Below are 111,439 nucleotides of genomic sequence, written 5' to 3'. Positions count from 1 at the left end.
GGCGGGGCCTGGCCGGGGTGCTCCTGGACGCGCTGACCGTGCGGACGACCCCCGACGCCGTCGAGACGACCGTCACGCCGGACAACACCGCATCGGACCGGCTGTTCACCTCCTACGCCCGGCGCCACGGGCTCCACCTGGAGCGCGAGGTCCTCTTCGACGGGAACCTCTTCCCCGACGGCACCGGCCACCAGCCCGAAGTCCTGTACCGCATCGGACCCTTCCAGCCCACAGGAGAATCGCTGTGACCATCGCCCCGCCCGCCCTGAGCGTCTTCGAGACCCTGGAGTCGGAGGTGCGCAGCTACTGCCGCGGCTGGCCCACCGTTTTCGACCGCGCCCAGGGCGCCCGCCTCGTCGACGAGAACGGCCGCGACTACCTCGACTTCTTCGCCGGCGCCGGTTCCCTCAACTACGGCCACAACAATCCCGTACTGAAACGCGCCCTGATCGACTATCTGGAGCGCGACGGCATCACCCACGGCCTCGACATGGCGACCACCGCCAAGCGCGCCTTCCTGGAGACCTTCCAGGAGGTCGTCCTGGAGCCGCGCTCGCTGCCGTACAAGGTGATGTTCCCGGGGCCGACCGGCACCAACGCGGTGGAGGCCGCGCTGAAACTGGCCCGGAAGGTGAAGGGCCGTGAATCCGTGGTCTCCTTCACCAACGCCTTCCACGGGATGTCGCTCGGTTCGCTCGCCGTCACCGGCAACGCCTTCAAGCGGGCCGGCGCCGGTATCCCGCTGGTGCACGGCACCCCGATGCCGTTCGACCACTACCTCGACGGGCGGGTCCCGGACTTCCTCTGGTTCGAGCGGCTCCTGGAGGACCAGGGCTCCGGGCTCAACAAGCCCGCCGCCGTGATCGTGGAGACGGTCCAGGGCGAGGGCGGCATCAACGTCGCCAGGAGCGAGTGGCTGCGCGCCCTCGCCGACCTGTGCAAGCGCCAGGACATGCTGCTGATCGTCGACGACATCCAGATGGGCTGCGGGCGCACCGGCGCGTTCTTCTCCTTCGAGGAGGCCGGCATCACCCCCGACATCGTCACGCTGTCGAAGTCGATCAGCGGGTACGGCCTGCCCATGTCGCTCTGCCTGTTCCGGCCGGAGCTGGACCTGTGGGAGCCCGGCGAGCACAACGGCACGTTCCGCGGCAACAACCCGGCCTTCGTCACCGCCACCGCCGCGCTCGACGCCTACTGGGCCGACGGCCAGATGGAGAAGCAGACGCTGGCGCGCGGCGAGCAGGTCGAGCAGGCGCTTCTCGCGATCTGCGAGGAGAACTCCGCCGACGGCGCCCACTACCGGGGCCGCGGCCTGGTGTGGGGCCTGGAGTTCGCGGACCGGACGAGGGCGGCGAAGGTCTGCGCCCGCGCCTTCGAGCTGGGCCTCCTCCTGGAGACCTCGGGCCCCGAGAGCCAGGTCGTGAAGATGCTGCCGTCGCTCACCATCACGCCCGAGGAGCTGGACGAGGGGCTGCGCACGCTGTCCCGCGCGGTCCACGAGACCGTCTGAACCACCCGTACACCCAAGGGAGTCGCATCACCGTGATCGTCCGATCGTTCAAGGACATCGAGAACACCGACCGCCACGTCAGGGCCAAGTCCGGCACCTGGGAGAGCAAGCGGATCCTCCTCGCCAAGGAGAAGGCCGGCTTCTCCCTCCACGAGACCGTGCTGTACGCGGGCACGGAGACGTCCATGTGGTACGCCAACCACATCGAGGCCGTCCTCTGTGTCGAGGGCGAGGCCGAGCTGACGAACGACGAGACCGGCGAGACGCACTGGATCGAGCCCGGCACGATGTACCTGCTCGACGGCCATGAGCGGCACACCATGCGCCCGAAGACCGACTTCCGGTGCGTCTGCGTCTTCAACCCGCCCGTCACCGGACGGGAGGACCACGACGAGAACGGGGTGTACCCCCTGCTCACGGAGGAGGCCTGATCATGACCGACGTACTCACCAACAGCACGCACCTGACCGACCTCTACCCGACGCGCGGCACCTCCGAGGTGCTCACGCCCCGCCGGGACCCTGTGGTCTGGGGGCCCGCCGACCCGCACCTGGAGTCGTACGAACGGGACGGCTTCCTCGCCGAGCCGGACCTGCTGACCGACGCCGAAGTGGCCGTCTACAAGCAGGAGCTCGACCGGCTGATCGCCGATCCCGCCGTACGGGCCGACGAGCGCGCGATCATCGAGCCGAAGTCCGGCTCCGTGCGCTCGGTCTTCGAGGTGCACCGGATCAGCGAGGCCTTCGCCCGGCTCGTACGCGACGAGCGGGTGGTGGGCCGGGCCCGCGAGATCCTCGGCTCGGACGTGTACGTCCACCAGTCGCGGATCAACGTGAAGCCGGGCTTCGGCGCCTCCGGGTTCTACTGGCACTCGGACTTCGAGACCTGGCACGCGGAGGACGGGCTGCCGAGGATGCGGACGGTGTCCGTGTCGATCGCGCTGACCGAGAACCACGACACCAACGGCGGTCTGATGATCATGCCGGGGTCGCACCGGACGTTCCTCGGCTGCGCGGGCGCCACCCCGAAGGACAACTACAAGCGCTCGCTCCAGATGCAGGACGCGGGCACCCCGTCGGACGAGGCGCTGACCAGCCTCGCGGACGCGCACGGCATCCGGCTGTTCACCGGCCGGGCGGGGTCGGCGACCTGGTTCGACTGCAACGCCATGCACGGCTCGGGCGACAACATCACGCCGTATCCGCGCAGCAACGTCTTCATCGTCTTCAACAGCGTGGAGAACGCGGCGGTGGAGCCGTTCGCGGCGCCCGTGCGGCGGCCGGAGTTCATCGGGGCGAGGGACTTCACCCCGGTACGGTGACGAGCACGGGCCCCTGGCCCGCCCGTCGCCGGACCCCCGGACACGCCCCCGAACATCAGGCCGCGGCCTGGCGTCCGGGGGCGTCCGCGCGCCACGCCCTGCCGGTGTCAGCCGCCCAGGACCTCCAGGGCGCGGTCCACGTCCGCCGTGCCGTTGTACAGGTGGAAGGAGGCGCGCAGGTTGCCCGCGCGGGCGGACATCAGGACGCCGGCCTCCCGCAGCGCGTCCTGGCGGTCCCCGAGGCCGGGGACCGCGACGACCGCGGAGACGTCCGCGACGGGCGTGTGCCCCAGGGCGGTGAGCCCGTCCCGGAAGCGGGCCGCGAGCGCCTTGACGTGGACCTCGATCCGCTCGATGCCGATCTCTTCGAGCAGCGCCAGCGAACGCGCGGCGCCGTGGTACGAGAGGAAGGCCGCGGGCTCGTCGAACCGCCGTGCGGAGCGGGCCAGTTCACGGACCGGGCCGTAGCTGTTGACCCACATCTCCTCGCCCGTGACCCAGCCCGCGTGGATCGGCAGCAGGGAGTCCTGCGCCTCCTCCGTGACCGTGAGGAACGACGCCCCGCGCGGGCAGAGCAGGAACTTGTAGCCGCCGGACACGGTGTAGTCCCACTCCCCCGCCCGCAGCGGCAGCCACCCCGCCGACTGGGTGGCGTCGAGCAGCGTCCGGGCCCCGTGCGCGGCCGCCGCAGCCCGTATCGCCGCCAGATCGGCCGTCCGGCCGTCCGCCGACTGCACGCAGGAGAAGGCGACGAGCGCGGTCTCCGGCCGGACGGACTCCGCGAGCCGCTCCAGCGGCACGAAACGCGTCTTGAGGTCGCCGCGCACGGTGAACGGGGTGATGACGGAGCTGAAGTCGCCCTCGGGGAAGAGGATCTCGGCCCCGGTCGGCATCGACTGGGCGATCATCCCGACATGGACCGAGACGGAGCTGCCGACGGCGACCCGGTCCGGGCGGACACCGGCGATCCGGGCGAAGCGGGCGCGGGCCTCGTCGACGATGTCGAAGCTGCCCGCGCCGTCGGGGCGGCCGGCCGCGGTCTCCTCGGCGAGGAGCGTGATCGCCTCGATGGTTCTGCGCGGCAGCAACCCGCAGGCGGAGGTGTTCAGATAGGTCTGCTTCGGCGCGAACTCGGCGGTGCCGAGGGGGTGCGAGAGTTCCATGGGCCCCAGCCTGGGTTCCCCTCGACCTCACGTCAACGACGCGTGATCAAGGGGAGTGCCCCGGCGGCGCTCAGCGGCGCGGGACGCCCAGCGGGTTGTCGTCGCGCAGTTCCGGCGGGAGCAGGTGCTGCGGGGTCGACTGGTACGTGACCGGGCGCAGCCAGCGCTCGATCGCGGTCGCGCCGACCGAGGTGGAGGTGGAGGTGGTGGCGGGGTACGGCCCGCCGTGGTGCTGGGCGCCCGCGACCGCCACGCCGGTCGGCCAGCCGTTGACCAGGACGCGTCCGGCCAGCGGGGTGAGTTCGGCGAGGAGGCCGGGGGCGTCCGGGTCGTCGCCGTCCGCGATCTGCAGGGTGGCCGTGAGGTTGCCGGGCAGCAGGGAGAGGACCTCGCTGATCTCCTCCCGGGAGGCGTACCGGGCGATCACGGTGACGGGGCCGAAGCACTCCTCCAGGAGCAGTTCGTGACCGCCCTTGAGCAGGGCCTCCGCGTCGACGGTCAGGACGCCCGCGCTGACCGTGTGCTCGCCGCCCGCGCCCGGGGTGACCGGTGCGGCCACGCCGGGCAGTCCGGCCCGCTCCCGGACGCCGGTGACGAAGGCGTCGCGCATCCGGTGGTCGAGCATGACGCCCGGCTCCGTCTCGCTGACGGCCGCCGTCAGCGACCCGACGACGCCGTCGCCCGCTTCGCCCCGCGGCGCGAGGACGAAGCCGGGCTTGGTGCAGAACTGGCCCTTGCCGAGGGTCATGGAGCCCGCGAGTCCGGCCCCGATCTCCTCGGCCCGCTCGCGCGCCGCCGCCTCCGTGATCACGACGGGGTTGAGCGAGCCGAGCTCGCCGTGGAAGGGGATGGGGGCGGGCCGGGCGGCCGCCGCGTCGAAGAGCGCGCGTCCGCCGCGTACCGAACCGGTGAAGCCGGCCGCCGCGACGAGCGGGTGGCGGACGAGCTCCACGCCCGCGTCGAAGCCGTGGACGAGGACGACGACGTCCTCGGGAAGTCCGGTCCTGGCGGCGGCCCTGCGCAGCAGGGAGGCGCAGAGCTCGGAGGTGGCCGGGTGATCGGGGTGGGCCTTGATCACGACGGGGCAGCCGGCCGCCAGGGCGCTCGCCGTGTCACCGCCCGGGACGGAGAAGGCGAGCGGGAAGTTGCTGGCCGCGTAGACGGCGACGACGCCGAGCGGGATCTTCCAGCGGCGCAGGTCCGGGGTGGGCGGCGTCGTGGTCGGGTCGGGCAGGTCGATGCGTACGTCGAGGAAGGAGCCCTCGTCGACGACGTCCGCGAAGGAGCGCAACTGCGCGGTCGTGCGGGCGAGTTCGCCCGTGAGCCGGACCGGGCCGAGGGCCGTCTCGGCGTCGGCCGCCTCGATGACGTGCGCGGCGGCCTCGTCGAGGAGGTCGGCGGCGGTACGGAGCAGGGCGGCCCGCGCCGTACGGTCGGCGAGCGCGTCCCGGGCGGCGTACGCGGCACGTACGGCCTGGTCGACCTCGTTCGCTGTGGCTTCCACCGCAACCTGCTCGCGCGGCTTCCCCGTCCGGGGGTCCACACTCCACACTGATTCAGCCGCCACCGACACGCCCCTCTTCACGAGCTGTTCGCTATTCTGAACACAGTTCCTGTAGCTGAATGGGACTCTATTGACGGGCGGGCTGTCTCCACAAGGGGCGGCGACGAGAGGGGCGACGTGATGTCGACGGCCGACACGGGTGGGTCACAGGTCAAGTCCGCTGTACGGACGGTGGAACTGCTCGAGTACTTCGCCGGGCGGCCCGGAATGCACTCGCTCGCCGCCGTCCAGGAGGCGGTCGGCTACCCCAAGTCCAGTCTCTACATGCTGCTGCGCACCCTGGTCGAGCTGGGCTGGGTGGAGACCGACGCGACCGGCACGCGGTACGGGATCGGCGTCCGGGCCCTGCTGGTCGGCACCTCGTACATCGACGGCGACGAGGTGGTGGCCGCCGCCCGTCCCACCCTGGACCGGCTCTCCGACGACACCACGGAGACGATCCACCTGGCGCGGCTCGACGGCACCAACGTGGTCTATCTGGCGACCCGTCAGTCCCAGCACTATCTGCGGCCCTTCACCCGGGTCGGCCGCCGGCTGCCCGCCCACTCGACCTCGCTGGGCAAGGCGCTGCTCGCCACGTACAGCGACGAGCAGGTGCGGAAGATGCTCCCGGAGACGCTGCCGGCGCTGACCGAGCACACTCTCACCGACCGCGAGAAGCTCATCGAGGAGCTGCACCTCATCCGCGAGCAGGGGTACGCGGTGGACCGCGAGGAGAACACCCTCGGGCTGCGCTGCTTCGGCATCGCGATCCCGTACCGGACCCCGGCGCGGGACGCGATCAGCTGCTCGGTGCCGGTGGCCCGGCTCACCCCTGGACACGAGCAGATGATCAAAGACGCGCTGTTCGACGCGCGCGACCGGCTGACGCTGGCGACCAGGCGGCTCTGAAGGGGCCGGCCCGTCGGGCGCGTCGCCGTGGGTCACCGCTCGGCCAGGGCCGCCTGCCACACCGGGCTGTCGACATAGTGGTTGTCGAAGCGCTCCGAGGACTCCTTGATCTCCTCGAAGCTCGCCTCGCCGCGCATCACCCGGCCGAGCAGCCGCAGATAGTCGAACCGGGCCATGCCCGGCGTGAAGACGAACAGCACGTCCGCCTCGGCCCCCGGCGCGGCCGCGAAGGCGTGCGGGGTGTGCGGCGGCACCAGCAGGAAGTCGCCGCTCTCCAGGACGGTCAGCTCCTCGCCGACCAGGACCTGGAGCGAGCCGCCGAGCACGAAGAACATCTCCGACGCCTTGGTGTGGAAGTGCGCCGGGGCGCCGACCGCGCCCTTCGCGAAGGACGAGCGGTAGCTGGTGAGCAGACCGCCGGTGGTGTCGGAGTCGGCGAGGAGGGTCATCACGCTGCTGGGATCGGCGGTGGTCTCGGCGTCGGCGGCACGGGTGAGGAGCGGGGCGAAGGTCTGCGTCGTGTTCATGAAGATCACCCTATGGGCCCTGGTGACCTGAGGCAGGGTGCATTCCCCAGCTGAAAACATGGGTCAATTCAGCTGGGTGGAGGCGCTTCTCCGCCGTGCGGCGGAGGCGGTTCACCGCCCGGCAGGAGGTGGGAGGGGTGGGTCGCGCGACAGCGTGGAGCCATGACACAGACCGCTCACCTCCCCGCCCCGGCGCCCGCCGCCACCCGGCCGAGCACCGCCCGCCGGATCCTGCGCACCCTCGCCCAGGTGGCCTGCCTGCCCTACATCACCCTCAAGATCGCCTGGGTGGCGGGCGGCGAGATCGGCATCCCGGCCGGCAGTGTCCTCCTCGACCACCGGGCGCTGATGATCGTCGCCAACTCCGTCTCCGTCGTGGCGGACGCCCTGGTCGTGGTCCTCGCCCTGCTGCTCACCCAGCCCTGGGGCCTGCGCGTCAGGGCGTGGCTGCTCGCGGTCCCGATGTGGGCCGCGACCGGACTGCTGGCCCCGATCGTGATCGGCTTCCCGGCGCAGTTGGCCACCTCCGTGTTCACCGGCCCGCAGCGGCACGCCGCCGGTGGCAGGCCGTTCCTCGACGAGTGGGTCTTCGGCGTCGTCTACGGCGGCTTCATCGTCCAGGGAATCGCTCTCGGCGCGCTGTTCTTCCTCTACACCCGGGACCGCTGGGGCCATCTGTGGCGCGGCGCCCTCGGCGATCTGCCCGCCCGCTGCTCCGGCACCGGAGCGCGGATCACGGCCGCGGTCGCCGCCCTGCTCGCCGTCGTGGCCGCAGTGCCGCACGTGATGTGGGCCCTCGGTTCGACGACCGGCCTCGCGGCGGCCCGCGTCGCCGAGCGCACCTCCGACTTCTTCGTCCTGGAGTGGACGCGCCTCTTCTTCGCCGCCGTCGCCGTCGTCCCCGTCCTGCTGCTGGTGTTCCAGCGGGCGCGCGCCCTCCCGGTCCGTACGGTGCTGGCGGCCGGCTGGGTCGGTTCGGGGGCTCTGGGCTGCTGGGGCGCGTACATGACCCTGGTGTCGCTCCTGCCGGGAACCGATCCGGTCGAGGCGCACACAGGGCTGATGCGGCTGGCCTACGCTGGGGAAATGATCACCGGATTCCTGCTGGCGGGCTGTCTGGCCGTCTTCCTGCGCCGCCGGAGCGCGAGCGCGTGAGGCGGCCGCTCGCGCTGCCGACGGGGCAGCGGGTCAGGCTCCGGTGGGTCCATCTGATCCTGGGCGGCGCGCTGTTCATGCCGTACTGGCTGGTCGGCACCGTGATCATGGGGCCGCTCACCGGCACGTCGATGTTCTCCGCCGCCGTGACCCCGCACTTCGGCGCGTACGCGATCGGTCTGCCGCTGGCGGCGCTCACCTCGCTCTTCCCGCTGACCCGGCCGATGTCCGTGGCGGCGGCGCGGGCGCTGTGCGGCGTCGCGCCGGACGCGCTCGCGGACGGCCCCGCGAGGGGCCGGGACGCCAAGGCGCGGACGGCGGGCTGGTTCACGCTCCATCTGGGCATCGGCGCCCTGGTCAGCGGCGCGACCCTGGCGCTGCCGCCGTTCGCGGTGACGCTGATGGTCCTGCCGTTCTCGGCCGGGCTGCGACGGTCCGAACTGGCCTCGTTCTGGGGGCTCGACCGGACGTGGGCGCTGTGGCTGTACGTTCCGGCGGGCCTGCTGATGCTGGTCGTCCTGGCCGCCGTCGCGGCGGGCGCGGGGGCGTTCCTCGCCCGGCAGGCACCGCGGCTGCTCGGCCCGAGCCGGACGGACCGGCTGGCGGCGGCCGAACGGCGCGCCGCCGAGCTGGCCGTCCGCAACCGGCTCGCCCGCGAACTGCACGACTCCGTCGGCCACGCGCTGAGCGCGGTCACCCTCCAGGCGGGCGCCGCCCGCAGGGTCCTGGACTCCGACCCGGAGTTCGTACGGGAGGCACTGGCCGCGATCGAGGAGACCACCCGGCGCACGGTCGGTGAACTGGACGCGGTGCTCGGCCTGTTGCGCCAGGGCGACGACGGGGCCGACGGCGGGCTGCCGGGCCCGGACCTGGCCTCGCTGGACGCGCTGGTCAAGGCGGTGGGGGGTCGGGCGCAGCTGACGGTGACCGGGGAGCTGGAGCGCGTACCGGACGCGGTGTCGCGGGAGGCGTACCGCATCGTCCAGGAGGGTCTGACGAACGCGGCCCGGTACGCGGGCGGCGAGCGCGTGACCGCGCGCGTCCGACTGCACGACGAGGAGCTGGAGATCACGATGGAGAATCCGCTGCCCGGCCGCGCGCCGGTGGTCCGGCCCGACGGGGGACGCGGCCTGCGCGGCATCGCCGAACGGGCCCGCCTGCTCGGCGGCACGGCCGAGGCGGGCCCGGCGGACGGCGTCTGGCGGCTCGCGGTCCGGCTGCCCCTGGGAGGCCGACGGTGATCAGGATCGTGCTCGCCGACGACGAGCGGATGGTGCGCACCGCCCTGCGGGTCATCCTGGACGCGGAGCCGGACCTGACGGTCGTCGGCGAGGCGTCCACCGGCGCCGAGGCGGTGTCGGTGGTGCGCGGGCTGCGGCCGGACGTGGTGCTGATGGACGTACGGATGCCGGAGATCGACGGGATCCGGGCGACCGAGCAGATCCTCGCGGGCATGCCGGAACCGCCGCGGATCGTGGTGGTGACGACCTTCGAGAACGACGCGTACGTGTACGACGCGCTGCGGGCGGGAGCGGCCGGGTTCCTGCTGAAGCGGGCGGCGGCGGAGGAGCTGGTGGGCGCGGTGCGGCTGGTGGCGCGCAGCGAGTCCCTGCTCTATCCGGCGGCGGTACGCGGCCTGGCGGCCGAGCACGCCCGCCGCCGCCCGCCGGCGGCGCCCTGGGTGGCCCGGCTCACCGAGCGCGAGGCGGAGGCGCTGCGCCTGGTGGCGGCGGGCCTGACGAACGCGGAGATCGCCGCCCGCATGGGCGTCGGTCCGGCCACGGTCAAGACCCATGTGGCGGCGGTCCTGGCGAAGACCGGCGCCCGCGACCGCACGCAGGCGGTGATCACGGCGTACGAATCGGGGTTCATCACCCCGCGCTGACCCGGCCGCGCCGGCGCATGAACGTTTCCTGAGAAACGGGACACATCCGGAACGGTCGCCGCCCCTTCGTTCGTCCCGCTAGGGGATGAACAAGACGATCAGGCGCGCCTCGGTCTTCGCGCTGCTCCTGGTGCTCGCCCTGCTGGGCCGGGCGACCTGGGTGCAGGCGTACGAAGGCAAGGCCCTCGCGGACGACAAGAACAACCGGCGGAAGGTCATGGCGCGGTACGCGCAGCCGCTCGGGGACATCATCGTGGCCGGTTCGCCGGTCACCGGTTCGAAGAAGACGGAGGGGACCGACCTCGCGTACAAGCGCGACTACACGGACGGCGAGCTCTACGCGGCCGTCACCGGCTACAGCTCGCAAGCGTACGGCGCCACCCAGCTGGAGGGCATCTACGCCGATGTCCTGGACGGCACCGACACCCGGCTGAAGAATCCGCTGGACGCCCTCACCGGCAGGCAGCAGGAGCCGGGCGACGTCCTGACCACGATCGACCCGGACGTCCAGAGGGCCGCCTACGAGGCGCTCGGCGAGAAGAAGGGCGCCGCCGTCGCCCTCGACCCGAAGACCGGACGGATCCTCGGTCTGGTCTCCACCCCGTCGTACGACCCGTCGAAGATCGCCGGTCTCACGGACGGCTCCGCGTGGCGGGAGCTGACCGGTGACGAGGACAAGCCGCTGGTCAACCGGGCGCTGCGGCAGCCGCTCCCGCCCGGCTCGACGTTCAAGCTGGTCGTCGCGGCGGCGGCCCTGGAGGACGGGCTGTACGGCTCGGTGGACACGGCGACCGCCAGCCCCGATCCGTACACGCTGCCGGACACGCGGACCGTGCTGAAGAACGAGAACGCGTCCGCGCCCTGCGAGAACGCCACCATCCGCACGGCGCTGCGGTACTCCTGCAACAACGTCTTCGCCAAGATGGCCGTCGACCTCGGCCAGGACAAGGTGAAGGCGATGGCGGAAAAGTTCGGCTTCAACGACGCCGAGCAGGACGTGCCCGTACGCGCCTACGCGAGCGTGTACCCGTCCGGCATGGACAAGGCGCAGACGGCGCTGACCGGTATCGGCCAGTTCGATGTGACCGCCACTCCGCTCCAGATGGCCATGGTGTCCGCGGCGATCGCGAATGACGGGCTCATGGCGTCCCCGCACATGGTCTCCCAGGTCGTCGACTCCGACGGCGACACCCTGGAGTCCGCGAAGGACGGGGACACCCGGCGCGTGGTCTCCTCCTCGACGGCGGAGCAGCTGCGCAGCGCCATGGTGACCGTGGTGGAGGAGGGCACCGGCACGAACGCGGCCCTCGACGGCGCGGAGGTGGGCGGCAAGACGGGCACCGCGCAGCACGGCGAGAACAACAGCAAGACGCCGTACGCCTGGTTCACGTCCTACGCCAAGGACCCGGACACCGGGAAGGAGGTCGCGGTCGCCGTCATGATCGAGGACTCGGGCGCGGCCCGCTCGGAGGTCAGCGGCAACGGGCTGGCGGCCCCGGTGGCGCGGAAGATGATGAAGGCGGCGCTGCAGTGACGGCGGGGCCCGTGGCACGGTATGCAGGGTCACTCAAGATCCGAGCATAGTTTCGATCCCGCGGAGGACCGCCGTGCGACTGCCCCGTTCCCTCTCCGGCTGGACCATGGCCGTCTTCGGGCTGCTCGCGGCGGCCATGGGGGTGGTGGGGCTCCTCGCCCCGGACGTCATGCTCACGGCCATGGGCTTCGCACCGCTCCCCGACGCGAGCCGCGCGGAGGGGGACCACACCCTGGTCCTCCTGACGGCCTCCTCCATGGCCGCGCTCAATATGGGCGTCTACTACGTCCTCGCCTCCCTCGCCGACTGGAAGCCCTTCTTCCGCTGGACGGTCCCCTTCCGTCTGCTCACCTGCACGGTCTTCACCCTCGCGGTCGTCACGGGCCGCGCCCCGGCCGGCTTCCTCGGCGTCGGCCTCTGGGAGGGCCTGGGCGCACTGGCGACGGCTGGGGCCCTCCGGTACGAGAACCGGTCCGGACGGGATGGCGCCCGGCGGCACGCCGTCCCCGGGGCCGACGGCGTCAGGTAGGTCAAGTGACCGATCTCCGGTGCTGCTGTGGGTGGACTCCGCGGACCGGGACTGGCTGCTGTTCGCGGTGCTCGTGGTGTACGGCGTCCAGGGCGTCGTCCACGAGGCGGCGGAGGCGGCGCTCGCCGCGAGCGCGCTGGACAGGCGGTGGCTGGCGGACTTCAACGGGCTGCGGATGACGGCCGACGAGGGCATGAAACTGGTCGCCCCGCTGGTGGCGGCCGGTCTCTTCGCCCGTGATGGCGGCGGCCCTGTGGCGCTGCTCGACGCGGCGACGTTCGCGGTCGCGGCCGGGGGGTTCGCGTCGATGCGGGTACGGGAGGAGAAGCCGGCCCGCCGGGGCGGGAGCTTGGGCGCCCGGGGCCGGGGAGGTCGGCGCGCCGGCTCCGCTCCACGGCGGAGGGGATGCGGACGATCCGCGCCTCACCGGTGCTGCGCCCGCTGGTCCTGGCTGGCGCGTTCACCATGTTCCTCGCCGGTCTCAACGGGGCGGCGGTCTACGCCGTGGTGGACCGGGGCCTTGGCCACGACCCGGCGTACGCGGGCGTGCTGTACGCGGTAAGGCGCGGGCTCGGTCGTCGCGGGCCTGGTGGCGGGGCCGTTGCTGCGCCGGGTCCCGGCGCGGCTGCTCTCGCCCATCGGCCTGGCCCTGTTCGCGGTCGCGGCGGCAGCCAGGGCGCTGCCCCACGACGGGGTGGTGCCGGCGGCGAGCGCGCTGATCGGCCTGGGTCTGCCCTGGGTCCTGGTCGCGGCGATGACGGCCGTCCAGCGGGAGGCGCCGCCGGGCGCCGTGGGCCGCACGGCGGCGACGGCCCACACCCTGGTCTTCGTCCCGAACGCGGCCGCTCTGGCGGTGGGCGCGGGTCTGATCGCGGTCGTCGACATCCGGACCCTGCTGCCCGTGCTGGGAGCGCTGGGTCTGGCGGGCGCGGTGACGCTGGCCGCCCCGGGGGGGGGGGCCGCCGGAAGCGGGGGCCGGTCTCCCGCCCCGGCCGGCCCGGCGACGGGCGACCGGCCGGCCCCCTGACGTTCCGGGCGCCCCGTCTCAGCCCAGCGCCCGCAGGGCGTCCCCTACCGCCGTGAGGTCCGGGGTCGAGGCCAGGCCCGCGTGGTAGAGGCGGAGTTCGGTCGCCCCCGCGTCGGCCGCCCGTTTCGCGTCGTCGGCCAGGGTTCGCGGAGAGCCTCCCATGCCGCTGACCACCTGGAGGTTGGCCGCGATCACCGAGGCCGGGCCCGCGTGCGACGCGAACGGGGCCACGGAAGCGGCCGGGGTGACGACGCCGTCCGCGAGGCCGAGGACGTGGGCCGGGTCGGTGCCGACGTTCGCGCCGCAGCGGTGCGGGAGCGGGTCCGCGTGGAGCAGGACGCGGAAGCCGGGCGGGGCGGCGGCCCGGACCGCGCCCACGGCGGCCTCCTGGAAGGCCCGGGCGGTCCGGACGCGCCAGGCCAGGACGGCGTCCGCCTCGGCGGCGCCGAGCTGGCCCGCCGGGCTCCCCGCCCAGGCAGGCTCCAGGGCACCGCGCACGGCCGCTGCCAGCTCGTCGGGGTCCAGGCCCTCCTCCCCGTACCCCTGGCGGCAGGAGGGGCAGAAGCAGAGCGACATCAGGTACTGCTCCGCGTCGCCGAGCGGCACGCCCGCGGTCTTGTCGTGGGCGTGGAGGTGGGCCAGGCCGTACCAGCCGCAGGATTCCAGCTCGGTCCCGGCCGCCCCGGGCCGTACCGCCGCCTCGGCCGCCAGGTCGACCAGGAAGGCGCGGACGTCGGGCCGGGCGATGCACGGCGCCCAGGGGTAGCGGTCGCCGTACGCGTTGACGACCGAGGTCCGCGGATGCTCGGCGCCCAGCCGGGAGTTGTGCGCGAGGACGACCCAGCTGTGCACTTCGAGGCCCGCGCCCGCGAGCGCCTCCGCGGCCTGCCCGTACGCGTCGCCCGGCGCCCACTCCCCCGCCGGGTACGGTCGCAGGTCGCGCCCGGACCAGCGGGCCGGGTCCGGCGGGTAGAGCACTGCGGCGTGTTCGGCGGTGATGATCCGGTGGGCCGGGTGGCGCGGGGTGAGCGCCCGGGTGGAGTGGTAGGCGGAGGCGAGCGTGGCCTGGGCGACGCCCAGGTCCGCGAGCCGGTCGGGCGCCGCCGGATCGCCGACGACGTCCCAGGGGTAGACGAAGGTGCCGGCCCTCACGCGTCGCCCCCGAGGAGGGAGCGCCCGTGCTCGATGATTGCGGCGAGTTCCTTCAGATGCTCCGGTGCGGGCTCGCTCAGCGGCGGCCGTACCTCTCCCACGTCCAGGCCTCCCATCCGTACGGCCGCCTTGACGAGCGAGACGGCGTATCCGCGTCCTTTGGCGCGGAGTTCGACGAGCGGCCGGTAGAAGCCGTCGACGAGCCGGTTCACGGTGGCGTCGTCGCCGGCCGCGAGGGCGCGGTGGAAGGCGAGGGCGATGTCGGGGGCGAAGCAGAAGACGGCGGAGGAGTAGAGCGCGACGCCGATGCCCCGGTAGGCGAGGCCGGTGAGCTCGGCGGTGGGCAGGCCGTTGAAGTAGAGCAGTTCGAGTCCCTCGGAGCGGACGGCGCTGACGATCCGCTGCATGAGGTCGAGGTCGCCGAGGCCGTCCTTGAGGCCGATGACGCCCTCCGCCCGGGCGAGGGCGACGGCGGTCTCCGGGGTGAGGACGGCGTTGTCGCGCTGGTAGACGATGACGTCGAGGGAGGTGGCGGCGGCGAGTTCGGTGTAGTGGCGCAGCAGGCCCGGCTGGTCGGCGACGACGAGGTACGGGGGCATGGCGAGGAGCCCGTCGGCGCCCGCCTCCTCGGCGAGCCGGGCGTACTGGATGGCCAGCGCGGTGCCGTAGCCGGCGCCCGCGACGACGGGGACCCGGCCGGCGGTCTCCTCGACGGCGGCGGCGACGCAGGCGCGGAACTCCTCGGGCGTGAGGGCGTGGAACTCGCCGGTGCCGCAGCAGGCGAAGACGGCGCCGGCGCCCGCCTCGACGCCGGCGCGCACATGGGCGCGGAAGAGGTCGAGGTCGACGGTGCCGTCCGGGCCGAAGGCGGTGACGGGGAAGAACAGCAGGCCGTCGAGCCGGTCGGCGAGCGGGGCTGAGGTCACGGGCGCTCCCAGAGAAGTCCGTCGTGCACAATTCTGATTGCCGTCCATATTCATGAACGAGCTCACGCTAGAGCAGCGCCGGAGCGCAGGTCAAGGCAGAAACCCGCGCGTACACACGCCCCTTGACGGCGCGTGAGCCACTCCCTAGCGTGTCCATGGTTGTGAATACGATCTATGGACGGAGACTCGCTCCATGCCCACACCCCGCACCGTCCTGCTCACCGGCGCCGCAGGCGGCGTCGGCACCCTGATGCGGGAGCTGCTGCCCGCCCACGGATACGAGCTCCGGCTGCTCGATCTGGCACCCGTCGACGGCGCACCCGACGCGATCGTCGCCGACCTCGCCGACCGGAAGGCGCTGCGGGAAGCCGTCCGGGGTGTCGACGCCATCGTCCATCTCGCGGGGATCTCACTGGAGTCCACCTTCGAGAAGATCCTCGCCGCCAACATCACCGGCCTGCACCATCTCTACGAGGCGGCACGGGAGGAAGGGGTGCGCCGGATCGTCTTCGCCTCCAGCAACCACGCCGTCGGCTTCACCCCGCGCCCGCGCGACGGCGATCCGTTGATCCCGGTCGACACCCCGCACCGGCCCGACACGTTCTACGGCCTGTCCAAGTGCTTCGGCGAGGATCTGGCCCAGTTCTACTGGGACATGCACGGCATGGAGACCGTCTCGGTCCGGATCGGCTCCTGCTTCCCCGAGCCGACCTCGGTGCGGATGCTGTCGGTGTGGCTGAGCCCGGCCGACTGCGCCCGGCTGCTGCACGCGGCCCTGACCGCGGAGAACGTGGGGCACACCGTGGTGTACGGCTCCTCGGACAACACCCGCCTGTGGTGGGACCTCTCCACGGCCCGGGCGCTCGGCTACGACCCGCAGGACGACTCGGAACGGTTCGCGGAGCGGATCATCGCCGAACAGGGCCTGCCGGCCGACGACGACCCCGCGAACGCCAACCTGGGCGGGCACTTCTGCACCACCCCGCCGCGCTGGCCCCACTGACCGCCGGTCGGTACGGGGAGGGAGGGCGTAGGTGCACGGGCCCGGCCGGACCTCCCGTAACCGAAGTGGCCCAAGGGAGCGAAGGTAAGGGAACGGCAAAGCGGTCTCGCTCGTTACTCCTGGCATGACCGCTATGACCCCCGGCTCGAACATCCCTCTCTCCGCCGCGCGCGTGGCGGTGGACGTCGCCGCCCCGGTGCGGCTCGACGTCTCGGGCCTGCTGCTCACCTCCGAGGGCAAGGTGCGCTCGGACGACGACTTCATCTTCTACAACCAGCCGGCCGGCCCCGGTGTGACGTACCGCTCCGGCGGCGGCACCGCGCCGGACGCGATCGTCGTGGACACCGGTGCGGTACCGGCCGGCATCGAGAGGATCGTCGTCACCGCCAGCCCCGACGCGGCGGGCCAGACCTTCCAGGGCATCGAGCCGACGGCGACCATCCGCGACGCCGACACCGGCAGCGTCCTCGCCACCTTCACCCCGCCCCGGCTCGGTACGGAGACGGCGCTGGTCGTCGTCGAGATCTACCTGCGCAACGGCGCGTGGAAGGCGCGAGCCGTCGGCCAGGGGTACGCCGACGGGCTCGCCGGCATCGCCTCCGACTTCGGCGTCTCCGTCGACGAGGAGCCCGCGGCGGCGCAACCCGCGCCGGTCGCACCGCCCGCTCCGGCGGCGCCCCCGGCGGCCCCCTCCGCGGACCCGCGGCTCTCCGCCCCGACGCCTCCCCCGCCCGCCGCTGCCCCGGCCGCCGCCGCCACGGGGAAGATCAACCTGGACAAGGGCCGGGTCAGCCTGCAGAAGAACCAGACGGTGTCCCTCGTCAAGGGCGGCCGGCCGCTGCTCTCGCAGGTGAAGATGGGTCTCGGCTGGGAGCCTGCCTACCGCGGCAAGGACATCGACCTCGACGCCTCCGTGATCGCCTACGGCCCCCAGCGCAACCACCTGGACAGCTGCTACTTCGGCAAGCTGTCCATCCTCAACGGCTCGGTCAAGCACTCCGGGGACAATCTGACCGGCGAGGGCGCCGGCGACGACGAGGTCATCGTCGTCGACCTCGGCCGTCTCCCCGCCGACGCCACCGGACTCGTCTTCACGGTCAACTCCTTCTCCGGGCAGAAGTTCACCGAGGTCGCCAAGGCGTACTGCCGGCTGATGGACGCGGCGACGGGCGAGGAACTGGTCCGCTTCGACCTCACCACGGCCGAGCCGCAGACCGGCGTGATGATGGCCAAGCTCATCAAGCAGTTCTCCGGCGAGTGGGAGATGACGGCGATGGGCGAGTTCGTGAAGTCCCGGACCGTCCGGGGCATGGTCAAGCCGGCCGCACAGGCCCTCTGATCAGAAGAGCGCGCTGTACGCGTTCAGGGCGGGCTGGCCGCCGAGGTGGGCGTAGAGAACGGTCGAGTCGCGGCCGATCTCGCCCCGCCCCACCAGGTCGATCAGTCCCGCCATCGACTTCCCCTCGTAGACCGGGTCGGTGACCATGCCCTCCGTACGGGCGGCGAGCCGCATCGCGTCGAGGGTGGCCTCGTCCGGTACGCCGTACACGCCCGCGTGATAGCGGTCGTCCAGCTCGACGTCGGCGGCCGTGAGCTCCCGCTCCACGCCGATCAGGGCGGCGGTGTCCCGGGCGATCCGGGTGATCTGCTCATGGGTCCGCACCGGCTCGGCGGAGGCGTCGATGCCGATGATCCGGCGGGCCGGGCCGCCCTCCTCGACGAGCGCGGCGAAGCCGGCGACCATGCCGGCCTGGGTGGAGCCGGTCACCGAGCAGACCACCACGGTGTCGAAGAAGACCCCGAGCTCCCGCTCCTGCTCGGCCACCTCGTAGGCCCAGTGGGCGAAGCCGAGACCGCCCAGGGGGTGGTCGGAGGCGCCGGCGGGGATGGCGTAGGGCTTGCCGCCGCGCTCCTCGACCTCCCGCAGGGCCAGTTCCCAGCTCTCCTTGAAGCCGATGCCGAACCCGGCCTTCACCAGGCGCACGTCGGCGCCCGCGAGCCGGCTGATGAGGATGTTGCCGACCTTGTCGTAGACCGGGTCCGGCCAGTCGACCCAGCTCTCCTGGACGAGTACGCACTTCAGCCCGGCGCGGGCGGCGACGGCGGCGACCTGGCGGGTGTGGTTGGACTGCACACCGCCGATGGAGACGAGCGTGTCGCAGCCCTGCGCGAGGGCGTCGGCGACCAGGTACTCCAGCTTCCGGGTCTTGTTGCCGCCGTACGCCACCCCGGAGTTGCAGTCCTCCCGCTTCGCCCACAGCGCCGCGCCGCCGAGGTGGTCGCCGAGCCGTGCGAGGGGGTGGACCGGCGAGGGCCCGAAGAGCAGGGGGTAGCGGTCGAAGTCGGCGATCGGCATGGCGGCTCCCGGGTCATGGCGTGACGGGGACAGGAGCCTCGCGCCCGGCCGTGTCCCCCCGGCCCGATGCTAGGTGTCAGCCACCGTCCACGACCAGGGTCAGCGGCGGGGCTGGCGGCGCCAGGGGCCGGTGATGGCGAGCAGGAGCCCGGGCTCCTGGATGCAGGCGTAGAGGGTGTCGCCGTCGGGCGAGAAGACGACGCCCGCGAACTCGCTGCCGTTCAGGTCGTTACGGGCGATGGGGTAGGTGCGGCCGCGGTCGGTCGCGCCGAAGAGGTGCTGGACGCCCTCGCCGTCCTCGGCGATGACCAGACCGCCGTAGGGCGAGACCGTGATGTTGTCGGGGCCGTCGTAGCCGGACGCCACCCCCAGCAGCACCTTGAGGGTGAGGGTGCGGCGCTTGGGGTCGTAGAACCAGACCTGACCGTCGTGCGCGGCGCCGGGGCTCTCCTCACGGGCGTACGAGGAGACGATGTAGGCGCCCGAGTCGGCCCACCACATGCCCTCCAGCTTGCGGGCGCGGGTGACCTCGTGGTCCGCGAACTGGGCACGGACCTCGACCGTCCGGGCGTCACGGTCGGGGACGTCGACCCAGTCCACGCCGTAGACCGTGCCGATCCGGGTGGCGCGGGAGAGGTCGTCGACGAACCGGCCGGCCGAGTCGATGCAGCGGGGCGCCTGGAGGCGGCCGGCGTCGTCGGCGAGGGTGCGGAGCCGGCCGCGTCCGTGCTCGAAGCCCTGCGGCGGAACCCAGCGGAAGAAGAGGCCGTTGGGCTCGTCGGCGTCCTCGGTGAGGTAGGCGTGGCCGCGCTTGGGGTCGATGACGACGGCCTCGTGGTCGTAGCGGCCGAAGGCCTTGATGGGCTTCGGGTCGCGGTTGGCGCGGCGGTCGTACGGATCGACCTCGAAGACGTAACCGTGGTCCTCGGTCATGCCGTTCTCGCCGGCGCGGTCGGAGTTCTCCTCGCAGGTCAGCCAGGTGCCCCAAGGGGTGCGGCCGCCCGCGCAGTTGGTGGAGGTACCGGCGATGCCGACCCACTCGGCGACCGTGCCGTCGCGGTGCACCTCGACGACGGTGCAGCCGCCGGAGGCGGCCGGGTCGTACACGAGGCCCTCGGTGAGCGGGACCGGGTGCTTCCACCGGGACCGGGGTCCCTTCAGCTCATGGTTGTTGACCAGGAGGGTGACGCCTCGGCGGCCCTCGAAGGTGGCCGTGCCGTCGTGCTTCTGGGGCGTGAACTCGCCGGACTCCAGCGTGGTGACGCCGCTGTGGGTGAGGACGCGGTACGAGAAGCCGGCGGGGAGCGCGAGCACGCCCTCGGGGTCGTCCACGAGCGGGCCGTAGCCGAGCGGGAAGCCGGCGCCGTACGTCTCCCCCTCCTCGGCGGCGAGCGCCTCGGGCGCGGTGGCGAGCGCGCCGACGGCGCCGGTGAGCGCCAGACCGGCCCCCGTGGCGGCGGACTGCTTGGCGAATTCTCTACGGTTGAGGGGCATGGCGATACGTCTCCCTGAGGTCACCCGATGTCGGGCACACGGTCCCGCGCACGCACGAACACCAGTTGAACGGAGAGGCCACCTTCCATGAACCTGCCCGCTTCCGGCCGGCGCGTCCTCGTCAGCGGTGCGTCACGGGGCCTCGGCCGCGCCGTGGCGCGGGCGTTCGCGTCCCACGGCGACCGGGTCGCCGTCCACTACGGCTCGCGCGCCGACGAGGCCCGCGAGACCCTCGGCTCGCTCGACGGCACGGGACACGCGCTCCTCGGCGGCGACCTCGCGGATCCGGCCGGGGCAGCGGCGGTCGCGGAGGCGGCGGCCGAGGCGCTGGGCGGGATCGACGTGCTGGTGAACAACGCGGCGGTGAACATCCGGCATCCGCTGCCGGACACCCCGTACGAGGAGTGGGTGGCGGTCTGGCAACGGCATGTGTCCGTGAACCTGCTCGGTACGGCGAACCTGAGCCATCTGGCGGCGCGCCGGATGATCGACCAGGGCGGGGGCGGCCGCATCGTCAACATCGGCTCGCGCGGCGCCTTCCGGGGCGAGCCCGACCACCCGGCCTACGGCGCGACGAAGGCGGCCGTCCACGCGCTGGGCCAGTCGCTGGCCGTCTCGCTGGCCCCGTACGGCATCGGGGTCGCGTCGGTGGCGCCGGGCTTCTTCGCCACCGAGCGCGTGGCCCCGCGGCTCACGGGCCCGGAGGGTCCGGCGATCCTGGCCCAGAGCCCCTTCCACCGCGTCGCCACGGCCGAGGAGATCGCGGCGGCCGTCCTCTGGCTCGCCTCCCCGGAGGCCGAATGGTCCTCCGGCACGATCCTCGACCTCAACGGCGCGTCGCACCTGCGTACGTGAGGGGGCGGGGCGTACGGGAAGGGAGCGCCACCAGCCCGTACGGGACCGGGTCGGCCGACCCCGTACGGGAAGGGATTTGGCGCCCGTACGGGAGGGGTCACCCGGCCCGTACGGGACGGGTCAAGCCGTTCTCACCGCCCGGCGCGGGACCGCGCCTTGAACGCCGCCTTGCGGGCCTCCTTCGCCACCGCCTTGTCGCGGTGCAGGCTGCCTATCGCCTCCAGGACCTCCGCCGTCGCCGGGTGTTCCACCCGCCAGGCCGCGTCGAAGAAGCCGCCGTGCCGGCCCGTCAGGCCCTCCACCAGGTCCTGGAGTTCCTCCAGGTCGCCGTCCGACTCCAGCTGCGCCGCGATCGTGTCGATCGCCAGCCAGAAGATCATCGACTCCGGCGGCGCCGGGATGTCCGCCGCCCCGCGCTCCGCGAGCCAGACCCGCGCCAGGCCGCCCAGCTCGGTGTCGTCCAGGACCTCGCGGACCGCGGGCTCCGCCTCCGCGCCGACCAGCGACAGCGCCTGCTGGCAGTGCAGCCGCCGCAGCGGTGATCCCGCGTCCGTGCCCCGTGCCGCCGCGAGCAGCTCTCGCGCCGCGGTCACCGCCTCCCGGCCCGCCAGCCAGCCCACGGTCTCGGCGCGCGCCGCCGTCACCGGGTAGCGGGCGAGCCCGTCGAGCAGCGCGTCGGCGCCCTTGCCGGCCAGGTCGCCGACGGCCGGCGCGTCCACGCCCGCTTCCAGCATCCGGGCGCGGACGCCGTAGAGACCGAGCGGCGTCAGCCGCACCATGCCGTACCGCGTGACGTCCTCTTCGTCGACCGGCGGGGCGGGCTCCTCGCCCTCCTCCACCATCAGCGCCTCGTCGACGGGCTGGTACTCGACGAGTCCGATCGGTTCGAGCAGCCGGAACTGGTCGTCGAGGCGCATCATCGCCTCGGACACCTGCTCCAGCACGTCGTCGGTCGGTTCACCCATGTCGTCCGGCACGATCATCGAGGCCGCGAGGGCCGGCAGCGGCACCGGGCCCTCGCCCGGGCCGCCGTCGCCGACGGTGAGCAGATACAGGTTCCCGAGCACGCCCTCCAGGAACTCCGCCTCTTCCTCGGGGTTCCAGTCGAGGGCCTCGAAGTCGATCTCGCCGCCCTCGCCGATGAGCTCCGCGAGGTCGTCGAGGACGGGCGCGGTGGCGTCGGCGAACACCACGTCCAGCGCGTCGAGCCAGATGCCGAGGACGTCGAGCGGCGCACCGCCGCCGGTGAGGAGCGCGAGGTTCTCCCCCGCCGTGACCGTCCCGACCACGTCGTCGGAGCCGTCGTCCGAGCCGTCGCCCGACCCAGCGCCGGAACCGTCCTCGGCGGCCTCCTCCTCGATCTCCACGAGCCCGGTGTCGACCGCGATCCGCCACGCCTCGCTCGCGTACGCCATGCCGTCCTCGTCCGCCGCCAGGCCCAACGCCTCGGCGGCCGCCGGGAGTTGCTCGTCGACGAGCTCACCGCCCGCGCCGACCCCGGTCTCGGGCCCGGCCCAGCGGGCGAGCCGCACGGCGCGGGAGAGCAGGGGGGTGGCCAGGGCGTCCCGCGCCAGCTCCGCGTCCGAGTGCAGCTGAACGGGGGGCAGGGTGGGGCGGTCCGATGCCATGAAGGGTCTTCTCCTCGAAACGTGCGTGGGGTGACGGGCCCGGGTCGGTCGGGGACGGCCCTCAGCGTAGACGCAATTCCACCGCGGGCCGCCGGTTCACGGACCCGTCAGCCTTCGTACACCCGTCGACCCTTGACAAGGGGGCCGCTCTGCCAAGAGATTGACGCGCGTAGATCCATCGACCGATCCTCCAAGCACCTCCGGAGCCCTTTGATGCCTTCCTCCATACCGAGATCCGCGGCCGTCGCCGCCGTCGTGTCCGCCGCGCTCGCCGCCGGACTCCTCGCGGGCTCCTCCGCCTCGGCGGAGACCGCCGCGGACGTCCGCATCCACGACATCCAGGGCACCACCCGTGTCTCGCCCCTCGTCGGCAAGCAGGTCACCGGTGTGACGGGCATCGTCACCGGCGTGCGCACCTACGGCTCGCGCGGATTCTGGATGCAGGACCCGCGGGCCGACGACGACGCGGCCACCAGCGAGGGCCTGTTCGTCTTCACCAGCTCCGTCCCGACCGTCGCCGTCGGCGACGCGGTCAGCGTGAACGGCACGGTGGGTGAGTACGTCCCCGGCGGTCTGAACTCCGGCAACCAGTCGCTCACCCAGCTCTCCCGGCCGACGGTCACCGTGGTCTCCTCCGGCAACCCGGTCCCGGCCCCGGTGACGATCTCCGGCACCTCCGTCCCTGACGTCTACGCCCCCGAGGGCGACCCGGCCGCCGGCGGCTCGATCAACGGCCTCCCGCTGCGGCCGGAGACGTACGCCCTGGACTACTACGAGTCCCTGGAGGGCACCAACGTCCGCATCGGCTCCTCGCGGGTCGTGGGCGCATCCACGGAGCACGCCGAGCTGTGGGTGACGGTGAAGCCCTGGGAGAACCCCAACCGCCGCGGCGGCACGGTCTACGGCTCGTACACCGCGCAGAACACCGGCCGCCTGAAGGTCCAGTCGCTGACCCCGCTCGCGCAGCAGCCCTTCCCGACCGCGAACGTCGGTGACTGGCTCGCCGGCCCGAGCGAGGGGCCGATGGACTTCGACCAGTTCGGCGGCTACAAGGTGACCGCGCGCACCCTCGGCACCGTCCTGGACCGTGGCCTGGAGCGGGAGAGCACGGAGAAGCAGCACAAGAACGAGCTGGCCGTGGCGACGTACAACGTCGAGAACCTCGACCCGTCCGACCCGCAGGAGAAGTTCGACGCGCTGGCCGCGGCCGTGGTGCACAACCTCGCCTCGCCCGACATCCTCGCCCTGGAGGAGATCCAGGACAACAACGGTGCCAAGAACGACGGCACGGTGGCGGCCGACCAGACGCTGAAGAAGTTCACGGACGCGATCACGGCCGCGGGCGGCCCGGCCTACGAGTGGCGGTCCGTCGACCCGGTGAACAACAAGGACGGCGGCGAGCCCGGCGGCAACATCCGCCAGGCCTTCCTCTTCAACCCGGAGCGCGTCTCCTTCGCCGACCGGGGGGCCGCCGACGCGACGACCGCGACCGGTGTGGTCCGCGGCGAGCGGGGCGGGGCGGCGCTGACGCTCTCGCCCGGCCGGATCGCCCCCTCCGACACCGCATGGGAGAACAGCCGCAAGCCGCTGGCGGGCGAGTTCACCTTCCGCGGCCGCACGGTCTTCGTGATCGCCAACCACTTCGGTTCCAAGGGCGGCGACGAGGGCCTGGCCTCGCACCACCAGCCGCCGGTCCGCTCGTCGGAGGCCAAGCGCCTCCTCCAGGCGCGGGCCGTCAACACGTTCGTCAAGGACGTCCTCGCCGTCGAGAAGCAGGCCGATGTCCTCGTCCTCGGCGACATCAACGACTTCGAGTTCTCCGAGACCACGAAGGCGCTGACGGACGGCGGGGCGCTCTACCCGGCCGTGAAGTCGCTGCCGCGCAGCGAGCGCTACTCGTACGTCTACCAGGGCAACAGCCAGGTTCTCGACCAGATCCTGACCAGCCCGGGGATCCGCCACTTCGAGTACGACAGCGTCCACATCAACGCGGAGTTCGCCGAGCAGAACAGCGACCACGACCCGCAGGTGCTGCGCTTCCGCCCGTAGCACTCACCGTGCCGCACGCCCGCGCTCAGCCCGAGCGCGGGCGTGTCGCCGTACGCGGTGGCCGCTCCCACCCGGCCAGGGGTGGCGCGTGGCAGACTCGGGCCGTGATCCTCCGCTCCGCCACCCGCGCCGAACTCCCCGCCGTCCTCGCCCTGCTCGCCGACGAGGAGAAGGTCGTCGACCCCGCGTCGGTGGCCGTCACCGAGGCGTACGAGCGGGCGTTCGCGGACATCGAGCGCGACGCGCGCAATGAGATCCTGGTGCTCACGGAGGAGGACGGGACGGTCGTCGGCTGTCTGCAGGCCACCTACATCCCCGGCCTCGGCAAGGGCGGCGCCGAACGGGCCCTGATCGAGGCCGTCCGGATCAGGGCGGACCGGCGCGGCGGCGGGCTCGGCCGGGAGCTGATGCGGCGGGCCGTCCAGCGCGCACGCGAACGCGGCTGCGCGCTCGTCCAGTTGACCAGCGACAAGCGGCGGACGGACGCCCACCGCTTCTACGCCTCCCTGGGCTTCACGCGCAGCCACGACGGCTTCAAGCTGCCCCTGTCGTCCTGAGCCGCCTCAACCGAGCAGGTGCCCGCCGCCGTCCACGAGCAGCACCTCTCCCGTGATGTACGAGGCGTGGGCCAGGTCGTGAACCGCCTGCGCGATGTCCTCGGGGCGGCCCACCCGGCGCAGCGGGACGACCCCGGCCACATGCGCCTTGGCCTCGTCGGCGCCCTCGACGCCGTCGAACCAGGGGGTGTCGATGAGGCCGGGAGCGACGGCGTTGACCCGCACGTCCGGGCCGAGGGTCTTGGCAAGCAGCTTGGTCATGTGGTTGACGGCCGCCTTGGAGACGGCGTACGGGATGGAGCTGCCGCCCGGCCGGACGCCGGCCTGTGAGGAGATGTTCACGACGCAGCCGGCGCCGCTCGTGCGCAGATGCGGGACGGCGGCGGTGATGGTCTGCCAGACGCCGATGACGTTGACGTCGTAGAGGTGCCGCCAGACGTCGGGCGAGGCCGCGTCCAGGTCGTGGTGCGGGATGAACCGTGTGGTGCCCGCGCTGTTGACGAGGATGTCGAGTCGGCCGCAGATCTCGACGGTCCGCTCGACGAGGCCGCGGGCCTGTGCCTCGTCGGAGACGTCCGCCTGGAGGTAGACCGCGCCGGGCAGTTCGGCGGCGAGCGCCGTGCCCGCCTCCACGGATCGCGCGGAGTTGACGACGACCCGGATGCCTGCTTCCGCCAGTCGGCGGGCGACGGCGGCCCCGATGCCCGAGGACGAGCCGGTGACGAGTGCGACGCGCTGTTCGCTCATGGTGTGGTGTTCTCCCCCTGTCGCGCCCGGCCGATCATGCCAGACGGCCACTCTTCACCGACTCTTACCTCTCGGCCGAAGCAGATCTAAGTGGACCTTCACCGTGGAGGGCCGCCAGACTGCGGCGATGGACACAGAACGCCCCTTCGGCCGCGCCCTGTGCGCGATGATCACCCCGTTCACCGCCTCCGGCGCGCTCGACCTCGACGGCGCCCGCGAGCATGCCGTCCGTCTCGTCTCCGAGGGCTGCGAGGGTCTCGTCCTCAACGGCACGACGGGTGAGTCCCCCACGACGTCCGACGCCGAGAAGGCCGCGCTGGTCGGAGCCGTACGCGATGCCGTCGGACCGGGCCCCTCGATCGTCGCGGGCGTCGGCACCTCCGACACCCGCCACACGGTCGAGCTGGCCCGGCAGGCCGAGGCGGCGGGCGCCGACGGGCTTCTGGTGGTCACGCCGTACTACAGCCGACCGCCGCAGGCGGCCGTCGAGGCGCACTTCCTGCGGGTGGCGGAGGCCACCGCCCTGCCCGTGATGCTGTACGACATCCCCGGCCGCACGGGCACCCGTATCGAACCGGAGACGATGCTCCGGCTGGCCGCGCACCCCCGGATCGTCGCGGTGAAGGACTGCGCCTACGACCTGCTCGGCAGCGCGAAGGTGATCGCCCGTACCTCGCTCGCGTACTACTCCGGCTGCGAGGAGCTGAACCTGCCGCTGTACGCGGTCGGCGGCGCCGGCTACGTCAGCACCGTGGCCAATGTGGCACCGCGTCAGATGCGGGCCGTGCTCGACGCCTTCGACGCGGGCGACACGGCGGGCGCGGCCCGGCTCAACGCGCTCACGCTGCCGCTCGCCGAGCTGATGATGGCCTCGGGCCTGCCCGGCACGGTGACGGCGAAGGCGCTCCTGCAGCTCCGGGGCGGCGGCGGATATGTGCGGGAACCGCTGCAGCCCGCCGACCGGGAGGCGGTCGACGGGCTGCGGGCGGCGTACGAGCAGCTGGTTCAGTCGTAGACGTAGGTGCGGCCGAGGATCGCGGCGTGCTCCAGGACGTCCTCCATCGGGTCGTCGATCTGACCGGTGGAGATGAGGGTGACGTGCGGACCGTTGTGCGAGTGGGTGTGTGTCTCGTCCGCGACGGCCGCCGCCGCGGGCAGCAGCACCCCCGCGGCGGTCAGTGCTCCCAGCAGTCCGACAACGGTGGGCCTCGTCCTCATGTCGACTCCTCGCCTTGTCCGCTCGTATGACGCTGTGATTCGCGTCGTCCTGCTAACGCTGAGTCACTCGGAACGGTCACGCTCAGTTGTGGCTGTGGAGTACGTCGTTCAGTCCGCCCCAGACCGCGTTGTTCGGGCGGGCCTCGACGGCACCGGTCACCGAGTTGCGGCGGAAGAGGATGTTCGAGGCGCCCGACAGGTCGCGCGCCTTGACGATCTCGCCGTCCGGCATCGTGACGCGCGTGCCGGCCGTCACATAGAGGCCGGCCTCGACGACGCACTCGTCGCCGAGCGCGATGCCGACGCCCGCCTCGGCGCCGATCAGGCAGCGCTCGCCGATGGAGATGATGACGTTGCCGCCGCCGGAGAGCGTGCCCATGGTGGAGGCGCCGCCGCCGATGTCGGAGCCGTCGCCGACGACGACACCGGCGGAGATGCGGCCCTCGACCATCGAGGTGCCCAGGGTGCCGGCGTTGAAGTTGACGAAGCCCTCGTGCATCACGGTGGTCCCGGCGGCGAGGTGCGCGCCGAGCCGGACGCGGTCGGCGTCGGCGATGCGGACGCCGGCGGGTGCGACGTAGTCGGTCATCCGCGGGAACTTGTCGACGGAGGTCACCTGGAGGTGGAGGCCCTCGGCGCGGGCGTTGAGGCGCACCTTCTCGAGGTCGTCGACGGCGACCGGGCCGAGGGAGGTCCAGGCGACGTTGGCGAGGAGGCCGAAGATGCCGTCGAGGCTCTGGCCGTGCGGCTTGACCAGCCGGTGGCTGAGCAGGTGCAGGCGCAGGTACACGTCGTGGGTGTCGAGCGGCTTGTCGTCGAGCGAGGAGATGACGGTGCGGACGGCGACCACCTCGACGCCCCGGCGGGCGTCCGCGCCGATCGCCTTGGCGGCGCCCTCGCCGAGGGCGTCGACCGCGGCGTCGGGGGTGAGCCGCTCGGTTCCGGCGGGTCCCGGCGCCTCGGTCAGCTCGGGGGCGGGGAACCAGGTGTCGAGGACGGTGCCGTCAGCGGCGAGGGTGGCGAGGCCGGCGGCGACGGCGCCGGTGGTGCGAGGAGCAGTGGTCATGTGGAAAACCTAACGGTCGGGCCCCCGCCCGGGCCAACCGGTCTCAGGTGTCGGTCGGGTTCCGGGCCGGTTCCGGCGGATCCGACGACGGGCCGGGCCCACCGGTCGGATGTTCGACCGGCGAGAGGGGCGGGGCCGCCGGCGCGAGGAGCCTCGCCAGCATCTCGCGGGCGTACTCCGCGTCGTACACCGTGTCCGTCAGCAGCACCTGGAGACAGATGCCGTCCATGAGTGCGACCAGCGCGCGGGCGGTGACCGGGTCGGTCCGCCGCGACAGGAGCTCGGCCACACCGTCCGTCCACTCCGCGGCGACCGGGCGCAGGGCGGGGCGGCGCAGCGCGGCCAGGTAGAGCTCGTACTCCAGCTCCACACCGGTCCGGGCGCCGGTGAGCCACTCGCCCATGAGCTCCGCCAGCTCCCCGGCGAGGCCCGCCGCCGGGTCCGCGAGCGCGCCGCTGTCGCGCAGGGTCCGTGCGAAGCCCTCGTTGGCCTGGCGCAGCGCGGCGACGAGGAGTTCGTCGAGGGAGGCGAAGTGGTAGGTGGTGGAGCCGAGGGGCACGTCCGCCTCGGCGGCGACCGTGCGGTGGCTGAGCCCCGCGATGCCGCGCCGCCCCACGACCCGCAGGGCCGCGTCGACGATCCGCTGCCGCCGGTCGGGATCGTGGCGGCGGGCGCGGGCCATCAGTGCGCGCCGCCGAGGTTGAGGACGACCACGCCGACGACGATCAGGGCGATCCCGGCGAGTTTGGCGAGGCTGAGGGACTCGTTCATGAAGAGGATGCCGATGGCGGCGACGGCGGCGGTGCCCACCCCGGACCAGATCGCGTACGCCGTGCCGATCTGGAGCGTCTTCAGGGTCTGCGCGAGGAGCGCGAAGGCGAGCACATAGCCGCCGACGGTGATCAGCGAGGGCCAGAGCCTCGTGAAGCCCTCGCTGTACTTCATGGCGGTGGTTCCCACGATCTCCGCCGCGATCGCCCCGGCGAGCAGTCCGTATCCCATGCGTACAAGCGTACACACGGAATATGTACGGACGTACGCAACGCCTGCCGCTACGGTGTCCCGCATGACGCATCACTCGGGGCCGTACGGCTACGGCTACGCTCCCCCACCGCCCCCGCCGCAGCCCGGCGTGATACCCCTCGTGCCGCTCAAGCTGAGCGAGATACTGACCGGCGCCTTCACGACCCTCGGCCGCTACTGGAAGCCGCTCTTCGGGGTGTCGATGGCGGCCTACGGGGTGGGCACGCTGCTGGTGGCGGCGGCGGTATGGGTGGCCTACGCCTCCGTCGGCGACCATCTGCCCCTCGTCTTCGACCCGCCGAGCGGCGACGAGCCGGCGTGGGAGGACGTCCGTCCGCTGCTGATCGGGTTCGGCTGCGTCTGGCTCGTCGCCATGATCGTGATGATCGCCGCGAGCGGCGTGGTGTACGCGGCCTGCCCGGCCGTCCTCCAGGAGGCGGTCCTCGGCCGGCCCACCACCTTCGGCGCGGTCTGGCGCCGTGCCTGGTCGCGGATGCCGGCGGTGCTTGCCACGGTCTTCCTGACCATGCTGGTCATGCTGCTGCCGACCGGCTTCTTCCTCGTCGGCTTCGTCGGGCTGATGGCGGCGCTCTTCGCGGCGGCGGCCGATTCCGGACCCGTCGAGTGGATGCTGCCGGTCTTCGCCATCCTGGGCGCGCTGGTCTCCATCCCCCTGGCTACCTGGATCTGGGTGAAGCTCAGCCTGGCCCCGTCGGCGGCGGTGTTCGAGGGTCAGCGTGCGGTGGCCGCCATGCGCCGCTCGTCGGAGCTGGTCCGGGGCTCGTGGTGGCGGATCTTCGGCTCCCTGCTGGCGGCCGGCTTCATCGCCGGGGCGGCGGGCTCCGTCTTCCAGATGTTCGCGCAGGTGTTCTCGACGCCCGCCTCCTTCGGCGGGAGCAACCCTCCCGAGACGCCGGGCGAGCTCCTGGCCGAGCTCGCGCCCGTCCTGGTGATCGTCATGATCCTGTCGATGCTCGGCCAGATGCTCGCCTCGGTCTTCCCGCCGCTGGTGACCGGCCTGCTCTACGTCGACCAGCGCATCCGCAAGGAGAATCTGGCCCCGGCCCTCATCCAGGCGGCCGGGGACTCCCCGGTCAGTCGATGAGGGACTTCTTCGGCCGCAGCACGCAGAACTCGTTCCCCTCGGGGTCGGCGAGGACGACCCAGGTCGCGTCCTCACCCTGACCCACGTCGATCCGGCGCGCGCCGAGGGCGATGATCCTGGCAACCTCCGCGTCCTGGTCGTCGGGCGCGAGGTCGAGGTGGAGCCGGTTCTTGACGGTCTTGGACTCCGGCACGGTCAGGAAGACGATTCCGGGCAGCGCGTTCTCCCCGGCGCCGATGACGATCTCCTCGTCGTCCTCGTAGAGCACCTTCCAGTCGAGCACCCGCGTCCAGAAGTCGGCCTGGCGCTTGGCGTCGTGGACATCGACAGCGATCTGATACAGAGAAACGGTCATGCCCGCCAGTCTGACTGGCGGGCATGACCGTTCACCGGATTTTCCGGCGGGGAATCTCAGACGTTGAAGCCGAGCGCGCGCAGCTGCTCGCGGCCGTCGTCCGTGATCTTGTCCGGGCCCCACGGCGGCATCCAGACCCAGTTGATCTTCAGCTCGCTGGCGATGCCGTCGGTGGCGGCCTTCGCCTGGTCCTCGATCACATCGGTCAGCGGACACGCCGCCGACGTCAGGGTCATGTCCAGCGTGACGACGTTGGAGTCGTCGATGTGGATGCCGTAGATCAGGCCGAGGTTGACCACGTCGATGCCCAGCTCGGGGTCGACGACGTCGTACAGCGCCTCGCGGATCTCTTCTTCGGAGGCCGGCTTCATCGTGGCCTCGGCGTTCTCGGTCATGCCGACTTCCTCTCCGCGTCGCCGCCCAGCGCCTGGGCGGTCGCGTCCTTCCACGCCATCCAGCTGAGCAGCGCGCACTTGACCCGCGCGGGGTACTTGGAGACTCCGGCGAACGCGATCGCGTCCTCCAGGATCTCCTCCATCGCGTCGTCCGGCTCGATCCGGCCCTTGGACTGCATCAGTTCCAGGAAGGTGCCCTGGATCTTCTGCGCCTCGGCCAGTTCCTTGCCGACGAGCAGCTCGTTCAGCACGGACGCCGAGGCCTGGCTGATCGAGCAGCCCTGACCTTCGTACGACACGTCCGCGATCCGCGACCCGTCGTACTTCACACGGAGCGTGATCTCGTCGCCGCACGTCGGGTTGACGTGGTGCACCTCGGCATCGCCGTCCCGAAGACCGCGCCCGTGCGGGTGCTTGTAGTGGTCCAGGATGACGTCCTGGTACATCGAATCCAGCTTCACGAGAATCCCCTAGCCGAAGAAGTTCCGTACGTGCTCCAGACCCGCGACCAGGGCGTCGACCTCGGCCGGGGTGGAGTACAGATAGAACGACGCTCGCGTGGTCGCAGGAATTCCGTACCGCAGGCAGACGGGCCGCGCGCAGTGGTGGCCGACACGGACCGCGATGCCCTCCTCGTCGAGGACCTGGCCCACGTCGTGCGGGTGGATGTCGCCGAGCACGAAGGAGATCGCCGCGCCGCGGTCCTCGGCCGTCGTCGGGCCGATGATCCGCAGGTCCGGAACCTCCTGGAGGCGACGGACGGCGTATTCGGTGATCGCGTGCTCGTGGCGCGCGATGTTCTCCATGCCGATCGCCGAGAGGTAGTCCACGGCCGCGCCGAGGCCGACGGCCTGCGCGATCGGGGGCGTACCCGCCTCGAACTTGTGCGGTGCCGGCGCGTACGTCGAGGAGTGCATCGAGACCGTCTCGATCATCTCGCCGCCGCCGAGGAAGGGCGGCAGGTCCTCCAGGAGCTCCTGCCGTCCCCACAGCACACCGATGCCGGTCGGACCGACCATCTTGTGGCCGGTGAAGGCCACGAAGTCGGCCTGCAGCGCCTGCACGTCGAGCACCATGTGCGGGGCGGCCTGCGAGGCGTCGATGCAGACCAGTGCACCGACCTCCTGGGCGCGACGGATGATCGTCTCGACCGGGTTGATCGTGCCCAGCAGGTTCGAGACCAGCGTGAAGGAGACGATCTTGGTCTTCTCGGTGATGACCTCTTCGATGTTCGAGAGGTCGAGACGGCCGTCGTCGGTGAGGCCGAACCACTTCAGCTTCGCGCCCGTGCGCTGCGAGAGCAGCTGCCACGGCACGATGTTGGAGTGGTGCTCCATCTCCGTGATGGCGATCTCGGTCTCGTGGTCCACGCGGTAGGGCTCGTCGGCCCAGCCCAGCATGTTGGCCACGAGGTTGAGCGACTCGGAGGCGTTCTTGGTGAAGATCACCTCGTCGCGGCTCGGCGCGTTGATGAAGGCGGCGACCTTGTCACGGGCGCCTTCGTACAGCGCCGTCGCCTCCTCGGCGACCGTGTAGACGCCGCGGTGGACATTGGCGTTGTGGCGCTCGTAGTACGTGTTGAGCGCGTCGAGCACCTGGCGCGGCTTCTGCGAGGTCGCCGCGGAGTCCAGGTACACGATCTTCTTGCCGTCGTGGACCACGCGATCCAGGAGCGGGAAGTCCTTGCGGATCGCCTCGGTGTCGAGGAGGCCGGAGAGCCCCTGATGGGCAGATGTCACGCGGATGCGCCACCCTTCGTGCTGTAGGCCTCGTAGCCCTCGTTCTCCAGCTTGTCGGCGAGCTCGGCGCCGCCGGACTCGACGATGCGGCCGCCGGAGAAGACGTGCACGAAGTCCGGCTTGATGTAGCGGAGGATCCGCGTGTAGTGCGTGATCAGCAGCGTGCCGACCTCGCCGGTCTCGCGGACGCGGTTGACGCCCTCGGAGACGACGCGCAGGGCGTCGACGTCGAGGCCGGAGTCGGTCTCGTCGAGGATCGCGATCTTCGGCTTGAGGAGCTCCAGCTGAAGGATCTCGTGGCGCTTCTTCTCACCGCCGGAGAAGCCCTCGTTGACGTTGCGCTCCGCGAAGGCGGGGTCCATGTGGAGCTTCTCCATGGCCTCCTTGACCTCCTTCACCCACGTACGCAGCTTGGGCGCCTCGCCGCGGACGGCGGTGGCGGAGGTGCGCAGGAAGTTGGAGACCGAGACACCGGGGACCTCGACCGGGTACTGCATGGCCAGGAAGACGCCGGCACGGGCGCGCTCGTCGACCGACATCTCCAGGACGTCCTCGCCGTCGAGGGTGACGGTGCCGCCGGTGACCGTGTACTTCGGGTGGCCGGCGAGCGAGTACGCCAGGGTCGACTTGCCGGAGCCGTTGGGGCCCATGACGGCGTGGGTCTCGCCCTGCTTGATGGTCAGGTCGACACCCTTGAGGATCTCCCGGGGGCCGTTCTCGGCCTCGACGGAGACGTGCAGGTCGTGGATTTCAAGCGTTGCCATGGGTGACTCAGGACTCCTGGGTGACGGAGACGAGCACATCGTCCCCTTCGATCTTTACGGGGTATACGGGGACGGGGCGCGTCGCGGGAAGGCCGGACGGCTTGCCGGTGCGGAGGTCGAAGCTGGAGCCGTGCAGCCAGCACTCGATGGCGCAGTCCTCGACCTCGCCCTCCGAGAGGGAGACGTTCGCGTGCGAGCAGATGTCGTTGATCGCGAACACCTCGCCGTCGGTCCGCACGACCGACACCGGCGTGCCGTCGACCTCGACCCGCTTGGGGGTGTCGGTCTCCAGCTCGCTCAGTGCGCAGACTCGGACGAAGGCCATCAGACGGAGGCCTCCAACTCGGCCTCGATCTTGGCGATGAGGCGCTCCTCGACGTCCGGCAGGCCGATCTGCTGGACCAGCTCGGCGAAGAAGCCGCGGACGACGAGGCGGCGGGCCTCGGTCTCCGGGATGCCGCGGGCCATCAGGTAGAAGAGCTGCTCGTCGTCGAAGCGGCCGGTGGCCGAGGCGTGACCGGCGCCGGCGATCTCGCCGGTCTCGATCTCCAGGTTCGGCACGGAGTCGACCCGGGCGCCGTCCGTGAGGACCAGGTTCCGGTTGAGCTCGTAGGTGTCGGTGCCCTCGGCCTTGGCCTGGATGAGGACGTCACCGATCCAGACGGCGTGCGCGTCCTGGCCCTGCAGCGCGCCCTTGTAGGCGACGTTCGACTTGCAGTGCGGGGTGTTGTGGTCGACGAGGAGGCGGTGCTCCTGGTGCTGGCCGGCGTCGGTGAAGTACAGGCCGAAGAGCTCGGCCTCGCCGCCGGTGCCCGCGTACCGGACGCGCGGGTGGATGCGGACGACGTCGCCGCCGAAGGTGACCACGACGGACTTGAAGGAGGCGTCGCGGCCGACCAGCGCGTTGTGCTGGGCGACGTGGACGGCCTTCTCGTCCCAGTCCTGGACGGAGACCACGGTGAGCTTGGCGCCGTCGCCGAGGAGGTAGTCGACGTTGGCGGCGAGCACCGCGTCGCCGGTGTGGTCGATGACCACGACGGCCTCGGCGAACGCGCCGAGCTCGATCACCTGGTGGCCGAAGGCGACGCCGCCCTGGCCGTGCACGGCGATCCGGATGGGCTCGGCGAGGACGGCCTCCTTGGCGACGGTGACGACCGAGGCCTTCTCGAAGGAGGAGTACGCCTGGGCGGCGATCCGGTCGACGGGCGTGCCCGCCTTGCCGAGCCGCGCGTCGTCGCGGCCGACGGTCTCCACGGTGACGCCCTCGGGGGCCTCGATCTCGACCTTGACGCCCTCGCCGGTGGCGACGGCGGTGCCGTCGTGCAGTCCGCGCAGGCGGTCCAGCGGGGTGAACCGCCACTCCTCCTCGCGGCCGTGCGGGACGGGGAAGTCCGCGACGTCGAAGGACGGGGGCGCGCTCATGCGCGTGGCGACGGTGGACTCGGCAGCCACCGCGATCGAGCCGGCGGTGGTGGAGCCCGCCGGAATGTTCTGAGCCTCAGCCATGGCTGTCGTCTTGCTCTCTTCCTACGTTTTCGATCCTCGGCCCGCCGCTTGGGGCGGGCCGAGGGCTGGTGGTGGGGCGTCGGTGCGTCAGCCGACCGCGCCTTCCATCTGCAGCTCGATCAGCCGGTTGAGCTCCAGCGCGTACTCCATGGGCAGCTCCTTGGCGATGGGCTCGACGAAGCCGCGCACGATCATCGCCATCGCCTCGAACTCGGTCATGCCGCGGCTCATCAGGTAGAAGAGCTGGTCCTCGGAGACCTTGGAGACGGTGGCCTCGTGGCCCATGGAGACGTCGTCCTCGCGGACGTCCACGTACGGGTACGTGTCCGAGCGGGAGATCGTGTCGACGAGCAGCGCGTCGCACAGGACGTTCGACTTGGAGCCCGGGGCGCCCTCGCCGATCTCGATGAGACCGCGGTAGGAGGTGCGGCCGCCGCCTCGCGCCACCGACTTGGAGACGATGTTGGAGGAGGTGTTCGGGGCCATGTGGACCATCTTGGCGCCGGCGTCCTGGTGCTGGCCCTCGCCCGCGAAGGCGATGGACAGGGTCTCGCCCTTGGCGTGCTCGCCCATGAGGTAGACGGCCGGGTACTTCATCGTCACCTTGGAGCCGATGTTGCCGTCGACCCACTCCATGGTCGCGCCCTCGTAGGCCACGGCGCGCTTGGTGACCAGGTTGTAGACGTTGTTCGACCAGTTCTGGATCGTCGTGTAGCGGCAGCGGCCGCCCTTCTTCACGATGATCTCGACGACCGCGGAGTGCAGGGAGTCGGAGGAGTAGATCGGGGCGGTGCAGCCCTCGACGTAGTGGACGTAGGCGTCCTCGTCGACGATGATCAGCGTCCGCTCGAACTGGCCCATGTTCTCCGTGTTGATACGGAAGTAGGCCTGCAGCGGGATTTCGACGTGCACGCCCTTCGGCACGTAGATGAACGAGCCGCCGGACCACACGGCCGTGTTCAGCGAGGCGAACTTGTTGTCGCCGACCGGGATGACGGTGCCGAAGTACTCGCGGAAGAGCTCCTCGTGCTCCTTCAGCGCGGTGTCGGTGTCGACGAAGATGACGCCCTGCTCCTCCAGGTCCTCACGGATCTGGTGGTAGACGACCTCGGACTCGTACTGGGCCGCGACACCGGCGACGAGGCGCTGCTTCTCCGCCTCGGGGATGCCGAGCTTGTCGTACGTGTTCTTGATGTCCTCGGGCAGTTCCTCCCAGGAAGCGGCCTGCTTCTCGGTGGAGCGCACGAAGTACTTGATGTTGTCGAAGTCGATGCCCGACAGGTCGGAGCCCCAGCTGGGCATGGGCTTCTTGTCGAAGAGGCGCAGACCCTTCAGCCGCAGCTTCAGCATCCACTCCGGCTCGTTCTTCTTCTCGGAGATGTCGCGGACGACGGCCTCGGAGAGACCGCGCTTCGCGGTGGCACCGGCCGCGTCCGAGTCGGCCCAGCCGTACTCGTACCGACCCAGGCCCTCGAGCTCGGGGTGGCTGATCTCGGTGGTCATGCGGGGTTCCTCCCGGCCGTGCTTGCGGATGCTTCTGATGGGGTGGTCTGCGGGGCGCTGTGCGGGATGAACGTGGTGCAGACGCCGTCACCATGCGCGATGGTGGCCAGACGCTGGACGTGCGTTCCCAAGAGGCGGGAGAAGACTTCCGTCTCCGCCTCGCACAGCTGGGGGTACTGCTCGGCGACGTGGGCGACCGGGCAGTGGTGCTGACAGAGCTGCTGGCCGACCGGCGCGTTCCGCGCGGTGGCAGCGTACCCGTCGGCGCTCAGCGCCTTGGCGAGAGCCTCGGTGCGCTGGTCGGGATCGGCCGACTCGACCGCCTCGCGGTACGTCTCCGCCTGGGCTTCGAGCCGGTGGCGGGCGAAGGCGGCGACGGCCGCCTCCCCTGCCGCTCCTCCGCCGGCGGACTTCTCGATCCAGCGCAGGGCGTCCACGGCCAGTGTGTCGTACGACTGGTCGAAGGCGTCCCGGCCGCAGTCGGTCAGCGCGAAGATCTTGGCGGGGCGGCCGCGGGTGCGGGCGCCGTAGACCCGCTTCTCGCGTGCTTCGACGACGTTCTCGGCGACGAGCGTGTCGAGGTGCCGACGTACGGCCGCCTGGGTGAGGCGGAGCCGCTGCGCGAGATCGGCGACGGTCGACGGACCGTGATCCAGGATGGACCGCGCGACCCGGTTGCGGGTGGACCGCTCACCGGTCGCGAGTTCCTCCACCGGAGCCTCACCGACTTTTTTCACAACGCCATTGTTGCGTAATTCCCTGAGGACTGACAAGCGACGCCGGAACGAGGCACGGTGCCGTGCGTCACTCAGGTAAGGCTTACCTGACCTGCGGAAACGATCACTTCGAGACGGTCGCACCGCCCGCGGGAGGCACCGCCGTCCCGCCCGCCGAGGCCACCGCGCGGGCGAACGAGACCGCGTTCCGGACGGCCGCGCCCCCGGGGTCGTTGTTGAAGAACGCGTACACGTCCGCCCCCTCCGGCCAGGTCGCGGCGAGCCTGTCCGCCCAGGTGGCGAGCGCCCGCGGCCCGTAGGCCGGCCAGGGCCTCGCCCGGCCCTCGTGCAGCCGCAGATAGCCCCAGTCCGCCGTCCGCCACAGCGGGGTCACCGGCTTCGAGCCCCGGTCCGCCCAGCACAGGGCGGCGCCCCGGTCCGCGAGGACCGACGCGATCCGGTCGGTCCACCACGACTCGTGCCGGGGCTCCACGGCGACCCGCACCGTGCGCGGGAAGCGGGCGAGCACCGCGTCCAGCAGCCCGGCGTCGGCGCGGAGCGTGGGCGGCAGCTGGAGCAGCACGGGCCCGAGGCGGTCCCCCAGCGCCTCGGCCCGGCCCATCAGCCGCTCCACGGGCTCCTCGGGGTCCTTCAGCCGCTTGATGTGGGTGAGGAAGCGGCTGGCCTTCACCGCCATGACGAAGCCGTCCGGCGTGCGGTCCCTCCACTCGGCGAAGGTGTGACGCTCGGGCAGCCGGTAGAAGGCGTTGTTGTTCTCCACGGCGACGAACCGGCGCGCGTACTCCTCCAGCCAGAGCCGCTGGGGCACGCCCTCCGGGTAGAGGACGCCGCGCCAGTCCCGGTACTGCCACCCTGAGGTACCGACGAACACGGACATACGCCGCGCCTTCCCCCGTACGGGGCGGCTCACCCGCCGGAGCCGCGAACGGGGCCGCGAAGGTGTCCGCCGAACGGGGACCTAGGGGGTGCCTTGTCGGTCAGGCCGAGCCCGGCATGATCGACAAGACACCCCCTAGACTTCCCGGCATGCGAAACGAGTCCGTCGACACCGCCGTCCGGGTACGCGGCCTGGTCAAGCGGTACGGAGACAAGACCGCCGTCGACGGCCTCGACCTCGATGTCCGGGCGGGCACCGTGACCGCCGTCCTCGGCCCCAACGGAGCCGGCAAGACCACCACGATCGAGAGCTGCGAGGGGTACCGCAGGCCCGACGCGGGCACCGTCCGGGTCCTCGGCCTCGACCCGGTCGCCGACGCGGCCGCGCTGCGCCCCCGGATAGGCGTGATGCTCCAGTCCGGCGGCGTCTACTCCGGCGCCCGCGCCGACGAGATGCTCCGCCACATGGCGAAGCTGCACGCGCACCCCCTGGACGTGGGCGCCCTCATCGAGCGCCTCGGTCTCGGCTCCTGCGGCCGGACCGCCTACCGCAGGCTCTCCGGCGGCCAGCAGCAGCGCCTGGCGCTCGCGATGGCCGTCGTCGGCCGCCCCGAACTGGTCTTCCTCGACGAGCCGACCGCCGGGCTCGACCCGCAGGCCCGCCGCGCCACCTGGGACCTCGTGCGCGAGCTGCGCGCCGACGGCGTCACGGTCGTCCTGACCACCCACTTCATGAACGAGGCCGAGGAGCTCGCCGACGACGTCGCCATCATCGACGCCGGCAAGGTCGCCGCCCAGGGCAGCCCCGAGGAGCTGTGCCGCGGCGGCGCCGAGAACACCCTGCGCTTCACCGGCCGCCCCGGCCTCGACCTCGGCTCGCTCCTCAAGGCCCTGCCCGACGGCACGGCCGCCGCGGAGCTGACCCCGGGGGCGTACCGGATCAGCGGCCAGGTCGGCCCGCAGCTGCTCGCGACCGTCACGAGCTGGTGCGCCCAGCACGGCGTGATGCCGGACGGCATCACGGTGGAGCGCCACACCCTCGAAGACGTCTTTCTCGAACTGACCGGCAAGGAGCTGCGCGGATGAGCGGCGGTACGGGTACCTACGCGCCGAAGCCGGGAGCTGCCCCCGTCGGCCGGATGATCGCGGCGCAGACGGCCCTGGAGACGAGGATGTTGCTGCGCAACGGCGAGCAGCTCCTGCTCACCGTGATCATCCCCTCCCTGCTGCTGGTGCTCTTCTCCACGGTCGACGTCGTCGACACCGGCGCGGAGAAGGCCGTCGACTTCCTCGCGCCGGGCGTCCTCGCGCTCGCGGTGATGTCCACCGCCTTCACCGGCCAGGCCATCGCGACCGGCTTCGAGCGCCGGTACGGGGTGCTCAAGCGGCTCGCCGCGTCGCCGCTGCCGCGCTGGGCGCTGATGACGGCCAAGACCCTGTCGGTGCTGGTCACCGAGGTGCTCCAGATCACGCTTCTGACGCTGATCGCCCTGGGGCTCGGCTGGTCCCCGCAGGGCGACCCGCTCTCGGTCCTGCTGCTCCTCGTCCTCGGCACCGCGGCCTTCTCGGGCCTCGGGCTGCTGATGGCGGGCACGCTGAAGGCGGAGGCGACGCTGGCCGCGGCCAATCTGGTCTTCCTGCTGCTCCTGGTGGGCGGCGGGGTGATCGTGCCGCTGGAGAAGTTCCCGGACGCGGCCCGAACCGTCCTGGAGCTCCTGCCCATCTCGGCGCTCTCGGACGGCCTGCGCGACGTCCTCCAGGGCGGCGCGTCCCTGCCGTGGAGCCAGGCGGCGGTCCTCGCGGTGTGGGCGGTCCTCGGCCTCGGGGCGGCGGCGAGGTTCTTCCGCTGGGAGTGACCGGGGGGTGACGTTCCGGGACATCCTCTCCCGTACCCCACCCCTCGTGAAAGCGTGCACAAGCCCCCGTTTACGATAGGGGCCGTGCTGAACCCCCTCGCCTTCATCGCCCAGCGCTGGACCCCGTCCCCCCGGACGCTCCGGCGCGCCGCGCTCTCCGTCGTCGTGATGAGCGTGGTCATCATCGTCACGGGCGGCACGGTCCGGCTGACCGGCTCCGGTCTCGGCTGCGACACCTGGCCCAAGTGCACCGACGACAGCCTCTTCGCCACGCCCGAGCAGGGCATCCACGGCGCGATCGAGTTCGGCAACCGGATGCTGACGTACGTGCTGTCGACCGCCGTCGGCTGGGCGATCATCGCGGCGCGCTCCACCAAGCCGTGGCGGCGCGGGCTGACCCGGCTGGGCTGGCTCCAGTTCTGGGTCGTGATGTGCAACGCCGTCCTCGGCGGGATCACCGTGTGGATGGGCCTCAACCCGTGGACCGTCGCCGGTCACTTCCTGGCGGCCAACGGACTGCTGACGGTCGCCGTGATCACCTGGCAGCGCGCCCGTGAGGGCGACACGGCCCCGCGGCCGCGCGTCCCCGGACCGGTGCGCAAGCTGTCCTGGGCGATCGTCGGTGTCTCCGTGCTGCTGCTGGTCCTCGGCACGGGCGTGACAGGTTCCGGCAAGCACGCCGGTGACAGCAGCGAGGTCCCGCGCATGCCGTGGGACTGGACCGTCGCCGCGCATGTCCACGCGATCTCCGCCTGGGTCGTCTGCGCGCTGGCGCTCGCGATGTGGCTGGTGCTGCGGGTGGTGGACGCCCCCGACGACACCCGGGCGCGCGCCCGCGATCTGCTGATCGTGCTGCTCGCCCAGGGCGGGATCGGCTACCTCCAGTACTTCACCGGCGTTCCCGAGCTGCTGGTCGGCGCCCATATGCTCGGCTCCTCGCTGATGTGGATCGCCGTGCTGCGCCTGGCGCTGAGCCTGCGCGAGCGCCCGCTGTCCACGCCGGACATCCCGGCCCGGACGGCCCCGGTACCGGCCTCCGCCTGATCCGAACGAAAGCCCTAGGCCAGTCCGTACACCCGCCGCGCGTTGCCCGCCGCGATCATGGTGGCGACGCGCTGCGCGTCCGTACGGGACCAGGCGCCGTCGCCCACCCACTCGCCGAGCACGCGGTCGAGCGCGCCGCGGAAGACGCTCGCGGCGACGACGTGCAGCTCGGGCAGTCCTCGGGCGCCGCTGGAGAAGAGCAGCTTGCCGAAGGGCGCCAGCTCCAGGATCTCGGCCAGCAGGGCTGCGGCGCGGGCCCCCGTCCGGGCGAGGACGGGGCCGAGGTCGGCGTACACGTGCGGGAATGCCTGGGTCAGCTGCGCCGCCTGGCGGTGGTACGGGTATCCGTGCAGCAGCACGAGGTCGGTGCCGAGGCCGCTGGTGGACGCCGCGAAGTCGGCGAGCCGGGCCGGGTCCTCGGCCCCCGCCTGCAGTTGGAGCGGACGTCCGGAGGCGACGGCGATCCAGAGCAGATGGCGCAGGAGTACGGGGTCGGTGAGCCGGCCCCCGGCCGGCCGGCGGGCCAGCCACCGGCCCGCCGCCCCGCGCACCTCTCCGGGTCCCGGCGGGTCTGACGCGTACACGAGCCCTCCGCGCACCCCCGCGACGGAGGTGAAGGCGACGGCGCTCGCGGCCGCGCCGTGGACGGCCTCGGAGAGGTTGGCCAGGAGCGCGTCCACGGTCCCCGAGGTGTCGGCGACCTGTTCGGCGAGCGGCTCGAGACGGACGATCTCATGGGCGTCGGCGCCGGCCGCGGCGGCGATCTCGGCGGGCCCTGTCAGATCGCCCGGCAGCCCGGTGTCCACCAGATAGGTGGAGATCCCCGAGGCGCGGAGCAGTCGGCGGCCGGTCTCCAGAACGCCCAGTTCCCGGCGGCGGGCGAGATAGCGGGCCGGCGGGCAGTGCGGTTCCAGACCGAGCAGCGGCGGGCACCAGCGGCGTACCGCGAAGCCGGTCTGGGTGTCGAAGAAGGTGGTGCCGGGCGCGGCGGGCCCGGCGGCGACGCCGAGACCGGCCTCGAAGGTGCCGAGGCCGAGCTCCGTGCGGAGCACCCCGTGGCAGTGCTGGTCCACCAGGTTCGGGGTCTCGATCATTCGGGGGCTCCCTGTGTGGACGTGCTTCCACACGTCCTAACGGGTGAGCCCCGCGCAAGGTTGTTGCTTTTGTGACAAGCGAGGGGGCCCGCTCATTTGTTGGCCGGGCCGCCGATCTGGATTCCCGCCATCCGGGTCCACTCGTAGGGGCCGGTGACGACCTTCGCGGCGAACTCGCCGTCGAACTCGTCGTGAAGCGTGAGACCGGCCTTCTCGGCTGCCTGCTGGGCGACGGGGTACGAGGGGGCGACGAGGTCGCCCCAGCCGCCGTCCTCGCCCACGAGGACGATCCGGGTGCCCGTCTGGCCGATGTAGGCGAGCTGCCCCTCGGCGCCGCCGTGCTTCCGCGAGAACGCCTGGATCTGCCGGGCGAGCTTGGCCGCCTTGCGCTCTGCCTGCTTGGTGTCTGCCATGAACAGGATGCTACCGAGCGGTAGACGCACTGGCGACGGCCGGGCACGTGGTCTTGCCCACGCGCTCCGGCCGTTGTCGAAGGGGCCCTCGGCCCTGGTGCCGCTACCGCAGGAAGGGGTCCACCGCGACCGCCACGAAGAGCAGCGAGACATAGGTGATCGACCAGTGGAAGAGGCGCATCTCCTTGAGCTTCGCGCCCGTCGCGCCGGCCTTCGCCCGGTTCAGCAGCGCGTGCGCCTCCCAGAGCCACCAGCCACCGGTCAGCAGCGCCACGGCGGTGTAGAACCAGCCCGTGTAGCCCAGCGGCGTGAGGAGCAGCGAGACGGCGACCATCACCCAGCTGTAGAGGACGATCTGCTTGGCGACGACCTTGTTGGAGGCGATCACCGGGAGCATGGGCACGCCCACGCGCGCGTAGTCCTCCTTCACCTTCATCGACAGCGGCCAGTAGTGCGGCGGCGTCCAGAAGAAGATGACCATGAAGAGGATGACCGCGGCCCAGGACATCGAGTTGGTCACGGCCGACCAGCCGATGAGGACCGGCAGACAGCCGGCGATGCCGCCCCAGACGATGTTCTGCGCGGTCCGGCGCTTCAGGATCATCGTGTAGACCACGACGTAGAAGAGCAGCGCGCCGAGCGAGAGGGCGGCGGAGAGCCAGTTGACCAGGAGGCCGAACCACAGCGTGGAGACGACGGCGAGGGTGAGGCCGAAGACCAGGCCCTCACGCGGCGAGACCATGCCGGTGACCAGGGGGCGCTGGGAGGTGCGGTCCATCAGCGCGTCGATGTCACGGTCGATGTACATGTTCAGCGCGTTGGCGCCGCCCGCCGACAGATAGCCGCCGAGGCAGGTGGCGAGCACCAGCCACAGGTCCGGCACGCCCTGCTCGGCGAGGAACATCACCGGGACGGTGGTGATGAGCAGCAGCTCGATGATCCGCGGCTTGGTCAGCGCCACGAATGCCTTGACGCGAGCTCCGAACGGCCGATGGCCCCCCGGGCTGGGAGTCAAGACGACCCCTGCGGGTCGGGACTCGACGGCCGTCACGCACACCCCTGACAGAGAGTTTTCCCAGCAAGCTCCCCGGTGAAGACGGGGTGAAGACTTGCGCGTACCACGCCACTCTAGACGTTGCCCATACGCCGATCTTCGCGGGGGTGGGGTCGTGTTGAGGGTGCTCGTTCCCCGCTGTTCCGGCCGTCCGTCCCACGCTGTGGACGGCTGCGGGGAGGCGAAGTGACAGAGTCACCCGCACTCTTGTCGTATCCGCTCATTTGAGGGGCCTCACTCGAAAAGATGGGCGTTCTGTCGGGGGTAGGCTCGACAGCGCCGGTACACCCTCAGTCACCGGCTTATGCAGACATGTGGAGAGGAGCCCTGACTCAGGGTGAGCACTAAGCCGACCACCACAGACCTCGAGTGGACCGAGTTGGACCAGCGGGCCGTGGACACCGCCCGCATCCTGGCCGCGGACGCCGTACAGAAGGTCGGCAACGGCCATCCTGGTACGGCCATGAGCCTGGCCCCCGCCGCGTACACCCTCTTCCAGAAGGTGATGCGCCACGATCCGGCCGACCCGGAGTGGGTGGGGCGCGACCGGTTCGTGCTCTCCGCCGGGCACTCGTCCCTGACCCTGTACACCCAGCTGTACCTGGGCGGCTTCGGTCTTGAGCTGGACGACCTGAAGGCGTTCCGCACCTGGGGCTCGAAGACGCCGGGCCACCCGGAGTACGGGCACACCGCGGGCGTGGAGACGACGACCGGCCCGCTCGGCCAGGGTGTCGCCAACGCCGTGGGCATGGCGATGGCCGCCCGCTACGAGCGCGGTCTGTTCGACCCGGAGGCGGCCCCCGGCACCTCCCCCTTCGACCACCACGTCTATGTGATCGCCGGTGACGGCTGCCTCCAGGAGGGCATCTCCGCGGAGGCGTCCTCGCTGGCCGGCCACCAGAAGCTGGGCAACCTGATCCTGCTGTGGGACGACAACCACATCTCGATCGAGGGCGACACCGAGACGGCCGTGTCCGAGGACACGATGAAGCGGTACGAGGCCTACGGCTGGCACGTCCAGCGCGTCGAGCCGAAGGCCGACGGCGACCTGGACCCGGCCGCCCTGTACGCGGCGATCAAGGCCGCCGAGGCCGAGACCGAGCGTCCGTCGTTCATCGCGATGCGTTCGATCATCGCCTGGCCGGCCCCGAACGCGCAGAACACCGAGGCCGCGCACGGCTCGGCGCTGGGCGACGAGGAGGTCGCGGCCACCAAGCGCGTCCTCGGCTTCGACCCGGAGCGCACCTTCGAGGTCTCAGACGAGGTCATCGGCCACACGCGGGCGCTCGGCGACCGCGGCCGCGAGGCGAAGGCCGCCTGGGAGAAGTCGCTCGCCGAGTGGCGTACGGCCAACCCGGAGCGGGCCGCCGACTTCGACCGGATCCAGGCCAACGAGCTGCCCGAGGGCTGGGAGTCGAAGCTCCCGGTGTTCGAGGCGGGCAAGGGCGTGGCCACCCGTGCCGCGTCCGGCAAGGTCCTGCAGGCGCTCGGCGCGGTGATCCCGGAGCTGTGGGGCGGCTCGGCCGACCTCGCGGGCTCGAACAACACCACGATCGACAAGACGTCCTCGTTCCTCCCCGAGGGCAACCCGCTGCCGGAGGCCGACCCGTACGGCCGCACGATCCACTTCGGCATCCGCGAGCACTCCATGGCCGCGGAGATGAACGGCATCGCGCTGCACGGCAACACCCGTATCTACGGCGGCACCTTCCTGGTGTTCTCCGACTACATGCGCAACGCCGTGCGTCTGTCCGCGCTGATGCACCTGCCGGTGACGTACGTGTGGACGCACGACTCCATCGGTCTGGGCGAGGACGGTCCGACGCACCAGCCGGTCGAGCACCTGGCCTCGCTGCGCGCCATCCCCGGGCTGAACATCGTGCGCCCTGCGGACGCCAACGAGACCGCCATCGCCTGGCGCGAGATCATGAAGCGCCACACGCGGGAGTTCGGCAAGGGCGCCCCGCACGGTCTGGCGCTGACCCGCCAGGGTGTGCCGACGTACGCGCCGAACGAGGGCACCGCCAAGGGCGGTTACGTCCTCCTCGACGCGGAAGGGCCCTCCGGGCAGAGCACAGACGCGCAGGTCGTGCTGATCGCCACCGGCTCCGAGGTGCACCTGGCCGTCGAGGCCCGCGAGCAGCTCCAGGCGGAGGGCGTCCCGACCCGGGTCGTCTCGATGCCGTCGGTGGAGTGGTTCGAGGAGCAGGACCAGGGGTACAAGGACGCCGTCCTGCCGCCGTCGGTCAAGGCGCGGGTGGCCGTCGAGGCCGGTATCGGTCTCACCTGGCACAAGTACGTCGGTGACGCCGGCCGGATCGTCTCGCTGGAGCACTTCGGCGCTTCGGCGGACGCCAAGGTCCTCTTCCGCGAGTTCGGGTTCACCCCCGAGGCCGTCGCCGCCGCCGCGCGGGAATCCCTCGCCGCCGCCGCGCGCTGACGCCCATACGTACGACTTAATGGAGATGCAACTCTCATGACAGACGCTCTCAAGCGCCTCTCCGACGAAGGCGTCGCGATCTGGCTGGACGACCTCTCGCGTCAGCGGATCACCTCCGGCAACCTGGCCGAGCTGATCGACCAGCAGCACGTGGTGGGTGTCACCACCAATCCGTCGATCTTCCAGAAGGCCATCTCGGAGGGGCACGGTTACGACCAGCAGCTGGCCGACCTCGCCGCCCGCAGGGTGACCGTCGAAGAGGCCATCCGCATGATCACGACGGCGGACGTCCGTGACGCCGCCGACATCCTGCGTCCGGTCTTCGACGCGACCGACGGCCAGGACGGCAGGGTGTCCATCGAGGTCGACCCGCGCCTGGCCCACAACACGGCGGCCACCGTCGCCGAGGCCAAGCAGCTGGCGTGGCTGGTCGACCGGCCCAACACGCTCATCAAGATCCCGGCCACCGAGGCGGGTCTGCCGGCGATCACCGAGGTCATCGGCCTCGGCATCAGCGTGAACGTGACGCTGATCTTCTCGCTGGAGCGTTACCGCAAGGTCATGGACGCCTACCTGGCGGGCCTGGAGAAGGCGAAGGAGCGCGGCCTGGACCTCTCCAAGATCCACTCCGTGGCGTCCTTCTTCGTCTCCCGCGTGGACACGGAGATCGACAAGCGTCTGGAGTCGATCGGTACGGACGAGGCCAAGGCCCTCAAGGGCAAGGCCGCGCTCGCCAACGCGCGTCTGGCGTACCAGGCGTTCGAGGAGGTCTTCGCCTCGGACCGCTGGGCCGCGCTCGACAAGGCGCAGGCCAACAAGCAGCGTCCGCTGTGGGCGTCGACCGGTGTGAAGGACCCGGCGTACAAGGACACGCTGTACGTCGTGGACCTGGTCGCGCCCGGCACGGTCAACACCATGCCGGAGGCGACGCTGGAGGCCACCGCCGACCACGGCGAGGTCACCGGCGACACCGTGCGCGGCACCTACGAGCAGTCGCGCGCCGAGCTGGACGCCGTGGAGAAGCTCGGTATCTCCTACGACGACGTGGTGCGGCTGCTCGAAAAGGAGGGCGTCGAGAAGTTCGAGGCGTCCTGGAACGACCTGCTCAAGTCGACCGAGGCGGAGCTTGAGCGCCTCGCACCTTCGGAGGCGTAAGCACCTTGAGCGCAGTCCACGGAGCCAACCCGCTCCGTGACGCCGCAGACCGACGGCTCCCGCGCATCGCGGGGCCGTCGGGTCTGGTGATCTTCGGCGTCACGGGCGATTTGTCCCGTAAGAAGCTGATGCCTGCCGTCTACGACCTGGCCAACCGCGGTCTGCTGCCGCCGGGCTTCTCGCTCATCGGCTTCGCCCGGCGCGAGTGGCAGAACGAGGACTTCGCGCAGGAGGTCCACGACGCCGTCGAGCAGCACGCCCGCACGCCGTTCCGCGAGGAGGTGTGGCAGCAGCTGATCCAGGGGATGCGCTTCGTCCAGGGCGACTTCGACGACGACGACGCCTTCGAGCAGCTGAAGTCCACCATCGAGGAGCTGGACAAGGCGCAGGGCACCGGAGGCAACTTCGCCTTCTACCTGTCCGTGCCGCCGAAGTTCTTCCCGCTCGTCGTCCGGCAGCTGAAGAAGCACGGTCTCGCCGACCAGAAGGACGGCTCCTGGCGCCGCGCGGTCATCGAGAAGCCCTTCGGTCACGACCTCGTCTCCGCCAAGGAGCTCAACGAGGTCGTCCACGAGGTCTTCCCGCCCGAGGCGGTCTTCCGGATCGACCACTACCTCGGCAAGGAGACCGTCCAGAACATCCTGGCGCTCCGCTTCGCCAACACCCTCTTCGAGCCGATCTGGAACCGGTCCTACGTCGACCACGTGCAGATCACCATGGCCGAGGACATCGGCATCGGCGGCCGCGCCGGCTACTACGACGGCATCGGGGCCGCCCGTGACGTCATCCAGAACCACCTCCTCCAGCTGCTCGCGCTGACCGCGATGGAGGAGCCCGCCTCCTTCGAGGCGGACGCGCTCGCGGCCGAGAAGACCAAGGTCCTCGGCGCGGTGAAGCTGCCGAAGGACCTGGGCGCCTCGACCGTGCGGGCCCAGTACGCCGCCGGATGGCAGGGCGGCGCGAAGGCCGTCGGCTATCTCCAGGAGGACGGCATCGACCCCAAGTCGAAGACCGACACCTACGCGGCCATCAAGCTGGAGATCGACAACCGCCGCTGGGCGGGCGTCCCCTTCTATCTCCGTACCGGCAAGCGGCTCGGCCGCCGTGTCACCGAGATCGCGGTCGTCTTCCAGCGCGCCCCGCACTCCCCCTTCGACTCCACGGCGACGGAGGAGCTGGGCCAGAACGCCCTGGTCATCCGGGTGCAGCCGGACGAGGGCGTGACCATGCGGTTCGGCTCCAAGGTGCCGGGCACGTCGATGGAGGTCCGGGACGTGTCGATGGACTTCGCCTACGGCGAGTCCTTCACGGAGTCCAGCCCCGAGGCGTACGAGCGGCTCATCCTCGATGTGCTGCTCGGTGACTCCAACCTCTTCCCGCGGGTCGAGGAGGTCGAGCTGTCCTGGAAGATCCTCGACCCGATCGAGCAGTACTGGGACAAGCACGGCAAGCCCGCGCAGTACCAGGCGGGCACGTGGGGGCCGGTCGAGGCGGACGAAATGCTCGCACGAGACGGACGGAGCTGGCGCCGGCCATGAAGACCGACCTGACGGACACCACGTCCAGCAAGATCAACAAGGCGCTGGTGCTGGGACGACGGGCCATCGGCACGCCGGCCGTCGGCATGGTGCTCACCCTCGTCATCGTCACCGACGAGGAGAACGCCTACGACGCCCTGAAGGCCGCCAACGACGCGTCCCGCGAGCACCCCTCCCGGACGCTGGTGGTCATCAAGCGGGCCGCGCGCTCGCCGCGCGACCGCGCGAAGGCGCGGCTCGACGCCGAGGTCCGCCTCGGCGCCGACGCCAGCACCGGAGAGACGGTCGTCCTGCGGCTGTACGGCGAGGTCGCCGACCATGCCCAGTCGGTGGTGCTTCCGCTGCTCCTTCCAGACGCGCCCGTCGTCGTCTGGTGGCCGGTCAACTCCCCGGCGGACCCGGCGAACGACCCGCTGGGCGCGCTCGCCCAGCGCCGGGTCACCGACACCTACGCCGCCGAGCAGCCGATCCACGAGCTGATGGGCCGCGCGGAGACCTACACGCCGGGCGACACGGACCTGGCGTGGAGCCGGATCACCCCGTGGCGTTCGATGCTGGCCGCCGCGCTCGACCAGGTCGTGTGCGAGGTCACCTCGGCCGAGGTGGAGGGCGAGGAGTTCAACCCGAGCGTCGAACTGCTCGCCATGTGGCTGGCGGACCGGCTGAAGGTGCCGGTGCGGCGGTGCACGTCGGCGGGGCCCGGGCTCACGTCCGTACGGATGGAGTCCACCTGCGGGCCGATCGTGCTCGACCGGCCGGACGGCTCGCTGGCGACGCTCTCCATCGAGGGGCAGCCCGACCGTGCCGTGGCGCTCAAGCGCCGCGAGACGGCGGACCTGATCGCCGAGGAGCTGCGGCGGCTCGACCCGGACGACACCTACGCGTCCGCGCTGCGGTACGGCGTGGACCGGCTCGACGAGGCGGCCGCCGTGACGGCTCCCGAGCCGGACGAGCAGACTCCGGTCGCGGCGGCCGGCCCCGCTCCTTCGCCCTCGAACGCGTCGTCGAATACGTCCGCGAAGAAGCCCGCGGCCAAGAAGGCGGCGGCCAAGTGAGCGCTCCGCAGCTGGTGGTGCACCGGGACAAGGAGCTGATGGCGCAGGCCGCGGCGGCCCGGCTGATCACCCGGATCGTGGACGCGCAGACCGCTCGCGGCTCGGCGTCCGTGGTGCTCACGGGCGGTCGGAACGGCAACGGGTTGCTCGCGGCGCTGCGTTCGGCCCCGGCCCGGGACGCGATCGACTGGTCGCGGCTGGATCTGTGGTGGGGCGACGAGCGGTTCCTGCCCGACGGCGATCCCGAGCGCAATGTCACGCAGGCCCGCGAGGCGCTGCTCGACACCGTCCGGCTGGACCCGGCGCGGGTGCACGCGATGCCCGCCTCGGACGGCCCGTACGGCGACGACGTCGACGCCGCGGCCGCCGCGTATGCGGCCGAACTCGCCGCCGCGGCCGGTCCGGAGGACCACGGCGCGGTGCCGTCCTTCGACGTGCTGATGCTGGGTGTGGGGCCCGACACCCATGTGGCGTCGCTGTTCCCGGAGCTTCCGGCGGTCCGCGAGACCGAGCGGACGGTGGTCGGCGTGCACGGCGCGCCCAAGCCGCCGCCGACGCGGATCACGCTCACGCTGCCGGCGATCCGGGCCGCCCGGGAGGTCTGGCTGCTCGCGGCGGGAGAGGACAAGGCGAAAGCCGCGGCGATCGGGCTGTCGGGCGCGGGCGAGATCCAGGCCCCGGTGGCCGGTGCCCGCGGCCGTGCCCGGACGCTCTGGCTGCTGGACGCGGCGGCGGCCTCGGAGCTGCCGCGCGATCTGTATCCGGCGGCTTCGGCCTGACGTCCCGTCGCCGGCACAGCGAAAGGCGGCACCACCGGTTCGGACCGGTGGTGCCGCCTTCTGTTCGCCTGGTATCTACTGCTCGGGGCCGCACGACAGTTGACGATCGATGGCCTCAGCCGTCATCGGACCGTCCGCGGTCCAGTACTGCCCCGCGGGCAGCTGCGCGGCCTTGATCACGGACGTGTCGAAGAGGCCACCCGATCCGTCTTCGGTGCCGGCGTCGGTGATGAGGACGTCCAGGTCCTTCGGCAACGTCGCCGGTTGCCGCCCCGGTGTGGAGTGCGCGAACTCCTCCCCCGCCCAGAGCGTCAGCGCACCGCGCTTTCCTTCGGCGCTCTTCGGGTCACGGGCCTCCCAGAGTGGCTTCTCCGACGTCCCGTCGAACACCTCGACCTTGCCCACCGCCTCCGTCGGACAGGTCGGGGCCTTGATCGAGACCCGGGATCCGTCGATGCGCATCCCCACCAGGAGAGGCCGCGGATCGGACATGCTGTACACGCCGTACACCCACAGCCCCGCGGCGGCGATGAGCGCCACCGCGACCGCGGATCCCAGCAGCACGAACGGCCACACGGGCAGTGCCCTCCGAGAGGGGCTCAGCATCGGTATCCGCCGTCCTTCCATCCCGCGCGACGCTCCCAACGGTTGCGGCACGGGTTGGACCCGCCCCTGAGATACATGTAACCGAAGCGGAGTCCGTAGCGCATCCACTGCCGCTTGTGCCGACGCTCATGACGCATGAGGCTCGCCGAGACCCTCCCGTTCGACGTGAAGAACGTCGTGCCGAGCGTCGTGCCACCTCGCGCGTGGAATCCGACGCCGCCCGAGCAGACGCGCATACCGTAACGGTAGCGGCACTTGTAGCCCATCCAGCGGCTGGCCCCGGCGGTGAACACGCCCACGGCGCGGGCCTCCTGACGGCGCTGCCAGCGGAGGTAGCGGCCGCCCCAGTTGACGGCCTTCCTCTTCACGTGCTTCCACCACCATGCCCGGCCGTCGAGGTCGTACTGGTTGACGGGGTCACCGGGGTAGCCGTACGCGTTGGCGCCACCACCGTGGACGGGGTCGGCGGAGAGGAAGCGTCCGGTCTGCGGGTTGTAGAGGCGGACGCCCATCAGGACGAGGCCGGTGAGGGTCTCGCTGGAGCGCTGCTTGCCACCGAGCCAGTTGTAGCGGACGGCGGGCTGGCCGGTGCGCGGGTTGCCGTACTCGTCACTGTCCAGGACCAGGGGGGCGTCGGCCACGTCCAGGGGGAGCTGGAGGGAGACGTCGCCGTGGATGTTGGTCAGCTGGAGCACGGTGCCGCCGCTCGCACCGGTGGTGGCGGCGAGGTCGCCGGACGCGGAGGAGACGTTGCGGCTGAGAGTGCCGTCGGCGGTGTCCTCGGTGATCCAGCGGGGGTTGTCGCCGTCACCGGCGAAGTGGTTGACCTTGGCCGACGTCTGGGCCCAGGTTCCGTCGGTGTTCTCCTCGACGGTCCAGGAGCGCAGGCGCCCGGTGGCATCGAGCTGCCAGGTCTGGCGCTGGCCGTTCGCGGTCTGCTGGTGAACCAGGTCGTTGGCGTAGTAGCCGATCTGGCTGCCGGGCAGCGCGGTCGTACGGCCGAAGGCGTCGTAGACGTGGCCGGTCGCGACGAGCCGGTCGCCGCTGTCGTACGTCTGGGTGGTGGTGGTTCCTCCGGTGGTGGGGCAGGCGGCGCCGGCGGCGCCCGCCGCGGTGGTCAGGGAGGTGCGGTTGGTGCGCTTGTCGAACGCGTAGGCGCGCTTCGTGCACACGTCGCCGACGGTGTCGTCGACGCTGGTCAGGCGGCCGGTGGCGTCGTACGTGTAGTTCTGCGCGGACCAGCCGGCGTGTTCGGTGACCTGGCCGTGGATGGATTCCTCGGCGGTGTCGGAGACGACGACCTGGCCGTCGCTGTCGCGGCTGTAGACGCGGGAGCGAGTGGCTCCGGTGGAGTCTTCCTCGACCTTGAGGGTGTACCCGCCGGGGAGCCTCTCGGTGGCGACGGAGCCGTCGGCGTCGTAGGTGGCGGCGAACGTTCCGGCGACCGAGTCCGTGGTGGCGGTGGCCAGTCCACGGGGCTCGGCGGTGGTGTCGTAGGCGTATGTGACCGTGGACGGGGCCGAGTCGGTGGTCTTGACCGGACGGTTCAGCAGGTCGTACTCGGTCGTGGTCACTCCGCCGTCGGCGTCGGTGTACGAGACGAGCCGGCCGAGCTTGTCGTACGTCTTCGTGATCGTCCCGCCGGTCGGCGAGACGGTCTTGACGGCCTGGCCGGTGACCGGATCGTACTCGGTCGTGGACTCCGGAACCGCCTGGCCGAGCCCGCCCGTCATGACGCTCCTGGTCTGACGTCCGGCGTTGTCGTAGGTGTTGGTCGTGGTGCGGGTGACGCCGTTGGCGGTCTCGATGACCTTGGCCGGGTTGTTCCACCAGTCGTACTCGGTGGTGGTGGTCGGCGTCTGGGCCGGATGGCTGCCGCCGCCGGCGATGACGCCGGCCGGGCCGGTGGTGCACACCTGGTCGGCCCACTCCGGCCGTCCCTGGCAGGTGCCGGTGCCGGTCGCGGACCAGTAGGTGGTCACCCGGGTCGCGGCGTCGGTTCCGGTGGCGCCGGACGGCAGCTGCTTGGTGACGCGGCCCTGGTCGTCGTACTCGATGGTGTCGGTGATCGCGAGACCGGCCGGGTCCTTGATGGTCTTGACCGGAAGGCCCTTGCTCCAGTCGTACACCGTCTGAGTCACCCGCGCGTCGGCCATGGCCGTGGTGCCCAGGACCTGTGCGCCGGTGGTGACCTTGGTGACCTGGTGCTCCACCTTCGCCGTACCGTCGGTGGGACGACCGGCGTCGTACTCGTTGACCGTCCACGAACGGGCGGCGGCGGACGCGCCCGTGCCGGTCAGTGTGATACGGCGCAGCGGGCCGAACTCCTCCAGCTCACGGACACCGGTCCTGTCGTAGACGGAGCGGGTGGAGAGCAGGTCGGCACGGTCCTGAATGGACAGGCCCGCGATACCGAGTTGGGACAGGGTGGCCCGGTCGGCCGCCGTGGCACCCAGGGCGAGAGCCCGGTTGCCGGCGGTCAGCTCACGCACCGCGTTGCCGTGATGGTCGTATTCGGAGACCGAGATGTGCCCCCCGGGCGATGCCGAGTTCACCTGATGCCCGGAGGCGTCGGTGTAGGTGAGCGAGGCGCGGCGGTAGTCGCCCGCGCTCAGCTGGTCGCCCGAGTTCGCGGCGGGAACGGCGTCGGCCGGGAAGACAGCGGTCGCGTCCGCCGGGGCGTCGGTCTGACCCCACACGTTCACATCCGCGGCACCCATCTGGTACGGGGCCTTGTCGCCGGTCAGCGGCACGTCGTAGACGACGCTCGTGGACGCCGTACCCTCCGGAGTGCCGGTGGTGCCCTGCTTCAGACCGGAACGGTTGGCCTTCAGGAGCATGCCGTCACCGGCGGTGGCCGCGTTGCCCGCCTTGCCGTAGGTGAACGACCACGGCAGCTCGCCCGGCGGGGTCAGGCCGGTGACCCGGCCCGCCGCGTCATAGCCGTACGCGGTCCTCGCGCCGTGGCCGAGCTGCGGGTTCCAGGTCTCTCGCAGTCGGCCGGAGCCGTCGTACAGGTACTGCTGCACCGGCTTGGACGTCGCCGCGGCCGCGCCGGGCTCGGTGGACCAGGCCCGGATCTCCCTGACCTGACCGGCCACGTCACCGAGGGTCGCGTCGGACGCGGTGGTGGCGGTGGCGTAGACGAACTCCAGCGCGCGGCAGCCCTTCGTGGACGGCGTCGCCGTGCACGTGGTCGCGGAGGCGGCCGATGTCGGGGCGATGATCCGCTTGGGACGCGCCAGCTGCTTGCCGGCCACCGTCACGGTCTCGGAGATCACCGTGGTCGTCGACTGCGCCAGGCCGTCCATGCCGCTGGACGCGACCTGCCACGAGGTGGAGGCGGCGTCCGGCTTGGTGAAGACGGTGACCGTGCCCTCGGTGTCCTTCAGCGTGAGGGAACCGGTCAACGCGCCCGTGAGAGCCATGTCCTCGGCGCCGGGCTCCGGCTTCCAGCCGCCACCGACGGTGGCGGTGAAACCGAGCTCCTCGCCCTCGGAGTCGACCAGCGCGACCGAGGTGGCCGAGGTCTTCTTCAGATACGCCCAGTCCGACTCGGTGATCTCCGCGGTCGTGCCGGAGATCCACTGCGGGCCGAAGATGGGCGCCTGGCCGTCCTGCTTCGCGCCGCCGTCGGGGCGTCGCGACGACGCCGTGCGCGAGACGGAGAGCCCGAACGCGGAGGCGTCGGTGTCGGAGAGGGTGTAGTCACCGGTCAGCAGGTTCACCGAACCCGGACCGGCGTCCTCCGACGGGGCCGTGCCCGCGTTCCGGTCCACCGTGATCGTGTTCACCGGGGAGTACGCCGAGCCGGTGCCGTCCGTGAACGCCGCACGGACCTCGATCGGACCGTCCTCGGCCAGGGTGTCGGTGATGTTCCATGTCAGAGCGGCGGGCTTGCCGTTCACCGTCGCCACCGGCCAGCCGGAGACCGCCGCTCCGTTCGCGGCCTGCCGTACGTCGGCGACGGGCACGTCCTTCCACGTGTCCGTCTCACCCCGGCGGTACTGGTAGGTCACTCCGGTGTAGGAGGACTGGCCTTCCGCCGTCAGGCCCACCCGGCGTGCGGGGCGGTCGCCCTGGCCCGGCGTCAGGAGCGCCGCGCCCGAGCCGGCGTAGAAGACATGCGAGGTCTCGGCCGAGATGTTCCCGGCCGCGTCCTTGGTGCGGGCGGTCACGGTGTGCCTGCCCGCGGGGAACGACAGCGTCTGGGTGACGGCGGTCCCGGTGGTCGCGGCCGGCGTCCACGCGCCGGTGTCCAGCTTGTACTCCACGGTCTTCACGTCGCTGGTGGGCGGGGTGAAGGTGAAAGAGCCGGAGAAGGTGCCGTTCGCGTCCGGGGTGCCGGACCAGGTGTTCGCCGGGAAGTCGGTCGAGGAGACGGTGCTCGTCGCGGGGGCGGTGGTGTCGACGGTGAACGTCTGCCACGCGGACCAGGTGCCGTTCCATGTCGTACCGTCGTAGACCGCGGCCCGCCACTTGTACGAACCAGGGGCCAGCGCGGTCGTCGGCGTCCACGGCGCGTTCGTGCCCGAGGCGACGAGCGCCGACTTGCCGGTCTGGAGCGCCGCGGTGCCAGTCGGTGTCCAGATCTCGTACGTGAGCTGGACGGTGTTGCCGTCCGCGTCGCTGGCCTTGCCGGTGATCGTCGGCGTGGTGTCGTTGGACGCGTCGCCCGAGAGCGGGGAGACCGGCGTCGCCGCACCCGGCTTGGTGTTGTACGTGACCGACAGGTACGGGGTGTTCGAGGCCGCGTTGCCGGAGTTGAACCGCTTCCAGCCGTACGAGTCGGCCTCGTCGGTCGCCCGTATGCCCAGGGTGTTGGTGCCGTTGCCGTTGGCCGCCCAGGCGGCCGCCAGGCTGGTGATGTCCTGGTTGACCCAGCCGTCCGCGCACGAGGAGGAGTGGCCCTTGGTGGCCGTCGACGTGGCCCACTTCTTGTTCCAGTTCGGCTGCGCGGTCCACCGTGTGGCGGTCGAGGCGGAGCTTGTGTCCCAGACCTCCCAGCTCCGGGCCGAGCAGGACCAGGAGTGGAAGTTCCACAGGTTCAGCTTGGCGCTCAGGATCTGCTTGCCCGTGATCTTCGACATCGGGAAGGCCAGGAAGGAACGCGCCACCTGGCCCGAGCCGTTGTTGCCCAGTTTCAGCTCGGTCTGCGCCGACACGTCGGTCGCGTAGCCCTGCTGGACAAAGGTGTCGAAGCTCGCCCCGATGTTGACCGCGGGGTCGACGGTGACGGGGTACGTGGTCGCCGGGTCGGCGAGGAACTTCGCGTCCGGCGTGAGCGTCAGGTCGACGGAGCTGCCGCGCTGCGTCACCTTGAGCCCGACGTCGGCCCGCCGGGTGTGCTCGCCGGACCGGGGATCCACGGTCGCGTCCCACATCACGGGCGCGGGCAGTACGCCGACCTGCTTACCCGACTTCGCGTCGAGGAAGGTCACCGAACGGTCCCCATTGGCCCGGGCCTTGACGCCCTTGGCGTCAAGCGTCAGCGTGACCGAACCGTTCGCATCGACAGCGGAACGGTTCTTCAGCTCCAGGAACTGCTCGAATCCGGTACGGGTCGACTCGATGATCAGGTCGGTCGCCGTCAGGGCGTCGGCGTAGCGTGCCGTGGTGCCCGACACCGTCGGCTCCGGCAGCGCGCCCCGCCACGACAGGGTCATCGCCCTGTCGTCACCGGCCTGTAGCGTCACCAGCGGCACCGCCGCGGTCTTCGCCTCGCCCGCCGCACCCGACGCCTTCACCTTCGCCGCCCGCGCCGTCGGGGTCTTCCCCGCCAGTCGCAGATCCAGCGGGTGGGCCTGAGCCGCCACCGCGCCCTGCGAGGTCTTCACCAGGGCGACGTCGATGGTCCGCCACTGTCCCGTCGCCCCGTCCCGGAAGCGGACCGGGCCCGAGGCCGCGTCGAGCGTCACGCTGCCGTCCGGGTTCACGAACGTCGTCGACGACTCCGTACGCTCCGAGAGCGCCTCGACCCGCTTCCCCGACAGACGGGCCGCGACCTGAGCGGATGGCAGGTCCGCGGCCTCGGTCGCGAACGTTCGCGCCGTCGGCTCGGCGGCGACCGCCGCCGCCCCCGCGTCCCCTGTCGAGATCGCCACGAAGGCCGTCTCGGCGATCATCAGCCCGGCGACCACGAGGGCGATGCGCGGGAGCGCCCTCGCCCGCGGCCATATGGACCCTCCACCCCCGTCGTCGGGGGTGACCTGCTCGTTCATCCTTCGATTCCTCCCCTTGGGCCGCTGCTGCGGCTCATACGGTGAGGAGCATAGAGAGAATGATCATTTCAGGAACGGTATTCGCCCGACGTTGTCGAGAACGGCCGCTTCCGCTCCAAGAATGGCGCGAGCAGTCCCGGGACCGCCTCGGCGGCGAAGGCCAGGCCCTCGCTCTCGTCGGCGTCGTACACGTCGTACGCCCCGGCACCCGCCGCCGTCGTCGCGGTCAGCGTCAGGACACCGGCGCGGCGCTGGAAGACGGACTGTTTGACGGTCCATCCGATGACGCCGCCTCGCTGGAGGGCGACGGTGGTGCGCCGGAGGGTGCCGGACCGGGTGACGAGATAGTCGCCGGTGACGCCGTGTCCGAGGTTGCGGTAGGCGTCCAGGGCGAGGAGCACGGCGAGCGGGACCAGGACGAGGGCGCAGACCGCCGCGGCGAGAAGCAGTACGGGGGTGAGGGCGGCCCCCAGGACGGCGAGGACCGCGACCGGGGGGACGGCGGTCCCCAGCGCCCAGCGCAGCCGCCGGGAGCGGGCGGCACGGGGGTGGGCGGTGAGCGGGGCACCGGTGGGGGCCGCGGGCTCGCGCAGGACCTGGGCGGAGAGCCGGTCGGCGATCGCACGGGGCGCGGGCGGCAGCAGGGTCTTGTGGTCGGCGTGCTTGTCGTCGTCGTCCTTGACGAGGCCGGTGGCGACGGCGTCGACGCGGGCGGCGCGGCACGCGCGTACCCCGAGCGGCTCGACGAGTTCGACGCCGCGCAGCCGGCGTTCCTCGATGGAGATCGAGCGGCCGGTGAACAGTCCGCGGCGGACCCGCAGGGTGCCGCCCGGCTCGCGCTCCAGGCGGTAGTTCCACCACATCTCGACCCACAGGCCGAGCGCGCCGACGGTTCCGGCGAGGGCGGCGAGCAGGACGAGCACGACGACCGTCCAGAGGAGGGAGGTGTCCCGGAACCGGTCACCCACCCACGCGATGACCTCGCCCTGGGCACCGAACCACTGGCTGACCTGCATCACGGCGCCGGCCGCCGCGCCGCCGAGGAGCGGGACGAGGAAGGAGACGGGGGCGTAGCGGATCCAGCGCGGGTCGAGGACGGCCAGCGCGCCGTCGTGCCGGGTGTCCTGGGCGGCCGGGACCCGGCGGTCGAGGAGCTCGCGGCGGAGCCGTTCGCCCTCGGCCCTGCTGACCGGGTCGAGTTCGAGGGTGGATTCGCCGCCGCCGGTGTTCTCGCCGGTGCCGATGCGGACCTTGACGAGACCGAGGACGCGCAGCAGGACGTTGGCGGTGAGATCGACGCTGCGGATGCGTTCGCGGGCCAGCGAGCGTCGTTTGACCAGGAGGAGCCCGGTGCGGAGTTCGGCGCGCTCGGCACCGACGCGGTAGCGGGTGCGGCGCCAGCGGACGTAGTCGGCGGCGGAGCCCCCGGCGACGAGCAGGACCGCCCCGGCGAGGACCCAGCCCACGGCCTGCCACAGCGGCATGGAGCCGGACAGACCGAGCACGGTGGGCAGCCCGGCGCCGCCGGCGACGCCCGCGAGGACGGCGGCGGTGACCAGGACCGTACGGCGGTCCAGGCGCCGCCAGTCCTCGGTCGGCGCCGGCGGGGGTGTCATGTCGCGTCCCCGGGGGTCGCCTGGGTGATGTGCGTCAGCCGTTCGGCGAGTTCGGCGGCGAGCTCGTGGTCCAGGCCCTCGATCCGGATCGCGCCCTTGGAGGAGGCGGTCGTCACGGTCACCGTGGCGAGCCCGAACGCCTGCTCCAGCGGGCCGCGTACGGTGTCGACCGTCTGGATCCGGGACATGGGGGCGATCCGCCACTCCTGCCAGAAGGCGCCCGTACGGACGTAGACGGCTTCGTCGGTCACCTCCCAGCGGTGGACCCGGAACCACCAGCGGGGGAGGAACGCGGTGCAGGCGAGGCCGACGGCCGCCAGGATCCCGGCCGCGAGCAGCAGCCAGAACCGGGCGGGCGTGACGAGGGCGCCGAGCACGCCGAGGACGGCCACCGGTACGGCTGTGGTCACCAGCCACTGGGTCCGCCACCAGGTGACGGCCCGTTCGTCCAGCGGGTTGTTCGGCGGCCGCAGCCGCACCTCGGCCCGCCCCGCGTCCTCCCCCCTCACGGGATCAGCTTCGTCCGCGCAGCGAGCGGTAGGTCGCGACGAGTCCGGCGGTGGAGCCGTCGAGCCGCTCGCCGCCCTCGCCCTCGGTCAGGACGGGCTCGATCTTCTTGGCGAGGACCTTTCCGAGCTCGACGCCCCACTGGTCGAAGGAGTCGATGTTCCAGATCGCGCCCTGGACGAACACCTTGTGCTCGTACAGCGCGATGAGCTGGCCGAGGACGGAGGGGGTGAGCGCCTTGGCGAGGATGGTGGTCGTGGGGTGGTTGCCCTTGAAGGTCTTGTGCGCGACCAGGTCCTCGGCCACGCCTTCGGCGCGTACCTCGTCGGGGGTCTTGCCGAAGGCCAGTGCCTGGGTCTGGGCGAAGAAGTTGGCCATCAGCAGGTCGTGCTGGGGGACCAGGCCCGGCGGCAGGTCGGCGACGGGCTCGGCGAAGCCGATGAAGTCGGCCGGGATGACCTTGGTGCCCTGGTGGATCAACTGGTAGTAGGCGTGCTGGCCGTTGGTGCCCGGGGTGCCCCAGACGACCGGTCCGGTCTGCCAGTCGACGGGCTTGCCGTCCCGGTCGACGGACTTGCCGTTGGACTCCATGTCGAGCTGCTGGAGGTACGCGGTGAACTTCGACAGGTAGTGCGAGTACGGCAGGACGGCGTGCGACTGGGCGTCGAAGAAGGCGCCGTACCAGACGCCGAGGAGGCCGAGCAGCAGCGGCGCGTTCTCCTCGGCGGGGGCGGTGCGGAAGTGCTCGTCGACGAGGTGGAAGCCGTCGAGCATCTCGCGGAAGCGGTCCGGGCCGATGGCGATCATCAGGGAGAGGCCGATGGCCGAGTCGTAGGAGTAGCGGCCGCCGACCCAGTCCCAGAACTCGAACATGTTGGCCGTGTCGATGCCGAACTCCTCGACCTTCTCGGCGTTGGTCGACAGGGCCACGAAGTGCTTCGCGACGGCGTCCTGACCGGCTCGCAGTCCGGTGAGGAGCCAGTCGCGCGCGGAGGTGGCGTTGGTGATCGTCTCGATGGTGGTGAAGGTCTTGGAGGCGACGATGAAGAGCGTCTCGGCCGGATCGAGGTCGCGGACGGCCTCGTGGAGGTCGGCGCCGTCGACGTTGGAGACGAAACGGAACGTCAGGTCCCGCCGGGTGTAGGACCGCAGGACCTCGTAGGCCATGGCCGGGCCCAGGTCGGAGCCGCCGATGCCGATGTTCACGATGTTCGTGATCGGCCTGCCGGTGTGGCCGGTCCACTCGCCCGCGCGGACCGTGTCGGCGAAGGCGCTCATCCTGTCGAGGACGGCGTGGACGGCCGGGACGACGTTCTCGCCGTCGACCTCGATCACCGCGTCGCGGGGGGCGCGCAGCGCGGTGTGCAGCACCGCCCGGTCCTCGGTGGTGTTGATCTTCTCGCCGCGGAACATGGCGTCGCGGAGCTCGGCCACGCCGGTGGCGGTGGCCAGCTCGCGCAGCAGCGCCAGCGTCTCGTCGGTCACCAGGTGCTTGGAGTAGTCCAGATACAGGTCGCCGACCCGCAGGGTGTATGCGCCGCCGCGGTCGGCGTCGGCCGCGAACAGCTCCCGCAGATGGGTGCCGGCCAGCTGCTCACGGTGCTTGCCGAGGGCCGCCCACTCGGGCAGCTGATTGAGCCTCGCACGGCCTTCGGTAGTCATCTCGGACATCGCCCACTTCTTCTCGTACTGCCTGCTTGCCCCGCTGCCACTCCAACCTAATTGATCGCCGGGGCGGACGGCGCGGCGGCGCCGTGAACGCGTGGGGTCGGCCGGGGCGCCGGCGGATTCGACGAGAAACGGGCCCTGCCCGCGAACCGAGTTCGCGGGCAGGGCCCGTTCGTCACACCTTCACACCACGCTCAGATCTCGCCGCGCAGTTTGGCCAGCGCCTCGGCGAGGATCGCCTCGCCGTCCGCGTCGCTGCGCCGCTCGCGCACGTACGCGAGATGCGTCTTGTACGGCTCCGTGCGCGGCGGGTCCGGCGGATTGTCCCGGTCCTGACCGGCCGGGAAACCACAGCGCGGGCAGTCCCACGTCTCCGGAACCTGCGCGTCACTGGCGAAGCTCGGCTGCGTCTCGTGCCCGTTCGAGCACCAGAAGGAGATGCGGAGGCGCGGTGCCGACTCGCCCCGCTCGGCCTCCCCCATCGGCCCCGCTCCGACCCGGCTTCCCCGGATCGCGTTGCCACTTGCCACGGTCGTAACTCCCTGCGTGATGGTGCTCGAAGATGCCCCAGTCTACGTAAGGCCCAACGCGCGTCCAGTGATTGGAGTTACACAGAACCCCGCAACGCCGGAACGAGCGTTCAGCCGTTCACCTTCATCAGAAGTGCAAGTACGACAATGCACGCGAACCACAGCAGACCGACCACGACGGTGATCCGGTCCAGGTTGCGCTCGGCGACCGAGGAGCCGCCGACGGACGACTGCATACCCCCACCGAACATGTCGGAGAGGCCGCCGCCCTTCCCCTTGTGCATCAGCACGAGCAGCATCAGCAGCGCGCTGAAGACGATCAGGGCGATCGAGAACCCCATAACCACGGCTGGACCCTACTTCCTGGCAATTCTCGGAAAAGTGCGAACGACGGGGGCCGACAGGCTCACACAGCCTGCTCGGCCCCCGCAAGGGTACGACGGATCGCCGCTACCGCATACTCACTGGTCGCGGAAGCGGACGATCTTGACGAACTCGTCCGCGTCCAGCGCCGCGCCGCCCACCAGGGCGCCGTCCACGTCGGGCTGCGCCATGATCGCGGCCACGTTCCCGGCCTTCACGGAGCCGCCGTACTGGATGCGGACCTTGTCGGCCAGCTCCTGCGAGTACAGCTCGGCGAGACGGCCGCGGATCGCCCCGCAGACCTCCTGCGCGTCCTCGGGGGTGGCCACCTCACCGGTGCCGATGGCCCACACCGGCTCGTAGGCGATCACGACGGACTCGGCCTGCTCGGCCGGGACGTCCTTCAGGCCGCCGTCGATCTGGGCCAGGGTGTGCTCGACCTGCCGGCCCGCCTTGCGGACGTCCAGGCCCTCCCCGACGCAGAGGATCGGGGTCAGACCGTGCTTGTACGCGGCCTTCACCTTGGCGTTGCAGACCTCGTCCGACTCGGCGTGGTACTGGCGGCGCTCGGAGTGGCCCACGGCGACGTAGGAGCACTTCAGCTTGGCCAGCATCGCCCCCGAGACCTCACCGGTGTAGGCACCGGAGTCGTGCGCGGAGATGTCCTGGGCGCCGTACTTGATCTTGAGCTTGTCGCCGTCGACCAGGGTCTGCACGGACCGCAGGTCGGTGAAGGGCACCAGGACGGCGACCTCGACCGCGTCGTGGTCCTTGTCGGTCAGCGCGAAGGCGAGCTTCTGGACGTGGGCGATGGCCTCGAGGTGGTTGAGGTTCATCTTCCAGTTGCCCGCCATCAGCGGGGTACGCGAACTCACTTTTTCTCAGTCCTCCAGAGCGGCGAGGCCGGGGAGCGTCTTGCCCTCGAGGTATTCGAGGCTGGCGCCACCACCGGTGGAAATGTGGCCGAAGGCGTTCTCGTCGAAGCCCAGGATCCGGACGGCGGCGGCGCTGTCGCCACCACCGACGACGGTGTAGGCGCTGCTGTCGACCAGGGCCCGCGCGATGGCGGTGGTGCCACCGGCGTAGTCGGGGTGCTCGAAGACGCCCACCGGACCGTTCCAGAAGACGGTCTCGGCGTCGGCGATCTTCGACGCGTACAGCTCGCGCGTCTTCGGGCCGATGTCGAGGCCCTCCTTGGTCGACGGGATCTTGTCCGCGTCGACGGTCTCGAAGTCGGCCGGGGCCTTGGTCTTCAGGTCGGGGAACTCCCCGGAGACCAGGACGTCGACGGGGAGGACGAGCTCGACGCCGTTCTCCTCGGCGCGCTTCATGTACTCCTTGACGACGTCCACCTGGTCCTTCTGGAGCAGGGAGATGCCGACCTCGTAGCCCTTGGCGTAGAGGAAGGTGTACGCCATGCCGCCGCCGATCAGGAGACGGTCGGCCTTGCCGAGCAGTTCGTCGATGACGGCGAGCTTGTCGGAGACCTTGGCGCCGCCCAGGACGACGACGTACGGGCGCTTGACGTCCGAGGTCAGCTTCTTGAGGACGCCGACCTCGGTGGCGATGAGGTGGCCGGCGGCGTGCGGAAGGCGGGCCGGGAGGTCGAAGACCGAGGCGTGCTTGCGGTGTACGGCGCCGAAGCCGTCACCGACGTAGACGTCGGCGAGGGCGGCGAGCCGGTCCGCGAAGGCGCCGCGCTCGGCGTCGTCCTTGGACGTCTCACCGGCGTTGAAGCGGAGGTTTTCGATGACGGCCACCTGGCCGTCGGCGAGGCCCGCCACGGTGGAGGTGGCCGATTCGCCGACCGTGTCGGTCGCGAACGCCACGTCGGCGCCGAGGAGCTCGCCCAGGCGCGCGGCGGCCGGGGCGAGGGAGAACGCCGGGTCCGGGGCGCCCTTGGGACGGCCCAGGTGCGAGGCGACCACGACCCGGGCACCGGCCGCGGCGAGCGCCTGGACCGTGGGGAGGACGGCGCGGATCCGGCCGTCGTCGGTGATGGTGGTGCCGTCCAGCGGCACGTTGAGGTCGGCGCGGACGAATACCCGCTTGCCGGCGACGCCTTCGGCGAGAAGCTCGTCGATCGTCTTCATCTCTTACTGACTCCTAGGAACGCGGTGGAGCACACGAGACAGGGCTCGTACAGCGCGACGTTACGCTGTCCGAGCCCTGCGCTCACATCAAGGGGTGCCTGCCTGGGATCAGAGCTGGCCGCCGACGAAGACGGTGAGGTCGACGAGGCGGTTGGAGTAGCCCCACTCGTTGTCGTACCAGCCCAGGATCTTCACCGAGTTGCCCTCCTGGACCATCGTCAGGGAGGAGTCGAAGGTGCAGGAGGCAGGGTCGCTGACGATGTCCGAGGACACGATCGGGTCCTCGGTGTAGTACAGGATTCCCTTGAGGTCGCCGTCCTCGGAGGCCTTCTTGAAGGCGGCGTTGACCTCGTCCTTGGTGACCTCGCGCTGCAGCGTGACGACCAGGTCGGTGGCCGAGCCGGTCGGGACCGGGACGCGCATCGCGATGCCGTCGAGCTTGCCCTTGAGCTGCGGGAGGACCAGGGCGGTGGCCTTCGCGGCACCGGTCGTGGTCGGGATGATGTTCTCCGCGGCGGCACGGGCGCGACGCAGGTCGGAGTGCGGGAAGTCCAGGATGCGCTGGTCGTTGGTGTACGCGTGGACCGTCGTCATCAGGCCCTTGACGATGCCGAAGTTCTCGTCGAGGACCTTCGCCATCGGCGCCACGCAGTTGGTGGTGCAGGAGGCGTTGGAGATGACGTGGTGGTTGGCCGCGTCGTACTTGTCCTGGTTGACGCCCATCACGATGGTGATGTCCTCGTCCTTGGCCGGAGCCGAGATGAGGACCTTCTTGGCGCCACCGGCGAGGTGCTTCTCGGCGTCGGCCTTCTTGGTGAAGATGCCGGTCGACTCGATGACGATGTCGACGCCCAGCTCGCCCCAGGGGATGTCGGCCGGGTTGCGCTCGGAGAGCACCTTGATGGTGTGGCCGTCGACGGTGATGGTGTCGGCGGTGTGGGTGACCTCGGCCTTGAGGCGCCCCAGGATCGTGTCGTACTTCAGCAGGTGGGCGGTGGTCGCAGTGTCACCCAGGTCGTTGACAGCCACGATCTCGATGTCAGCACCCTGCTCAAGGAGCGCGCGGAAGTAGTTGCGACCGATGCGGCCAAAGCCGTTGATGCCTACGCGGATCGTCACGAACCGATCTCCTCGTGAGAGTACGCCGGTTTTCGACGCCGGCGAGTTTCTATTAGGGATGTCCCCGACCGCTTACGACCCTACCTCTCCCATCGCCTCAGAGTGACATCGTGCGCAGCCGTAAGTGCCGGTGAATGCACCGTGGCCCGTTACTACCGACGGGTTCGCGCCACAGTGCGACTTTCGTCCCGATCACTGACTGTGATCAAAGGTGCGGGTGGCCGCTCAGCCGTGCACCGCACCCTCCGACGCGTGCCCGGCAGCTGCGAGGTCAATCGCTCCGTCTCATGAACCGCCCTTGTCATGGTCTGCCGCGAGGTGGACAGACGACAGGCTCAGGGGAGCCCATGATCATGTCAAGAACGCCTCCGGCCCGTACGACGAAAGCTGCCGGTGCCTCAGAGAGGCACCGGCAGCGCGGGGTTGGGAGGGGGCGGGAGCTGGGGTCAGCCGACGAGGCTGTCGTCCAGCTCCTCGGTCAGCGTGGACTCGGTCCCCGGGATGCCCAGGTCCTGGGCGCGCTTGTCGGCCATGGCGAGCAGCCGGCGGATACGGCCGGCGACGGCGTCCTTGGTCAGCGGCGGGTCGGCGAGGGCGCCCAGCTCCTCGAGGGAGGCCTGCTTGTGCTCCATGCGCAGCCGGCCCGCGGCGGCGAGGTGCTCGGGCACCTCCTCGCCGAGGATCTCCAGGGCCCGCTGGACCCGGGCGCCCGCGGCGACCGCGGCGCGGGCCGAGCGGCGCAGGTTGGCGTCGTCGAAGTTGGCCAGGCGGTTGGCGGTGGCGCGGACCTCGCGGCGCATCCGCCGCTCCTCCCAGGCCAGCACCGACTCGTGGGCGCCGAGCCGGGTGAGCAGGGCGCCGATCGCGTCGCCGTCGCGGACGACCACGCGGTCCACGCCGCGTACCTCACGGGCCTTCGCGGCGATGGACAGCCGGCGGGCCGCGCCCACCAGGGCGAGGGCGGCCTCCGGGCCGGGGCAGGTGACCTCCAGGGAGGAGGAGCGTCCGGGCTCGGTCAGGGAGCCGTGGGCGAGGAACGCGCCGCGCCAGGCCGCCTCGGCGTCGCAGGTGGCGCCGGAGACGACCTGCGGGGGCAGGCCGCGGATCGGGCGGCCCCGGCCGTCGACCAGGCCGGTCTGCCGGGCCAGCTGGTCACCGCCCGCCACCACCCGTACGACGTACCGGGAGCCCCGGCGCAGCCCGCCGGGGGCCATCACGATCAGCTCGGAGCTGTGCCCGAAGATCTCCAGGATGTCCCGCTTGAGGCGCCGGGCGGCCATCGCCGTGTCCAGCTCCGCCTCGATCACGATCCGCCCGCTCACCAGGTGCAGCCCGCCCGCGAACCGCAGGATCGACGAGACCTCTGCCTTCCTGCAGCAGGTCCGGGTGACGGGAAGCCGGGAGATCTCGTCCTTCACCGCTGCCGTCATCGCCATGGGCCGATCCTTCCATGCATCCGAAAAATACGGTCGTACGCGGCGGCCAACAGCTCCGGGTCGTGCTTCGGAGTACCGTCCGCCCGGGCCACCGGCGCCAGCTCGACCGCGGCGCCGAGCCGTTTGGCGGCGTCGGACAGGGACTCGCGGTCGGGCACGGCGGCCTCGTCGGCCAGCACCACGTCCAGGGCGAGTTTAGGGGCGTGTCGTCCCAAAACCTCCAAATGACGCTGCGGAGAGAAGCCTTCCGTTTCTCCCGGCTGCGGCGCGAGGTTGAGCGAGAGCACCCGGCGGGCCTTGGTCACCATCAGGGCGTCGAGCAGCTCGGGCACGAGCAGGTGCGGGATCACCGAGGAGAACCAGGAGCCGGGGCCCAGGACCACCCAGTCCGCGTCGAGCACCGCGGCGACGGCCTCGGGCACGGCGGGCGGGTCGTGCGGGACGAGGTGCACGGACTGCACCTCGCCCGGGGTGAGCGCCACCGTGGCCTGGCCACGGACGGTGTCCACGTCGTCCGGGCGCGTCGGATCGTGCCCCTTGACCAGGGCCTGGAGCTCCAGGGGCACGGCGGACATGGGCAGCACCCGGCCGTGCGCGCCGAGCAGCTTGCCGACCAGGTCCAGCGCCTGGACGTGGTCGCCGAGCTGCTCCCAGAGGGCGACGATGAGGAGGTTGCCGACCGCGTGCTCGTGCAGCTCGCCCTTGGACTGGAAGCGGTGCTGGATGACCCGGGACCAGGTCTGGCCCCAGTCGTCGTCCCCGCACAGCGCGGCGAGCGCCTTGCGCAGGTCTCCGGGCGGCAGGACGCCCAGCTCCTCCCGGAGCCGGCCGCTGGAGCCGCCGTCGTCGGCGACGGTGACCACGGCGGTGAGATCACCGGTGATCCGGCGCAGGGCGGCGAGGGAGGCCGAGAGACCCATGCCGCCGCCCAGCGCGACGACCTTGGGCTGGGCGCCGCGCCTGCGGAGCGTACGCACCGAAAGGGTGGACGTACGCCGGCGGTACGGCTTCACTCGCGCCCCATGTCCCGGTGGACGACGACGGTCTCGACCCCTTCCGCGGCAAGGCGGGCGGCGAGCTTCTCGGAGGTGGCCACGGAGCGGTGCTTGCCGCCGGTGCAGCCGACGGCGATGGTCACGTACCGCTTGCCCTCGCGGCGGTAGCCCGCGGCGATCAGCTGGAGGAGTTCGGTGTAGCGGTCGAGGAACTCCTTGGCGCCCGGCTGGTTGAAGACGTACGCCGAGACCTCTTCGTTGAGGCCGGTGAACGGCCGCAGCTCGGGGACCCAGTGCGGGTTGGGCAGGAAGCGCATGTCGACGACGAGGTCGGCGTCGACGGGCAGCCCGTACTTGAAGCCGAACGACATGACGGTGGCGCGCAGCTCCGGCTCCTCGTCGCCGGCGAACTGGGCGTCCATCTTGGCGCGCAGTTCATGGACGTTGAGGCTGGAGGTGTCGATCACCAGGTCGGCGTCGCCGCGCAGCTCGCGCAGCAGGTCGCGCTCGGCGGCGATGCCGTCGGTGATCCGGCCGTCGCCCTGGAGCGGGTGCGGCCTGCGGACCGACTCGAAACGCCTGACCAGGGCCTCGTCGGAGGATTCCAGGAAGACGATCCGCCGGGTGACCTGCTGGGCGTCGAGGGCGGCGAGGGACTCCCGCAGGGCGTCGAAGAACTGCCGGCCGCGGACGTCGACGACGACGGCGATCCGGGCCACATTGCCCTGGGAACGGGCGCCGAGCTCCACCATGGTGGGGATCAGCGCGGGCGGCAGGTTGTCGACGACGAACCAGCCGAGGTCCTCCAGGCACTTCGCCGCGGTGGACCGGCCGGCGCCGGACATGCCGGAGATGATCACCAGCTCGGGGATGGCCGCGTCGGCGCCGTTGTCGCCGTTGGCCTCCTTCGTGCCCGTACTCACGTGTCCTGCTCCGTCTTCTCGGTGGTGCGGTTCTTGCCGGTCGTGCTGGTCATGCTGGTCGTGCGCGGTCATGCGGTGCTGCCCCCGTCGTCTTCCATGATCTCTCCTGTTGCCGTGTTCACGGCGGGCGCGGCCGGGGCCGCCTGGGCGAGGGCCACGGCCACGGCTTCGGCCGTCTTGCGGCCCAGGCCGGGGACCTCGCAGATCTGCTCGATTGTCGCCTGCCGGAGCCGCTTGACCGAGCCGAAGTGCTTGATCAGAGCCTGCTTGCGCGTGTCGCCGAGGCCGGGGACGGCGTCCAGGGGGCTGGTCCTGATGCGCTTGTTCCGCTTGGAGCGCTGATAGCGGATGGCGAAGTCGTGAGCCGTGTCACGTACCCGCTGAAGGAGGTACAGGCCCTCACTGGAGCGGGGCAGCACGACGGGGTCGTCGTCACCGGGCAGCCAGACCTCTTCGAGGCGCTTGGCCAGGCCGCAGACGGCGATGTCGTCGATGCCGAGCTCGTCCAGGGCCCGCCGGGCGGCGGCCACCTGGGGCTGCCCGCCGTCGACGACGACGAGCTGGGGCGGGTAGGCGAACCGCCGGGGCCGGCCGTCGTCGGCGGGCACCTCCCCGCTCAGGCCGACCGGGGCGGCTCCCGTGGCGTGCGGGGCGGGTCCCGTGGCGTGCGGGGCGGCTCCGGGGCCTCCCACTGCGCTCACGGCGGCCGGGGCCGTGCCGTTCACGCCGGCGCTCTCGACGGCCTCGGTGTCCTCGACACCCTCCGGGCCCCACTCCCCCGTCCTCTCCTTCTCGGCGAGGTAGCGCTTGAAGCGGCGGCTGATCACCTCGTGCATCGAGCGGACGTCGTCCTGGCCCTCGAAGCCCTTGATCTGGAAGCGGCGGTACTCGCTCTTGCGCGGCAGCCCGTCCTCGAAGACGACCATGGACGCCACAACGTCGTCGCCCTGGAGGTGCGAGATGTCGAAGCACTCGATCCGTAGCGGGGCCGAGTCCAGGTCCAGGGCCTCGGCGATCTCCTCCAGGGCCCGGGAGCGCGTGGTCAGGTCGCTGGCGCGCTTGGTCTTGTGCAGGACGAGGGCCTGCTGGGCGTTGCGCGCGACCGTCTCCATCAGGTCCTTCTTGTCGCCGCGCTGCGGTACGCGCAGCGAGACGGCCGAGCCGCGGCGGCCGGCGAGCCACTGGGCGACGGCCTCCAGGTCCTCGGGGAGGGTCGGGACGAGGACCTCCTTGGGGACGGCGTCGCCGCTCTCCTCGCCGTACAGCTGCTGGATCGCGTGCTCGACGAGCCCGGCCGTCGACACCGCCTCGACCTTGTCGGTGACCCAGCCCCGCTGGCCGCGCACGCGTCCGCCACGAACGTGGAAGATCTGGACGGCCGCCTCCAGCTCGTCCTCCGCGAGCGCGATCAGATCGGCGTCGGTGGCGTCCGCGAGGACGACGGCGTTCTTCTCCATGGCCCGCCGCAGCGCCCCTATGTCGTCGCGGAGCCGGGCCGCCTTCTCGTACTCCATCTCCTCGGCGGCCGCCATCATCCGCTTCTCCAGCCGGCGGATGTACGTGCCGGTGCGGCCGGCCATGAAGTCGCTGAACTCCTCGGCCAGTTCGCGGTGCTCCTCGGGGGTGACCCGGCCCACACAGGGGGCCGAGCACTTGCCGATGTAGCCGAGGAGGCAGGGGCGTCCGGCGGAGGCGGCGTTGCGGAAGACGCCGGCGGAGCACGTACGGACGGGGAAGACGCGGAGCATCAGGTCGACGGTCTCGCGGATGGCCCACGCGTGCGCGTACGGCCCGAAATAGCGCACGCCCTTCTTCTTGTGGCCGCGCATGACCTGGACGCGCGGGAACTCCTCGTTCAGGGTCACCGCGAGGTACGGATAGCTCTTGTCGTCCCGGTACTTGACGTTGAACCGGGGGTCGAACTCCTTGATCCAGGAGTACTCCAGCTGGAGCGCCTCGACCTCGGTCGAGACGACGGTCCACTCCACGGAGGCGGCCGTGGTGACCATCGTGGCCGTGCGCGGGTGCAGGCTCGCCAGCGGCTGGAAGTAGTTGGCCAGCCGCTGGCGCAGGGACTTCGCCTTCCCGACGTAGATCACCCGGCGGTGCTCGTCGCGGAATTTGTAGACCCCCGGCGAGTCGGGGATCTGCCCCGGCTCGGGGCGGTAGCTGGAGGGGTCGGCCATGTTCCCCACCCTACTGGCGGGAACTGACAGTCCGGGCGTCCTCGCGGGAGGGCCGTCTCGCCCCGGTGGGACGTCACGGGAGGCCCCCTCGCCCCGCCGGGCCGTCGTGGGGAGGCGGCCGGCCCGGCGGGGCGTCGGTGTCAGGAGGCGGACTCCGCGGCTCCGGGTGCCCGCCGACGACGCCGGGCCGCCGCTCCCAGGAGGCCGAGGACCAGCACGGCGCCCGCCCCGGCGGTGGCGGACGCCGCCGTGACCAGGGGTTCGTCGGGCGCGGAGGCGGCACCGGTGTCGTAGCCGCCCGCCGCGCCCTTGCGGGCGTAGCCGGAGCCGGGCAGCTTGTCGCCGTACGCCGCGGCGACCCGCTCGCGGTAGGCGGCCAGGCTGGTCCCGTTCTTCCCGATCGCGCGGACCGCGTCCTCGTCCAGTGGAAGCACCTTCGTGCCCTTGTGGACGTACCAGGCGTCGATCTGCGGCTCGCGGAAGACGGTCCCGCCCGGCAGTGCCCGCGCCCCCTGCGCGGTGTAGCGGATCTCGTCGTCACCGGTGGCGATGTTCACCACCTGCCAGCCGCCCGCCTGGCGCACGGTCCACAGCGAGGCCGTCCGTCCGTCCGAGGAGACCGCCTTGCTGGCGTGGAACTCGGTCCGGGCCACCGGCGCGCCCGCCTTCCCGGCCACGAACTCCGGGGACAGCACCCGTACCGGCACCGAGGCCCCCTCGACGCGGGGACGGACGGCGGAACGGGCGACGGCGCCGTCGCGGGCGAAGAACCGGGAGAGGGTGTCCAGGGTCTCCGGCGCGGAGGCCGCCTTTTCGGGTGTGGCCGCCGTCGGCGGCGCGTCGGAGGCGGCGGCCGGGTCGGCGCCGAGGGCGATGAGGGCGGCGGCGGACAGGAGGCCGGCGCTCACGGCACGTATGCGGCTCATCGTCGTCACGCTCCTATCCGGTACAGCGAATGGGTCCAGGAGAAGGAGTTGTTGTTGACGTACCAGGCGTGCGAGGCCCAGTTGTAGCGGTTGCTGGAGGGCCAGGGGTCGCCCCAGTAGACCCAGCTGTCCGCGTCGTCGTAGCCGTAGATCACATGCATGTGGCCGCCGCCGCTCGACCACTGGATGCGCGTCTCGATCGGGCGGTCGGCGTTGATCTCCGTCTGGACGGTGGAGTAGCGCAGCCAGCCGTTCACGTACGAGCCGGGGTTGACGCCCGCCCAGCGCAGTCCGGTCTGCACGTTGCCGAGGGTGGCCTGGTTGTTGGGGCAGTCGTAGCCCTGTTGGCGGTTGAAGGCGGCGTTGCAGAACTGGTTCTGCGAGTAGTTGCGGCCGAACCAGGTGGCGATGGTGTTGCCTCCTGCGGCCCAGCACCAGTTGCTCTTCTGCTGCGCCTGCATGGTGATGTTCAGCCGCTTGGTCGCGAGTGCCGACGCGTCGTCGGGGGCGGGTGCGGCGGAGGCGGTGGTGGGGATGAGGAAGAGTGCGGCGGCGGCGAGTGCCGCGAGGGAGAGCCTTCTTCTGCGCATCGCGTTCCTCCCGTGGCGGGGGGGGTGTGGGGATGTGGGGAGTTGGAGGAGCGCGTCCGGACGCTGGTGAGGAGCATCGGACGTTGTCGGAAGCGGGTCAACACGCTTCAATGCGGGGTGACGGCACGCTGTGAACGGGGTGACCCGAGTGTGAACGGGTGCCCCTGTGTCACCTGCGGTCCCCCCACCGGCGGAACAGCGGTCCGCCACACCGTCGTGAACGTTCACTGAGGAGTCCCCATGGGGCACACCGAGGCGGATCTGGCGCAGTTGCTGCACACCGGTCCGTTCCATCTGGCGCTGCGCACGGCGCTCGCGGTGCGTGGTCTTCCGCTCCAGCGTGTCCAGCACCATCTGGCGCATCGTGGGATCAAGGTCGGGGTGACCAGCCTCAGTTACTGGCAGCAGGGTGCTCGCCGGCCGCAGCGGCCCGAGTCGATGAAGGCGGTCCGCGCCCTGGAGGAGGTGCTCCAGCTGCCGGGGAACTCCCTCATCCGGCTGCTGACCGAGGGCGCCACCGCGCGCGGTGACGTCGAGCGGCCGGTGGCCCGTTCGTACCGCTCCCTCGTGGAGGCGTCGGGCGTGGTGGAGGAGTTGATCGCCGGTCTGGAGTCACCGGTGGACGGCGGGCTGCACACGGTCGGCCATCACGAGCGGGTGCGGATCGGTGCCGAGCGGGAGATGGTGGGGCGCGACTCGCAGCATGTGGTGCGGGCCCACCGGGACGGGGTGGACCGCTATGTGGCCATCCACCACGGGGATCCGGGCTGCGACCCGTCCCGGGTGGAGGTCCGGGCGACGGAGAACTGCCGTACGGGTCGGGTGCGTTGGGACCGCGAGACGGGTGTGGTGATCGCGGAGCTGCTGTTCGACGCGCGGCTGCGGGCCGGCGAGACGTATCTCTTCGGGTACGGCTTCGAGGACGGGACGGCGGGCGCGAGCGGTGAGTACGTCCGGGGGTTCACCTACGCGGGCGGGCAGTACGTGCTGCAGGTCCGGTTCGACGAGGCGGCGCTGCCCGTGCGCTGCCGGCGTTTCACCCAGAGCTCGGCCGGTGCGCCGCGCGGCGGCCGCTCGCAGCTCACGCTGAGCGGGCGGCACCGCACGGTCCATCTGGTGGAGCAGGGGGTACGGCCGGGGCTTCTGGGGATCGACTGGGACTGGGCGTGACGCCGGGGGTATCGCGGCTCCGGGGCGGGGGCCCGGTCTACGCGTCGGGGCGCGGGTTACGCCTCCGAGCCCGGGTTCACGCCTCGGGGCCCGCGATCAGTCTGCCGTTCTCGACGCGGACCGGGACCTCGGGGAGCGGGACGGTGGCCGGGCCCTTGAGCGCCTTGCCCGTGGTCACGTCGAAGCGGCTGCCGTGGCAGGGGCAGTTGCCCTCGTTGTCCTCGATCCTGTCGAGGACGCAGCCGGCGTGGGTGCACTGGGCGCTGAACGCCGTGTACCGGCCCGCGGCCGGGCAGCTCACCAGGACCCGCTGCTCGCGGTAGAGCTTGGCGCCGCCGACGGGCACCTCCTCGGGGGCGCCGAGGTCGACCGGGGCGGTCGGCGTGGGGACCCGGGCGTGGCCGAGCTTGGACTCGGTGGAGCAGGCGGCGACACCCAGCCCCGCGGCGCCGGCCAGGGCCGCGCCTTTCAGTACGGTGCGGCGGGGGGTCTGGGCGGGCATGGGGGCTCCACGGTGCGATCGGGGCATGAGGTGACCGAACCGACGATACCGGCGCGGTTCCGGGCGGCTTCGCGAGGCCCCTGCGGGCTGTGCCGCCGCCGGGCATGGGTTACGTTCACGGGCGTGATCGTCGTCGCCGGTGAGTCCCTGATCGACCTGGTCCCGGAGGGGGCGGGCGCCGTACCGCCGTCCCCGCTGGCGCCGCTGGTGCCGAGGCCCGGCGGCGGCCCGTACAACACGGCCGTGGCGCTGGGCCGGCTCGGGGCGGACGTGGCCTTCTGCTCGCGGGCCTCCACGGACGCCTTCGGCGAGGCGCTGGTGGAGGGTCTGCGGGCGGCGGGTGTCTCGGACGCGCTCGTGCAGCGCGGGCCCGAGCCGACGACGCTGGCGGTCGCCTCGGTCGGTCCGGACGGTTCGGCGCGGTACGGCTTCTACGTCGAGGGCACGGCCGACCGTCTCTTCGCCCTCCCCGAGCGCCTTCCGGCGGATGTGCGCTCGCTGGCCTTCGGGACGTGTTCGCTGGCCCTGGAGCCGGGCGCGAGCGCCTACGAGGCGCTGCTGCGGCGTGAGGCGGGGCGGGGGGCCTTCACGCTCCTGGACCCGAACATCCGGCCCGGTCTCATCCCGGACGCGGCGGACTACCGGGAGCGCTTCGCGGGCTGGCTGCCGTACGTCTCGCTCCTGAAGCTCTCGGAGGAGGACGCGTCCTGGCTGGGCGGGACCCCGGCCGAGTGGCTCCGGCGGGGCCCTTCGGCGGTGGTGCTGACGCGGGGGGCCGCGGGTCTGACGGTGTTCAGCGCCGCCGGTGAGGTGTCGGTGCCCGCGGTCGGCGTACGGGTCGCGGACACGATCGGCGCCGGTGACACGGTGAACGCGGCGCTTCTGCACGGCCTGGCGGACCGCCCGGTGGAATCGCTGGACTCCGGCGCCTGGAAGGAGCTCCTGACGTACGCGGCGAAGGCGGCGGCGGTCACCTGCACCCGCGTGGGCGCGGAGCCGCCGTACGCGGCCGAACTGACTGCCTGACGCCGCCCCGTCGACAACCGGAAGCGCAACCCGTCCGGCGGGGCGAAGCGCCCGCACTCCCAGCCCGTCCGGCGCTGAGGACCGGGGTCCGGGGCGGCGCCCCGGTTCGGGAAGGGGCGGGGTGGGGGCAAGCCCGCCGCAGGCGCTCCTGTTCCCCACCCCGCTCCGTCGCCGTCACCCCTTGCGCGCGCGAGCCACCGTCTTCTTGGCCGCCGCCTTCTTCGCCGGGGCCTTGGTCGCCGTCTTCTTCGCGGTCTTGGACGCGCCGCGCGCCGCCGGGATGGTGGCGTCGCTGATCCGGTCCGCGCCGAGGATCTCGCGCAGGAACTTGCCGGTGTGGCTCGCCGGGACCGACGCCACCTCCTCGGGCGTGCCCTCGGCGATCACCAGACCGCCGCCGCTGCCGCCCTCCGGACCCATGTCGACGACCCAGTCCGCGGTCTTGATGACATCGAGGTTGTGCTCGATGACGATCACGGAGTTGCCCTTGTCGACCAGACCGGACAGGACCTTGATCAGCTTCGAGATGTCCTCGAAGTGCAGACCCGTGGTCGGCTCGTCCAGGACGTAGACCGTGCGGCCCGTCGACCGCTTCTGCAGCTCGGAGGCGAGCTTCACGCGCTGCGCCTCACCGCCCGACAGCGTCGGCGCGGACTGGCCGAGGCGGACGTATCCGAGCCCGACCTCGTTGAGCGTGCGCAGATGACGGGCGATCGTCGGGACGGCCTCGAAGAAGTCCAGGGCCTCCTCGATCGGCATGTCCAGGACCTCGGCGATGGACTTGCCCTTGTAGTGGACCTCCAGGGTCTCCCGGTTGTACCGGGCGCCGTGGCAGACCTCGCACGGGACGTACACGTCCGGGAGGAAGTTCATCTCGATCTTGATGGTGCCGTCGCCGGAGCAGTTCTCGCAGCGGCCGCCCTTGACGTTGAAGGAGAACCGGCCGGGCAGATAGCCGCGGACCTTCGCCTCCATCGTCTCGGCGAAGAGCTTGCGGACGTGGTCGAAGACGCCGGTGTACGTCGCGGGGTTGGAGCGCGGGGTGCGGCCGATCGGCGACTGGTCGACATGGACGACCTTGTCGACGAGGTCGTCGCCCGCCACGCGCGTGTGCCGCCCGGGCACCGACTTGGCGCCGTTCAGCTCGCGCGCCAGGTGGGTGTAGAGGATGTCGTTGACCAGCGTCGACTTGCCGGAGCCGGAGACTCCGGTGACGGCCGTGAGCACACCCAGCGGGAAGGAGACGTCGATGTCCCGCAGGTTGTTCTCGCGGGCGCCGTGCACCGTGAGGCGGCGCGAGGGGTCCACGGGGCGGCGGATGTCCGGCGTCGCGATGGCCCTGTGCCCCGAGAGGTACTGCCCGGTCATCGACTCCTTGTTGGTGAGCAGCTCGGCGAGGGGGCCGGAGTGGACGACCTTGCCGCCGTGCTCGCCGGCGCCGGGGCCGATGTCGACGACCCAGTCGGCGACCTTGATGGTGTCCTCGTCGTGCTCGACGACGATGAGGGTGTTGCCCATGTCCCGCAGCCGGACCAGGGTCTCGATCAGCCGGTGGTTGTCGCGCTGGTGCAGCCCGATGGACGGCTCGTCCAGGACGTACAGCACACCGACCAGGCCGGAGCCGATCTGCGTGGCGAGCCGAATGCGCTGGGCCTCGCCGCCGGAGAGGGTGCCGGCCGCGCGGTTGAGGGAGAGGTAGTCGAGGCCGACGTCGACGAGGAACCGCAGCCGTTCGTTGACCTCCTTCAGGACCCGCTCGGCGATCTTCTTGTCGCGGGCGTTCAGCGTGAGGCGGCCGAGGAACTCGGCGCACTCGCTGATCGACATCGAGGAGACCTCGGCGATGGACCGCTCCATGACCGTGACCGCGAGGACGATCGGCTTGAGGCGGGTGCCCTCGCAGGTGGGGCAGGGCACCTCGCGCATATAGCCCTCGAAGCGCTCCCGGCTGGAGTCGCTCTCGGCCTCGCTGTGGCGCCGCTTGACGAAGGAGACGGCTCCCTCGAAGGCCGGGGTGGTGTACGCCCGCTCCCTGCCGTACCGGTTGCGGTAGCGGACCTCGACCTGGGTCTTGTGGCCGTACATCAGAGCCTTCTTGGCGCGCGCGGGCAGCCCGGCGTACGGGATGTCCGTGCGGAAGCCGAGCGCCTGGGCGAGCCCGCCGATGAGCCGGCCGAAGTACTCCTTGGTGTGGCCGTGCGACCAGGGGTGGATGGCGCCCTCGTCGAGGGACCGGTCCTCGTCCGGGACGATCAGCTCCGGGTCGACCTCCATGCGGGTGCCGATGCCGGTGCAGTCGGGGCAGGCTCCGAAGGGCGAGTTGAAGGAGAAGGAGCGCGGCTCCAGCTCTTCGAAGGACAGGTCGTCGTACGGGCAGTACAGGTGCTCGGAGTACATCCGCTCGCGCTCGGGGTCGTCCTCGGCGAGGTCGACGAAGTCGAGCACGACCATGCCGCCGGAGAGCCCGAGCGCGGTCTCGACGGAGTCGGTGAGCCGGCGCTTGGCGCTGTCCTTGACGGTGAGGCGGTCGACGACCACCTCGATCGTGTGCTTCTCCTGCTTCTTCAGCGTCGGCGGTTCGCTGAGCTGCACGGTCACGCCGTCGACCCGCGCCCGGCTGTAGCCCTTGGTCTGGAGGTCGGCGAAGAGGTCGACGAACTCTCCCTTGCGCTCGCGCACGAGCGGGGAGAGGACCTGGAAGCGGCTGCCCTCGGGCAGCTCCAGGACCTTGTCGACGATGGCCTGCGGCGACTGCCGGGAGATCGGCCGGCGGCACTCGGGACAGTGCGGCTTGCCGATGCGCGCGAAGAGCAGGCGGAGGTAGTCGTAGACCTCCGTGATGGTGCCGACCGTGGAGCGCGGGTTGCGCGAGGTCGACTTCTGGTCGATGGAGACGGCGGGCGAGAGGCCCTCGATGAAGTCGACGTCCGGCTTGTCCATCTGGCCGAGGAACTGCCGGGCGTACGAGGAGAGCGATTCGACGTACCGGCGCTGCCCCTCGGCGAAGATCGTGTCGAAGGCGAGGGAGGACTTGCCCGACCCGGAGAGCCCGGTGAAGACGATGAGGGAGTCACGCGGGAGGTCGAGCGAGACGTTCTTGAGGTTGTGCTCGCGAGCGCCACGAACGATGAGACGGTCGGCCACGCCGGTCCGCACCTTTCTTGAGAGAGCGGAGGCACAGGAGTGCGGGTCGCAGATATGCCTGGATGCGTCTGGATGTATCTGAATGTCCAACAACCAAGGATGCCGGATGCTTCCACCGAGCCTATAGCACGCACATTCGATTTCCGGCCTCTCCCCGCCCGCTTCACCCGAACGAGTGGCGGCGCTAGGGTCGGCGCCATGATCGACCATGTGCGTGACCTGGCCTCTGTACGTGAAGCGACCGACCGGCTGCTCGACGCCGCCGCCTCATGGGACAACGCGACGGTGACCCAGCCGTCACGGCTCCCCGGCTGGAGCCGCGGCCATCTCCTCGCCCACCTCGCCCGCAACGCCGACGCCCTGGTGAACGTTCTCCAGGGCCGGCCCATGTACGCCTCCGCCGAGGCGCGCGACGCCGACATCGAGCGCGGCGCCGGCCGGCCCCTCGACGTCCAGCTCGACGACGTCCGGGCGACCGCCGAGCGCTTCGACGCCGTCGGGCGCGAGCCCGCCGACTGGGACCGGATCGTGGAGCTCCGCAACGGCGTCACCGACCGCGCGGCGCGGGTCCCCTTCCGCCGCTGGGTGGAGGTGGCCCTGCACCACGTCGACCTCGGGGTCGGCTACGAGCTGGAGGACCTGCCCGAGGACTTCGTCCTGCGGGAGATCGACTTCCTGGCGGAGCGATTCGCGGGCCACAAGGACGTGCCGTCGACCGGCATCCGGGCCGAGGGCGGCCGGATGTGGACGACGGGCGGCGGCGCGGAGGGCGGCCCGGTGGCCGTCTCCGGCCCCGCGCCCGAGGTGCTCGGCTGGCTCGCCGGCCGCCGCGACGGCTCCGCCCTGAAGGTCGAGGGCGGCCCGCTTCCCCAGCTCCCGCCGTTGTGACCCCCGGTGTCGGTGCCCGGCGATAGTCTGAGCCCATGACGTACAGCGGAGTGGTGAAGGTCGGCGGGCCGGCGGACGTGCATGAGCTGTCGGACCTGATGATCTCCAAGGTCGCCGTCGGCCCGGCGGACAACAACGCCTATCTGCTGCGCTGCCGGGCGACCGGCGAGCAGCTGCTGATCGACGCGGCCAACGACGCCCGTACGCTGCTGACGCTGATCGGTGACGACGGCATCGCCTCCGTCGTCACCACCCACCAGCACGGCGACCACTGGCAGGCGCTGGCCGAGGTGGTCGCCGCGACCGGCGCCCGGACGTACGCCGGGGCGTACGACGCCGACGGGATCCCGGTCCCGACCGATGTGCGGGTCGAGGACGGCGACACGATCCGGGTCGGCCGGGTCGAGCTGACCGCCCGCCATCTGGTCGGGCACACCCCCGGCTCGATCGCCCTGGTCTACGACGACCCGCACGGCCACCCGCACGTGTTCACCGGCGACTGCCTCTTCCCGGGCGGCGTGGGGAACACCTGGGAGGACCCGGAAGCCTTCGCCAACCTCCTCCACGACGTCGAGACCAAGCTCTTCGCCGTACTGCCGGACGAGACCTGGGTCTACCCCGGCCACGGCAAGGACACCACCCTCGGCGACGAGCGGCCGCACCTCGCCGAGTGGCGCGAGCGCGGCTGGTAGCGGCCGTACGGGGCCGCCGGAGGTGAGGCGCGCGGCATCGCGCCGCGCGCTTCCGCACACCCGTAACCCACTCGCGGGCCGCGTAGTTGGCGCGGCATGCACGACAGTCACTCCCCACCCCCTCCACGGCCGCCGTCCGCCCCCTCCATGGCGCGGCTCGCCGCCGCCTCGCTCGTCGGCACGGCCATCGAGTTCTTCGACTTCTTCGTCTACGGAACGGCCGCCGCGCTCGTCCTCGGCCCGCTGTTCTTCCCGACCTTCTCCCCCCTCGCCGGGACGCTGGCCGCCTTCGGCACCTTCGCCGTGGGCTTCGTCGCCCGCCCGCTCGGCTCCGCGCTCTTCGGCCACATCGGCGACCGCTACGGGCGGCGCCCGGTCATGTTCGCGTCGCTGGTGCTGACCGGCTGTGCCACGGTCGCGGTCGGATGTGTCCCCTCGTACGCGACCCTCGGCATCACCGCTCCCGTCCTCCTGCTCGTCCTGCGCTTTCTGCAGGGGCTCGGCCTGGGCGGCGAGTGGGGCGGCGCGGTGCTGCTGACGGCCGAGCACGCGCCGGAGCGGCGGCGCGCGCTGTGGGCGAGCTTTCCGCAGATCGGGCCGCCGGTGGGCTTTCTGCTGGCCAACGGTGTGATGCTGGCGCTCTCCGCCGGGCTGACCGACGCGCAGTTCCGTGAGTGGGGCTGGCGGGTGCCGTTCTGGGCGGCCGGGCTGCTCGCCGCGGGCGGGCTGCTGCTGCGCTCGTCGCTGGCCGAGACCCCGCAGTTCAAGGAGCTGGCCGCGTCGGGCCGGCGGGCGAACGCGCCCCTGGCGGAGGTGGCGCGCGGCCACTGGCGTCTGGTGCTGCTGACGGCGGGAGCGCTCGCGGTCGGGTACGCCGTCTTCTACACCGTCTCCACGTGGGCCCTCGCCTACGGCACCGAGCGGCTCGGGGTCGACCGCACCGTGATGCTGGTCTGCGTCATGGGGGCGGTGGCGATCAGCGGCGTCGTGACGCCGTTCGTCGCGCTGCTCGGCGACCGCTACGGCCGACGGCCGCTGTGCCTGGTGGGCTGCGCCGCCTCCGCGGTCTGGATGTTCCCCATGGTGGGGCTGCTGCACACCGCCCGGCCGGTGCCGATGTTCCTCGGGTTCACGGGCGCCCTGCTGGCGTTCATCACGATGTTCGCGGTGGTCGCCGCGTACCTTCCGGAGCTGTACGAGCCTCGGGTGCGGTGCACGGGCGCGGCGGTCGGTTACAACCTCGCCGGTGTGCTGGGCGGGGCGCTGACACCGATCGTCGCGACGGCCGTCTCGGCCGGCGGTACGGGCGCGCCCTGGGGCGTGGCGGCCTATCTGACGGTGGTGGCGCTGGTGAGCCTGGGGTGCTTCGCCCTGCTTCCGGAGACGCTTCCGGCCCGGACGGAGGCTCCGGAGAAGGCGCGGGTCTGAGAGAGGCCCCAGCCGCTCGGCGCGGGCCCCGGAACGCGCCGCGGCCGGTGCGGGCGGTGGTGTGCCGCCCGCACCGGCCGCGGTGCGCTGTGTCCGAACGGGGCGGTCAGGCCCCGACGCTGTCCTTCTCGGTCTCGCCGGAGTCCACGGACTTCGTGGACTGCGCGGCCTCGGCCGCCTCGCGCTCCGCCTGCTTCTTGGAGGCGATCAGGCTGGTGATCGTCGTGACGATCAGAACGCCGCAGATGACGGTGAGCGAGAACGGGATGGAGATCTCGGGGACGTGCACCCCGGACTCGTGCAGTGCGTGCAGCACCAGTTTCACGCCGATGAAGCCGAGGATCACCGACAGGCCGTAGCTGAGGTGGACCAGCTTCTTCAGCAGGCCGCCGATCAGGAAGTACAGCTGCCGCAGACCCATCAGGGCGAAGGCGTTGGCGGTGAAGACGATGTACGGGTCCTGGGTGAGGCCGAAGATCGCCGGGATCGAGTCGAGGGCGAAGAGCACGTCGGTGGTGCCGATGGCCAGCATGACGACCATCAGCGGGGTCAGCACCCGCTTGCCGTTCACCTTCAGGAAGAGCTTCGTGCCGTGGTACTTGTCGGCGACGCCGAACTTCTTCTCGATGGACTTGAGGAGACGGTTCTCCTCGAACTCCTCCTCCTCGTCATGGCTGCGCGCCTCCTGGATGAGCTTCCAGGCGGTGTAGATCAGGAACGCGCCGAAGATGTAGAACACCCAGGAGAAGCTGGCGATGATCGCGGCGCCGGCGGCGATGAAGATCGCGCGCAGGACGAGGGCGATCAGCACACCGATGAGCAGCACACGCTGCTGGAGGTGGGAGGGTACCGAGAACTTCGCCATGATCAGGACGAAGACGAAGAGGTTGTCGACGCTGAGCGACTTCTCGGTGATGAAGCCGGCGAAGAACTCGCCGGACGCCTGGCTGTTGCCGAAGAACAGCAGTCCCAGGCCGAAGAGCACGGCGAGGACGATCCAGACGACCGTCCAGGTCCCGGCTTCCTTGATCGATACGTCGTGGGGCTTGCGCCCGATGAAGAAGTCGATAGCGATGAGGGCGGTCAGACCGAGAATGGTCAGCACCCACAGGCTCATTGAAACGTCCACTGCGCCTCCGGCGTCGTACGGCTACTGATCAGCGTCGTCGCTGCCGGAGGTCTCTTCCACCCGGGCCCTTGAGGGCGACCGGGCCGACGCCCCGGGATCAGACCGCTCAGGATCTGTCCGTATTGACGGGAACGCCGCACCTGGGGAGTACTCCCCTCCGCGCCGAGAAGATTACCCGAAGAACCAAGAGAAGGTAAAGCGAAGGGTAAAGGATCCCCCAAAGAGGCAGGTCAGCCCCATTGCCGACGGGCTTCGGCGACCTGCGCCAGGACCTGGCGGAGCACCTGGCTGCCGGACGGAAGCCGGGGCGGCTCGTACGTCCAGGCATGGCCGACCCAGGGGTCGGCGAGGTGGTCGTCGGCCACGGGGGTGAGCCGCAGCAGCGAGCGCCACAGCGGGTCGAGGACCGGGCCGTACGCGGAGGCGTCCTCGCGGTCGGCGACCATCAGCAGATGGACTCCGACCGCCGGGCCCTCGTCCGCGAGATAGCGGAGCCGGGTGACCGCCCGGTCGTCGAAGCCGTGCGGGAAGTCGTGGACGATCAGCAGCTGCTCGGCGGTGTCCATGCCGGGCGGCAGCGCGTCGGCGGCGCCGGCCCTGATCGCCATCTGGAGCAGGTCGACCCGCTCGGTGAGCTGCGCGAGGACGGCGTCGACCCCGGCGGGTCCGGCGGCCGGCGGTCCGGCGAGGACGCCCGCCTCGACGAGCGGCGCGAGGGAGGCGGCGCCCGCGCCCGCCGGGTCGATGACATGGACGGCGAACTCGCCGGACGGGTACACGGCCAGCAGCCGGGCGGCATGGGCGACGGCGGCGTCCATGGCGAGGCGGCGCAGCTCGGCCGCGTCGAGCAGCCCCGCGGCCTCCGAGCGGCCGCGCCCGCTGTCCACCCACAGCCCCCGCTCCAGTGGGAGCCGGACCAGCATGGGGATGCGCAGATCGGTGCGCTCGGGCAGATGCAGGTCGCCGAGGCGGACGGCCAGGGGGGCCTCCATCGGGACGCGGTAGGCGTGCCAGACGGGGTTGTCCCAGCGGGCGAAGGCGGCGGGCAGCGCGGGCTCGACGACCTGGGCCTCGGCGGCCAGCTGGGCGAGGTCCCGGTCCAGGGCCTCCTGGGCGCGGGCGGTGAGCTCGTCGCGCTTGGCGCGAGCCGCCTCACGGGCGGCGTCCCCGGCGCCGCCGATCCGGCTCCGCGGGTCGGACAGGGCGCGGTCGAGCTCCTGGTCGAGACGGGACTCGGCGAAGTCGCAGGCGCTGCGGTACGCGGCGGCGGTGCGGGCCAGGTCCTCGAACATGCCCCACACCTGGTTGTAGAGCCGCTCGTCCATGGACCAGCCGGCGGCGTCCCCGGCGACGGGAACGGGCGGAGCGGGCCGGGCCTCGGGCGCGGCGGTCGGCCTGCGGGGGTGGGCGTAGTTGATGGGTCCGCCCGGGGCGGACGCGGCGGAGCCGGTGGTCGCGCCGGACAGGCCCGGCGTACCCGGCGCCGGGGCCGGGGTCGGGGCCGTGGCCGGTGGGGGCGGCGTCGGGGCCGCGTCCGAGGCCGTCGCCGGCGACGGTTGGCGCACCCGCTCGGCGTCGGGCAGACGCGGAGGCGGGGCCGAGACCGATCGGGCCATGCCCTGGGCCACGGCGTCCAGGATCGAGGCGGCGAGCTCGGCGGGCCGCTCCGCGCCGTGGTCGGCGAGCATGGCCGCGAGACCGCCTTCGTACCCCTGGCCCATGGCGCGGACCTTCCAGGCGCCCTGGCGGCGGTACAGCTCGACGGCGACGACGGCGGACTCGCGGTCGAGGCCCGCGATGGTGAAGGTGGCGATCTCGGTGCCGTCGAGGCCGGTGACCGCGACGAAGGGCGCGGCGACGGCGCCGAAGCGGGCCGGGCCGCCGACGCCCACGGGCAGCGCCAGGAGGACCGAGACCAGATGCACGCCGGCCGGAAGCGCTTCGAGGTCGACGGCGAGGCGGTGATCGGCGGCGGCCTGCTGCGAGACCTCCACGCCGGGCAGCGAGGGCGAGCCGGGGTGGGCGATCCACTCGGCCCCGCCCATCCTGCCCCGCTCGTCGCAGAGGGTGGCGCCGGCGACGACCGGATGGCCGGCCGACACCCGGATCTCCAGTCGGGTGTCGGGCAGGGGGTGGTTCTGCCCCCGGACCAGCTCGGCCGTCATCGACTCTGTCCCCTCGGGTGTGTGGATAGGACAGCTCCCGGCGGCCTGCTGCCTCCGGGAGCTGTGGGTGCGCCTGCGGTGCCGGTCTACAGATGCGGCAGGATCGCGGGCATGAGGTCCTGGAACGTACGGCCGTTGGCCGGGTTGCCCAGGGCGGTCATCTGCCAGCCGGAACCGGCGCGGTGCACCTTCGCCATGATCTGCGCGGTGTACTGGCCGCCGCCGTCCAGGGTGTAGCGCGCGAGCTCCTGGCCGTTGGTCTCGTCGACGATCCGGCAGAAGGCGTTCTGCACCTCCTGGAACGTCTGGCCGGTGAAGGAGTTCACCGTGAAGACGATCTGGTCGATGTGGACGGGTAGGCGCTCGAGGTCGACCAGGATCGACTCGTCGTCGCCGCCCTGGCCGGCGCCGCCGACCAGGTTGTCACCGGTGTGGCGGACCGAGCCGTCGTCGCTGACCAGATGACGGAAGAAGACCACGTCCACCGGCTGCTTGTCGGCGAAGAGCACCGCGGAGGCGTCCAGGTCGACCTCCCGGGTGCGCGAGCCGAACAGGCCGCGGCGCGGCGCCGCCCGCCAGCCGAGCCCCATCCGTACCGACGTAAGGGACCCCCCGCCCTGCTTCTCCAGGCTGATGGCCTGTCCCTTGGTCATGTTGACCGTCACGCGCTGTCCCCTCTCGTCGCTGTCCCCGCGGCCGTCCTGCTGTGCGTGCGGTTGACCAGCACCCTACGCAGGGGCACTGACAGCGCAGCAGACGCGGTCCGGTTTTGTGTCGGTCTTGCAACACATTGGACCGCGTCCGGGCCCGCGCGCCGTCAGGCGAGTCCCGCCTCCTTCATCTGGCGCAACTCCTTCTTCAGCTCCCCCACTTCGTCCCGGAGCCGGGCGGCCACCTCGAACTGCAGCTCCGCCGCGGCGGCGCGCATCCGGTCGGTCATCTCCTCGATGATGGCGGCCAGTTCGGTGGCCGGGCGGTCGCCGAGCTGCACCGTCGACCCCGCCGCTCCCGCCTTGCCGGCCTTGCCCCTTGTCTTGCCCGTGGCGCCGTGGGCGGCGAGGGAGGGCACGGGGGCCTTGGCGCCCTTGCCGTCCTTGGCCTGGCGGTAGCCGGTGCCGAGCAGCTGCTCCGTGTCGACCTCCTCGCGGGCGATGGTGGCCACGATGTCGTTGATCTTCTTGCGGAGCGGCTGCGGGTCGATGCCGTGGGCGGTGTTGTACGCGATCTGCTTCTCGCGGCGCCGGTTGGTCTCGTCGATGGCCTTCTCCATCGCCGGCGTGATCGTGTCCGCGTACATGTGGACCTGGCCCGAGACGTTGCGCGCCGCGCGGCCGATGGTCTGGATCAGCGAGGTGCCGGAGCGCAGGAAGCCCTGCTTGTCGGCGTCGAGGATGGCGACCAGCGACACCTCGGGCAGGTCGAGGCCCTCACGGAGCAGGTTGATGCCGACCAGGACGTCGTACTCGCCGGACCGCAGTTCGCGCAGCAGCTCGATACGGCGCAGGGTGTCGACGTCGCTGTGCAGATAACGGACCTGGATGCCGAGTTCGAGGAAGTAGTCGGTGAGGTCCTCGGCCATCTTCTTGGTGAGGGTGGTGACGAGCACGCGCTCGTCCTTCTCGGTGCGCAGCCGGATCTCGTGGACCAGGTCGTCGATCTGGCCCTCGGTGGGCTTGACGACGACCTGGGGGTCCACCAGGCCGGTGGGGCGGATGATCTGTTCGACGAAGCCGTCCGAGCGGGACAGCTCGTACGTGCCGGGGGTGGCGGAGAGATAGACCGTCTGGCCGATCCGCTGCTGGAACTCCTCCCACTTCAGCGGGCGGTTGTCGAGCGCGGAGGGGAGCCGGAACCCGTGGTCGACGAGGGTCCGCTTGCGGGAGGCGTCGCCTTCGTACATCGCGCCGATCTGCGGGACGGTGACGTGCGACTCGTCGATGACGAGCAGGAAGTCCTCGGGGAAGTAGTCGAGGAGCGTGTTGGGAGCGGAGCCGGGCTCGCGGTCGTCGAAGTGCATGGAGTAGTTCTCGATGCCGGAGCAGGAGCCGATCTGGCGCATCATCTCGATGTCGTACGTCGTCCGCATGCGCAGGCGCTGGGACTCCAGCATCTTGCCCTGCTTGTCGAGTTCGGCGAGGCGGGTCTCGAGCTCGCGCTCGATGCCGTTGATCGCCTTCTCCATGCGCTCGGGGCCGGCCACATAGTGGCTGGCGGGGAAGACGTACAGCTCTCGGTCCTCGCTGATGATCTCGCCGGTGAGCGGGTGGAGCGTGGAGAGCGCCTCGATCTCGTCGCCGAACATCTCGATGCGGACGGCGAGCTCCTCATAGACCGGGAAGATCTCGATGGTGTCGCCGCGGACCCGGAAGGTGCCCCGGGTGAACGCGAGGTCGTTGCGGGTGTACTGGATGTCGACGAAGCGGCGCAGCAGCTGGTCGCGGTCGATCTCCTCGCCGACCTTGAGGGGGACCATGCGGTCGACGTACTCCTGGGGCGTTCCGAGGCCGTAGATGCAGGAGACGGAGGCCACCACGACGACGTCGCGGCGGGTGAGCAGCGAGTTCGTCGCGGAGTGGCGCAGCCGTTCGACCTCCTCGTTGATCGAGGAGTCCTTCTCGATGTAGGTGTCCGACTGCGGGACGTACGCCTCGGGCTGGTAGTAGTCGTAGTACGAGACGAAGTACTCGACGGCGTTGTTCGGCAGGAGCTCGCGGAACTCGTTCGCCAGCTGGGCGGCGAGGGTCTTGTTCGGCGCCATGACGAGCGTGGGGCGCTGCAGCTTCTCGATCATCCACGCGGTGGTCGCCGACTTTCCGGTGCCGGTGGCACCGAGCAGGACGACGTCCTTCTCGCCGGCGCGGATGCGCCGCTCGAGGTCGGCGATGGCCGTGGGCTGGTCGCCGCTGGGCTGGTAGGGGCTGACGACCTCGAAAGGCGCCACCGTACGTTCGATCTGGGAAACGGGCCGCATGCAACCACCGTACGACCCCCCACTGACAGTCGGGTGGTGAACGGTCGGGAGGTCCGGCCGCGGGGGTCCTCCGCTCACCAGTCCCGCGAGTGGTGGGCGCCCCGGCGGGCGCCGCGGCGGGCTCCCCGGCGCGCCTGCCGGCCGTAGGGCGGCCGGGACGACCAGTTGGCGGGCTCGCCGTAGGCGGCGGGGCGGCGCGGCGCGGGCACGCCGGGCCGGGGACCGCGCTGGGCGGCGGGCCGCTGCCGGTCTGGCTCGCCCATGACGAGCAGGGGGTCGAACATGACGACGACCGCGGCCAGGAGGAGGAAGACGGCGGGACCGATCAGCATCGGCAGCAGTGAGGTGGCGGGGTCTCCGGCGCCGGCACCGGAGAAGGCGGCCGTGTCGTGGAGGTGGACGTTGACCGCCGCCATGCCGGTGTAGTGCATACCACCGACGGCGAGGCCCATCACCATGCTGGCGCCGAGGCTGGCCAGAAATCCGTGGACCGAGACGGCGGCCCAGAGGGCGGCGGTGGCGGCCACGACCGCGATGACGACGGAGAGCGCGACGGTGAGGGTGTCGTACTCGATGCGCCCCTGGAGCCGCATTCCGGCCATGCCGAGGTAGTGCATGGTGGCGATGCCGAGGCCGGTGATCGTGCCGCCGGTGACCAGGGTGAGGGGGGCGGCGCCGCGGTACCCGACGATGAAGATGCCGATGCCGACCATCAGGACGGCGACGCCCAGGCTGGCGAAGGTGAGGGGTTTGTCGTAGCTGATGGGGGCCTGCCGGACGGTGAAGCCCATCATGGCGATGAAGTGCATCGTCCAGATGCCGGTGCCGATCGAGGTGGCTCCCAGCGCCAGCCAGCCGGCCTTGAAGGTGTTCCGGTTGCGGAGCGATCTGGTGGTGCAGCGCAGCCCCAGGGCGCCGCCGAGGCACGCCATGAGATAGGCGACCACCGGCGTGACGAGGCCGTAACTGAATCCGTCGACCGTGCCCTGCATGAGCGTGTGCCCTCCACCCGTGGCGCAACGTCGTCCGAAAACAGTCGGTACCGCTGAGTAGTGCTACGGGGCGAGATTATGGCGCGCGGGAGGCGCGGCGACCATGAGGTCCGGGAATTGGCGGGGGTGAGACCCCAGCGAGACCGGTCCGTGATGTCAGTGGCGGGTCGTACCGTGAGCGGCATGGACTCCACGGTGGAATGGGCGGTGGTCGACAGCGGCATCGGCCCGCTGTTGCTGGCCGCGACCGATCGCGGCCTGGTGAGCGTCGTCTTCCACGCCCGCGAGGCGGTGCGCGCGAGGGCGCTGGAACGGCTGGCGGGGCAGCTCGGTGCGGAGCCGGCGGAGTGTGCCACGGGCCGGCTGGACGAGCCGATACGGCAGCTCGCGGAGTATTTCTCCGGTGGGCGGCGGGAGTTCCGGACGCCTCTGGACTGGGCGTTGACGACCGGGTTCAACCGGCAGGTGCTGCGCGAGCTGGCGGAGGGTGTGCCGTACGGGGCGGTCGTGGGGTACGGCGAGCTCGCCCGGAGGGTCGGGCAGCCGGGCGCGGCGCAGGCGGTCGGGGCGGCGATGGGCGCCAATCCGCTTCCGGTGGTCGTGCCGTGCCATCGGGTGGTGGAGAGCGACGGCGGTCTCGGCGGGTTCGGCGGTGGTCTGGAGACGAAGCGGACGCTGCTGGCCCTGGAGGGCGTGCTGCCGCAGCCGCTGTTCTGAGCGGTCACGACGGAATCCACAGGAAGGCGCGACGGAATCCACAGGCATGCCCCCGGGGGGTATGCGCGGCGGGCGTTTACCTCCGGCGTGGCGGCTGGCACACTCACGTAATGCCCCAGACGCCCAGCGCCCCTGACGCGCCCGATACCGCTCCTGTCGGCGGCATCTCCGCCTCCGTCACGGCCTCCGCACTGCCCGCCCTGCGCCGACGCATCCAGGCCGTACTGATCGCCAGCCAGATACTCGGCGGGCTGGGCATCGCCATCGGCGTCTCGCTCGCCGCCGTGCTGGCCAAGGACGTCAGCGGCACGGAGGCCCTGTCGGGTCTGGCGTCGACGGCGTCGGTGGCCGGTCCGGCCCTGCTCGCGATGCCGCTGGCCGCTCTGATGGCCTCGCGGGGACGCCGTTCCGGACTCGTGCTCGCCTATCTGGTGGCGGTGCTGGGTGCCGGGGTCGTCGTCCTGGGGGCGGTCATCGACAACTTCCCGCTGCTCCTGGTCGGTCTGGTCGGCTTCGGCGCCGGGTCCTCCGCCAACCTGGCGGCCCGGTTCGCCGCCGCCGACCTCGCCGAGCCGGACCACCGGGGACGCGCCATCGCCACGGTGGTGTGGGCGACGACGATCGGTGCCGTCCTCGGCCCGAACGTCGCGGCGCCGGCCGGGGAGAGCGTCGCGGGCCTCGGCATTCCGGCGACGGCGGGGCCGTTCGTCTGGGCGGCCGGGGTGTTCCTGATCGCCGCCGCGATGGTGGCGCTGCTGCTGCGCCCGGACCCGCTGCTCACCGCCCGCGCCCTGGCCGGTCCCGAGGAGCGCGGGGAGGCCGGCGACCGATCCCTCAAGGCGGGGATGCGGGCCGTCCGGGCATCGGCGCGGGCCCGCCTCGCCCTGGTCACCGTGGCCGCCTCGCACACCGCGATGGTCTCGATCATGTCGATGACGCCGGTGGCGCTGAGCCACCACGGCGCGGGCATCCAGCTGATCGGCCTGGTGATCAGCGTCCATATCGCCGGCATGTACGCCTTCTCACCGGTGATGGGCTGGCTGTCGGACCGGCTGGGCCGGCTGTCCGTGATCGGCCTGGCGGTCGGTCTGCTCTCGGCGGCCGCGCTCCTCGCGGGCACGGCGGGGGCGAGCCACGCCCAGACCACCGCGGGTCTGTTCCTGCTGGGCCTCGGCTGGTCCGCGGGCCTGGTGTCGGGTTCGGCGCTGCTGACGGACTCGGTCCCGCAGGCGGCCAGGGCGGCGGTCCAGGGCCTCTCGGACTTCACGATGAACACGGCGGCGGGCGTCGGCGGCCTGATGGCGGGACTCATCGTCGCCAAGGCGGGCTACGGCTGGCTCAACGCGGTGGGCGCGTGCCTGCTGCTGCCGATGGCGGCGCTGGCGGTACGGGGAACGGTACGGCGGGGCTGACGGAGCTCATCCGGGAGGCGGCACCGGCCGGGTCAGCGCGGCAGCGCTGGGGACGTCGCGCCGGACAGCAGCAGGCGCGGAGCGCCCGTGCCGTCGGCGGGGACGGTCCACACGGCGCCCTCGTGCCCGTAGGCCAGGGTGGCGCCGTCGGTCCAGACCGCCTGGTCGTCGACGCTCCGCCGCTCCGCGACCGGGTGTTCGCGCAGGGTGCGCAGGTCGAGGACGTACAGGCGCCACGGGGCCTTGGGGTCGTCGGAGACCTTCTTCTTGAAGGCGATCCGGGTGTCGTCCGGTGACAGCGACGGGCATTCGACGTTCTCCCGCAGGGCCCTGGCCGACCAGCTCCGCAGGTCGCCCTCGACGAGATGGGTGCGGCCCTTCGTGGCTACGGTGGCGTAGAAGCGGTTGTCGTCGCGGGCGAAGGAGACGCCCCAGTAGTTGACGTCGGGGGCGTGGTAGCGGCGGCCGTCGAGGCTGAGCGGGATCTGCTCCATGTTCTTGACCAGATAGCCGGTGCGCAGGTCGAGGATGGAGGTCCTGGTCGAGAAGGCGGAGGTGGCGTACGAGTCGCCGGTGGCGAACATGGTCCAGGAGAGCATGCGTCCCGAGGCGGAGACCCGGGCCCGGTTGGGGATGCCGGGCAGCGCGATCCGGCGCACTTCGCGCAGCCGCCGGTCGAGCACGAGCGCGTACGAGCGGGGCGGGACCCCGGGCCGCCGCTGGAGGCAGAGCGCGGCGCCGCCGGCGGCGTGGAACCGGTCGCAGACGGGTCCGCCGAGCAGCCGGGAGTCGGGGGCGGCGGCCGGGTCGTGGCGGGCGACGCGTCCCGTGGAGGTGTCGCGGACGAACAGCCGTCCACGCGGGCCGTCGAGCCCGAAGGCCGGGGCGGCCCCGGACGCCTCCACGCGCGCGGAGGTCCGTTCGGCGGCCCGGAGGGTGTAGACGGTGGCCCCGCAGGCGAGCAGGAGGACGGCGAGCACGAGTGCCCGGATGCGACGCGCGCGCGGAGGAGAGCCGTTCATGGCAGGGGCCTTTCGGAGGACGAGGGCCTTTCGGAGGACGGCGGCCCTTCGGAAGACGGCGGCCCTTCGGACAGCGGGGCCTCGGGCAGCAGGCGCCAGGCGCCGGCGACCGCCGCCACCAGCCCGGTGACGGCGAGGACGAGAGCCGTGGACGGCCCCCACACCGTCCAGGCGGCCCCGAAGCCGGCCGCGGCGAACAGGCGGGCCAGGGCCTGGACGGTCTGGACGAGGGCGAGCCCGGACGCCCGGCGCCCGGCGGGGAGCAGGGGCCCGGACAGCGCCATCAGGACCCCGTCCGTGGCGGCGTAGAAGACCCCGAGCAGGCCGAGGACGAGCCCGAGCACGAGCAGGTCGGGGCCCGGGGCGAGGAGGAGGGCGTAGCCGAGGAGCAGGGCGCCGTGCCCGTACAGGAAGGGTCGGCGGCGCCCGATCCGGTCGGCGAGCCGGCCGGCCGGGACGGCCAGCAGCAGATAGGCCGCCGCGGCGCCCAGGGGCAGGAACGGGAACCAGGTGACGGCCAGGTCGAGCCGCCGCTGGAGCAGTAGGTAGACGAAGGCGTCCCCGACGGTGACGGCGCCGAGCAGCGCGGTGGCGCCGAGGACTCTCCGGTAGCGCGGAGAGCGCAGCGGCGCGAGCAGGTCGGCCGCGCGCGGGCGTGGGCTCCGGCTCGTGCGGTCGGCGGCCGGGCCGTCCGGGACGAGGACCACGAGGAGCAGCACTCCGGCGACGCCGGTGCAGAAGCTGACGACGAAGACCGCGTCGTACGCGTCCGCCGTCGCCCAGAGCAGCGCGAACGCGGCGAGCGGGCCGAGGAGGGCGCCGGTCGTGTCCATCGCCCTGTGGACGCCGAAGGCGCGGCCCAGGCCGTCGGGCGGGCTGCTGAGGGTGATCAGCGCGTCGCGGGGCGCGGTACGAATTCCCTTGCCGAGCCGGTCGCCGGCGAGCGCGGCCGCGATCCAGCCGGTGGCGCCGCCCGCGAGGAGCAGTCCGAGCCGGGAGCAGGCGGAGAGCGCGTACCCGACCCCGGCGACCCGCTTGTGGCGCCCTCCCCGGTCGGCCGCGTGACCGCCGAGGAGCCGGACGAGCGCGGTGGCGCCGTTGAGGAGGCCGTCGAGCAGGCCGAACTGGAGCGGGGAGAGGCCGAGTCCGACCACGAGATAGAGCGGCAGGACGGCCGTCACCATCTCCGAGGAGACGTCGGTGACGAGGCTGACCGTGCCCAGCGCGAGAACGGTGCCGGAGACGCGCCGCCGCTCCCCTGGGCGGGGCGGCGGCGCGTCCGGGCGACCGATGGTCGCCAGGTACATCAGTGGCAGGTGTAGGTCGGGGCGGAGTCCTTGACCTGGCCGTCGGTGCCGACGTACTGCCAGGTGTACGTCGTGTCGGTGAGGTCCAGCTTCAGCACGCCGTACGTTCCGCTGATCCGCTTCTGGCTGTGGGGCTGGACCGTCTCGATCGGGTAGGGCTCGGCGCCGCCCATGCCGCCGACGATCTCCACGATGCCGTCGGGGGTGGCCCGCCCGGACGGGTCCTGGGGCGCGAACCGCTCGTAGTGGTGGTCGTGCCCGTTGAGGACGAGGTCGGCCTTCGCCCCGTACAGGATCTGCCAGACGGGCTTGGAGACGGGGTCGTTGCCGTGGCCGCCCGAGGAGTACAGCGGGTGGTGGAAGTAGGCGGCGACACAGCCCTTGGTGTTGCGGGCGAGATCGTCCTTGAGCCACCGGATCTGCGCGGGGTCGTCGAAGGAGTTGGAGTCGAGGGCGATGAAGTGCCAGTTGCCCTCGTCGTAGCTGTAGTACGGCTTGCCCTGCGGGTAGGCCACGGCGCCGAAGTACGCCTTGTAGCCGGCGAGCGGGCCGGCCGGGTCGTAGGTCTCGTGGTTGCCGGGCGCCGGGCGTGTCTTCGCCTTGAACGCGCCCCACGTCTTGTCGTAGTAGGCGCGGAAGTCGGAGAGCCGGGCGTCGTCGTACTGGTTGTCGCCCATCGTCAGATAGAACTTCGGGTTGATCCGCTGTGCCTGGGCCGCGGTCCTGGGGTGGGCGCAGGAGCTGCTGGAGGCGGTGCACTGGGCGGCGATGTCACCGGCGGCGACGACGGTGAAGGCGCCGGAGGGAGGGGGTCCGCCGGCGGTGCCGTACACCTCTACTTCGTAGAGGGAGTAGCCGTACGACGTGCCGCGCGCGGTGCCGTAGACGCGCAGATGGCGGCCCTTGCCGTTGAGACCGGTCCAGTCGTCGGTGCCGCCGTTGCCGGCGGTCTCGGTGGCGAGCCGGGTCCAGGTGGCGCCGTCGGCGGAGATCTCGACGCGGTACGCCTTGGCGTAGGCGGCCTCCCACGAGAGGCGGACGCGCGAGACGGTGGCGGCCGCGCCGAGGTCGACCCGGATCCACTGGGGGTCTGAGCCTTCCGCGCTGGCCCACCGGGTGGCGCGGTCGCCGTCGAAGGCCTTGGCCGCGGGGAAGGTGGAGTCCTCGTCGGACGAGGAGGTGGCGGGCTTGCCCCGGGAGATCAGCGGGTCGGCGGCTGCCCCGGCGTGGCCGGGGGAGGCGAGCAGCAGTCCGCCGACGAGGAGGAGCACGGCGGCGAGGAGGAGGGACGGGGTGAGGTGGGGGACGCGGGTGAGGGCGGTGGTGCGGCGTGGTGGGGCGGAGGCGTACAGGCGCATACCTGGGCTCCCTGGCCTTGAGGGACGGCGAGAGCTGGACACCGGTGCGGCACACCGCGCCCCTGCCCGGAAGTCCGTGCGGGCGCGCGGACATGGACGGGGTGCGGTGTACGGCGGCCGGGTCAGAGCTCTCGCTGAGCGCGTCACGCCCACGGGGGTCGGGCGCCGCGCCAAGCCGCTGAGTCGGGAGCGTATCTGATAGGAAACCTTCCTACCACCCTCTGAACCGGGCTTCCTCCGCCGCGAGTTCTCACGCCTCGGGGCCTCAGAGGCTGATGTGGTACGCCTTGCGCAGCGTCTCGTGGACGGTCCAGGTGGTCCGGTCGCCCTCGCGCAGCACACAGGCGTCACCGGGCCCGATCTCCATCGTGTCGCCGCCCTCGACGGCGACCGTGGCGCGTCCGCTGACGACGACGAAGAGCTCGTCGGCCTCGGTGTCGGTCACCACGCCGGGCGTGATCTGCCAGATGCCGCGCACCTGCGTGCCGTCGGCCGACTCCCACAGGACCTTGCCGGTCACCTCGGGCGTGCCCGCGACGATCTGGGCGGGGTCGAGCGGCTCCGGCTCCAGCTCCGCGTCGGGGATGTGCACGGCGAAGGAGGGGCGATCGTGTGTCGTCATGGGCGGTGACTGTAGCCGGGCGCCTCCCCCGCCCCGCCGTCGGGACGGGTGAAAACCGGGGGACCGCACCACGGAACCGATCGGCGTCGCCGCTGGTCCGGGACGGCGCCTTTGGTGCGCCCAATGTTGGTCGCGGGCAATGCGGCGAGAGCACTGACAGCATGACGTGAGCGCCGTCAAACTCACCGTGAACCCCCTCCGTGAGCCCCTCCCCCACCGCCTGACAGGAGAGTGCGATGCCGTCGTCAGCCTCCCTTCCCCGCACGCTCGCCCTGACCGCGGCCGCCCTGCTGGCGGCCGCCGCTGTCACCCCCTCGGCGCACGCGGCGCCGCACGCCGCCGAACCCGCGGCGGACGCCCCCGGCGCCTCCTACAAGGCGGCGCACGACACCCTCGGTCCGCAGCACCTCACTCCGGCCCAGCGCAGACTCGGCGAGGCGAAGCAGGCGGAGGCGGCGAGATCCTACGAAGAGGCCCGGCTCCAGGGCTCGCTCGCCGGATACAAGCTGTCCGGCGGCCTCCACCAGTCGCAGAAGACCTCCTACTGGTGCGGCCCGGCCACCCTGGTCATCGCCCAGTCCGCCCGGGACGAGGTCGCGGGCCGGTCCCAGCAGGACGCGGCCACCCTCCTCAAGACGAACACCAACGGCACGGCCTGGTACGGCATCAACATCAACGTCCCCAGCCCGACGGGCTACCCGATGGCCGACGCGCTCAACCACCGCCTCCCCGGCGCCGGATACGTACCGAAGGCGCTGCCCTACACCCCGACCGCCACCGACAAGGCGAACTTCAGGCAGCACATCACCCACAACACCGACAACGACTTCGCCATCGCGGGCAACGCCTGGGAGGTCCCGGGCGGTCCCCATCTCGTCGGCCACCCCAACATCGAGATCTTCCACTGGGTCGCGATCGACGGCTACAACACCGACACCGCCGCCGCGCAGGTCAACTACCTCGACCCGGTGGGCGGGGTGAGCACGAGCGTCATCTCCTGGGCGGGCTCCGTCCCCAAGTCGGCGCGCATCTCGTCCGACACCCTCACCACCATCATGGGCGGCCGTGGGTACGTCTGGTAGGACCCTCACGGCCTGCTCGGCCGTGCTGCTGACGAGCATCCTGCTGGCAGGGTGCTCGTCGGCACGGCCCGCCCCCGGCCCGACGCCCGACCGCGTCCGCACGCCCTCCCCCACCGCTCGGCCGACCGCCCTCACCACCGCCTGCGAGGTACCGCTGCCCGCCGTCTGGCGTTCCGCCTTCGACGCGGGAGAGCTGCGCGCGCCGGACGGCGAACGGGCCGTCCTCACCGACGCCGGGCCCGGCTGGACCGCCGTCCAGCTCACCGGCGGCGGACAGCGGCGCGCCGCTCTGGTGCGGGCGGGCTCGGCGCCCCGCACCCTGCTCACCCTGGCAGATCCCGTCGAACACCAGCTCCTCGCCGCCGACTTCGACGGCCGCCGGTGGGCGGCGTTCGCCGTCCTCGAAGGGCGGACGCTGGACAGCCCGTGGAGCCTGTACGTCTGGGACGCCGGCACGGGGAAGGTGAAGCGCCTCACGCGCGCCGACCGGCCGGGGCCCCTCCCCCGGCCCATCGTCCGTGACGGCACGGTCCACTGGGCGCAAGGCGTGGGCGGCGGAAAGGCGACCGTGTACGCCGCCCCGGCCGCGGGCGGGACCCCACGCGCCCTGCGTACGGGAGTGATGGACACGCCGTTCACCGCCGGGGAGCTGCTGGTGTGGCGCGAATCCGCGGGCTCCGGCACCCGGCTGACCGCCGTGTCCCCGAAGGACGGACGGGCGGTCCCGCTGCCCGCTCCCCTCGCCGCGCTCCGGAACATCCGGTCCGCCGTCTCCGACGGCCGGACCTGGGCCTGGGTCGCGGGCGAGTCCGAGCCCCGGCTCATGGTGTGGCGTACGGGAGACGCACGACCGACGGCTGCCGTCACCACCCCACCGGCCGTCGACGGCATGGACCAGCTCCGGATCAGCGGCCGGCTGGTCACCTGGCGTACACCGGAGACCTCCTACGCCCTGGACCTCTCCTCCGGCTCGTACGCGCGGATCACCCCCGCCTACGGATACGCACAGGCGGAGGGCGGGGCGCTGGCGCTCGCGTACAGCGTCGGAAACCCCAAGGCGAGCGGCTCGCGCGCCGTGGTCCAGGTGGTGGAAGCGGGCCGGCTGCCGGAGCTGCCGCGCTGTGGCTGAAGATCGCCACGGAGGTTTGACCGGCCCGCCGCCGCGCCAGAGATGGGACATGTCCACACAGGTGTCCGAAGAGGTACGGGAAGCGCTCCACGAGGGCCGTCCCGTGGTCGCGCTCGAATCCACGATCATCGCCCACGGCCTGCCGCGCCCCCGCAATCTGGCCGTGGCACGGGAGTTGGAGGATCTGGTACGGAAGGGCGGCGCCGTGCCCGCCACCATCGCCGTGATCGACGGAGTGGCCCATGTCGGCCTGGACGACGACCGGTTGACCCGGATCGCGGAGGACTCGGAGGTCCGGAAGCTGGGGCACCGCGATCTGGCGCCCGCGCTGGCGACCGGGGCGACCGGGGCGACGACCGTCTCCGGGACCGCCTGGCTGGCGCACTCCGCCGGTATACGGGTCTTCGCGACCGGCGGGCTCGGCGGCGTCCACCGGGAGTGGAGCGAGAGCCAGGACGAGTCGGCCGACCTGCGGCTGCTCTCCCGGGTCGAGGTCACGGTCGTCTGCGCGGGCGTGAAGTCGATCCTCGACGTCCCGGCGACGCTGCAGCGCCTGGAGACCCTGGGCGTGCCGGTCGTCGGGTACGGCACGGAACACTTCCCCGGCTTCTATCTGGCCTCCTCCGGCGAGCCGGTGGACTGGACGCTGCGGACGCCCGAGGAGGTGGCCGGAGTGATACGCGCCCAGGACGAGCTGGGCGAGCCGTCCGCCGCGCTGATCGTGGCCAACCCGGTGCCCGTGGCGGACCAGCTGGACCCTGAGCTGCACGACCGGGTCCTCGCCCAGGGTCTCGCCGCGGCGCGGGAGAAGGGGGTCACGGGGCAGGCGGTGACACCGTTCCTGCTCGAATACCTGACGGTGCACACGGACGGCGCGTCCCTGGAGGCCAACCTCGCGGCGGTGCGGGGCAACGTCCGGCTCGCGGCGCGGATCGCGGCCGCGTACGCCGAAGGCGGCTCGTGAGGGGCCTGCTGGTCGTCGGTGACGTGGTCACCGATGTCGTCGCCCGGCACCGGAGCCCGCTCGCGCCCGCGACCGACACGGCGGCCGAGATCCGCACACTGCCGGGCGGTGCGGGCGCCAACGTCGCCTGCTGGGCGGCGCGTTCGGGCTGCGCGGACGTGCGACTGCTCGGCCGGGTCGGGACCGACGCGGCGGACTGGCACGAGGGCGCACTGCGGGCTGCAGGCGTGCGCCCGCAGCTGGTCAGGGACGCCGAGGCCGCCACGGCCACGGTGATAGCGCTGGTCGACGCCGGCGCCGAGCGCACGTTCCTGACCGACAGCGGCGCCGCGCTGCGTCTGTCGCCGGCCGACTGGTCGCCCGCGTTCCTCGACGGGGTCGCCCATCTCCACCTGTCCGGCTACCTCTTCTTCGCCGCGGCGAGCCGCGCGACGGCACGGCGGGCGCTCCTGGACGCGCGGGAGGCGGGGATCCCCGTGAGCGTGGACCCGGCCTCCGCGGGGTTCCTGGCGGAGCTGGGCGCGGACCGTTTCCTGGCGGAGGTCGAGGGTGCGCAGGTGCTGTTCCCCAACGCCGACGAGGCCCGGCTGCTGACCGGGTGCCCCGGACCGGCCGAGGCCGCGGCGGCGCTGAGCCGGATCTTCCCACTGGTGGCGGTCACCGTGGGCGAAAAGGGCGCCGTGGTCGCCGAGTCGGGGTCGGTGACGGCCGAGGTCGCGGCGCCAGCCGTCCGGCCGGTGGACTCCACGGGCGCGGGCGACGCCTTCACCGGGGCCTTCCTGGCGGCCCGGCTGGCGGGAGCGGACGCGCCGAGGGCGGCGGAGTCCGGCTGCCGGGCGGGCGCCGAGGCGGTGGTGTCGGTGGGCGGCCGGCCTACGACGGCAGGTCCCCACGCCCCCTGAGACCCGTCCAGGCCGGGTGGCGGGGATCGTCGGCGCGGACGACGACGTCGGCGGCTTCGGAGGGGCCGGCCTCGCGCTCGTACCGTTCGAAGGCGGGCAGCGTCCAGGGGTCCTCGGTGCGGCGGGCGAGGGCGGCCGGGGAGAGCCGCAGGTGCACGGTCAGGTCGAAGGGAAACCAGTGCCCGAGCAGGAACGGGCCGTGCAGCAGCAGCACCCCACCGGGGGGCAGGGTGACGTACGGGCTGCGGGTCGCCCGGTCGGTGACCGGGTCCCACAGGTCGGGCAGCACACGCCCGCTGCCGCCGGCCTCCAGCGGCCCGAAGACCTCGCGCCAGAGCGCGCCCGTGTCGAACCAGCCGCTGTAGTACGCGTCGGGGTCCCGCTTCCCGTACTCGTACCGCAGCGACGCGGGCCGCAGGAACCCGCCGGTCCCCACCACCAGCACGGCCCGGCCGCGCAGCCGCAGGGCGGCTCCGATCCGCTCGGCGGTCTCCTCGGTGGGGGCCGTGGGCGCGCCGTCGATGCCGACCTTGAGCCAGTCGCCGCCGCCGGGGGTCGTCGCGTCGAGGTGCGCGGCCAGGGCGTCGGCCAGTCGCTCCCAGGTGATCGCTTGGAATCGCACAGAGGTCATGGTGACGGTTCGGCCGGGCCGGGGAGGCGGTGCGGCACCCGGAATCGCTCGGCGAGGGTCTCCGTTCCGCCGGTTCCCGCGTCCGGTCTCACGGGACGCGGAGGGTCTCGTCGAGTTCGGCCCGGCCCGCCGCGAGGGCCTCCGTGAGCGTCAGCTCTCCGCTCGCCAGGGCCCGGCAGGTCGCCGTGTCCGTCCGCAGGAAGGCGTCGGCGGCCTCCGCCGGCCCGTCGCCGTACGCGGAGGTGCCGTCGCTCCCGATCCGTACATGGAACTCCCCCTCGTCGAGCGTCACCTGGGTGATGCCCGGGCCCCGCTCCTCCAGCGCGCGCAGCAGGGGGATCGCGAACCAGTGCGCCCGTACGGCGTCGGTCGGCCGCGGTTCACCGACAGCGGGCGCTCCCCACTCCGCCAGGGCGCGCAGGACGGGAAGCAACGCGCCGCCCCGTTCGGTGAGTTCGTACACGTACGCCGAGGCGGGCGGGGGCAGCCTGCGGCGCGTGACGAGGTCGGCGGCCTCCATGTCCTTCAGGCGTCCGGCCAGCATGTCCGTGCTGACGCCGGGAAGGTCGGCGTGCAGGTCGGTGTAACGGCGCGGCCCCGCGAGGAGTTCACGGACGATCAGCAGCGTCCAGCGGTCGCCGACGGCATCGAGGGCGCGGGCGGCGGCGCAGTACTGGTCATAGCTTCGACGACGTGGCATGCGACGCAGTCTAGACAACTTGTTGGACTTTCCAAGCTCGAACTTGGTAAAACCAAGCATCAAGTCCTTCTGGGAGGTCGTCGCATGGAGTTCCGGCAGTCGAGCAAGCTGAGCGAGGTCTGCTACGAGATTCGCGGCCCGGTGATCGAGCACGCCAACGCCCTGGAGGAGGCCGGCCACAGCGTCCTGCGCCTCAACACCGGCAACCCGGCGCTCTTCGGCTTCGAGGCCCCCGAGGAGATCGTCCAGGACATGATCCGGATGCTCCCGAAAGCCCATGGGTACACCGACTCGCGCGGAGTCCTCTCCGCCCGGCGCGCCGTCGCCCAGCGCTACCAGGCCCTGGGCCTCCCCGACGTCGACGTGGACGACGTCTTCCTCGGCAACGGCGTCTCCGAGCTGGTCTCCATGGCCGTCCAGGCGCTCCTGGAGGACGGCGACGAGGTCCTGGTCCCCGCCCCCGACTACCCGCTGTGGACGGCGGTGACCACCCTCGCGGGCGGCAAGGCGGTGCACTACCTCTGCGACGAGTCGGCCGACTGGTACCCGGACCTCGACGACATGGCCGCGAAGATCACCGACCGGACCAGGGCGGTCGTGATCATCAATCCCAACAACCCCACCGGCGCGGTGTATCCGCGCGAGATCGTCGAGGGCATCCTCGACCTCGCCCGCCGTCACCAGCTGATGGTCTTCGCCGACGAGATCTACGACCAGATCGTCTACGACGACGCCGTCCACCACACCGCCGCCGCCGTCGCCCCCGACCTCGTCGTCCTCACCTTCTCCGGGCTCTCCAAGACGTACCGGGTGGCGGGCTTCCGCTCAGGCTGGCTGGTGGTCACCGGCCCGAAGCAGCATGCGAGGAGCTATCTGGAGGGGTTGACGATGCTGGCCTCCATGCGTCTGTGCCCCAACGCCCCCGCGCAGTACGCCATCCAGGCCGCGCTCGGCGGCCGGCAGTCGATCCACGAGCTGACCGCCCCGGGCGGCAGGCTGCGCGAACAGCGCGACCGGGCGTGGGAGAAGCTCAACGAGATCCCCGGCGTCTCCTGTGTGAAGCCGAAGGGCGCGCTCTACGCCTTCCCGCGCCTCGACCCCGCCGTGCACAAGATCCACGACGACGAGAAGTTCGTCCTCGACCTGCTGTTGCGGGAGAAGATCCAGGTGGTGCAGGGCACCGGCTTCAACTGGCCGCGCCCGGACCACTTCCGCATCCTGACCCTGCCGTACGCCGACGATCTCGACGCGGCGATCAGCCGCATCGGCCGCTTCCTGGGTGGTTACCGCCAGTGAGCCCGACCCGGGTACAGGAACGGGAACGGGAGCGGGCCCGAGGGCGTAGCCTGCCCCCGGGCCCTGTGGATGCCGCTCACATCACACGCCGGCACGCTTGAGAACCCGGGTCAGTCGTCATTGCGCCGCGTCCTGCCATTGGACCACCGCCGATCGAAGCTCGGCGGACCAGATTCGAACTGGCATTTCGACGCACCAGGGCCCGGGCCCGGTCGATCCGGCGATGAGCGGCGAATGCTGAGTCTGGAGCAATAGTCTGAGTTTGAACGCGACCCTCGTCAGAAGGGCCGCGGATTCACGACAAGCTTCAGCTTCAGCTTTGCGCTCCTCGCGCACCCCGGCCGTGTTCTGTGGTGGCCGGGGAGTCTTGTGCGCCCCGGCTACCCGAAGAGGTAGCCGAAGACGGCGTCTCCGACCCGCTGGTCGGCGACCTCCCTGCTGTTCGCCTCCTCACGGGCGAACTTCACCGCCTGCTGGAGCTTCTCCACCCGCTCCAGGAGCTCGTTCACCCGCCGCGCCGGCAGGGCGCCGGAGAACTTCACCGTCGTCCAGTAACCGACCGGGACGTCCTCGTAGTACACCTCGACCTGCGCCGGGTGCTTCTCCGTCGCCTCCGCCTTCACATGGTTGCGCGGCACCTTCTTCGTCCGGACCGTGCGGACGACCTCGGTCTTCCAGGCGTCGGTCGACGGGTCCAGGGTCCAGGACTCGGCGGCGTCCAGGACGGGCAGCTTGCGCACGAAGGTGTTGATGTCCGTCAGCTGCTTCTCCAGGAAGAGGAGGTACGCGACGGGCACCTGGCCCACCAGGACACGCCCGTCGACCGTGATGTCGGCGCGTGCCTCGCAGTTGGCCCAGTCCTTGGTGGCGGTCACATCGAACAGCCGGGTCAGCGCCCGCGCGGTGTCGCGCAGCACGTCCTCGGCCTTCACCTGCACCAGCGTGGACTCGGGCGGAAGCTGCTCGCCCTCCTCGTCCTTCGGCTGGTACGTACGGGAGATGCCGGCGAGCAGCGCGGGCTTCTGCAGCCCGTGGTGCGCCGCGGTCAGGTCCTGGTGCGCCCGGGACTTGACGCCCTTCTCCACTGCGATGATCTGATTGAGTTTCGTTGCCACGTGGCAGACGCTAGTCGGGGGCCGGGCGATGAATCGAACGATTTTATGGGCCACTTGAGACGCATGAGGAGCTGCCGGTCATGGGAACGGCCCTGATCGCCGTGGCGGGGACCCTGCTCGGCGTGATCGCGACGCACTGGTTCCAGGGCCGGGCCGCCGAACGCACGGCGGGCCTCGCCCGTGCCGAGCAGCTGCGGCAGGAGCGGATCGCGACTTACAGCGCTTTCGCCGGCGCCGTCGTCGACTACCGGCGCAGCCAGCACGACCGGTGGTTCCGTGCGGTGCGTCATCCCGGCTCGGAGGAGGCCGAGGAGGCGCGCTACGCCTCGTACCACCAGCGCACCGCCGCCCTCCAGGCCCTCTTCCGGGTCCAGTTGGTCTGTGACGATCCGGCCACCCGCCGACTGGCCGAGTCGGCGCTCGAGGTCACCAACTGCCTGCACGAGGCGGTCGACGAGGAGGACCGCGCCCGGCGCTCGCGGGAGGCGAAGGAGGCGCTCGATCTGTTCATCGCCTCCGCCGCGCCCGGGGTGCACTGAGGGAGGCCCGCCATGGACCTCGTCGCACCCGTCGTCGTCGAGCCGCTCCGGCGCCGGCGCTGTTCGGAGTGCCACCAGGGGCCGCTGGAGCGGATGGTGGTGGAGTTCAACTCCCCCGTCTGCCTCCACTGCGCCGACCTCGGCCATCTCGTCTTCCTGCGCCGCGGTGACACGGCGCTGACCCGCCGGGCGCGGGAGGGCAGTTCCCTGTGGGCGGTGGTGGTACGGCACAACCGGCGCCGCACCCGGTACGAACGTCAGGGGTTGCTGGTCGAGGAGGCCGCGCTGGTCCGGGCGGAGGAGGCGTGCCTGGCGGACGCGGAGGCGCGGGCGCGCCGGCGGGCCAGGGACGCGGCGCGGCGGGCGGAGCGGGACGCGCGGGTCACGGCGGAGCTGGAGGCCGAGATCCTGCGGCTGTTCCCGTCCTGCCCGGTGGAGCGGGCCGCGGAGATCGCGGCCCATGCCTCGGAGAAGGGCAGCGGACGCGTGGGACGGACGGCGGCCGGGCGGGCCCTGGACCGCGGCGCGGTCACCGCCGCGGTGCGGGCGTCCGTGCGGCATGTCGACACCGAGTACGACACGCTGCTCATGCGGGGCGTTCCCCGCCACCAGGCCCGGACGAGGGTCGCACCGGCCATCGAGGCGGTGCTCCGGGCCTGGCGCCGGACGTGAGGGTCTCGGCGGGCCTAGATCTCGCCGCCCGCGCGGCGGGAGCGGCGGTACAGCAGCGCGCCGCCGAGCAGCGCCGCGGCGCTCGCCGCCCCGGCGTAGCCGATCAGGTCCGCGCCCGTGTCGGCCAGGGCGACGGAGCTGGTCTGCGGACCGGGCGCCGGAGCCGGCTCGTCGGTGTCGGTGTCGGTGTCGGTGCTCGGGGCGGGCAGGGTCCTGACCGGCTTCGGCTCCTCGCGGGGGCCCTCGGGCGTGCCGGGGCCGTTGACCGAGGTGTTGCCGAAGGCCGGGTTGCCGATGCCCACGACGTTGACCGAGTTGCCACTGACGTTCACCGGGAGGGCGATCGGCAGCTGGACGCCGTTGCCCGAGATGATCCCGGACGAGCCGTGCGTGACGCCCTCGGCCGTGGCGCCGCCACCGCTGTTGCTGGAGCCGCCGTGGGAGGAACCGCCCTGGGAGGGGCCGCCGCCACCCGCGCGGTCGCGCGGGGTGCCCGGCAGGTCCTTGTGCCTGCCGTCGCCGCCGCGCTGGGAGCCGTATCCGTCTGACGAGCCCGACCGGTTCTCACAGCTGTTGCCGAACGCCGGGTTGAGCAGTCCGACGACGTTGATCGTGTTCCCGCACACATTGACCGGGACGTGCACGGGCAGCTGCACGGTGTTGCCGGAGATCGCGCCCGACGACCCGACCGCGGCGCCCTCTGCACCGGAGCCGGCGTGCGCGGCGCCCGCCGAGAGCGCGAGCGCGCCACCCGTGACCATCAATGTGGCCAGACCACTTCGGCGCATGTGCCTCATGGCTTCCTGCCTTCCGGAGGTTTTCACGGGCACTCGCCCGTACCGCAATTAACGCGATTCCGACCCGCCCGGATCAGGCCTATGGCTTGTTTCACTCCTTCGAGTGGGTTTGAGGCTCGCGGTATGACCTCACGCGCTGCGACGGAGGCGGGGGGACAGCCTCCCGTCCGGCCTCTCGGTCACCGCCCCAGCAGATCGGTGAGCGCGCCGACGGGATCGGCGTCAGGGGTGCCGCGAGGCCACCAGTCCTCCCGGTCGGCGTCCGACTCGTATCCGTACCAGAGGCCGTCCCGCCCCAGGCGGAGCTGGAGAGAGCGGGTCGACAACCGGTTGCGCCAGGGCCGGAACGCGGGATAGTCCGCGGCGAGCAGGGCCGGGCGGGCCCGGTCGAAGGGGCCGGCGGGCGGGTCCCAGGGCTCCTCAAGGACCGTGAGCCCCGCGAGACCGCCCTGGCGCCAGGCCGCGACGGCGCGCGCCAGGTCCGTCGGGGTGCGGTCGAGGGCGTACGCCAGGTCGCGGTAGAGCGCGCGGGTCGACGCCGTGAGGCCGGAGCCGGGGTGCGCGGCGGCCAGCCGGACGGCGTCCTGCCAGGGAGTGAGGGCGGCGACCGGGTCGTGCCCCGTGGTCAGGAAGGCGTGGGCGCGGGCCGCGGCCTCCGAGGCGAGCAGATCGAGGGCGAGCGGGTCGGGGGCGTCCGGGTCCGGCGGGTGGACCGGAGGGCGCCCGGGGTGGGCGGGGACCGGAAGCGGCGGGGGCAGCGGCGGCATCGGTCTGGGCGCGGCGCCGTCGGCGGTGGAGCCGAGGACGGCGCGCGCCGGGACGGAGGCCAGGACGGGCGGGGCGGCGCTCGTCTCGGCGGCGGAACGGGCGGCGTTGCGGCGGGTGAGCGCGGCGAGGAGCTCCTGCTCACCGCGTCCGCGCATCAGGAAGAGGACGAAGGGGTCCTCGTCGAGGAGCCGCGCGGACTGGTAGCAGAGGGCGGCGGCGTGCTTGCAGGGGTAGCCGTCGTCGGGGCAGGAGCAGTCGGGGATCAGGTCACCGGGCGCGGGCAGCAGTCCGGTGACGGCTTCGAGGGCGTGCGGGACGTCCTTGTCGAGCAGGGCGGCGATGTGGTCCGGCCGGGCGGCCGCCTCGTCGAGGAAGCGCTCCCAGTCGTCGTCCCCGAGGGTGCGCAGCCGGATCTCCGTGCGGTACGGGCGGGGGCGGGTGCCGTGGACGTAGGCGACGACCCGGCCCGGGGTGACCGTGATCGCGTCGACGTGGCCGCGTCCGGCGTAGGCCTTGCCGCGTGCCAGGCGCGCCGGGTCGAGGGCGGTGTCCTCCAGGGCCTCCACCCAGGCGTTGCCCCACCAGGTGGCGGCGAACCGCCCGTCCGGTGCCTCGCGGGGCGCGAGCTGGGGGAACGTACGGCGGCGGTCGTCGTGGCGGGGGAGGCCGGGGCGGGCGCCGGACGGCCGGCGGGGGTTCATGACGGCCTCCTCAGCGATACGAGGTCCGCCAGTTCTCGGTCGGTCAGTTCGGTCAGCGCCGCCTCGCCGGAGCCGAGGACGGCGTCGGCGAGGGCCTGCTTGGCGCGGAGCATGTCGGCGATGCGGTCCTCCACCGTGCCCTCGGCGATGAGCCGGTGGACCTGGACGGGCTGGGTCTGCCCGATGCGGTACGCGCGATCGGTGGCCTGCGCCTCGACCGCCGGGTTCCACCAGCGGTCGTAGTGCACGACATGACCGGCTCGGGTCAGGTTGAGTCCGGTGCCCGCGGCCTTCAGCGAGAGGAGGAAGACGGGCACCTCACCGGCCTGGAAGCGGTCCACCATCCGCTCGCGTTCGGCGACCGGTGTGCCGCCGTGCAGCAGCTGGGCCGGGATCGCCCGGGCGGCCAGATGGTCGGCGAGGAGCCGCGCCATGGAGACGTACTGGGTGAAGACGAGGACGGAGCCGTTCTCGGCGAGGATCGTGTCCAGGAGTTCGTCGAGGAGGGCGAGCTTGCCCGACCGGCCCGCGAGGCGGGCCGTGCCGCCGCCCTTCGCGGTCTGTTCCTTGAGGTACTGGGCGGGGTGGTTGCAGATCTGCTTGAGGGAGGTGAGGAGCTTCATGACGAGCCCGCGGCGCGCGATGCCCTCGGCGCCCTCGATCCGGGCCATGGTCTCCCGTACCACCGCCTCGTAGAGCGAGGCCTGTTCGCGGGTGAGGGGCACGGGGTGGTCGGACTCCGTCTTGGGCGGCAGTTCGGGGACGATGCCGGGGTCGGACTTGCGCCGGCGCAGCAGGAACGGCCTGACCAGCCGGGCGAGCCGCTCGACCGCCTCGTCGTTCTCGATCTCCTCGCTGTTCTCCACCGCGCGGGCGTGGCGGGAGCGGAAGGCCTTGAGGGGGCCCAGGAGCCCGGGCGTGGTCCAGTCGAGGAGGGCCCAGAGCTCGGAGAGGTTGTTCTCCACGGGGGTGCCGGTGAGGGCGACCCGCGCCGGCGCGGGGATGGCGCGCAGCGCCTTGGCGGTCGCGGAGAAGGGGTTCTTGACGTGCTGGGCCTCGTCGGCGACGACCATCCCCCATTCCTGTTCGGCCAGCTGGGAGGCGCTGGTGCGCAGGGTGCCGTACGTGGTGAGGACGATCCCGCCGGTGCCGGAGCCGCCGCCGTCCGCACCGTCCAGGGTGCGGTCGGGGCCGTGGAAGCGGCGTACGGGGACGCCGGGGGCGAACCGCCGGACCTCCCGCTGCCAGTTGCCGAGCAGGGAGGCGGGGCAGACCACGAGGGTGGGGGCGCGGCGGGCACGCTTCAGATGCAGGGCGATGAGGGTGACGGTCTTGCCCAGGCCCATGTCGTCGGCGAGGCAGCCGCCGAGACCGAGCGAGGTCATCAGGTCCAGCCAGGCGAGGCCGCGGAGCTGGTAGTCGCGGAGAGTGGCGTCGAGGCCGGGGGGCGGTTCGACGGCCTCGGGGCCGGCGAGGAGCCGGTCCCTCAGGGTCGCGAGCGCCCCGACGGGCACGGCCGGGACGGTCTCGCCGTCGACCTCCGCGCTGCCGGTGAGGGCGACGGCGAGCGCGTCGACGGGTTCCAGCAGGCCGAGCTCGCGTTTGCGGGCCTTGCGGACCAGGTCGGGGTCGACGACCACCCACTGGTCGCGCAGGCGCACGATGGGCCGGTGCGACTCGGCGAGGGCGTCCATCTCGCGCTCGGTGAGCGGGTCGCCGTCGAGGGCGAGCTGCCAGTTGAAGCGGAGGAGCTCCTCGCTGTCGAAGAACGCCGTGCCGTCGGTGGCGGAGCCGGGCGCGGAGAGCGCGGGCCGGACGACGGCGGAGGCGCTGAGCGAGCGGGCCAGTTCGCGCGGCCAGTGGACGGCGACGCCCGCGTCGGCGAGCCGCGCGGCGGCGGGGCCGAGCAGCTCGTACAGCTCGTCCTCGGTCAGCGCGAGGACGTCGGGCACGTCGCGCTCGAGGAGCCGGCCGAGCGGCGGCCATACGCGGGCCGCCCTGCGCAGGGCGAGGAGGGCGTCGATCCGGGCGCGCGGCCCGAAGTGCTCGTCGCCGTCGCCCGCCCACAGGGCGGCGGCGTCGATGACGAGGGTGGGGTCGGCCAGGCTGTGGACCTGGAGGAGGGCCGCGGCCGCCTGCCGCTCGTCGCCGCCCTCGTCGGCGGTGTCGAAGAGTTCGTACCCCGCGAGGTCGAGGCGGAGCGAGACGCGGACCCCGGCGTCCATACCGGCCGCGGCATCGGCCGCCCAGGCACGCGCGCGGGGAAGGTGCTGCGGTTCGCGGGCGGCGAAGGGCGCGCCGACCGCGCAGGCCGCGGCGGGGGTGCGGGGCAGGGTGTCGGCGACCGCGTCGAGGAAGGCGCGCACCAGCGCCTCCGGCTCGGGCAGCCGGAGCGGACCGCCGCCCGGGACGGGCACGGCGTGGGCCTCGTACGGCATGGCGGCGGCGACGGCCCGGAGATGGGCGATGTCGTCGGCGTCCAGCGGCCCGGCCCGCCAGGCGTCGAGGTCGTCGGCGGTCAGTCCCGGCAGCAGCCGGCCGCGCGCCGTCAGGTGCAGGGCGTGCAGGGCGGCGGCGCCCCAGCAGGCGGATGCCGGGTGGGCGCCCGGATGGTGGCGGGCCGCCACGAGGTGGGGCAGGGCGTCGGCGACGGAGAGGACCACCGCGCGCACGGTGCGGGCGCGGACCCCGGCGCCGTGCCGGCGCACCACCGTCAGCTCCTCCACCGAGGACGCGCCCGGCTCCCCCACGGGCGGGGCATCGGGCAGCGCGCCCCCGTCCGGCGCCCAGAAGGCGACGCGCCCCTCGCGGGGCAGGGCGGCCGGCAGGAAGACGGCGGCGCGGCTGTGCAGGGCGTGGGTCACGGCACCGCTCACCTCCCCGTTCCGACGGACACCGACTGGACCTCCGACCTTACGGGTGGGGTCTGACAACGGCCCTCACACCGCTTCGCCCGGGCGGCCCAGCAGCGGGTGACAGCCCCTCCGGCAGGCGGCAGGGTGGCGAGGAACAGGGCCGCGGATCGGGTTCCGCGGCCTTCGCCCGACAGACGAGGATCCGCCATGTCCGTTCACCGGCGTCTCGGCACCGCCTCCGGGGTAGCGCTCCTGACTCTCGCCGTCGTGGGCTGCTCCGGCCTGGACCGTACCGCGGCGGGCACGATCAGGTACGAGACGCCGCACGAGCTCGAGGTCACCGTGACGAGCCCGTCGGTCAAGGGCTGCCACGTGCTCGCGCAGGACGGCGCGACGAAGATCGAGAACCTGACGGCGGTCGACCTCATCGTCTACCCGACGCCGGACTGCACGGGCGAGGACAGCTCCTACGTCCCCGCCAGGTCGGGCGACACGATCGTCCCCGGCAGTCCGCCCTGGCGCAGCTACAGCATCGTCCACTAGACGACCGCGTCGGCCGGCTCTCGTAGTCGGACGGGTCTCGTCGGGCGGGTCTCGTCGGGCGGGTCTCGTCGGGCTACGCCGAGAAGCCGGGGGCCGTCCCGGCTCCGGCGTCAGCAGGCGGGATACCGGTCGACCGAGTGAACGGGCACGCCGGGCCTGAGTGCGCGGTGCTCGACCTGCAACGACAGATCGTCGGCCAGCTCGGTGATGACGGCCCGCCCCTCCGTCACCATCAGCCACTCCAGCGGCAGTTGCGCGTCCCCGTGGAGCGCGCCCAGCAGGTTGCCGCAGATGGCGCCCGTCGAATCGCTGTCCCCCGAGTGGTTGACGGAGAGCAACAGGGCCTGCGCCACGGAGTGGGTACGGACGAGCACGCAGTACACGGCGATGGCCAGGGCCTCCTCCGCGACCCAGCCCGCGCCCAGGGACTCCACCCGCTCGGGTCTCGGCCGCCCGGCACCGGCCAGGTCGATAGCCGCCCGCAGCGCGGCCGTCGTCTCCTCGTGGCCCGGTCGGCGCCGTAGCAGGTCCATCGACCGAAGGACGGCGCCCTCCGCCGACTCCCCTTCGAGCAGATACGCCACGATCGCGGCGAACGCACCGGAAGCCAGGGCCGCGGTGGGGTGCCCATGGGTGATCTGGGCGCACAGTGCGGCCAGTTCGAAGGCCCTGTCGGCGCTCTCGCCGATCAGCCCGAAGGGGGCCGAGCGCATGACCGTGCCGCACCCCTTGGACTGGGGGTTGACCGGCCCGGTGCCGATCTGCCCGTAGCGCGGGGGCACATGTCCGGCCGCGACGCCCGTGAGGCACGCGTTGCCCGGCGCTCGCCGCGCGTACAGCCAGGGCTGGGTGCGCAGCCAGCCCGTACGGACGGTGTCCGCCCCACCATGGGCGGGCGGAGCGGGGTGGTTCTGGGTGTCGAGCCAGCGCCGGTACGCCCGCTGGACGCAGGCGGTCTCGGCGCCGTCGTCCTCGCTGACGGACCGCGCGCGGGCGCGGATGAGCCCTTCCGCCGTGAAGAGGGTCATCTGGGTGTCGTCGGTGACCCGTCCGATCACGCCGTCCGTCTCCGGCACCATGCCGGCGATCCCGTACTCGCCGTGGGTCCGCCGGATCGCGTCCAGGGAGAGGAACTCGACGGGGTTGCCGAGAGCGTCCCCGATGGCCCCGCCCAGCAGGCAGCCCCGTACACGGGAGCGGCGCACAGCCGCCTCCCACCCTGTTCGTCCGTTCACGATCTCCCCCTCACGGGTACACCTTCAGTAGGCCTCGGAACCGCCCGCCGGGGGAGGCGACCGACATGCGTACCGGAAGTGAGCCGACGACCGCACGCAGTCCCCTGCGCATGCGGTTCTGGCTGAGTATATGGGGGCTGATCTGGGCGGTCTTCGGGACGACGGCCTTCGCCCTGGCCGGTCGCCCGGGATGGGCCGCCGCCTGCGGGGTGTTGTTCCTGGTCGTTCTTGTCGACATGGCGATGGTCCTGCGCCGCCTCCGTCAAGGCCCGCACTGGCAGCCGGGGCGGGACGTTCCCCCGTACGAACCGGACCACGGCGGCCCCCGTCGCTGACCCGTCCGGTCGTCGGAAAGACCGTCGGCGGGAAACCGTGGAGCCGTGGGCGGGAAGACCGTCGGCCGGAAGACCTCAGTCCTCGGTGCCGAAGCGAGCCGCCTGGATGTACTCGGGCTTCGGGTCGAGCGCGGCCGCGAGCCGGAAGTGGCGGGTGGCCTGGCCAGGGCGCCCGGAGCGCTGGAAGGTGCGGGCGAGCGCGAAGTGGGCGAAGGCGTTGTCGGGCTCGCGTTCGAGGACCAGTTCGAACTCGAGCTCGG

The 111,439-nt window shown here is 71.9% G+C and carries 103 protein-coding genes and 1 pseudogene (2 of these 104 only partly in view); 43 read left to right on the top strand and 61 right to left on the bottom strand.

What is annotated here, in order from left to right; all coding sequences use genetic code 11:
* The 4 genes in view from ectA to thpD are tightly spaced (at most 32 nt apart) and all read left to right on the top strand, a layout consistent with a single transcriptional unit that may run on beyond the window.
* Window positions 1-248: the 3' portion of a diaminobutyrate acetyltransferase gene (gene ectA, locus ACIRB4_RS09630; RefSeq protein ID WP_403289532.1), read on the top strand. 244 nt of this gene lie to the left of the window's left edge; 248 of the gene's 492 nt are visible here — the last part of the coding sequence; its start codon lies off the left edge, out of view; it ends in the stop codon at window positions 246-248.
* A complete protein-coding gene (gene ectB / locus ACIRB4_RS09625; RefSeq protein ID WP_403289531.1) occupies window positions 245-1,513 on the top strand; it encodes a diaminobutyrate--2-oxoglutarate transaminase in 1,269 nt (422 codons plus the stop codon). The genes ectA and ectB overlap by 4 nt, the downstream gene beginning before the upstream one ends.
* 32 nt (window positions 1,514-1,545) lie before the next feature.
* Window positions 1,546-1,944 carry an ectoine synthase gene (locus ACIRB4_RS09620; protein ID WP_403289530.1) on the top strand — a complete coding sequence of 133 codons (399 nt, stop codon included), beginning with the start codon at window positions 1,546-1,548 and terminating at the stop codon, window positions 1,942-1,944.
* Between the two features lie 2 nt (window positions 1,945-1,946).
* Window positions 1,947-2,834, top strand: coding sequence for an ectoine hydroxylase (gene thpD, locus ACIRB4_RS09615; RefSeq protein ID WP_403289529.1), 888 nt, complete (start codon window positions 1,947-1,949; stop codon window positions 2,832-2,834).
* Between the two features lie 107 nt (window positions 2,835-2,941).
* Here thpD and ACIRB4_RS09610 read toward each other — a convergent pair whose 3' ends face one another.
* The gene (locus tag ACIRB4_RS09610) at window positions 2,942-3,997 is read right to left on the bottom strand and encodes an aminotransferase class V-fold PLP-dependent enzyme (RefSeq protein WP_403289527.1); all 1,056 of its coding nucleotides are present in this window, start codon (window positions 3,995-3,997) and stop codon (window positions 2,942-2,944) included.
* Between the two features lie 70 nt (window positions 3,998-4,067).
* Entirely contained in the window at window positions 4,068-5,564 is a 1,497-nt protein-coding gene (locus ACIRB4_RS09605) for an aldehyde dehydrogenase family protein (RefSeq protein ID WP_403289525.1), read from the bottom strand.
* 117 nt (window positions 5,565-5,681) lie between these two features.
* Here ACIRB4_RS09605 and ACIRB4_RS09600 point away from each other — a divergent pair, with 117 nt between their 5' ends.
* Window positions 5,682-6,452: an IclR family transcriptional regulator gene (locus ACIRB4_RS09600; RefSeq protein WP_403289524.1), complete on the top strand. Its 771-nt coding sequence runs from the start codon at window positions 5,682-5,684 to the stop codon at window positions 6,450-6,452.
* 32 nt (window positions 6,453-6,484) lie between these two features.
* Here ACIRB4_RS09600 and ACIRB4_RS09595 read toward each other — a convergent pair whose 3' ends face one another.
* Window positions 6,485-6,979: a cupin domain-containing protein gene (locus tag ACIRB4_RS09595; protein ID WP_403289522.1), complete on the bottom strand. Its 495-nt coding sequence runs from the start codon at window positions 6,977-6,979 to the stop codon at window positions 6,485-6,487.
* A gap of 162 nt (window positions 6,980-7,141) precedes the next feature.
* Between ACIRB4_RS09595 and ACIRB4_RS09590 the strand changes: the two genes are divergently transcribed.
* From ACIRB4_RS09590 to ACIRB4_RS09560, 7 genes are all read left to right on the top strand, one after another.
* Window positions 7,142-8,134: a hypothetical protein gene (locus ACIRB4_RS09590; RefSeq protein ID WP_403289521.1), complete on the top strand. Its 993-nt coding sequence runs from the start codon at window positions 7,142-7,144 to the stop codon at window positions 8,132-8,134.
* Complete coding sequence (locus ACIRB4_RS09585) at window positions 8,131-9,375, top strand: sensor histidine kinase (protein ID WP_403289520.1); 1,245 nt, start codon at window positions 8,131-8,133, stop codon at window positions 9,373-9,375. Before ACIRB4_RS09590 ends, ACIRB4_RS09585 begins: the two co-directional genes overlap by 4 nt.
* Before the next feature lie 29 nt (window positions 9,376-9,404).
* Window positions 9,405-10,019 (top strand): response regulator, encoded by a 615-nt coding sequence (locus tag ACIRB4_RS09580; RefSeq protein WP_403289678.1) that lies wholly within the window; start codon window positions 9,405-9,407, stop codon window positions 10,017-10,019.
* A gap of 85 nt (window positions 10,020-10,104) precedes the next feature.
* Window positions 10,105-11,553, top strand: a complete 1,449-nt coding sequence (locus tag ACIRB4_RS09575) for a peptidoglycan D,D-transpeptidase FtsI family protein (protein ID WP_403289518.1) — start codon at window positions 10,105-10,107, stop codon at window positions 11,551-11,553.
* 106 nt (window positions 11,554-11,659) lie between these two features.
* Window positions 11,660-12,082 carry a hypothetical protein gene (locus ACIRB4_RS09570; RefSeq protein WP_403289677.1) on the top strand — a complete coding sequence of 141 codons (423 nt, stop codon included), beginning with the start codon at window positions 11,660-11,662 and terminating at the stop codon, window positions 12,080-12,082.
* 19 nt (window positions 12,083-12,101) lie between these two features.
* Window positions 12,102-12,644 carry a hypothetical protein gene (locus ACIRB4_RS09565; protein ID WP_403289516.1) on the top strand — a complete coding sequence of 181 codons (543 nt, stop codon included), beginning with the start codon at window positions 12,102-12,104 and terminating at the stop codon, window positions 12,642-12,644.
* A 39-nt stretch (window positions 12,645-12,683) separates the two neighbouring features.
* The gene (locus tag ACIRB4_RS09560; RefSeq protein WP_403289514.1) at window positions 12,684-13,109 is read left to right on the top strand and encodes a hypothetical protein; all 426 of its coding nucleotides are present in this window, start codon (window positions 12,684-12,686) and stop codon (window positions 13,107-13,109) included.
* 18 nt (window positions 13,110-13,127) lie between these two features.
* Here ACIRB4_RS09560 and ACIRB4_RS09555 read toward each other — a convergent pair whose 3' ends face one another.
* Window positions 13,128-14,261, bottom strand: coding sequence for a hypothetical protein (locus tag ACIRB4_RS09555; protein ID WP_403289512.1), 1,134 nt, complete (start codon window positions 14,259-14,261; stop codon window positions 13,128-13,130).
* A complete protein-coding gene (locus ACIRB4_RS09550; protein ID WP_403289510.1) occupies window positions 14,258-15,187 on the bottom strand; it encodes a 5-dehydro-4-deoxyglucarate dehydratase in 930 nt (309 codons plus the stop codon). Before ACIRB4_RS09550 ends, ACIRB4_RS09555 begins: the two co-directional genes overlap by 4 nt.
* Before the next feature lie 193 nt (window positions 15,188-15,380).
* Between ACIRB4_RS09550 and ACIRB4_RS09545 the strand changes: the two genes are divergently transcribed.
* Window positions 15,381-16,190: an NAD-dependent epimerase/dehydratase family protein gene (locus ACIRB4_RS09545; protein WP_403289508.1), complete on the top strand. Its 810-nt coding sequence runs from the start codon at window positions 15,381-15,383 to the stop codon at window positions 16,188-16,190.
* Between the two features lie 133 nt (window positions 16,191-16,323).
* The gene (locus ACIRB4_RS09540) at window positions 16,324-17,529 is read left to right on the top strand and encodes a TerD family protein (RefSeq protein WP_403289675.1); all 1,206 of its coding nucleotides are present in this window, start codon (window positions 16,324-16,326) and stop codon (window positions 17,527-17,529) included.
* Here the strand turns inward: ACIRB4_RS09540 and ACIRB4_RS09535 are convergent, their stop codons facing one another.
* On the bottom strand, window positions 17,530-18,546 hold the full coding sequence (locus ACIRB4_RS09535; RefSeq protein WP_403289506.1) for a 1-aminocyclopropane-1-carboxylate deaminase: 1,017 nt from the start codon (window positions 18,544-18,546) through the stop codon (window positions 17,530-17,532).
* Window positions 18,547-18,645: 99 nt separating this feature from the next.
* Window positions 18,646-20,040 (bottom strand): alkaline phosphatase PhoX, encoded by a 1,395-nt coding sequence (locus tag ACIRB4_RS09530; RefSeq protein ID WP_403289505.1) that lies wholly within the window; start codon window positions 20,038-20,040, stop codon window positions 18,646-18,648.
* Window positions 20,041-20,127: 87 nt separating this feature from the next.
* Between ACIRB4_RS09530 and ACIRB4_RS09525 the strand changes: the two genes are divergently transcribed.
* Window positions 20,128-20,895 (top strand): SDR family NAD(P)-dependent oxidoreductase, encoded by a 768-nt coding sequence (locus ACIRB4_RS09525; protein ID WP_403289503.1) that lies wholly within the window; start codon window positions 20,128-20,130, stop codon window positions 20,893-20,895.
* A 131-nt stretch (window positions 20,896-21,026) separates the two neighbouring features.
* Here the strand turns inward: ACIRB4_RS09525 and ACIRB4_RS09520 are convergent, their stop codons facing one another.
* The gene (locus ACIRB4_RS09520) at window positions 21,027-22,523 is read right to left on the bottom strand and encodes a hypothetical protein (RefSeq protein ID WP_403289501.1); all 1,497 of its coding nucleotides are present in this window, start codon (window positions 22,521-22,523) and stop codon (window positions 21,027-21,029) included.
* Window positions 22,524-22,736: 213 nt separating this feature from the next.
* On the opposite strand from ACIRB4_RS09520, the gene ACIRB4_RS09515 reads away from it, so the two are divergent.
* Together ACIRB4_RS09515 and ACIRB4_RS09510 are read left to right on the top strand one after the other, a co-directional pair.
* Entirely contained in the window at window positions 22,737-24,572 is a 1,836-nt protein-coding gene (locus ACIRB4_RS09515; RefSeq protein WP_403289499.1) for an endonuclease/exonuclease/phosphatase family protein, read from the top strand.
* A 104-nt stretch (window positions 24,573-24,676) separates the two neighbouring features.
* Complete coding sequence (locus ACIRB4_RS09510; protein WP_403289498.1) at window positions 24,677-25,129, top strand: GNAT family N-acetyltransferase; 453 nt, start codon at window positions 24,677-24,679, stop codon at window positions 25,127-25,129.
* Window positions 25,130-25,135: 6 nt separating this feature from the next.
* Here the strand turns inward: ACIRB4_RS09510 and ACIRB4_RS09505 are convergent, their stop codons facing one another.
* Complete coding sequence (locus ACIRB4_RS09505) at window positions 25,136-25,876, bottom strand: SDR family NAD(P)-dependent oxidoreductase (protein WP_403289497.1); 741 nt, start codon at window positions 25,874-25,876, stop codon at window positions 25,136-25,138.
* Window positions 25,877-26,003: 127 nt separating this feature from the next.
* Here ACIRB4_RS09505 and dapA point away from each other — a divergent pair, with 127 nt between their 5' ends.
* Window positions 26,004-26,891, top strand: coding sequence for a 4-hydroxy-tetrahydrodipicolinate synthase (gene dapA / locus ACIRB4_RS09500; protein WP_403289495.1), 888 nt, complete (start codon window positions 26,004-26,006; stop codon window positions 26,889-26,891).
* On the opposite strand, the gene ACIRB4_RS09495 is transcribed toward dapA, so the two are convergent.
* From ACIRB4_RS09495 to ACIRB4_RS09480, 4 genes are all read right to left on the bottom strand, one after another.
* Entirely contained in the window at window positions 26,882-27,094 is a 213-nt protein-coding gene (locus ACIRB4_RS09495; RefSeq protein ID WP_403289494.1) for a hypothetical protein, read from the bottom strand. The genes dapA and ACIRB4_RS09495 overlap by 10 nt on opposite strands.
* Window positions 27,095-27,176: 82 nt before the next feature.
* Entirely contained in the window at window positions 27,177-28,160 is a 984-nt protein-coding gene (gene dapD / locus ACIRB4_RS09490; protein WP_403289493.1) for a 2,3,4,5-tetrahydropyridine-2,6-dicarboxylate N-succinyltransferase, read from the bottom strand.
* Between the two features lie 43 nt (window positions 28,161-28,203).
* A complete protein-coding gene (locus ACIRB4_RS09485) occupies window positions 28,204-28,842 on the bottom strand; it encodes a TetR/AcrR family transcriptional regulator (RefSeq protein WP_403289492.1) in 639 nt (212 codons plus the stop codon).
* Window positions 28,842-29,162 (bottom strand): DMT family transporter, encoded by a 321-nt coding sequence (locus ACIRB4_RS09480; RefSeq protein ID WP_403289491.1) that lies wholly within the window; start codon window positions 29,160-29,162, stop codon window positions 28,842-28,844. Before ACIRB4_RS09480 ends, ACIRB4_RS09485 begins: the two co-directional genes overlap by 1 nt.
* 64 nt (window positions 29,163-29,226) lie before the next feature.
* On the opposite strand from ACIRB4_RS09480, the gene ACIRB4_RS09475 reads away from it, so the two are divergent.
* Window positions 29,227-30,288 carry an oxidoreductase gene (locus tag ACIRB4_RS09475; protein WP_403289490.1) on the top strand — a complete coding sequence of 354 codons (1,062 nt, stop codon included), beginning with the start codon at window positions 29,227-29,229 and terminating at the stop codon, window positions 30,286-30,288.
* On the opposite strand, the gene ACIRB4_RS09470 is transcribed toward ACIRB4_RS09475, so the two are convergent.
* The 10 genes from ACIRB4_RS09470 to ACIRB4_RS09425 form a co-directional block, all read right to left on the bottom strand.
* Complete coding sequence (locus ACIRB4_RS09470; protein ID WP_403289489.1) at window positions 30,278-30,643, bottom strand: VOC family protein; 366 nt, start codon at window positions 30,641-30,643, stop codon at window positions 30,278-30,280. The genes ACIRB4_RS09475 and ACIRB4_RS09470 overlap by 11 nt on opposite strands.
* Before the next feature lie 56 nt (window positions 30,644-30,699).
* Entirely contained in the window at window positions 30,700-31,038 is a 339-nt protein-coding gene (locus tag ACIRB4_RS09465) for a metal-sulfur cluster assembly factor (protein WP_352186260.1), read from the bottom strand.
* A complete protein-coding gene (sufU, locus tag ACIRB4_RS09460; RefSeq protein WP_403289488.1) occupies window positions 31,035-31,499 on the bottom strand; it encodes a Fe-S cluster assembly sulfur transfer protein SufU in 465 nt (154 codons plus the stop codon). Before sufU ends, ACIRB4_RS09465 begins: the two co-directional genes overlap by 4 nt.
* 9 nt (window positions 31,500-31,508) lie before the next feature.
* Window positions 31,509-32,777, bottom strand: coding sequence for a cysteine desulfurase (locus tag ACIRB4_RS09455; protein WP_403289487.1), 1,269 nt, complete (start codon window positions 32,775-32,777; stop codon window positions 31,509-31,511).
* Complete coding sequence (gene sufC / locus ACIRB4_RS09450; protein WP_403289486.1) at window positions 32,774-33,541, bottom strand: Fe-S cluster assembly ATPase SufC; 768 nt, start codon at window positions 33,539-33,541, stop codon at window positions 32,774-32,776. Before sufC ends, ACIRB4_RS09455 begins: the two co-directional genes overlap by 4 nt.
* A 7-nt stretch (window positions 33,542-33,548) precedes the next feature.
* A complete protein-coding gene (locus ACIRB4_RS09445; RefSeq protein WP_356062606.1) occupies window positions 33,549-33,866 on the bottom strand; it encodes a bifunctional 3-phenylpropionate/cinnamic acid dioxygenase ferredoxin subunit in 318 nt (105 codons plus the stop codon).
* Window positions 33,866-35,047 (bottom strand): Fe-S cluster assembly protein SufD, encoded by a 1,182-nt coding sequence (gene sufD / locus ACIRB4_RS09440; RefSeq protein ID WP_403289485.1) that lies wholly within the window; start codon window positions 35,045-35,047, stop codon window positions 33,866-33,868. Before sufD ends, ACIRB4_RS09445 begins: the two co-directional genes overlap by 1 nt.
* Window positions 35,048-35,134: 87 nt before the next feature.
* On the bottom strand, window positions 35,135-36,550 hold the full coding sequence (gene sufB, locus ACIRB4_RS09435; RefSeq protein WP_403289484.1) for a Fe-S cluster assembly protein SufB: 1,416 nt from the start codon (window positions 36,548-36,550) through the stop codon (window positions 35,135-35,137).
* Window positions 36,547-37,287 (bottom strand): helix-turn-helix transcriptional regulator, encoded by a 741-nt coding sequence (locus tag ACIRB4_RS09430; RefSeq protein ID WP_403289483.1) that lies wholly within the window; start codon window positions 37,285-37,287, stop codon window positions 36,547-36,549. Before ACIRB4_RS09430 ends, sufB begins: the two co-directional genes overlap by 4 nt.
* A gap of 103 nt (window positions 37,288-37,390) precedes the next feature.
* A complete protein-coding gene (locus tag ACIRB4_RS09425) occupies window positions 37,391-38,164 on the bottom strand; it encodes a DUF72 domain-containing protein (protein ID WP_403289482.1) in 774 nt (257 codons plus the stop codon).
* Window positions 38,165-38,313: 149 nt separating this feature from the next.
* Here ACIRB4_RS09425 and ACIRB4_RS09420 point away from each other — a divergent pair, with 149 nt between their 5' ends.
* The 3 genes from ACIRB4_RS09420 (at window position 38,314) to ACIRB4_RS09410 (ending at window position 41,063) form a co-directional block, all read left to right on the top strand.
* Window positions 38,314-39,249: an ABC transporter ATP-binding protein gene (locus tag ACIRB4_RS09420; protein ID WP_403289481.1), complete on the top strand. Its 936-nt coding sequence runs from the start codon at window positions 38,314-38,316 to the stop codon at window positions 39,247-39,249.
* Entirely contained in the window at window positions 39,246-40,019 is a 774-nt protein-coding gene (locus tag ACIRB4_RS09415) for an ABC transporter permease (RefSeq protein ID WP_403289480.1), read from the top strand. The genes ACIRB4_RS09420 and ACIRB4_RS09415 overlap by 4 nt, the downstream gene beginning before the upstream one ends.
* Window positions 40,020-40,103: 84 nt before the next feature.
* Window positions 40,104-41,063, top strand: a complete 960-nt coding sequence (locus tag ACIRB4_RS09410; protein WP_403289479.1) for a heme A synthase — start codon at window positions 40,104-40,106, stop codon at window positions 41,061-41,063.
* A 14-nt stretch (window positions 41,064-41,077) separates the two neighbouring features.
* Here ACIRB4_RS09410 and ACIRB4_RS09405 read toward each other — a convergent pair whose 3' ends face one another.
* The 3 genes from ACIRB4_RS09405 to ACIRB4_RS09395 form a co-directional block, all read right to left on the bottom strand.
* Complete coding sequence (locus ACIRB4_RS09405) at window positions 41,078-42,157, bottom strand: amidohydrolase (RefSeq protein WP_403289478.1); 1,080 nt, start codon at window positions 42,155-42,157, stop codon at window positions 41,078-41,080.
* Between the two features lie 92 nt (window positions 42,158-42,249).
* Window positions 42,250-42,570, bottom strand: a complete 321-nt coding sequence (locus ACIRB4_RS09400) for a hypothetical protein (RefSeq protein ID WP_403289477.1) — start codon at window positions 42,568-42,570, stop codon at window positions 42,250-42,252.
* A 103-nt stretch (window positions 42,571-42,673) separates the two neighbouring features.
* Window positions 42,674-43,621 carry a heme o synthase gene (locus ACIRB4_RS09395; RefSeq protein ID WP_403289476.1) on the bottom strand — a complete coding sequence of 316 codons (948 nt, stop codon included), beginning with the start codon at window positions 43,619-43,621 and terminating at the stop codon, window positions 42,674-42,676.
* 340 nt (window positions 43,622-43,961) lie between these two features.
* Between ACIRB4_RS09395 and tkt the strand changes: the two genes are divergently transcribed.
* Genes tkt through pgl form a run of 5 tightly spaced genes read left to right on the top strand, consistent with a single transcriptional unit; the run spans window position 43,962 to window position 50,591 of the window.
* Window positions 43,962-46,064, top strand: coding sequence for a transketolase (gene tkt, locus ACIRB4_RS09390; protein ID WP_403289475.1), 2,103 nt, complete (start codon window positions 43,962-43,964; stop codon window positions 46,062-46,064).
* A 36-nt stretch (window positions 46,065-46,100) separates the two neighbouring features.
* A complete protein-coding gene (gene tal / locus ACIRB4_RS09385; protein WP_403289474.1) occupies window positions 46,101-47,219 on the top strand; it encodes a transaldolase in 1,119 nt (372 codons plus the stop codon).
* A gap of 5 nt (window positions 47,220-47,224) precedes the next feature.
* Complete coding sequence (zwf, locus tag ACIRB4_RS09380) at window positions 47,225-48,757, top strand: glucose-6-phosphate dehydrogenase (protein WP_403289473.1); 1,533 nt, start codon at window positions 47,225-47,227, stop codon at window positions 48,755-48,757.
* Window positions 48,754-49,812 (top strand): glucose-6-phosphate dehydrogenase assembly protein OpcA, encoded by a 1,059-nt coding sequence (opcA, locus tag ACIRB4_RS09375; protein WP_403289472.1) that lies wholly within the window; start codon window positions 48,754-48,756, stop codon window positions 49,810-49,812. The genes zwf and opcA overlap by 4 nt, the downstream gene beginning before the upstream one ends.
* The gene (pgl, locus tag ACIRB4_RS09370) at window positions 49,809-50,591 is read left to right on the top strand and encodes a 6-phosphogluconolactonase (protein ID WP_403289471.1); all 783 of its coding nucleotides are present in this window, start codon (window positions 49,809-49,811) and stop codon (window positions 50,589-50,591) included. The genes opcA and pgl overlap by 4 nt, the downstream gene beginning before the upstream one ends.
* Window positions 50,592-50,666: 75 nt before the next feature.
* Here pgl and ACIRB4_RS09365 read toward each other — a convergent pair whose 3' ends face one another.
* The 16 genes from ACIRB4_RS09365 to ACIRB4_RS09290 all read right to left on the bottom strand — a co-directional run bounded on the left by ACIRB4_RS09365 (window position 50,667) and on the right by ACIRB4_RS09290 (window position 72,370).
* Window positions 50,667-51,131, bottom strand: a complete 465-nt coding sequence (locus ACIRB4_RS09365) for a hypothetical protein (protein WP_403289470.1) — start codon at window positions 51,129-51,131, stop codon at window positions 50,667-50,669.
* A 59-nt stretch (window positions 51,132-51,190) separates the two neighbouring features.
* A complete protein-coding gene (locus ACIRB4_RS09360; RefSeq protein ID WP_403289674.1) occupies window positions 51,191-57,322 on the bottom strand; it encodes a DNRLRE domain-containing protein in 6,132 nt (2,043 codons plus the stop codon).
* Window positions 57,323-57,486: 164 nt separating this feature from the next.
* Complete coding sequence (locus tag ACIRB4_RS09355) at window positions 57,487-59,034, bottom strand: PH domain-containing protein (protein ID WP_403289469.1); 1,548 nt, start codon at window positions 59,032-59,034, stop codon at window positions 57,487-57,489.
* Window positions 59,031-59,543, bottom strand: a complete 513-nt coding sequence (locus tag ACIRB4_RS09350; protein ID WP_403289468.1) for a PH domain-containing protein — start codon at window positions 59,541-59,543, stop codon at window positions 59,031-59,033. Before ACIRB4_RS09350 ends, ACIRB4_RS09355 begins: the two co-directional genes overlap by 4 nt.
* A 4-nt stretch (window positions 59,544-59,547) precedes the next feature.
* Window positions 59,548-61,212 carry a glucose-6-phosphate isomerase gene (pgi, locus tag ACIRB4_RS09345; protein WP_403289467.1) on the bottom strand — a complete coding sequence of 555 codons (1,665 nt, stop codon included), beginning with the start codon at window positions 61,210-61,212 and terminating at the stop codon, window positions 59,548-59,550.
* 191 nt (window positions 61,213-61,403) lie between these two features.
* Window positions 61,404-61,739: an RNA polymerase-binding protein RbpA gene (locus ACIRB4_RS09340; RefSeq protein ID WP_003976875.1), complete on the bottom strand. Its 336-nt coding sequence runs from the start codon at window positions 61,737-61,739 to the stop codon at window positions 61,404-61,406.
* 110 nt (window positions 61,740-61,849) lie between these two features.
* Window positions 61,850-62,080: a preprotein translocase subunit SecG gene (gene secG / locus ACIRB4_RS09335; RefSeq protein ID WP_356890211.1), complete on the bottom strand. Its 231-nt coding sequence runs from the start codon at window positions 62,078-62,080 to the stop codon at window positions 61,850-61,852.
* A gap of 120 nt (window positions 62,081-62,200) precedes the next feature.
* Complete coding sequence (gene tpiA, locus ACIRB4_RS09330) at window positions 62,201-62,977, bottom strand: triose-phosphate isomerase (protein WP_403289466.1); 777 nt, start codon at window positions 62,975-62,977, stop codon at window positions 62,201-62,203.
* A gap of 6 nt (window positions 62,978-62,983) precedes the next feature.
* Window positions 62,984-64,195, bottom strand: coding sequence for a phosphoglycerate kinase (locus tag ACIRB4_RS09325; protein ID WP_403289465.1), 1,212 nt, complete (start codon window positions 64,193-64,195; stop codon window positions 62,984-62,986).
* 108 nt (window positions 64,196-64,303) lie between these two features.
* Entirely contained in the window at window positions 64,304-65,314 is a 1,011-nt protein-coding gene (gene gap, locus ACIRB4_RS09320; protein WP_403289464.1) for a type I glyceraldehyde-3-phosphate dehydrogenase, read from the bottom strand.
* A gap of 446 nt (window positions 65,315-65,760) precedes the next feature.
* Window positions 65,761-66,750, bottom strand: coding sequence for a DNA-binding protein WhiA (gene whiA, locus ACIRB4_RS09315; protein WP_356889956.1), 990 nt, complete (start codon window positions 66,748-66,750; stop codon window positions 65,761-65,763).
* Complete coding sequence (yvcK, locus tag ACIRB4_RS09310; protein ID WP_403289463.1) at window positions 66,741-67,763, bottom strand: uridine diphosphate-N-acetylglucosamine-binding protein YvcK; 1,023 nt, start codon at window positions 67,761-67,763, stop codon at window positions 66,741-66,743. The genes whiA and yvcK overlap by 10 nt, the downstream gene beginning before the upstream one ends.
* Window positions 67,760-68,740: an RNase adapter RapZ gene (rapZ, locus tag ACIRB4_RS09305; RefSeq protein ID WP_403289462.1), complete on the bottom strand. Its 981-nt coding sequence runs from the start codon at window positions 68,738-68,740 to the stop codon at window positions 67,760-67,762. Before rapZ ends, yvcK begins: the two co-directional genes overlap by 4 nt.
* On the bottom strand, window positions 68,737-70,854 hold the full coding sequence (gene uvrC, locus ACIRB4_RS09300) for an excinuclease ABC subunit UvrC (protein WP_403289461.1): 2,118 nt from the start codon (window positions 70,852-70,854) through the stop codon (window positions 68,737-68,739). Before uvrC ends, rapZ begins: the two co-directional genes overlap by 4 nt.
* A 140-nt stretch (window positions 70,855-70,994) precedes the next feature.
* Window positions 70,995-71,789 carry a hypothetical protein gene (locus ACIRB4_RS09295; RefSeq protein WP_403289460.1) on the bottom strand — a complete coding sequence of 265 codons (795 nt, stop codon included), beginning with the start codon at window positions 71,787-71,789 and terminating at the stop codon, window positions 70,995-70,997.
* On the bottom strand, window positions 71,786-72,370 hold the full coding sequence (locus ACIRB4_RS09290) for a papain-like cysteine protease family protein (protein WP_403289459.1): 585 nt from the start codon (window positions 72,368-72,370) through the stop codon (window positions 71,786-71,788). Before ACIRB4_RS09290 ends, ACIRB4_RS09295 begins: the two co-directional genes overlap by 4 nt.
* A 240-nt stretch (window positions 72,371-72,610) precedes the next feature.
* On the opposite strand from ACIRB4_RS09290, the gene ACIRB4_RS09285 reads away from it, so the two are divergent.
* A complete protein-coding gene (locus tag ACIRB4_RS09285) occupies window positions 72,611-73,540 on the top strand; it encodes a hypothetical protein (RefSeq protein WP_403289458.1) in 930 nt (309 codons plus the stop codon).
* A 76-nt stretch (window positions 73,541-73,616) separates the two neighbouring features.
* On the opposite strand, the gene ACIRB4_RS09280 is transcribed toward ACIRB4_RS09285, so the two are convergent.
* Entirely contained in the window at window positions 73,617-74,042 is a 426-nt protein-coding gene (locus ACIRB4_RS09280) for a Rieske (2Fe-2S) protein (RefSeq protein WP_403289457.1), read from the bottom strand.
* Between the two features lie 123 nt (window positions 74,043-74,165).
* Here ACIRB4_RS09280 and ACIRB4_RS09275 point away from each other — a divergent pair, with 123 nt between their 5' ends.
* Window positions 74,166-75,068, top strand: coding sequence for a carbohydrate kinase (locus ACIRB4_RS09275; protein ID WP_403289456.1), 903 nt, complete (start codon window positions 74,166-74,168; stop codon window positions 75,066-75,068).
* 174 nt (window positions 75,069-75,242) lie between these two features.
* Here the strand turns inward: ACIRB4_RS09275 and uvrA are convergent, their stop codons facing one another.
* Window positions 75,243-78,212, bottom strand: coding sequence for an excinuclease ABC subunit UvrA (gene uvrA, locus ACIRB4_RS09270; protein WP_403289455.1), 2,970 nt, complete (start codon window positions 78,210-78,212; stop codon window positions 75,243-75,245).
* 198 nt (window positions 78,213-78,410) lie between these two features.
* On the opposite strand from uvrA, the gene ACIRB4_RS09265 reads away from it, so the two are divergent.
* The 3 genes from ACIRB4_RS09265 (at window position 78,411) to ACIRB4_RS09255 (ending at window position 81,220) form a co-directional block, all read left to right on the top strand.
* Window positions 78,411-79,100 (top strand): maleylpyruvate isomerase family mycothiol-dependent enzyme, encoded by a 690-nt coding sequence (locus tag ACIRB4_RS09265; protein ID WP_403289454.1) that lies wholly within the window; start codon window positions 78,411-78,413, stop codon window positions 79,098-79,100.
* Window positions 79,101-79,135: 35 nt separating this feature from the next.
* Window positions 79,136-79,792 carry an MBL fold metallo-hydrolase gene (locus ACIRB4_RS09260; protein WP_403289453.1) on the top strand — a complete coding sequence of 219 codons (657 nt, stop codon included), beginning with the start codon at window positions 79,136-79,138 and terminating at the stop codon, window positions 79,790-79,792.
* Between the two features lie 147 nt (window positions 79,793-79,939).
* Complete coding sequence (locus ACIRB4_RS09255; RefSeq protein ID WP_403289672.1) at window positions 79,940-81,220, top strand: MFS transporter; 1,281 nt, start codon at window positions 79,940-79,942, stop codon at window positions 81,218-81,220.
* A 106-nt stretch (window positions 81,221-81,326) separates the two neighbouring features.
* Here the strand turns inward: ACIRB4_RS09255 and ACIRB4_RS09250 are convergent, their stop codons facing one another.
* The 5 genes from ACIRB4_RS09250 to ACIRB4_RS09230 form a co-directional block, all read right to left on the bottom strand.
* Window positions 81,327-82,337: a TerC/Alx family metal homeostasis membrane protein gene (locus ACIRB4_RS09250; protein ID WP_403289452.1), complete on the bottom strand. Its 1,011-nt coding sequence runs from the start codon at window positions 82,335-82,337 to the stop codon at window positions 81,327-81,329.
* Between the two features lie 242 nt (window positions 82,338-82,579).
* Window positions 82,580-84,514, bottom strand: coding sequence for a TerD family protein (locus ACIRB4_RS09245; RefSeq protein WP_403289450.1), 1,935 nt, complete (start codon window positions 84,512-84,514; stop codon window positions 82,580-82,582).
* 86 nt (window positions 84,515-84,600) lie between these two features.
* Window positions 84,601-85,179, bottom strand: coding sequence for a TerD family protein (locus tag ACIRB4_RS09240; protein WP_403289449.1), 579 nt, complete (start codon window positions 85,177-85,179; stop codon window positions 84,601-84,603).
* A 152-nt stretch (window positions 85,180-85,331) separates the two neighbouring features.
* Window positions 85,332-87,485: an excinuclease ABC subunit UvrB gene (gene uvrB / locus ACIRB4_RS09235; RefSeq protein ID WP_403289448.1), complete on the bottom strand. Its 2,154-nt coding sequence runs from the start codon at window positions 87,483-87,485 to the stop codon at window positions 85,332-85,334.
* Between the two features lie 74 nt (window positions 87,486-87,559).
* Complete coding sequence (locus tag ACIRB4_RS09230; protein ID WP_403289447.1) at window positions 87,560-88,477, bottom strand: MHYT domain-containing protein; 918 nt, start codon at window positions 88,475-88,477, stop codon at window positions 87,560-87,562.
* Between the two features lie 183 nt (window positions 88,478-88,660).
* Here ACIRB4_RS09230 and ACIRB4_RS09225 point away from each other — a divergent pair, with 183 nt between their 5' ends.
* Window positions 88,661-89,194 (top strand): methylated-DNA--[protein]-cysteine S-methyltransferase, encoded by a 534-nt coding sequence (locus tag ACIRB4_RS09225; RefSeq protein WP_403289446.1) that lies wholly within the window; start codon window positions 88,661-88,663, stop codon window positions 89,192-89,194.
* Window positions 89,195-89,304: 110 nt separating this feature from the next.
* Entirely contained in the window at window positions 89,305-90,606 is a 1,302-nt protein-coding gene (locus ACIRB4_RS09220) for an MFS transporter (RefSeq protein WP_403289445.1), read from the top strand.
* 32 nt (window positions 90,607-90,638) lie between these two features.
* Here ACIRB4_RS09220 and ACIRB4_RS09215 read toward each other — a convergent pair whose 3' ends face one another.
* The 4 genes from ACIRB4_RS09215 to ACIRB4_RS09200 form a co-directional block, all read right to left on the bottom strand.
* The gene (locus tag ACIRB4_RS09215; RefSeq protein ID WP_403289444.1) at window positions 90,639-91,628 is read right to left on the bottom strand and encodes a TolB family protein; all 990 of its coding nucleotides are present in this window, start codon (window positions 91,626-91,628) and stop codon (window positions 90,639-90,641) included.
* A complete protein-coding gene (locus ACIRB4_RS09210; protein WP_403289443.1) occupies window positions 91,625-92,935 on the bottom strand; it encodes an MFS transporter in 1,311 nt (436 codons plus the stop codon). The genes ACIRB4_RS09215 and ACIRB4_RS09210 overlap by 4 nt, the downstream gene beginning before the upstream one ends.
* Window positions 92,935-94,293 (bottom strand): discoidin domain-containing protein, encoded by a 1,359-nt coding sequence (locus tag ACIRB4_RS09205; protein ID WP_403289442.1) that lies wholly within the window; start codon window positions 94,291-94,293, stop codon window positions 92,935-92,937. The genes ACIRB4_RS09210 and ACIRB4_RS09205 overlap by 1 nt, the downstream gene beginning before the upstream one ends.
* A 265-nt stretch (window positions 94,294-94,558) precedes the next feature.
* Window positions 94,559-94,915 carry a cupin domain-containing protein gene (locus tag ACIRB4_RS09200; protein WP_403289441.1) on the bottom strand — a complete coding sequence of 119 codons (357 nt, stop codon included), beginning with the start codon at window positions 94,913-94,915 and terminating at the stop codon, window positions 94,559-94,561.
* 236 nt (window positions 94,916-95,151) lie between these two features.
* Here ACIRB4_RS09200 and ACIRB4_RS09195 point away from each other — a divergent pair, with 236 nt between their 5' ends.
* The 4 genes from ACIRB4_RS09195 to ACIRB4_RS09180 are packed head-to-tail and all read left to right on the top strand — an operon-like array spanning window position 95,152 to window position 98,992.
* Window positions 95,152-95,997 carry a hypothetical protein gene (locus ACIRB4_RS09195; RefSeq protein WP_403289440.1) on the top strand — a complete coding sequence of 282 codons (846 nt, stop codon included), beginning with the start codon at window positions 95,152-95,154 and terminating at the stop codon, window positions 95,995-95,997.
* The gene (locus ACIRB4_RS09190) at window positions 95,981-97,126 is read left to right on the top strand and encodes a hypothetical protein (protein ID WP_403289439.1); all 1,146 of its coding nucleotides are present in this window, start codon (window positions 95,981-95,983) and stop codon (window positions 97,124-97,126) included. The genes ACIRB4_RS09195 and ACIRB4_RS09190 overlap by 17 nt, the downstream gene beginning before the upstream one ends.
* A gap of 49 nt (window positions 97,127-97,175) precedes the next feature.
* Window positions 97,176-98,090 (top strand): pseudouridine-5'-phosphate glycosidase, encoded by a 915-nt coding sequence (locus tag ACIRB4_RS09185; RefSeq protein ID WP_403289438.1) that lies wholly within the window; start codon window positions 97,176-97,178, stop codon window positions 98,088-98,090.
* Window positions 98,087-98,992 (top strand): carbohydrate kinase family protein, encoded by a 906-nt coding sequence (locus tag ACIRB4_RS09180; RefSeq protein WP_403289437.1) that lies wholly within the window; start codon window positions 98,087-98,089, stop codon window positions 98,990-98,992. The genes ACIRB4_RS09185 and ACIRB4_RS09180 overlap by 4 nt, the downstream gene beginning before the upstream one ends.
* On the opposite strand, the gene ACIRB4_RS09175 is transcribed toward ACIRB4_RS09180, so the two are convergent.
* On the bottom strand, window positions 98,964-99,614 hold the full coding sequence (locus ACIRB4_RS09175; RefSeq protein ID WP_403289436.1) for a uridine kinase: 651 nt from the start codon (window positions 99,612-99,614) through the stop codon (window positions 98,964-98,966). The two genes, ACIRB4_RS09180 and ACIRB4_RS09175, sit on opposite strands and share 29 nt — an antisense overlap.
* Window positions 99,615-99,711: 97 nt before the next feature.
* Window positions 99,712-100,323, bottom strand: a complete 612-nt coding sequence (locus ACIRB4_RS09170) for a winged helix-turn-helix transcriptional regulator (RefSeq protein WP_403289435.1) — start codon at window positions 100,321-100,323, stop codon at window positions 99,712-99,714.
* Window positions 100,324-100,407: 84 nt separating this feature from the next.
* On the opposite strand from ACIRB4_RS09170, the gene ACIRB4_RS09165 reads away from it, so the two are divergent.
* Complete coding sequence (locus tag ACIRB4_RS09165) at window positions 100,408-101,619, top strand: pyridoxal phosphate-dependent aminotransferase (RefSeq protein WP_403289434.1); 1,212 nt, start codon at window positions 100,408-100,410, stop codon at window positions 101,617-101,619.
* A 380-nt stretch (window positions 101,620-101,999) separates the two neighbouring features.
* Here the strand turns inward: ACIRB4_RS09165 and ACIRB4_RS09160 are convergent, their stop codons facing one another.
* Entirely contained in the window at window positions 102,000-102,734 is a 735-nt protein-coding gene (locus tag ACIRB4_RS09160) for a hypothetical protein (RefSeq protein WP_403289433.1), read from the bottom strand.
* Between the two features lie 80 nt (window positions 102,735-102,814).
* On the opposite strand from ACIRB4_RS09160, the gene ACIRB4_RS09155 reads away from it, so the two are divergent.
* Window positions 102,815-103,273, top strand: coding sequence for a hypothetical protein (locus ACIRB4_RS09155; protein ID WP_403289432.1), 459 nt, complete (start codon window positions 102,815-102,817; stop codon window positions 103,271-103,273).
* A gap of 12 nt (window positions 103,274-103,285) precedes the next feature.
* Entirely contained in the window at window positions 103,286-103,945 is a 660-nt protein-coding gene (locus ACIRB4_RS09150; RefSeq protein WP_403289431.1) for a DUF2293 domain-containing protein, read from the top strand.
* 14 nt (window positions 103,946-103,959) lie between these two features.
* Here ACIRB4_RS09150 and ACIRB4_RS09145 read toward each other — a convergent pair whose 3' ends face one another.
* From ACIRB4_RS09145 to ACIRB4_RS09135, 3 genes are all read right to left on the bottom strand, one after another.
* Window positions 103,960-104,742, bottom strand: coding sequence for a chaplin (locus ACIRB4_RS09145; RefSeq protein ID WP_403289430.1), 783 nt, complete (start codon window positions 104,740-104,742; stop codon window positions 103,960-103,962).
* A 179-nt stretch (window positions 104,743-104,921) separates the two neighbouring features.
* On the bottom strand, window positions 104,922-106,211 hold the full coding sequence (locus ACIRB4_RS09140; RefSeq protein WP_403289429.1) for an SWIM zinc finger family protein: 1,290 nt from the start codon (window positions 106,209-106,211) through the stop codon (window positions 104,922-104,924).
* Window positions 106,208-109,087 (bottom strand): DEAD/DEAH box helicase, encoded by a 2,880-nt coding sequence (locus tag ACIRB4_RS09135; protein ID WP_403289428.1) that lies wholly within the window; start codon window positions 109,085-109,087, stop codon window positions 106,208-106,210. Before ACIRB4_RS09135 ends, ACIRB4_RS09140 begins: the two co-directional genes overlap by 4 nt.
* 186 nt (window positions 109,088-109,273) lie before the next feature.
* Between ACIRB4_RS09135 and ACIRB4_RS09130 the strand changes: the two genes are divergently transcribed.
* Window positions 109,274-109,609, top strand: a complete 336-nt coding sequence (locus tag ACIRB4_RS09130; RefSeq protein WP_403289427.1) for a hypothetical protein — start codon at window positions 109,274-109,276, stop codon at window positions 109,607-109,609.
* Window positions 109,610-109,719: 110 nt separating this feature from the next.
* Here ACIRB4_RS09130 and ACIRB4_RS09125 read toward each other — a convergent pair whose 3' ends face one another.
* Complete coding sequence (locus tag ACIRB4_RS09125; protein WP_403289426.1) at window positions 109,720-110,814, bottom strand: ADP-ribosylglycohydrolase family protein; 1,095 nt, start codon at window positions 110,812-110,814, stop codon at window positions 109,720-109,722.
* 95 nt (window positions 110,815-110,909) lie between these two features.
* Between ACIRB4_RS09125 and ACIRB4_RS09120 the strand changes: the two genes are divergently transcribed.
* Window positions 110,910-111,179, top strand: a complete 270-nt coding sequence (locus tag ACIRB4_RS09120; RefSeq protein ID WP_403289425.1) for a DUF6343 family protein — start codon at window positions 110,910-110,912, stop codon at window positions 111,177-111,179.
* A 75-nt stretch (window positions 111,180-111,254) separates the two neighbouring features.
* Here the strand turns inward: ACIRB4_RS09120 and ACIRB4_RS09115 are convergent.
* Window positions 111,255-111,439 (bottom strand): annotated as a pseudogene (locus ACIRB4_RS09115) (tetratricopeptide repeat protein); it runs 183 nt beyond the window's last position.

The sequence above is a fragment of the Streptomyces sp. NPDC093600 genome, assembly GCF_044764755.1.
GTDB lineage: Bacteria > Actinomycetota > Actinomycetes > Streptomycetales > Streptomycetaceae > Streptomyces.
The sequence above is the reverse complement of the archived record's forward strand: the minus strand, read 5'-3'. Positions and strand labels throughout refer to the sequence as shown.

What these genes read in the sequence shown, in the direction of transcription:
- ACIRB4_RS09145 (WP_403289430.1), bottom strand. Translation starts at nt 104,742, where the DNA reads ATGAGGCACATGCGCCGAAGTGGTCTGGCCACATTGATGGTCACGGGT.
- ACIRB4_RS09525 (WP_403289503.1), top strand. Translation starts at nt 20,128, where the DNA reads ATGAACCTGCCCGCTTCCGGCCGGCGCGTCCTCGTCAGCGGTGCGTCA.
- rapZ (WP_403289462.1), bottom strand. Translation starts at nt 68,740, where the DNA reads ATGACCGCGCACGACCAGCATGACCAGCACGACCGGCAAGAACCGCAC.
- ACIRB4_RS09545 (WP_403289508.1), top strand. Translation starts at nt 15,381, where the DNA reads ATGCCCACACCCCGCACCGTCCTGCTCACCGGCGCCGCAGGCGGCGTC.
- ACIRB4_RS09535 (WP_403289506.1), bottom strand. Translation starts at nt 18,546, where the DNA reads ATGCCGATCGCCGACTTCGACCGCTACCCCCTGCTCTTCGGGCCCTCG.
- ACIRB4_RS09245 (WP_403289450.1), bottom strand. Translation starts at nt 84,514, where the DNA reads ATGACGGCCGAGCTGGTCCGGGGGCAGAACCACCCCCTGCCCGACACC.
- ACIRB4_RS09575 (WP_403289518.1), top strand. Translation starts at nt 10,105, where the DNA reads ATGAACAAGACGATCAGGCGCGCCTCGGTCTTCGCGCTGCTCCTGGTG.
- ACIRB4_RS09360 (WP_403289674.1), bottom strand. Translation starts at nt 57,322, where the DNA reads ATGATCGCCGAGACGGCCTTCGTGGCGATCTCGACAGGGGACGCGGGG.
- ACIRB4_RS09200 (WP_403289441.1), bottom strand. Translation starts at nt 94,915, where the DNA reads ATGACGACACACGATCGCCCCTCCTTCGCCGTGCACATCCCCGACGCG.
- ACIRB4_RS09290 (WP_403289459.1), bottom strand. Translation starts at nt 72,370, where the DNA reads ATGCGCAGAAGAAGGCTCTCCCTCGCGGCACTCGCCGCCGCCGCACTC.
- ACIRB4_RS09215 (WP_403289444.1), bottom strand. Translation starts at nt 91,628, where the DNA reads ATGAACGGCTCTCCTCCGCGCGCGCGTCGCATCCGGGCACTCGTGCTC.
- sufC (WP_403289486.1), bottom strand. Translation starts at nt 33,541, where the DNA reads ATGGCAACGCTTGAAATCCACGACCTGCACGTCTCCGTCGAGGCCGAG.
- thpD (WP_403289529.1), top strand. Translation starts at nt 1,947, where the DNA reads ATGACCGACGTACTCACCAACAGCACGCACCTGACCGACCTCTACCCG.
- ACIRB4_RS09420 (WP_403289481.1), top strand. Translation starts at nt 38,314, where the DNA reads ATGCGAAACGAGTCCGTCGACACCGCCGTCCGGGTACGCGGCCTGGTC.
- ACIRB4_RS09285 (WP_403289458.1), top strand. Translation starts at nt 72,611, where the DNA reads ATGGGGCACACCGAGGCGGATCTGGCGCAGTTGCTGCACACCGGTCCG.
- ACIRB4_RS09260 (WP_403289453.1), top strand. Translation starts at nt 79,136, where the DNA reads ATGACGTACAGCGGAGTGGTGAAGGTCGGCGGGCCGGCGGACGTGCAT.
- ACIRB4_RS09120 (WP_403289425.1), top strand. Translation starts at nt 110,910, where the DNA reads ATGCGTACCGGAAGTGAGCCGACGACCGCACGCAGTCCCCTGCGCATG.
- ACIRB4_RS09170 (WP_403289435.1), bottom strand. Translation starts at nt 100,323, where the DNA reads ATGCCACGTCGTCGAAGCTATGACCAGTACTGCGCCGCCGCCCGCGCC.
- ACIRB4_RS09225 (WP_403289446.1), top strand. Translation starts at nt 88,661, where the DNA reads ATGGACTCCACGGTGGAATGGGCGGTGGTCGACAGCGGCATCGGCCCG.
- ACIRB4_RS09610 (WP_403289527.1), bottom strand. Translation starts at nt 3,997, where the DNA reads ATGGAACTCTCGCACCCCCTCGGCACCGCCGAGTTCGCGCCGAAGCAG.
- ACIRB4_RS09355 (WP_403289469.1), bottom strand. Translation starts at nt 59,034, where the DNA reads ATGACACCCCCGCCGGCGCCGACCGAGGACTGGCGGCGCCTGGACCGC.
- pgi (WP_403289467.1), bottom strand. Translation starts at nt 61,212, where the DNA reads ATGTCCGAGATGACTACCGAAGGCCGTGCGAGGCTCAATCAGCTGCCC.
- ACIRB4_RS09600 (WP_403289524.1), top strand. Translation starts at nt 5,682, where the DNA reads ATGTCGACGGCCGACACGGGTGGGTCACAGGTCAAGTCCGCTGTACGG.
- ACIRB4_RS09205 (WP_403289442.1), bottom strand. Translation starts at nt 94,293, where the DNA reads ATGCGCCTGTACGCCTCCGCCCCACCACGCCGCACCACCGCCCTCACC.
- ACIRB4_RS09595 (WP_403289522.1), bottom strand. Translation starts at nt 6,979, where the DNA reads ATGAACACGACGCAGACCTTCGCCCCGCTCCTCACCCGTGCCGCCGAC.
- ACIRB4_RS09230 (WP_403289447.1), bottom strand. Translation starts at nt 88,477, where the DNA reads ATGCAGGGCACGGTCGACGGATTCAGTTACGGCCTCGTCACGCCGGTG.
- uvrB (WP_403289448.1), bottom strand. Translation starts at nt 87,485, where the DNA reads ATGCGGCCCGTTTCCCAGATCGAACGTACGGTGGCGCCTTTCGAGGTC.
- ACIRB4_RS09150 (WP_403289431.1), top strand. Translation starts at nt 103,286, where the DNA reads ATGGACCTCGTCGCACCCGTCGTCGTCGAGCCGCTCCGGCGCCGGCGC.
- ACIRB4_RS09165 (WP_403289434.1), top strand. Translation starts at nt 100,408, where the DNA reads ATGGAGTTCCGGCAGTCGAGCAAGCTGAGCGAGGTCTGCTACGAGATT.
- ACIRB4_RS09415 (WP_403289480.1), top strand. Translation starts at nt 39,246, where the DNA reads ATGAGCGGCGGTACGGGTACCTACGCGCCGAAGCCGGGAGCTGCCCCC.
- ACIRB4_RS09425 (WP_403289482.1), bottom strand. Translation starts at nt 38,164, where the DNA reads ATGTCCGTGTTCGTCGGTACCTCAGGGTGGCAGTACCGGGACTGGCGC.
- sufD (WP_403289485.1), bottom strand. Translation starts at nt 35,047, where the DNA reads ATGGCTGAGGCTCAGAACATTCCGGCGGGCTCCACCACCGCCGGCTCG.
- ACIRB4_RS09480 (WP_403289491.1), bottom strand. Translation starts at nt 29,162, where the DNA reads ATGGGATACGGACTGCTCGCCGGGGCGATCGCGGCGGAGATCGTGGGA.
- secG (WP_356890211.1), bottom strand. Translation starts at nt 62,080, where the DNA reads ATGGGGTTCTCGATCGCCCTGATCGTCTTCAGCGCGCTGCTGATGCTG.
- ACIRB4_RS09520 (WP_403289501.1), bottom strand. Translation starts at nt 22,523, where the DNA reads ATGGCATCGGACCGCCCCACCCTGCCCCCCGTTCAGCTGCACTCGGAC.
- ACIRB4_RS09250 (WP_403289452.1), bottom strand. Translation starts at nt 82,337, where the DNA reads ATGAGCCTGTGGGTGCTGACCATTCTCGGTCTGACCGCCCTCATCGCT.
- ACIRB4_RS09485 (WP_403289492.1), bottom strand. Translation starts at nt 28,842, where the DNA reads ATGGCCCGCGCCCGCCGCCACGATCCCGACCGGCGGCAGCGGATCGTC.
- ACIRB4_RS09570 (WP_403289677.1), top strand. Translation starts at nt 11,660, where the DNA reads ATGGCCGTCTTCGGGCTGCTCGCGGCGGCCATGGGGGTGGTGGGGCTC.
- ACIRB4_RS09255 (WP_403289672.1), top strand. Translation starts at nt 79,940, where the DNA reads ATGGCGCGGCTCGCCGCCGCCTCGCTCGTCGGCACGGCCATCGAGTTC.
- ACIRB4_RS09220 (WP_403289445.1), top strand. Translation starts at nt 89,305, where the DNA reads ATGCCCCAGACGCCCAGCGCCCCTGACGCGCCCGATACCGCTCCTGTC.
- ACIRB4_RS09465 (WP_352186260.1), bottom strand. Translation starts at nt 31,038, where the DNA reads ATGACCGAGAACGCCGAGGCCACGATGAAGCCGGCCTCCGAAGAAGAG.
- ACIRB4_RS09445 (WP_356062606.1), bottom strand. Translation starts at nt 33,866, where the DNA reads ATGGCCTTCGTCCGAGTCTGCGCACTGAGCGAGCTGGAGACCGACACC.
- uvrC (WP_403289461.1), bottom strand. Translation starts at nt 70,854, where the DNA reads ATGGCCGACCCCTCCAGCTACCGCCCCGAGCCGGGGCAGATCCCCGAC.
- sufB (WP_403289484.1), bottom strand. Translation starts at nt 36,550, where the DNA reads ATGACCACCGAGATCAGCCACCCCGAGCTCGAGGGCCTGGGTCGGTAC.
- ACIRB4_RS09400 (WP_403289477.1), bottom strand. Translation starts at nt 42,570, where the DNA reads ATGGCAGACACCAAGCAGGCAGAGCGCAAGGCGGCCAAGCTCGCCCGG.
- ACIRB4_RS09475 (WP_403289490.1), top strand. Translation starts at nt 29,227, where the DNA reads ATGACGCATCACTCGGGGCCGTACGGCTACGGCTACGCTCCCCCACCG.
- ACIRB4_RS09515 (WP_403289499.1), top strand. Translation starts at nt 22,737, where the DNA reads ATGCCTTCCTCCATACCGAGATCCGCGGCCGTCGCCGCCGTCGTGTCC.
- ACIRB4_RS09130 (WP_403289427.1), top strand. Translation starts at nt 109,274, where the DNA reads ATGTCCGTTCACCGGCGTCTCGGCACCGCCTCCGGGGTAGCGCTCCTG.
- tal (WP_403289474.1), top strand. Translation starts at nt 46,101, where the DNA reads ATGACAGACGCTCTCAAGCGCCTCTCCGACGAAGGCGTCGCGATCTGG.
- ACIRB4_RS09195 (WP_403289440.1), top strand. Translation starts at nt 95,152, where the DNA reads ATGCCGTCGTCAGCCTCCCTTCCCCGCACGCTCGCCCTGACCGCGGCC.
- ACIRB4_RS09470 (WP_403289489.1), bottom strand. Translation starts at nt 30,643, where the DNA reads ATGACCGTTTCTCTGTATCAGATCGCTGTCGATGTCCACGACGCCAAG.
- ACIRB4_RS09140 (WP_403289429.1), bottom strand. Translation starts at nt 106,211, where the DNA reads ATGAACCCCCGCCGGCCGTCCGGCGCCCGCCCCGGCCTCCCCCGCCAC.
- ACIRB4_RS09280 (WP_403289457.1), bottom strand. Translation starts at nt 74,042, where the DNA reads ATGCCCGCCCAGACCCCCCGCCGCACCGTACTGAAAGGCGCGGCCCTG.
- opcA (WP_403289472.1), top strand. Translation starts at nt 48,754, where the DNA reads ATGAAGACCGACCTGACGGACACCACGTCCAGCAAGATCAACAAGGCG.
- dapD (WP_403289493.1), bottom strand. Translation starts at nt 28,160, where the DNA reads ATGACCACTGCTCCTCGCACCACCGGCGCCGTCGCCGCCGGCCTCGCC.
- ACIRB4_RS09155 (WP_403289432.1), top strand. Translation starts at nt 102,815, where the DNA reads ATGGGAACGGCCCTGATCGCCGTGGCGGGGACCCTGCTCGGCGTGATC.
- ACIRB4_RS09505 (WP_403289497.1), bottom strand. Translation starts at nt 25,876, where the DNA reads ATGAGCGAACAGCGCGTCGCACTCGTCACCGGCTCGTCCTCGGGCATC.
- ACIRB4_RS09530 (WP_403289505.1), bottom strand. Translation starts at nt 20,040, where the DNA reads ATGCCCCTCAACCGTAGAGAATTCGCCAAGCAGTCCGCCGCCACGGGG.
- ACIRB4_RS09265 (WP_403289454.1), top strand. Translation starts at nt 78,411, where the DNA reads ATGATCGACCATGTGCGTGACCTGGCCTCTGTACGTGAAGCGACCGAC.
- ACIRB4_RS09540 (WP_403289675.1), top strand. Translation starts at nt 16,324, where the DNA reads ATGACCCCCGGCTCGAACATCCCTCTCTCCGCCGCGCGCGTGGCGGTG.
- ACIRB4_RS09325 (WP_403289465.1), bottom strand. Translation starts at nt 64,195, where the DNA reads ATGAAGACGATCGACGAGCTTCTCGCCGAAGGCGTCGCCGGCAAGCGG.
- ACIRB4_RS09590 (WP_403289521.1), top strand. Translation starts at nt 7,142, where the DNA reads ATGACACAGACCGCTCACCTCCCCGCCCCGGCGCCCGCCGCCACCCGG.
- ACIRB4_RS09185 (WP_403289438.1), top strand. Translation starts at nt 97,176, where the DNA reads ATGTCCACACAGGTGTCCGAAGAGGTACGGGAAGCGCTCCACGAGGGC.
- dapA (WP_403289495.1), top strand. Translation starts at nt 26,004, where the DNA reads ATGGACACAGAACGCCCCTTCGGCCGCGCCCTGTGCGCGATGATCACC.
- ACIRB4_RS09405 (WP_403289478.1), bottom strand. Translation starts at nt 42,157, where the DNA reads ATGATCGAGACCCCGAACCTGGTGGACCAGCACTGCCACGGGGTGCTC.
- ACIRB4_RS09495 (WP_403289494.1), bottom strand. Translation starts at nt 27,094, where the DNA reads ATGAGGACGAGGCCCACCGTTGTCGGACTGCTGGGAGCACTGACCGCC.
- whiA (WP_356889956.1), bottom strand. Translation starts at nt 66,750, where the DNA reads ATGGCGATGACGGCAGCGGTGAAGGACGAGATCTCCCGGCTTCCCGTC.
- ACIRB4_RS09210 (WP_403289443.1), bottom strand. Translation starts at nt 92,935, where the DNA reads ATGTACCTGGCGACCATCGGTCGCCCGGACGCGCCGCCGCCCCGCCCA.
- ACIRB4_RS09580 (WP_403289678.1), top strand. Translation starts at nt 9,405, where the DNA reads ATGGTGCGCACCGCCCTGCGGGTCATCCTGGACGCGGAGCCGGACCTG.